This window comes from Bradyrhizobium tropiciagri (genome assembly GCF_001189845.1).
GTDB lineage: Bacteria > Pseudomonadota > Alphaproteobacteria > Rhizobiales > Xanthobacteraceae > Bradyrhizobium > Bradyrhizobium tropiciagri.
On sequence record NZ_LFLZ01000036.1, the window covers coordinates 1 to 89,394 of the forward strand.

The window sequence follows — 89,394 nt, forward strand, 5'->3', positions numbered from 1 at the left end:
GGTGAGGCTATCTCCGCGAGCGAGTGCGTGGAGAGTCCCCCTCACCCGAAACTCAAGCTGGCGCTTGAGTTTCGACCTCTCCCCGCAAGCGGGGCGAGGTGAAGGAAAGTGACGTTCGTTATCTCCAACGCGGACCGCCCATGGCTTTCTACGTCGTCCAGTTCCTGACCGGTCTTGCCAGCGCGGCTTCGCTGTTCCTGGTCGCTTCGGGTCTGTCGATCATCTTCGGCGTGACGCGGATCGTGAATTTTGCGCATGGCGCGTTCTACATGCTCGGCGCCTATGTCGCCTTCACGCTGACCGAGCGTTTTTCCGGCGCGTTCGGCTTCTGGGGCGGCATCATCATCGCCGCGCTCGTCGTCGCCGCGATCGGCGTGCTGGTCGAAATGGTGCTGCTGCGCCGGATCTATCATTCGCCCGAGCTGTTCCAGTTGCTCGCGACCTTCGGCCTCACGCTGATGGTCGAGGACCTCGTGGTGCTGATCTGGGGGCCTGATGACCTGGTCGGGCGCCGCGCGCCGGGCTTCAAGGGCGCGATCGATTTCTTCGGCCAGAATATTCCAAGCTACGACCTGTTCCTGATCGTGCTCGGGCCGGTCGTGCTCGGCGTGCTCTGGCTGTTGTTCCAGCGCACCCGCTGGGGCGTGCTGGTGCGCGCCGCTACGCAGGACCGCGACATGGTTGCGGCGCTCGGCGTCAATCAGAAATGGCTGTTCACGAGCGTATTCGCGCTCGGCGTCTTCCTCGCCGCGCTCGGCGGCGCGCTGCAGATTCCGCGCGACGCGGTCAACCACGCGATGGATCTGCGCGTCATCGTCGAGGTCTTCGTCGTGGTCGTGATCGGTGGCCTCGGCAGCATCATCGGCGCCTTTGTCGCGGCGGTCCTGGTGTCTGAGCTCAACGCGTTCGGCATCCTGATCTTCCCGAAGATCTCCATCATCCTGGTGTTCCTGGTGATGGCGGTGGTGCTGATCGTCCGGCCGTGGGGGCTGTTCGGCAAGCCGGAGGCGCCGGCGCGGCGCACGCCGGGCCTCACGGTCAATCCGTGGCGGCCGCTGACCACGAATGAACGACTTGCGGCGATCGCTGTGCTCATCATCGCCGCCGCGCTGCCGTTCGTTGCCGGCAATTACCTGCTCACCGTAGGTTCCGAGATCGCGATCTTCGTGATCTTCGCGGTCAGCCTGCACTTCCTGATGTCGGTGGGCGGGCTCGCCTCGTTCGGCCACGCGGCGTACTTCGGCCTCGGCGCCTATGGCGTGGCGCTGCTCGTCAAGATGGCCGGCTTGCCGATGATCGCCTGCCTGTTGCTCGGACCGTTGCTCGGGTTGCTTGGTGCCGCCGTGTTCGGCTTCTTCGCGGTGCAGCTCTCGGGCGTCTATTTCGCAATGCTGACCCTGGCGTTTGCCCAGATCGTCTGGTCGATCGCGTTCCAGTGGGTGTCGGTGACCGGCGGCGACAACGGCATTCTCGGCGTCTGGCCGGAGAAATGGGCCGCGAGCCCGTCGCATTTCTACTGGCTCTCGCTCGGCATCGCCGCGCTTGCGGTCGTGATCCTGCGCATCATCGTGTTTTCGCCGTTCGGCTTCGCGCTGCGCGCTGCGCGCGATTCGCCGCTTCGCAGCGAAGCGATCGGCATCAACGGCAAGCGGATCCAGTGGACTGCGTTCGTGATCGCAGGCACGGTCGCCGGCCTCGCCGGCGCGCTGTTCGCCTACCTCAAGGGCAGCGTATTCCCTGACAACATGGGCATCTCGCTGTCGGTCGATGCGCTGGTCATGGTGCTGCTCGGCGGCGTCGAGACGGTGTCGGGCGCGGTGGTCGGTGCCATCGTCTACAAGGCGCTCAACATCTGGCTGGTCAGCCAGACCGATCTCTCCAAGCTGGTGCTTGGCGGTTTCGTCGTGCTGATCGTGGTCGCATTCCCGAAGGGCATCGTCGGCACGTTGGAAGCCTTCATGCATCGCCGGCGCAAATCCTCGTCGTCGGCGTCGTCGCCATTGCTGACCTCCCGCATCGAGAGCGCCGAATGAGCATGGTTCCCACATTGCTGTCGGTCGAGGGGCTGACCAAATCCTACGGCGGCGTGCACGCCGTGCGCGGTGTCTCGTTCGAACTGCGCGCCGGCGAGATCCTGGCGCTGATCGGGCCAAACGGCGCGGGCAAGAGCACTTGCTTCGACATGCTCAACGGCCAGAACATCCCGGACTCCGGCCGCATCCGCGTGCTCGGTGCGGAGACCACCGGCAAGAAGCCGCGCGTGATCTGGCGCATGGGCGTCGGCCGCACCTTCCAGATCGCGGCGACATTCCCGACCATGACAGTGCGCGAGAATGTGCAGGTCGCGCTGGTCTCGCATGGCCAGCAATTGTTCAATCTGTGGGCCTCGACCGCGCGTCACGCGCGCGACGAGGCCGGGCGGCTGCTCGACCTGGTCGGGATGGGTGCCTATGCGGAGCGGCCGTGCGGCGAGCTCGCCTATGGCGACGTCAAGCGGCTGGAGCTTGCGATCGCGCTCGCCAACCAGCCAAAACTGCTGCTGATGGACGAGCCGACCGCGGGCATGGCGCCGCGCGAGCGCGTCGAATTGATGCGGCTGACGGCGCGGATCGCGCGCGAGCAGTCGATCGGCGTGCTGTTCACCGAGCACGACATGGACGTGGTGTTCGAGCATGCCGACCGCATCCTGGTGCTCAACCGCGGCACGTTGATTGCCGAAGGCTCGCCCGAAGAGGTGCGCGGCAATGCCCAGGTGCGGGCGATCTATCTCGGCGAAGGCCTTCTCTACGACGCGCGCCATCGCGAGGGAGCATCGGCATGAAGCTCACGGTGAACGATCTCAACAGCTTCTACGGTCCGGCGCATATCCTGTTCGACATCGCGCTCGAGGTCGGCGAGGGCGAGGTGGTGGCATTGCTCGGCCGCAACGGCGCCGGCAAGTCGACCACGTTCCGCTCCATCGTCGGCCTGGTCGAGAACCGATCCGGTCGCGTGATGTTCGAGGGCAGGGACGTCTCCGATCTTTCGACGCATGCGATCGTGCGCGGCGGCCTCGGCTATGTGCCGGAGGAGCGGCGTATCTTCACGGACCTCACGGTCGAGGAAAATCTCGAGGTCGGCCGTCAGCCGAAGCGGGCGGGCGCGCCGCAATGGGATCGCGAAAAGCTGTTCAAGCTGTTTCCCAATCTCGGCGAGATGCGCGGCCGTCCCGGCGGGCGCATGAGCGGCGGCGAGCAGCAGATGCTGACGATCGCGCGCACCCTGATGGGCAATCCGTCGCTGGTGCTGCTCGATGAGCCGTCGGAGGGACTGTCGCCAAAAATCGTCGAGCAGATGGTCGATGCGATCCTGGCGATGAAGAAAGAGGGCGTCAGCATCGTCGTGTCGGAGCAGAATCTGCATTTCGCCCGGCTGATCTCGGACCGCGCCTACATCATCGAGCGCGGCCGGATCTGCTTCGGCGGCACCATGGCGGAACTCGATGCGCGTCCGGATATCCGCGATGCGCATCTGTCGCTGTAACGGCGAGGTGGAATGATGGCGAGGACTGCTGCACAGAAGCGAAGCGTCAAGGCGGCCAAGCCCGGATACGTGCTCGACGAGCAGATCGGCTTCATCCTGCGCCAGGTGTCGCAGCGTCACGCCGTGATCTTCGCCCGCGAGATCGGCATCAATTTGACGCCGACGCAATGGGCGGCGCTGTCGAAGCTGTCGGAAGTCGGCGCCTGTTCGCAGAATCAGCTCGGGCGGCTGACGTCGATGGACGTTGCAACCATCAAGGGCGTGATCGATCGCCTGACCGCACGCGGCCTGACCGAGACTTCGCCCGATCCCAATGACGGCCGCCGGCTGCTGGTGAGCCTGACGCGCGCCGGCCAGCAGATGGCCGACAAGGCCGCGCCGAATGCGCTGGTCATTTCAAGGGAGACGCTCGCGCCACTCGACGCCAAGGAGCGCGAAACGCTGATCGCGCTGCTGGGGAAATTGCGTTGACACAAATCTAACACCGTCACCCTGAGGTGCTCGCCTCTTCGGCGAGCCTCGAAGGGCGGCGGCCCGGCTTTTGCCGCGCGGACGTAGCCGGGCCGTGCATCCTTCGAGGCTCGCAAGAGCTCGCACCTCAGGATGACGGGTCGTACAATTGCCCCTTACCTCGCCACGATCTCCGGCACTTTCCCCGCCGGCGGCGTGTTGCGGCTGCGCTGGGTGCGGACGATGCCGTCGATGATGGTCATGCCGATGCCCGGGAGATCGCCGAGCTGAACGCTCTCCAGGATGTTCTTGCCCGGCGAATGCTGCGCCTTGTCCATCAGCACGAAATCGGCGGAGCGGCCGACCTCGATCAGGCCGCAATCGAGCTCGCGCATCCGCGCGGTGTTGCCGGTCGCAAGGCAGAACGCGAGCTCGGCAGGCAATTCGCCGAGCGAGGATAGCAGCGAGACCATCCGCAGAATGCCGAGCGGCTGCACGCCGGAGCCGGCCGGCGCGTCGGTGCCGAGGATGACGCGATGCAGATCGCCCATTTCGCGCGCGGTGCGCAGCGTGAACAGCGCCGAGCGTTCATTGCCGTTGTGCACCAGCTCGAGGCCGCGCTTGCAGCCCTCGCAGATGCAGCGGATCTGGTCGTCGGGCAGTGCGGTGTGGCCGCCATTGATATGGCCGACCACGTCGGTGTCGGCCTCCAGCACCACGTCCTTGTCGATCAGCCCGGAGCCGGGGATCGACGGGCCGCCGGTGTGGATCGTGCTTTGAATGCCGTATTTGCGCGCCCAGCCGACCATCTTGCGTGCGGTGGGCCCGTCCTTGACGCCACCGAGCCCGACCTCGCCGAGCAGCTTGACGCCAGCGGCGGCCATTTCCTTGAAATCGTCCTCCACCATCTCGCACTCGATCACCGGCGCGCCGGCATGCACCTTTACGCCGCCCGGCCGCAGCGTCCAGAACGCGCGCTGCGCGAAGATCGCCATCGCTTTCACGCCGACCACGTCGCGCGGCCGCCCGGGCATGTGCACCTCGCCGGCGGAGATCATGGTGGTGACGCCGCCATGCAGGTAGCTGTCGATCCAGTTCATCTGGTTCTGCCGCGGCGTCCAGTCGCCGGCGACGGGATGGACGTGGCTGTCGATCAGGCCGGGCGCGACCGTCGTTCCCATGGCATCGACGATCGTGGTGGCGCCTTCGGTGTCGACGTCCTTGAGGCGGCCGATTGCGGTGATCTTGCCGTTCTCGGCGACGATGGTATCGGCGTCCAGGATCGGCTTCTCGAGTGCTCCCGACAGCAATAGCCCGATATTGCGGATCACCAGCTTGCTGGGGCCGGTGGCCTGGGGCGCGTCGTGAGCCATGGGTGGTTTCCTTCTGCTTTCTTCCGGAATTGCCCGGGAATTTGAGCCCGGCTTGACTTTTCGATCAAGCCGGATTATTCGTTTGTATACGAATGATCGTATACAAACGATCCGGCCGGTCAACAGGGTTCAAGTCCTTCCCCGCCGCAGCACAAATCAGGGATTGGTGCGATGAGCAATTTCAACCAGGAAAGCGTCCTCAGCGTCCACCACTGGACCGACACGCTGTTCTCCTTCAAGACCACCCGCAATCCGTCGTTCCGCTTCCGCAACGGCGAGTTCACCATGATCGGGCTCAAGGTCGGCGAGAAGCCGCTGCTGCGCGCCTACAGCGTCGCCAGCGCGAACTACGAGGACACGCTCGAGTTCTTCTCGATCAAGGTTCCGGACGGCCCGCTGACCTCGCGCCTCCAGCATCTGAAAGAGGGCGACGAGATCATCGTCAGCCGCAAGGCCACCGGCACGCTGGTGATCGATAACCTCGAGGACGGCCGCAACCTCTATCTGATCGGCACCGGCACCGGCCTCGCGCCGTTCCTGAGCGTGATCAAGGATCCCGAGACCTATGACCGGTTCGAGAAGGTCGTGCTGCTGCACGGCTGCCGCCGCGTCAAGGAACTCGCCTATGGCGAGATGATCACCGAAAAGCTGCCGCAGGACGAACTGATCGGCGAGCTCGTGCGCGACCAGCTGGTCTACTACCCGACCGTGACGCGCGATCCGTTCCGCAACCGCGGCCGCATCACCGACCTCATCACCTCGGGCAAGCTGTTCGCCGATATCGGCCTGCCGGCGCTCGATGCCGCGCATGACCGCGTCATGATCTGCGGTTCGCCGGCGCTGGTCGCCGACACCCGCACGCTGCTGAACGGCCGCGGCTTCGTCGAAGGCAATCACGGCGAGCCGGCACAGTTCGTGGTGGAGAAGGCGTTCGCCGAGCGCTGAATTTTCGCACCGTCATTGCAAGCGAAGCAATCCATTATCACCGAGCGCGCGGAGGGATGGATTGCTTCGTCGCTCCGCTCCTCGCAATGACGTGGGCAGAGCGGTGCATGATCAAGGCCTGACCGCCGGCGTCTCCACCGGCATGCCGCGTGCCCGCGACATCAGGTAGAGCTCGAGCTCCACCAGCTCTAGCGAGCCGTAATCATAGGCCTGCGCGCGGATTCCGGTGATGCAGGCGCGCAGCCGCCGCTGCAACGACCCGAGCGCCTGCCATTCCAGCCGGTATAGCGGATAGCCGGTCGGTTGTCCCTGCGTGATCGCGCTGCCGGCGAGCTTCTTGTCCCAATTGTCGTCGTGGCAGTTGGCACAGGCCAGATTGAGCTGGCCCTGCCGCTGCACGAACAGCGCGTGGCCCTTCTCGACGAACGGCGCGAGCTCCGGATCGTCGCCGGGCGCGATCGGCACGCCGCGCGATTGCTGCGCGACGTAGGCTGATAGCGCCAGCAGCTCGCGGCTTTCATAGGCAAACGGCGAGGCCTGCTGGTGGTTGGTGCGGCAGAGGTTGATCCGCCCTTCGAGGTCGACCGGTCTTCCCAGCGCCTTCTCGAAGGCCGGATAATGCGCCGCGACGCCTTTCATGCTGAGGCGTGCGTCATGATGGCAGTCGGCGCAGGCCTTGTCCGCGGTGCCGGCCTTGCGCTTCCACAGCGTCTCGCCGTCGAGCACCGAGAGCATCCCGGGATTGTCGGTGTCCTCGTCCTGCATCGCCTTGGTGTCGGCGCTCATGAAGCCGTAGCCGGAGCGGCGCTCTGCTTGCGGAATCTCGGCGGCGAGCGCTGCGCCCGCCATTGCCGTCAGCAGCGCGATGCAGGCCGCAATCCTCATTCGACCGTGATCGAAGCCTGTGCGGTCTCCGAAAATCCCTTGTCGCCGATCCATTCGAACTCGAACTTGCCGCTCTCGGTCACTGTGGTGAAGAAAGTGATGAACGGATTGGCGGCGATCGCCGGAAACAGATCGGCGCGGAACACTTCGGTGCCGTTGAAGCGGCAGGTGAAGCTGGTGATGATGTCGCGCGGCACCACGCTGCCGGATGCGGTGTGGCGATAGCCGGTCTCCATGATGTGCGACATCAGCGTCTTGATTTCGATCACGTCGCCGCGCTTGGCCTTCTTCGGCACGTTGATCAGGGCCGACGGCATCAGATCGCCTCCTCGGTGCAGGCGGCGAGCGTCACCACGACGTCTGCGGTCACCGACCAGAAGGTGTCGTCGGACAGCCGCGCAATAGCCGTGACCTTCTGGCTGTCGGCAAGGCGGATGCGGGTCGAGACCTGGGCGCGGCCGGCGCGCGGCCCGAGATAGAAATTGCCGATATTCGGTTGCGGGTTCTTCTCGTTGAAGACGTGGATGCTCTTCACATACTCGTCCGCCGTCATCGGGCTGGTCACGCTGACCGTCATCGGCACGGTGTTGCCGTTCTCGACCAGCGGCGGGATGTCGAGCTTGACCTTGCCACTGCGCACATTGGCTTCGCCCACGACGTTGCGGATCGCGGCCTGCAGCATCGCTGGCGTCGCGTTGGCGGGGCGCACGATCACCATTGCCGCGGCACCGCCGGTGATGCCGAAAAACGTTCGCCGCGTGTGCTCAGAATTCGCCATCGCTTGGTCCTAGTTGCGCAGTGTCACCAGATAAGCCACGATATCCTCGATCTGCTCTGCCGACAGGATCGGCTTGCCGCGCCATGAATTGCCGACGCGCGTGAAGCCGTCGACGCGGTAATAGGACGGCATGATCGTCGTCGCATTGAGATGCGCCGCACCGACCAGGCGGAGCCGCAGTTGCCCTTCCGACCAGCGGCCGCCGCTGCCGGCGAGGTTCGGCGCGAGGTCGCCCTGGAACGCCTGTTCGGGAAATGGGCCGCTGTGGCAGAGGATGCAAGTGCTGGAACGCTCGACCACGAGCGCACGGCCGCGAGTGGCGTCGCCCCTGGTTCCCGTCAGCGATTGCGGTATCGCATCGCCCACGATGGTGTACGGCCGCAGTTCCTCGGCGCCCCCGGGTGCGCAGGCTGCGAACAGTCCCGCGGCAAGCAGCATCGTGAGGGAGAGTCTAGCCAAAGGTATCTGCCGTGATGGTCTTGAACCACTCGATCGCCTGATCGGCCTCGCGCTGGCGCACCTCGCGCGGGGCGTCGACCGGGCTCGTGGTCACCTCGGCCTCGGCATATTGATCTTCCTTGGGCTGATAGATGCCTTTCAGCGAGAAGGCGTAGCAGGAGCGACCGTGTTGTAGCAGGCGCCGTCGAGCCGCGGCGCGTCCTGTGCCTTGCCCGCAAGTGCGTTGACGATCGCCGCCGCGCAGGCCCGGCCTTGCGCCGCCGCGGCCGAGGCGGATTTCGGGATGCCGCCGGCGATCGCGGCATCGCCGATGACGTGGACATTTGGCATGAGCTTCGAGGCAAAGGTCACCGGATCGATCGGGCACCAGCCGGTGTGGTCGGCGGCGCCGGCGATCTCGGCGATGCGGCCGGCGCGCTGCGGCGGTATCACGTTGGCAACTGCGGCGGTGTAGTTGCCGAAATCGGTGACGATCTCGTTGGTCGCCGGATCGACCGACGTGACGCGGCCGCCCTGCGACAGCGCGATGCGCTCGATCATGCCGGGATAGAGCTCCGACCAGGCCTTCTCGAACAGTTTTTGCTGCGAGTAATTGTCCTTGGCGTCGAGCACCAGGATTTTCGACTTCGGCTTCCTGGCTTTCAGGTAATGCGCGATCAGGCTGGCGCGCTCGTAAGGTGCGGGCGGACAGCGCATCGGCGCGGCCGGCACCGCGATGACGACGAGGCCGCCATCGTCCATCGCCTCGAGCTGCCGGCGCAGCAGCATGGTCTGCTCGCCGGCCTTCCAGGCGTGCGGCATCTTCTCGGTCGCCGCCTCGTCATAGCCGGGCAGGGCATCGAAGTGCATGTCGATGCCGGGGGCCAGCACAAGCCGGTCGTAGGAGAGAACAGTGCCGTCAGCGAGCGCGATCGTGCGCGCCTGCGCGTCGACCTTGCTGGCCGCCTGCGCGGCGACCGTGATGCCATCGGCTGCGACCCTGTCATAGGTGAATTGCTGTGCCGGGAGCTCACGCAAGCCTGCGATCACCTCGTTGCTGAATGGGCAGGCGGTAAAAGTCCTGTTCGGCTCGATCAGCGTGACCTGGAGTTTTGCATCGAGCCGCCGCAGCGCCCACGCGCAGGCCGTGCCGCCGAAGCCGCCGCCGATCACAGTGATGCGCGGTACAGCTTGCGCCAGCGCCGGACGCGCCAGTGCTGCCGCCGCTGCGACGGCAGCGGCGCCACGGACCACATCCCTGCGCGTCTGATGACGCGTGACGGCCATGCACGAGAATCCGAATAAGGAAGCGGCGGCCGCTCGGGCCGCCGCTTCCGGTTGATCAGGCGAAGGAGATGTTCTGGTTGCGCAGCGGGAACGAGCGGATGCGCTTTCCCGTCGCCGCGAAATAGGCGTTCAGCACCGCCGGCGCCGCAACGCCGATGGTCGGCTCGCCGACGCCGCCCCAGAATCCGCCGCTCGGCACCATCACCGCTTCGACCTTCGGCATTTCGTTGATGCGCATCGAGTTGTAGGTGTCGAAATTGGTCTGCTCGATGCGGCCGTCCTTCACGGTACAGCCGCCATAGAACAGCGCGCTGAGGCCGTAGACGAAGGAGCCCGCGATCTGCCGCTCCACCTGCGCCGGATTGACGACATAGCCGGGATCGGTGGAGGCGACGATGCGATGCACCTTGATCTTGCTGCCGTCGGTCACCGAGATCTCGGCGGCGCCGGCAACATAGCTGCCATAGCCCATCACCTGCGCGATGCCCCGATAGACGCCCTGCGGCGCCGGTGTGCCCCAGCCGATCTTCTCGGCCACGGCGTTGAGCACGGCGAGATGCTTGGGGTGCTTGCCCATCAGTTTGCGGCGGAATTCGAGCGGGTCCTGGCCGGCGGCCAAGGCGAGCTCGTCCATGAAGCACTCCATGTAGATCGCGTTGTGATTGACGTTGACGCCGCGCCAGAAGCCCGGCGGGACGTGCGGGTTGCGCATCGAATGCTCGACCAGCAGATTCGGCACCGAGTAGCCGATCGCGGCCTCGCCGGATTGCGCGACGCCCTGGAACGCGGCGGGGTCCATGCCGTTCTGCAGCGCTTCCGGGCGCACCGAGAACAGGATGGATTGGCCCGACAGCCGGTAATGCAGCGCGACCAGATTGTTGTCGGCATCGAATGCGCCGGTCAGCTTGCACTGCGTGACCGGGTGATACTTGCCGTGCTGCATGTCCTCTTCGCGCGACCATAGCAGCTTGACCGGCGTGCCCGGCATCTGCTTGGCGATCGCTACCGCCTGCCGGACATAGTCGGTCATGCCGCGCCGGCCGAAGCCGCCGCCGAGCATCAGCTTGTGCACGTCGACCTTCTCGGCCGGCAGGCCGGAGGCCTCCAGCGCTGCCGCGAACGCCGCTTCGCCGTTCTGCGTGCCACACCACACCTCGCATTTATCTGGCGTATAGAGCACGGTGGCGTTCATCGGCTCCATCGTGGCGTGGTTCTGGTAGGGGTAGCTGTAGACAGCTTCCACCTTCTTGGCCGCGCTCGCGATCGCGGCCTTGGCGTCGCCGTTCTGGTTGCCGACATAGGCCGGCTGCGCGTTGTCGAGACCCTCGGCAAGCCATTTCGCGATCGTCTCGCTGGAGACCTTTGCGTTGTCGCCTTCGTCCCAGACTATCGGCAGCGCATCCAGCGCGGTCTTGGCGTGCCACCAGGTGTCGGCGACGACGGCAACGGCACTGTCGCCGACCGGCATCACCTTCTTGACGCCCTTCATGCCTGATATCTTGGCCTCGTCAAAGCTCTTCACCTTGCCGCCGAACACCGGGCAATCCTTGATCGCGGCGTTCAGCATGCCCGGCAGCTTGACGTCGATGCCGTAGATCATCTTGCCGGTGGTCTTGTCCACGGTGTCGAGCCGCTTCAGGCCCTTGCCGGCGATGGTCCAGTCCTTCGGGTCCTTCAGCTTGACGTCGGCCGGCGGCTCGAGCTTGGCGGCGGCCTCGGCGACCTTGCCGTAGGTCGTGGTCTTGCCCGACGCCGTGTGGGTAATGACGCCGTTGGAGACCTTGCACTCGGTGGCCGGCACCTTCCACTCATTGGCGGCGGCCTGGATCAGCATCTCGCGCGCGGTGGCGCCGCCCTTGCGGACATAGTCCTGCGAGGTGCGGATGCCGCGGCTGCCGCCGGTCGAGAAATCGCCCCAGGCGCGCTTGCGGGCGACGCTCTGGCCTGGCGTCGGATATTCTGTGGTGACCTTCGACCAGTCGCATTCCAACTCCTCGGCGACGAGCTGGGCGAGGCCGGTCAGCGTGCCCTGGCCCATCTCGGAGCGGGCGATGCGGATCACCACGGTATCGTCGGGCCGGATCACGACCCAGGCGTTGACCTCAGGCGCGCCGTCGGCTGCGCGCACCACGGCGGGACCGCCGAACGGCAGATCGAGGCCGAGCGCGAGCCGGCGCCGGCGGTGGCCGTGCCGATCACGAAGGCGCGGCGGTTGAGTTTCGGCATGACGTGCTGGTTGACTTGCAGATTCATCGCTGCCTCCTCACGCGTTCGCGGCAGCATGGATCGCCTCGCGCACCTGCTGGAAGGTGCCGCAGCGGCAGATATTGGTGATGGCGTCGTTGATGTCGTCGTCTGATGGCTTCGGGTTCTCCTTCAGCAGCGCCGCGACGGCCATGATCATGCCGCTCTGGCAATAGCCGCATTGCGGCACGTCGCTTGCGATCCAGGCGAGCTGCACCTTGTGCATCACGCCGCCCGCTGCGAGACCCTCGATCGTGGTGATGTCCTTGCCGGCCACCTCGCCGACCGTGACACCGCAGGAGCGCATCGCGACCCCGTCGACATGCACGGTGCAGGCGCCGCATTGTGCAATGCCGCAACCGTATTTGGTCCCCGTCAGTCCGACATTCTCTCTGATCGCCCACAGCAGTGGCGTGTCGTCCTCGACGTCTACCGTGGTTGTCTTGCCGTTAACTTTGAGGTTTGCCATCGCTTTCCCCTGAATGGTCCGATCCTCCGATCGGACTTCAGCGCGATGTTGGCCTCGAAACTGGAACGGTTCAAATCAAGAATATGCGCTTGCAGCGCGGAAGAAAGTTGATGCCGCGGTGTATGGTCGCGCCCCTGCGCGCGTTACATGCCTGTTATGTCTTTTGCGGTGATGCGACAGCCAAACGCAGGAAGCTCATGACGCTGCCGAGCGCGGCAAATCCAGCACCCAATGCCAGCGCGACGGTGGCGCCCTCGCGATCGGCGAGTGCAAAGCAGAGCGCGGCGAGTGCGGCGCCGGTGGTCTGCCCGATCAGCCGCGCGGTCGCAACGATGCCGCTGGCGCTGCCGCTGCGATGCGACGGCGCGCTCGACATGATCGCCTTCATGTTGGGGGTCTGGAAGAAGCCGAAACCGATGCCGCAGATCATGGTGCGCCAGACGATGTTGGCGACGCTGGGCTCCGGCGGCAGGGTCGCGAGCAGCACCATGCCAAGCCCGAGCAGCAGCATGCCGATGCCGCCGAGGATGCCGGCCGGATAGCGGTCGGACAGCCGGCCGCCGATCGGCGCCATGAAGGCAACCACCAGCGGCCAGGGCGTCATGAAGAAGCCGGTCTCGACCTGCGAGCGGTGCAGTATGTCTTCGAAGTAGAACGGCAGGGAGACGAAGGCGAGGCCCTGCACAGCGAATGAGCAGACCGCGGTCGCGGCCGACAGCGCGAAGATCGGCCGGCGGAACAGGTCGATCGGCAGCATCGGCGCCGGATGATCGGCATGCCGCCGGGTCAGGATCCAGCCAAACACGATCGCGCCGACCAGCTCTGCAATGACCAGCGCCGGCGCTGCCTTGTGCGCGGCGCTGCCGATGCCGATGATGAACAGGCCGAGGCAGGCGCAGGCCAGCGCTGCGCCGAGGAAGTCGAAGGCGTGTTTGGCGCGCGGCGTCGTCGGCAGCGTCTTCAGGCCGATCAGCAATGCGACGATGCCGAAGGGAAGGTTGACGGCGAACAGCCAGGGCCAGGTCCCGAGCGCGAGGATGCCGGAGGCAATGGTTGGTCCCAATGTAAACGCGGTCGCAACCACAAGCGCGTTGTGGCCGAAGCCGCGACCGTGCATCCGGCTCGGATAGACGAAGCGCACCAGCGCGGTGTTGACGCTCATCAGGCCGCTGGCGCCGAGGCCCTGCAGGGTCCGCGCGACAAGGAGGCTCGGCAGCGACCACGCCAACGCACAGCCGAGTGACGCCAATGTGAACAGCAGGAGGCCGCCGAGATAGATCCGCTGATGGCCGACGATTTCGCCGAGCGCGCCGAGCGGCAGCAGCGTCGCGACCAGGGCGATCTGATAGACGTTGACGACCCAGACCACCTCCGCAGGGCTGACATGCAGATCACTGGCGATCGCGGGCAGCGCGATGTTGGCGATCGCGGTGTCGAGCGAGGCCATCGCCAGCGCCGTGAAGATCGCGGCCACCGCCCAGCGCCGCCTTTCCCAAGGCAGTCCATCGGTGATCGGCGCGGCTGCCGCGCCGGTGATCGGGGTCTTCTCGAGCATGCCTGAAAATGTCTCCGGGATCGCCGTGTACTACGCCGGCATCCCGTTCCCCAGCCGCGCCATTGCATGATGCGTATGCGAAGCGGCCTTGTCGGAATCATGTCTATCCTCAAACTCACCCGTCATCGTCCGGCTCGACCGGGCGATCCAGTACGCTGCGGCCTCTCGGTTCAAGCGCAAACGTCTCTGGAATGCTGGATCGCCCGGTCGAGCCGGACGATGACACGGAACAAGCTGTTTGACAGCTGAAAGGCGTTTGACAGTTGAATCAGAATCTACTGCAACGCCATTCCCGACGTCTTGACGACGGTGGTCAGCTTCTGCTGATCGGCCTTCATCAGCGCGGCGAGCTCATCGAGTGACATCGGCTTGCCCGGAATGTTGGCGATCGAGAGTTGGCGCTGCACGTCGGGGTTCTGCAACGCCTTGTTGATCGCCGCATTGATTTTCGCAAGCAGCGGCGCGGCGTCGCGGCCGGCAGGTAGATCCCGTACCAGGGCACGTAGGCGGCTTCCGTGAAGCCGGCTTCCGCAATCGTCGGGACGTCCGGCAGATCGGGGACGCGCTTGTCGGTGAACACCGCGAGCGGCTTGACGCTGCCGACCTTGATGTGCGGCAGCGCGAGCTCGAGCGAGACGATCTCGAAATGCATCAGGTTGGTCATCAGGTCGATCAAGGCCTGCGGCTGGCCCTTGTAGCCGACATTGGTCAGCTTGATGCCGGCGACCTGAAACAGCTTCTGCGCGCTGAGGTCGATCGACGATCCGGTGCCGGGATTGCCGAAGTTGAATTGTCCGGGCTGCTTGCGGGCGAGCTCGACGAATTCGCCGATGCTCTTCACCGGCATCGACGGATGCACGAGCGCCACGCTTTGATTCCAGACCGCAAGGCCGACGCACGTGAAGTCCTTGGCCGCGTTCCAGCCGGCATCCTTGTAGAGGTCGGGGTTGACCAGCAGCGCGGGGCCGGTGACGAGCCAGGTGTAGCCGTCCGGCTCGCTGCGCGCGACCGCAGCGGTGCCGATATTGCTGTTGGCGCCGGGGCGCGCCTCCACCACCACGGTCTGCTTCCAGTCACGGCCGACCTGCTCGGTCACCGCGCGCGCAACGATATCGACGATGCCGCCGGCGGGGTAGGGCACGATGATGTGGATCGGCCGGCTCGGATAATTGTCCTGCGCCCGCACGCCGATGCTGCAGCTCAGCGCCGTGATCGTACCCACGAGCAAGGCGATCGCGGTCGTGATGCCACGCATGTCTCCCTCCCCAGATCTGCCGCATCGTTCGTTGCGATGCGTGTTCTAGTAATTCGTCACCAGCGAGCGGATGCTGCGGGCGAGCCCGAGGATACGCGGCCCGCACTCGCGCTCGATCTGCTCGGCGCTGAAGCGGAACGAGGGGATGCCGCAATTGACCGACAGGCATTCGCCGGCGGGTGTGCGATAGAGCGGCGCGGCGACGCCGAAGATCTCGCGCCGCCATTCGCCGAGCGAGATCGCAAAGCCGCGCTCGTTGCAGAGCTCGACGTCCGGCAGCGTGCGCCGCTCGACATAGTCGAGCTCCTCGGGACGCTCGGCCTTGACGCGCGCGACATAGGCGTCGCGTTCGTCCTGCGTGAACAGCGACAGCAAAGCGCGCCCGACCGCGGTCGGTGCCAGCGAGGAGACGAAGCCGACGTCAGGCACGTGCGGCAATGCGTCCGTGGTGCGAAGCGTCTCGACATAGATGAAGTCGAGCCCGAACGGCATCGCGATCGATACCGTGCCGCCGGTGTAGGCGGCGAAGTCGCGCATCAGCGGCCGCGCGAGCTGGCGGACCTTGAGCGACGACAGCACTGGATAGGCGGCGGCGAGCACGCCCAGCCCGAGCACGAAACGGCCCTTGGCGTCGCGCTTGAGATAGCCGAGCTGCTCCAGCGTGTAGGTCAGGCGCGAGACGGTCGGCCGCGACAGGCCGGTGTGCTCGGCAAGCTCCGCATTCGACAGCGGACCGGCATGGTTGCGGAACGCGGCCAGCACATCGAGCCCGTGCGCCAGGGTGGTCGCAAAGGACGGATCGGTTTGGGGTTCGAGCGAGGACAATGCCGCCATACGAAATAATGGTCATAAAGAGACATAGATGTCAACATATCGAAATGAATTTGCAAATCGTTTCGATATGGGCTTATCTCTCGCCCAAAAGGCGGGAGGCGGTATGGATTTCGATCTGTCCGAGCGGTCGGAGCGTTGGCGGCGGGATCTGTCGGCCTTCTTCGAGAAGGAGGTGCTGCCGCGCCATCGCGCCTGGCTCGACCACGTCCGCGCGCAGAGCGACGCGCCGCCCTTCATGGCCGGGCTGCAGCAGAAAGCGCGCGCAGCGGGCCTGTGGAATCTCGGCCTGCCTGAACTTGCCGACGATGAGCCGGGTACGCGGCTTTCCAATCTCGACTACGCGCCGCTGGCGGAGATCATGGGGCGGCTGTTCTGGGCGCCGGAGGTGTTCAACTGCCAGCGCCCGATGTGCCGAACATGATCGCGTTGCAGAATTGCGCGACGCCGGAACAGAAGACGCGCTGGCTGGCGCCGCTGCTCAACGCCGAGACGCGCTCCGCCTTCGGCATGACCGAGCCCGATGTGGCGTCGTCGGATGCCACCAACATTGCGACAAGGATGGTGCGCGACGGCGACCACTACGTCATCAACGGCCGCAAGTGGTTCATCACCGGTGCCGCGCATCCCCGTTGCAGCTTCCTGATCGTGATGGGGGTGACGGATGCCGGCGCCGAGCGCACCAGCCGGCATTCCTGCATCATCGTGCCGATGGATGCGCCCGGCGTGCGGCTGGTGCGGCGGCTGCGCTGGATGGGCTGCGAAGATCATGTCGCGCCGATCGGCGAGCTGGTGTTCGAGAATGTGCAGGTGCCCGTGGAAAACCTGCTCGGCGCCGAGGGCGAGGGCTTCAAGGTCGCGCAGGTCCGGCTCGGGCCGGCGCGTATCCACCACTGCATGCGCTCGATCGGGCTCTGCGAGCTGCTGATCGAATTGATGATGGCGCGCGCCGCCGAGCGCAGCGCATTCGGCCGCACCGTGATCCAGTACGACACCGTGCAGCGCTGGATCGCCGAAGCCCGCGTCGAGCTGGAGCAGGCGCGGCTGCTCGCCTATCGCTGCGCCTGGCGGCTGGATCAGGCCGGTCATCATGGCGCCTGGCGCGACGTCTCGCTGATCAAGGTCGCGGTGCCGGCGATGCTGCAGAAGATCGCCGACCGCGCCATGCAGGTGTTCGGCGCGATGGGCGGCTCCGACGACACGCCGATCCATCAGGCGCTGGCCTGGGGACGGCTGCTCCGGATCGGCGACGGGCCCGACGAGGTGCATCTGCGGCAGATCTTCCGGATGGAGCCGATGCCGGACTGGTCGATCGCCAACTCGCCCTATCTTGCTGCACATCCCGCCTGAGCGGCGCTACAGTATCCACCGAATTATCCTGAACGAGGCGCCTTCCGATGACGATGACCGAGCAAGCCCGAGACGCAAAGCCCGCCGCGATCGACAAGGAGCGGCTGCGCTCGAAATACCGCGAGGAGCGCAACAAGCGGCTGCGCCCCGACGGCAATGACCAGTATCTCCAGATCAAGGGCCAGCTCGCGCATTATCTCGAGGATCCCTACACGCCGGTCGTGGCGCGCGCGCCGAAGACCGACCACGTCACCTTCGCCTTCATCGGCGGCGGCTTTGCCGGGCTCGCCACCGCGGCGCGGCTGACCGAGGCCGGCGTCAAGGATGTCCGCATTGTCGAGAAGGGCGGCGATTTCGGCGGCACCTGGTACTGGAACCGGTATCCCGGCGCGCAGTGCGATACGGCGTCGATGGTCTACATGCCGCTGCTCGAAGAGACCGGCCACATGCCGTCGGAGAAATACGCGCATGCGCCGGAGATCCTGGCGCACTGCCAGCGGATCGGCCGGCAATTCGGTCTCTACGACAATGCGCTGTTTCACACCGAGGTGACGAGCCTCGATTGGGACGCGGCGCAGTCGCGCTGGATCATCCGCACCACGCGGGGCGATGCCTTCACCGCGCAATATGTCGGAATCGGCACCGGCCCGCTGCACGTGCCGAAACTGCCGGGCATTCCCGGCATCGAGCGCTTCAAGGGCCACTCGTTCCACACCAGCCGCTGGGATTACGACTACACCGGCGGCGATCCCCGGGGCGCGCCGATGGACAAGCTTGCCGACAAGCGCGTCGGCATCATCGGCACCGGGGCGACGTCGGTGCAGTGCATCCCGCACCTGGCGCGCGCCTGCAAGGAGCTCTACGTGTTCCAGCGCACGCCGTCGTCGGTCGACGTGCGCGGCAACGGGCCGATCGATCCCGACTGGTTTGCCGATATCGCGACGCCGGGCTGGCAACAGCGCTGGCTGGAGAACTTCACCGCCAACCAGGCCGGTGGATCGGCCGAAGAGGACCTGGTGCAGGACGGCTGGACCGACCTGTCGAAGCGGATCCGCGCCAAGATCATGCTGCTGCCGCGCGAGCAGCGGAGCGTGGAAAACATGCGGGCGGCGTTCGAGGATTCCGACTTCGAGAAGATGGAGGAGATCCGCAACCGTGTCGACACCATCGTGCGCGATTCCGGCACGGCGAAGAACCTCAAGGCCTGGTATGGCCAGCTCTGCAAGCGACCATGTTTCCACGACGCCTATCTGCAGGCGTTCAACACGCCCGGCACCCATCTGGTCGATACCGACGGCAAGGGCGTCGAAGAGATCACCGAGAACGGGATCGTCGTCGCGGGCAAGGAATACAAGCTCGACTGCATCATCTACGCGTCCGGCTTCGAGGTCGGCACCGAGTATAAGCGGCGGGCGGGCTTCGACGCGACGGGCCAAGACGGCCTCAAACTGTCGGACTATTGGGCCGAGGGCATGCGCACCAAGCACGGCATTCATGTGCATGACTTTCCAAATCTGTTCTTCGTGCAGCCGACGCAGGGCGCCAATCTGATCTCCAATGTGCCGCATAATCTGACCGAAGCGGCGCGCACCATCGCCCTGATGGTCAGACACGCGCAGGCCAATGGCTTCAAGGAAATCGAAGTCAGCAAGGAAGCCGAGAACCGCTGGGTCGAGCTGCTGCTGACCGCGGTCGGCCGGATGATCGGCGGCCCCGATTGCACACCCGGCTATTACAACAATGAGGGACGTGAGCCCGGGCCCGCGGCCAAGCTCAATGTCGGCTATCCGGCGGGCGCGCTCGCCTACTTCAAATATATCGACGAGTGGCGCCGCAGCGGCCAGTTCGAAGGCGTGCAATTCCGCTGAGCGGTGCGTGATCGGGACTGATTTCTGCCCAACGAGGAGTGCCTGAGTATGACGCAGACAACCGCAGGTGAGACATCGCACGAAGCTGCGAAGGCGGCATCCGCGCCGGTCATCGCGCAGCATGAGGCGACGCTGAAGGCGCTGCCGTTCTCCGATACGCGTGACTTCGACGACGCTGCGCGCGGCTTTCTCGGCACCATCGAGAACGCGCGCATCGCCTCGGCGCAGGGCCGGGTGGTCTGGAGTCTGGAGCCCTACGGCTTCCTCTCCGAGGAGAAGGCGCCTGCGACGGTTGACCCGAGCCTGTGGCGGCAGTCGCGGCTCAACATGCATCACGGCCTGTTCGAAGTGGTGCCGGGTGTCTACCAGGTGCGTGGGCTCGACATCGCCAACATGACGCTGATCGAGGGCGACAAGGGCGTCATCGTGGTCGACACGCTGACCTCGATCGAAGGCGCGCGCGCCGCGATGGAGCTGTACTTCCAGCATCGCGGCAAGCGGCCGGTCGCCGCCGTGATCTTCAGCCATACCCACACCGACCATTGGGGCGGCGCGCGGGGCGTGCTCGACGACGCCATGCTGGCGGCGGGCGTGCCGATCATTGCGCCGAACTTCTTCATGGAGCACGCGGTCTCCGAGAACATCATCGCGGGGCCGGCGATGCTGCGCCGCGCGCAATACCAGTTCGGGCCGTTCCTCGCCAAGGGCGTGCGCGGCCATGTCGATTGTGGCCTCGGCAAGACCATGGCGGCGGGCGGCGTCGCGCTGCTGCGGCCGACCGATCTGATCATCGCGACCGGCGACAGGCGCGTGATCGACGGCGTCGAGTTCGAATTTCAGATGGCGCCGAACAGCGAGGCGCCGGCGGAGATGCATTTCTTCATCCCGCGCTACAAGCTCCTGAACCTGGCGGAGAACTGCACGCACAACTTCCACAACCTGCTGCCGTTCCGCGGCGCCGACGTGCGCGATGCGCTGGCCTGGTCGAAATATCTCGGCGAGGCGCTGCAGATGTGGGGCGGCAAGGCGGAAGCGATGTGCGGCCAGCATCACTGGCCGGTCTGGGGACGGGAGCGGATCGACACCATGATCCGCGAGCAGCGCGACCTCTACAAATACGCGCATGACCAGACCATCCGGTTGATGAACCACGGGCTCAACGCGGCCGAGATCGCCGAGACGATCCGGCTGCCGCAGAGTTTGGAGGGCGCCTGGCACGGCCGCGGCTATTACGGCCATATCAGGCACAATGTGAAGGCGATCTACCAGAAGTATCTCGGCTGGTACGACGCCAATCCGGTCAATCTCGATCCGCTGCCGCCGGTCGAAGCCGGCAAGAAGTATGTCGAGTATATGGGCGGCGCCGATGCGATCCTGAAACGCGCTGCGGCGGATTTCGCCAAGGGCGAATTCCGCTTCGTGGCGCAGGCCGTGAGCCATCTCGTGTTCGCCGAGCCTGACAACCAGGCGGCGCGCGCATTGCTGGCCGACGCGTTCGAGCAGCTCGGCTATGCCGCCGAAAGTTCGACCTGGCGCAACGCCTATCTGTTCGGCGCGCAGGAGCTGCGGCAGGGCATGCCGAAGACGCCGCCGCGCTCGCCGATGCCGCGCGAGACGCTGGCCGCGCTGCGCACCGGGCAGCTCTGGGACGTGCTCGGCATCCGCCTCAACGGCCCCAAGGCCGAAGGCAAGCACATCGTGCTGAACTGGAGCTTTACCGATACGGGTGAGACCTTCGTCCTCAATCTCGAGAACTCGGCGCTGACTTACATCGAGGGCGCGCAGGCCGCAGATGCGCACGCCGGCTTCACGCTGGCGCGCAGCGTGCTGGATGAGGTCATCGCCAAGCTGACCACGTTCCCGGAAGCCGTCGCCGCCGGCACGGTCAAGGTATCCGGCGAGCCGCTGCGGCTCGGTGAATTGATGATGCTGATGGATGAGTTCCCGCGGATGTGGGAGATCGTCGAGCCGAAGCGGACGGTGGTGACATAGAGCCGTATGTGCTGAACGTTGACCGTCACCCTGAGGGGCGCGCTCTCGCGCGCGCCTCGAAGGGTTGACGGCCCGGCTGGTGGCCGCGCTCAGGATGACGGATTGGCAGACGAGGTCTCAAATCCCGAGATACGCCGCCTGCACCTGCTTGTTGTTGGCAAGCTCGGCGCTGGTGCCTTGCATGATGACGTTGCCGCTTTCCAGCACATAGGCGCGCTGCACGAGGGACAGCGCGCGGCTGACATTCTGCTCGACCAGCAGGATCGCGGTGCCCATCTTGTGGATCTCGCCGATCTTCTCGAAGGTGACGTCGGTCATCACGGGCGCGAGGCCGAGTGAGGGTTCGTCCAGCATCAACAGGCGGGGTTTCAGCATCAACCCGCGGCCGACCGCGACCATCTGCTGCTCGCCGCCGCTCATGGTGCCGGCAAGCTGCTTCCTGCGGTCGGCGAGCCGCGGGAAGATACTGTAGACCAGCTCCATCGTGCGTGTGCGATCCGCTTTGGCTTTCGGCGTATAGGCGCCGATCTCGAGATTCTCCTGCACCGTCATGTCGGGGAACACCTGGCGGCCTTCGGGGACATGCGCGATGCCGAGCTCCGGAATCCGGTACGGCGGCAGCGCGGCGAGATCGACGCCGTCGAACGTGACCTTGCCGGCGAACAGTTTGACGAGGCCGGAGACCGCGCGCAGCGTCGTGCTCTTGCCGGCACCGTTGGCGCCTAGCAGGCCGACGGCTTCGCCCTCGCCGATGGAGATGCTGACATCGGTGATGGCAGGGACCGAACCATAGCTGGCGCTGACGCCGGAGAGCTCAAGCATGGGCGTCTCCCGGCGGATGCACGTAGGAGCCGAGATAGGCGCGGATCACTTCCGGATTCTCCACGATCTCCTTCGGCGCGCCCTCGGCGATCTTCTGGCCGTGGTCGAGCACCACGATGTGGCGGGCCACCGCCATGATCGCGCGCATCACATGCTCGACGATCACGATGGTCAGGCCGCTCGCCGAGAGCTTCTTCACCAGCGCCACCGCCTGGTCGATCTCGGCCGGGTTGAGCCCGGCCATCACCTCGTCGAGCAGAAGGATCCTCGGCTGCGTCGCCAGCGCGCGGGCCATCTCCAGGCGGCGCTGGTCGATGGTGGTGAGGTCCTTGGCCGGGGTCTGCTCCCTGGCGCCGAGGCCGACGAACTCGATCGCCTCGCGCGCCTTGCTGCGTGCCGCGGCAATGTGACGGTCGCGCAGGAAGGCGCCGGTCATCACATTGGCGAGCACCGTCATCGCGCCGAACGGCTTTGCGACCTGGAAGGTGCGGGCCATCCCCAGGGCGCAGACATCGTGCGGCTTGAGACCCACGACCTCGTGACCGAAGGCGAGCACCGAGCCGGAGTCCGGCCGGTGAAATCCCGTGATCAGGTGAAAGCTCGTGGTCTTGCCGGCGCCGTTCGGTCCGATCAACGCGACCGTCTCGTTCTCCTGCACGGTGAAGCTGACATCCTGCACGGCGCGCAGGCCGCCGAAGCGCTTGCTGAGACCCTTGATGACCAGTGCTTCCGCCATCGGGGCGACCTCAGGCGCGTGCCGGCTTGCGCCGGAGGGTGCGGTGATAGACATCGGTCGCAAACCCGATCAGCCCGGTCGGCCGCCACAGGATGACCGCCATCAGGATCAGGCTGTAGACCGTGAGCTGGATGCCGCCCACCGAGCTGCCGAGCCAGCTTTGCAACAGCGCCGAGGTGGTCTCCAGCAGCACGGTGCCGATCACGGGGCCCCATAGCGTGCCGATGCCGCCGACAATCGACACCAGCGCCGCCTCGATCGAGACGTTGAAGCTGAACGCGGTCGCGGGATCGATGAAGTAGATGTATTGCGTGTAGAAGGTGCCGGCGAGCGCGGTCAGGAACGCGCTGATCATGTAGATGTCGCGCTTGATCTTGGGGGCGTTGACGCCGACCGCTTCCGCGGCATCTTCATCCTCGCCGATCGCGACGAGGTAGTAGCCCATCCAGGATTTTTCGATCCTGTGGGTGATCCACAGCCCGACCGCGAGCAGTCCGAGCACGACGTAGTAATAGGACGACTTCTCCTCGAACTGCATCATCAGCGGCGCGCTGCCGAGATTCGGGATCGTGGTGCCTTCCGCGCCCCAGGCGAAATCGCGGAACTTGAGGAAGATCAGCATCAGCACCTGGGCGGTCGCGATGGTCGCGATGGTGAAGTAGGGGCCACGCAGGCGGAAGCAGAGCCAGCCGATCGGCAGGCTAGCCAGCATCGCGACCACGCCGCCGGCGATCATCCCGATCCAGGGCGAGATCCCGTAGTTCACCTGCATGATGGTCGAGGTGTAGGCGCCGAGCCCGAAATAGGCGGCGTGCCCGAGCGACAGCTGCTTGGCATAGCCGCCCATCAGGTTCCAGGCAACGCCGATGAAGGAGAACAGCAAGATGCGGATGAAGATGTCGATCGCGAAGGATGAGGTGACGAGCTGGGGCAGCGCGAGCATGACGACGGCGCCGATCGCGAGCCCGAGCCACTTCAATGTGCCTGAGGTCTGCATCAGCGGCCTCTCCTGGCGCCGAGACCGCTCGGCCTGAAGGCAAGCGTCAGCAGCAGCAGCCCGAACACCACGATCAGGCCGGAATCGGCGCCGACGAACTGGATGCCGAGCGATTCCGCGATGCCCATCATCAGGCTCGCGACCAGCGCGCCCATCACATTGCCGAGCGTGCCCATCACGACGGCGACGAACGCCATCAGCACGAACACCTGGCCGACGAACGGATAGGCCGAATAGAACGGCATCAAGAGCGAGCCGGCGGCGCCCGCGAGCGCCAGCGCAGTGCCGAACGCCACCGCGAATACGCGGTTCGGATTGATCCCCATCAGCATCGCGACGTCGCGGTTCTGCGACGCCGCGCGCATGGCGCGGCCGAGATCGGTGGTGTGCAGGAACACCCAGAGCAGGCCGCTCAGCGCCATCGCAACCGCGAAGGCGATCAGCTTGGCCACCGGAATGTAAAGCCCGCCGATATGCCAGGCTTCATCCGAATAGAAGGTATGGACGGTGCGGTAATTGGCGCTGAACAGCATCAGCGAGAGATTGAGCAGCAAGAGCGACAGCGCGAAGGTCAGGAAGATCTGCGGCATGTCGTTCGGCCCGAGCACCCTGCGGATCAGGAAATGCTGGATCAGGACGCCGGCCAGGAACAGCACCGGCATCGAGACCACAAGCGAGACCAGCGGATCGATGCCGAATTGGGTGGCGAGGAAGAACGAGATATACATCCCGATCATCACGAACTCGCCCTGCGCGAAATTGACGATCTTGACCACGCCGAAGATCAGCGTGACGCCGATGCTGACAAGCGCGTAGATGCCGCCGATGAGCAGGCCGTTGATCACAGCCTGGGCCAGTGTCTCCCACATGCGATGCGACCGCGGTTCAGGTCTTCATCAGCGGGGCGCGGGCGTCTTCCTTGGGGAAGATGCTGGCGAGATCGGCGTTCTGCCACTGCACGCCGACCGGACGGCCATAGACGTTCTTGCCGTCCGGGCCGAACTTCACCTTGCCGCCCGGCGCCATCGCCGCATAGCCGGAGGAGACGTCGAGCGTCGAGAGCGCTTCGCGCACCTTCTTGGGATCGGCGGAGGCGGCGCGCTCCAGCGCGTCGGCCAGCATGAAGGTCTGCGCGACCAGGCCGCCGGCATATTCGAAGGCGAACTCGCCGGTGCGCTTCTTGAATTCGGCGTTGACCTTCTGCGCATCCTCGTTGACGTCGTGGTTCCAGTGCGCGACGCCCTGCAGGCCCTCGGCCGCCTTGCCGACATTCTTGTAGAAGTCCGGCATCACGAAGCCGCCCGAGCCGCCATTGATCGCAATGTCGAGCCCGACCTGCTTCACGGTGCGCACGATCAGGATGAGGTCGTTGAGATAGGACAGCGAGAACAGCGTATTGGCGCCGGAAGCCTTGACCTTGTTGATCAGCGGGCTGGCATCGGTGAAGCCGGCCGAGTAGGGCTCGAACATCACGATCTCGACGCCTTCGCCCGGCGCCAGCTCCTTCAGCCCGTTCGAGGTCGAGGTACCGAACGCCGTGTTCTCGAAGATGACGGCGACCTTGGCCTGATCGCTGACCAGCTTGGCCATCTGCAGCTGCGCCTTGGCGAATTGCGAGGCGCGCGCGAACGGCGTGAAGGTGTAGCTGCGCCCCTTGTTGAGCTGGTCGGAGCTCGATCCGGTGATGATCGGAACGTGAGCGCGCTCGCAGACCTCGCTCGCGATCAAGGTCAGCGCGCTGGCATAGCAGCCATGGATTGCCGACAGCTTGTTGCCTGATATCAGGCGGTCGGTCTCGGTGCGCGTCACCGTGGTGTCGCTCTGCACGTCGGAGACGATGAGGTTGAGCTTGGCGCTGCCAAGCGACTTGATGCCGCCGGCCTCGTTGACCATGTCGACGGCGAGCTTGGCTGCTGCAACGCAGCCGGTGCCGATCTGCGCCATGCTGCCGGTGGTCGGATAGAGCGCGCCGATATTGATCGGGTCGGCGGCCCAACCGCGCAGCGGGACCGCGCCGAATGCGCCGGCCGCGAGGACGCCGCCGGTCTTGGCCAGGAACTTGCGGCGGTTCAGCTTGGTCCGTGAGGCTTGGGTTGGCACGGCATTATTAATGGCCGGCGGCTTGCGGTCCCTTGTCATGGCGTTCCCCCTGTGCGACCGCGGCCCGGTTGCTCCGTCCGCTCGCTTATTATTTTTTGCTCAAGCGGGGCGCATAAGAGCACGTAATTCGGCAATCGCAAAGGCGATATCGGCCGGGCTCATGGGGAAACGAACTGCGACTGGTGCGTCGCAACAATCGTGCGACGCGTGCATGTGAGCAGCTCCGCTGCGCGAGAGCTGCCGCCAGAGATGACGGTATTATTGACAATCGAATGACCCAACGAACCGGCACGGACAGTGCCGGCCGGCCCGCCGGATCATTCGATCGGCCGCTGCAACTCCTACTCCGCACTCGCCACCAGCTTGAAGCGCGGCTTGGCTTCCATCAGGCTGCGATAGGCGGCGAGATAGTCGAGCGCCATCCGCCGTGCGGTGAAGCGGGTCTCGAACTGCTTGCGGATCGCGTCGCGGTTGAGCGTCGACAAGCGGCCGACGGAGGAGATCGCGCTGATCTCGTCCTCGACGATGAAGCCGGTCAGGCCATCCTCGATGATCTCAGGCACCGAACCGCGGTTATATGCAATGACGGGCGTGCCGCAGGCCATCGCTTCGATCATCACGAGGCCGAACGGCTCCGGCCAGTCGATCGGAACCAGGAGCCCGATCGCGCCGCTGAGAAAATCCGGCTTCTCGCGGTCGCTGATCTCGCCGATGAACTCGACCAGCGGATTGTTGGTGATCAGCGGCTTGATCAACTCGTCGTAATATTCCTGGTCGGCGCGATCGACCTTGGCTGCGATCTTCAGCGGAATGCCGCAACGGGTTGCGATCTTGATCGCGCGATCGACGCCTTTCTCCGGCGCGATGCGGCCGAGCACGGCGAGATAGGATTGCCTGGCCGGTTGCGGCGTCAGCAGATTCTCCGGCAGTCCGTGATGGATGGTGCGCACCCAGTGCGCCTGCGGCACCGGCCGCCGCTGCGCGTTGGAGATCGAGATCACCGGGATCTTGGAGAAGGTGTTGAAGACGGGCTGATGCTCCGGCAGGTCGAGCCGGCCGTGCAGCGTGGTCACGAACGGCGTCGGCTGCCGTGCGAACAGCGACCACGGGTAATAGTCGAGATGGCAGTGCAGGAAGTCGAATTCCTCGTCGTCGGCTTTCTGCCGGACGCGTTCCAGCATCACCATGTGCAGTGCATTGGGGTCGCGGACGGAGCCGTCGAGCCGCAGTGCCTTCGGCCAGGTCGCATCGAGCTTCGCGGAGGTCTGTGAGTCGCCACTGGCGAACAACGTCACGTCATGTCCAAGTGTTACAAGTTCTTCGGTCAGCCAGTGCACGACCCGTTCGGTGCCGCCGTAGAGCTTGGGGGGAACAGCCTCCGTCAGCGGGGCAACCTGCGCGATGCGCATTTCTCCGTCTCCTGTTTGTGATGTGAGTGAACCCTCAGCCCTCTGATGGCACCGGACATGCCGAAGACGGGAACGTTCTCGCACGTGCGAGGTTCCTTAGATGTGGGAGATCTGTCGCTTCTTTCTTCGATCACACTCTGGTCTTGCTGATGCCATCACGCTCCAACACGTTTTTGCCGACGCCAGCGTTGCAAAATTGTTGCGCACTGATGGCTGCATCAAGGAATCCCACCGCCGCCCTTCACGTCATCGTGCACGAGAGCTTCGACTAGTATTTCTCGTTCACCTTCAACAGGTTTTGCAGGACGTCATGGATCATCTGTCAGGATACGCGCATCGCCCGTTCCCCTTTGTGCTGCGCTATCTGCGCCGGCGGCTTCCGTCGCATGTTGTGATCTTGTCGGCGGTAGTCGCAGCGGTTGCCTGCTCGGTAGGCACGCAATACGGGGTGAAGAATCTGGTCGACGCGTTGTCGGCGGGGCCGTCGGCCGCGAATGGCGTATGGCTGGCATTCGCTCTGCTCATGTCGCTGATCGCAGCCGACAACTTCATGTGGCGGATCGCGAGCTGGACTGCGAGCTACACCTTTGTCAGCGTCACCGGCGACCTGCGCCGCGACATGTTCCGCCATCTCACCGGCCACGCGCCGAGCTATTTCACCGACCGGCTGCCGGGCATGCTGACCAGCCGGATCACCGCGACGTCGAACGCGGTGTTCACCGTGGAGAACATGTTCGTATGGAACGTGCTGCCGCCCTGCATCGCGACCTTCGCGGCGATCACCCTGGTTGGAACCGTCAGCGTGACAATGTCAGCAGTGCTGATCCTGATTGCAGGAACCATGGTAGTGGCGATGTTCCGCATGGCCGCCGCCGGCAGGCCGCTGCATGACGATTTCGCCAACCGGGCGGCCGCGGTCGACGGCGAAATGGTCGACGTCATCAACAATTTGCCGCTGGTGCGGGCGTTCTGCGGCCTCGGCTACGAGCACGATCGCTTCGACGCGACGGTGAATCGGGAACTCGTCGCGCGCGGCCGTTCCCTGCGCTATCTCGAGAAGCTCCGCCTCGTTCACGCTGCTGTGACCGTGATCCTGACGATCGCGATGCTGGCCTGGGCGCTCTCGCTCTGGCAGCAGGGCCAAGCCACCACCGGCGACGTCGTGCTGGTCTGCACGCTCGGCATCTCGATCCTGAGCGCGACGCGTGACCTTGCCGTTGCGCTGGTCGACGTCACCCAGCATGTCGCGCGCCTCACCGAGGCGCTGGCGACGCTGCTGCAGCCGCACGAGCTGAAGGACCATCCGGAAGCCGAGGTGCTGGTGAAGAGCGGTGCGGCGATCGCCTTCAACAATGTCTCGTTCCGCTATCCCGGCGGCTTGCAGGTGTTCGAGCGTTTCAGCCTGCGCATCCAGCCCGGCCAGCGGGTGGGCCTGGTCGGCCAGTCCGGCGGCGGCAAGTCAACACTGTTTACCCTTCTGCAGCGCTTCTACGACGTCGAGCAGGGCAACATCACGGTCGATGGCCAGGACATCTCGCGCGTCACCCAGCTGAGCCTGCGCGCGGCGATCTCGGTGGTGCCGCAGGACATCTCGCTGTTCCATCGCTCGATCCTGGAGAACATCCGCTACGGCCGCCCGGACGCCACCGACGACGAGGTGTTGCGGGCGGCGATCGCGGCGCGCTGCGACTTCATCGAAAGCCTGCCCGAGGGCATGAACACCATCGTCGGCGACCGCGGCGTCAAGGTCTCGGGCGGCCAGCGCCAGCGGATCGCGATCGCGCGCGCGTTCCTCAAGGATGCGCCGATCCTGCTGCTCGACGAGGCCACCGCGGCGCTCGATGCCGAGTCCGAGGAGGCGATCCGCGAGGCGTTGTCGCGCCTGATGCGCGGGCGTACCGTGGTCGCGATCGCACATCGCCTCGCGACGCTGCGCAGCTTCGATCGCGTGGTCGTGCTGCAGGGCGGCCGGATCGTCGAGGACGGTCCGCCCGATATCCTGGTGAAGGGAAGGGGTCCCTACCGCGACCTCGTGGCGCGCGAGATGGGCCGCCTCTCGACCAGCGCGGCCTGACCCCGCGTCATCAAGCGTGTTCTTGTGTTCCGGTGCGTTCGTTCGAACCGAGAGTCGAGACTTGAGCTAGGCAAAGTCGCCAGAGGTTCAGATGGCAGCTGACGTCGTTACGCAGATCATCACTGCTCGCATCACTGAGCGTGTCGCCGAATCGCCGTTCTACATTCCGATGACCGGGCCCGCGGCGCGGCCGCGGCGCTCGCTTAAGCATGACGACACCTTCATCGTGCTCGACAGCCATGGCGACATCGGCGCCTCAGCCGGCGGGCCCGATGGCCTGTTCAACGCCGACACGCGCTACCTCGCGCGGCTGGAGATGGTGCTGGAGGACGTGCAGCCGCTGCTGCTCGGCTCCAACATGCGCGACGACAATTCGGCGCTGACGGTCGATCTGACCAATTCCGACGTCTATCGCGACGGCCGTCTCACGCTGCAGAAGGACACGCTGCACATCGTGCGCTCGATCTTCCTGTGGCGCGGCACCGCCTATCAGCGCATAGGCCTGCAGAACCATGGCGATCATGCCGCGAGCTTCGATCTCACGCTGCTGTTCGACAATGACTTTGCCGACCTGTTCGAGGTGCGCGGCGAGCGGCGGCCGCGGCGCGGCATCGGCTCGAGCAAGCTGCTCGGTCCAACAGACGTCGTGCTGGAATATTGCGGCCTCGATGAGCAGACGCGGATCACCGCGCTGCATTTCGATCCGCGGCCGACCCGGCTGTCGGTCAACGCTGCGACCTATCATTTCGATCTCGAGCCCGGCGAGGTCACCTCGCTGTTCGTCGCGGTGTCCTGCAACAAGCCGATCATGCAGAAGCCGGTGCCGTTCTTCCGCGGGCTCTTGGCGCATCGCCGCGAGATGCGGAATTCGTCGGCCGGAGCGGCCTCGATCGAGACCTCGAACAACATCTTCAACGAGGTGCTGTGCCAGGCGATGGCCGACCTCAACATGCTGATGACCGAGACGCCGCAGGGCCGTTACCCCTATGCCGGCATTCCCTGGTACTCGACGACGTTCGGGCGCGACGGGCTGATCACGGCGCTGCAGATGCTGTGGGTCGATCCGCGGATCGCCAAGGGCGTGCTGAAGCGGCTGGCGCTGTTCCAGGCCAAGGCGGTCGATCCGCTGGCCGATGCCGCGCCGGGCAAGATCCTGCACGAGATGCGCGGCGGCGAGATGGCCGCGCTGCGCGAGGTGCCGTTCGCGCATTACTACGGCAGCGTCGATTCGACGCCGCTGTTCGTGCTGCTCGCCGGGCTCTACCTGGAGCGCACCGGCGATGTGGAGACGTTGCGCGAGCTGTGGCCGGCGGTCGAGGCCGGCTTGCAATGGATCGACGGTCCGGGCGATCCCGATCGCGATGGTTTCGTCGAGTACCAGCGCGCGACCGAGGAGGGCCTTCGCAATCAAGGCTGGAAGGACTCTTTCGACGCCATCTTCCACGCCGACGGCACGCTCGCCGAGGGCAATATCGCGCTGGCTGAAGTGCAGGGCTATGTGTTCGCCGGCAAGCAGCTTGCCGCGCGTGCCGCACGCCAGCTCGGCCTTGCGGACAAGGCCGCCAAGCTCGATGCCGAGGCGGAGCGGCTGCGCGCGCGGTTCGAGGACGCATTCTGGTGCGAGGAGCTCGGCACCTATGCCCTCGCGCTCGACGGCGCCAAGCGGCAGTGCAGGGTGCGCACGTCGAATGCCGGACAAACCTTGTTCTCCGGCATGGTGCGGGAAGACCGCGCGCGACGGGTCGCCGCCGATCTGATGAGCCAGAAATTCTTTTCCGGTTGGGGCATCCGCACCGTCGCCGTGGGTGAGGCGCGCTACAACCCGATGTCCTATCACGACGGCTCGATCTGGCCGCATGACAATGCGCTGATCGCGCTCGGACTTGCGCGCTACGGCCTCAAGCATTCGGTCGCGCATCTGTTCAAGGGCCTGTTCGACGCCGCGAGCTATATGGAGCTGCGGCGGCTGCCGGAGTTGTTCTGCGGCTTCCGCCGCGAGCGCCGGCGCGGCCCGGTGCTTTATCCCGTAGCCTGCGCACCGCAGGCCTGGGCGAGCGCGACGCCGTTCACGCTGCTGGAGGCCGCGCTCGGGCTGGAGTTCGACACCGCGCGCGGCGAGATCCGCTTGCGGGATCCGTGCCTGCCGGAATTCCTCAACGACGTGGTGCTGCGCGATCTCAGGCTCGGCGCATCCAGCGTCGATCTGCGGCTGCGTCGCCATGGCGATGAGGTGTCACTCGAAGTGTTGCGCACGCGCGGCCAGATCCAGGTGTCGATCGTGCTGACGCATTAAGAGTCGTCGCGCGGCGTGGAGCGTCGTCGCGCAGTATGCGTGCGCCAGGGAAATCGTGGGGAGAGAGTAACATGCGTCCGAGGGTCATGGTTATATTGGTCGCAGCGTCGCTGCTGGCATGCGCTGGTGTCCGTGCTGCCGACGACGCATCGCCGGCGCCGACACCATCGCCCCCGGCGGCAGCGAAGGAACCACCAGCCGCAACACCTGCACCGCCGGCAGCCCAGGCTGCTCCGAAGGAGCCGGCCAAGGAATCCTCCAAGGAGCCGTCGCCGCCGCCGTCGGTGACCGTGATCGGGGCGCGCGATGCGCACGGCATTCTCGGGCGCGACGTGCGCAGTTCCGCCAATGAGGACATGGGCCGCATCGTCGACGTCATCGTTGACCGCGACGGCAAGGTGCGCGCCGCGGTGATCGATTTCGGCGGCTTTCTCGGCGTCGGCAGCCGCAAGATCGTGGTCGACTGGAACGCGCTGCGGTTTGCCGGCGTTTCCAGCAAGAGCGACAGCATAACGCTGGACCTCAACAAGCAGCAGGTGAGCGCTGCGCCGGAATACAAGGAAGATACGCCGCTGATCGTGCTGGGCGCGGCCGGCAATCTCCATCCATGGGATTACGAGCATTAGGGGGCAAAAGCTGGTCGCGCGTCCGAACCCTTCCTTCGAGACGGTTGGCGACGATCGTGGCGAGCGATCTGCCGGCGGCACCAATATTGTGTCGATGACCCCCGATCAGCGCAGTCTGGAGGGGCCGCGCGCGCCATCGCGTGAAAGCCAGCGCGGGCTCGACTGGTTCATCTTCTTCCTGGCCGACGTGCAAACCGGGTTCGGCCCGTTCATTGCGGTCTATCTGACGACCCAGAAATGGACCCAGGTCGAGATCGGCTTCGTGCTCTCGATCGGCGGCATCATCGGCCTGCTGGGCCAGATGCCCGGCGGGGCGATCGTCGATGCCGCGCGCTCGGAGCGCATCGTCGCGGGATGCGCGGTGGCCGCGATTGGATCAGCCGCGTTGGCCTACGCGCTGTGGCCGATCTTTCCCGTGGTGACGCTCGCCGCGACGCTGCACGCGCTTGCAAGCTGCGTGCTTGGACCGGCGATTGCCGCGATCAGCCTCGGCCTGGTCGGGCCGCGGGCGATCGGCGAGCGGCTCGGCCGCAATGCGCGGTTTGCCTCGCTCGGCAGCGGCTCGGCCGCGGCGCTGATGGGCGCCTGCGGCTATTTCCTGTCGAGCCGCTCGGTGTTCCTCGTCACCTTCATCCTGGCAATCCCGACGCTGTTGTCGCTGGCGCGGATCCGCGAGCGCGAGATCGACATCGCGCAGGCCCATGGCGAAGTGAAGCGCGAGGTTCCCGACAAGCGCGCCACCAGCGTGTTCAGCCTGGTGCGGCAGCGGCCGCTGCTGATCTTCGCCGGCGCGATGATGCTGTTCCAGCTCGCCAATGCCGCGATGCTGCCGCTGATGGCGGGCGTGGTGACGACGCGGTCGAGCCAATGGGCGCCGGTCCTGATTGCGGCCTGCATCATCGTGCCGCAGGCGATCGTCGCATTGTGTTCGCCGTCGGTCGGCCGCAAGGCCCAGGCCTGGGGCCGGCGGCCGCTGCTGCTGATCGCGTTCGCCGCGCTGGTGATCCGCGGCCTGTTGTTCGCGACGGTGCGCGATCCCTATCTGCTGGTCCTGGTGCAGGTCTTCGACGGCATCACGGCGGCGATCTTCAGTGTGATGGTGCCGCTGATCGTGGCCGACGTGGCGTTCGGCAGCGGCCATTTCAACCTGGCGCAGGGCATTGTCGGAACCGCCGTCGGCATCGGCGCGTCGCTCAGCACCGTGCTGGCTGGCTATGTCAGCGACAAGCTCGGCAGCAGCACCGCCTTCATGGGCCTCGCCGGCGTCGCCGCGCTGGGGTTGTTCATGATCTGGCTGATGATGCCGGAGACGCGGCGGACGGCATGACGCAGGCAGGTTTGGCCCCCGGCGCCCTTCCTCATGGATGCGCCGTCATATATGAGTGATTTGCTGCTGGAACGAGCTGATAGTCCCCTGGATTAATCAATACAAAATCGTGATCTGGTACGGATCGGCACAGCGCGGGCAGGCATTTCGACCGAGGAATGGCATGGAAAATCGTACGACGACGGCGCAAATCACCGGAGCGATGCGGCGTTGGGGGCCTCCCGCCTTTGTGACTTTCGCGGCCATGATCACACTCGCGTCACTGACCGGCGGCGCCGCTGCAAAGCAGCAGCGCCCTGCGGCAACGGTCGAGGCGACCGCGCCGCGCGCCGCGGGCGAGCCGATCATGGCGATCGTGTCGATCAGCGCCCAGAAGGTGACCTTCTACGACGCCGACGGCTGGATTTACCGCGCGCCGGTATCGAGCGGCGTCAAGGGACGCGAAACGCCGGCCGGCGTGTTTGCGCTGGTCGAGAAGGACAAGGACCATCACTCAACCATGTATGACGATGCCTGGATGCCGAACATGCAGCGCATCACCTGGAACGGCGTCGCGCTGCATGGCGGGCCGCTGCCGGGCTATGCGGCCTCCCACGGCTGCGTGCGGATGCCGTATGACTTTGCCGAGAAGCTGTTCGACAGGACGCGCATCGGGATGCGGGTGATCATCGCGCCGAACGATGCGGCCCCGATCGATTTCACTCATCCAGCGCTGTTCGTGCCGAACGCGCAGGCGATCGCAGCTGCCCCGGCGCGTGCCGAGACGCTGGCGCGCGAGGCCGCGGATGCCGCCAAGGTGGCCGACGAGGCCAAGAAGGCCTCCGCGGCCGCGACCAAGGAAGCGGCACTGTTCACGCCCGCGTCGCTGCGCAAACTGCAACAGATCAAGACCCGTGCCGACGCTGCGGTTGCGTTGGCCGACAAGACGCTTGCCAATGCCAAGACGGACCAGGCCAAGGCACGCGCCGAGGACCTGAAGCAGAAGGCGGTCGCCAAGGCAGCAGAAGTAACCACGCAATACGAGGCAGCCCAGGGCGACGCCAAGCCGAAGCTCGACGCCGCGGCGGCCGCAAAGGACGCCGCCAAGGCGGCCGAGGCCAAGAAGACCGATACCCAGAAGGCGGCGACCGAGGCGAAGCTCGCGCTCGAGCCGGTCTCGGTCTACATCAGCCGCGCGACGCAGAAGCTTTACGTGCGCCGCAACACCCACAAGCCATGGGCCGATGGCGGCGAGGTGTTCGATTCAAGCATCGAGGTTCCCGTCACCATTCGCGATCCGGACAAGCCGATCGGCACGCATATCTACACGGCAATGGCGCGGAACGACTCCGGCCTGCGCTGGACCGAGGTGACGATCGACGACGGCGACAACGCCAAGGACGCGCTCGATCGCGTCACCATCCCGCAGGATGTGCTGGATCGGATAGCGCCGACCGCCGTGCCGCGCTCGTCGATCATCATCTCGGATGAGCCGTTGAGCGCCGAGACCAACTATCGCACCGAGTTCGTCGCCGTGCTGAGCAATCAGCCCCAGGGCGGCTTCATCACGCGCAAGCCGACCAGGCCGATGATGGACGACGGCATGGTTGCGAGCGGGGACGACGATGGTTTCGGCTTCTTCTCCCAGCGCAGCTGGAATCCACAGTCGGGCACCCAATACGGCTATCCCCAATACGGCAACCCCCAGGCGCCGACCCAGTACGGCACGCCGTACTATGGCAATCCTCAAGCCGCCAATCCGCGCCGGCGCGGCGGGGGCCAGTACTACTGGCAATCGCAGGACTGGTAGGGCGCCGGCGGCAAAGCCCGAACGCGCACCGGACGGCGGTGTGACACCGCCGTCCAATCTCGTCGCGACTTTACGGGCGCGCTTCCAGGATCAGGTTGAATGGCGTTTCCGCCGCGCGGCGGAAGCGTGAGAAGCCGCCCTGGCGGGCCACCTCGCGCAACCTGGTCTCGCCAGCTTGCGCGCCGAGCGCTAGCCCGACCTCCTGGTCCAGCGAGGCCGGCGTGCAGATCATCGTCGACGCGGCATAGTAGACCCGCCCGATCGGATTGAGGTTGTCCTCCAGCCGGTCGTTGGCGAACGGCTCGATCAACATGCAGGTGCCGTCATCGGCGAGCGTGGAACGGGTGTGTTTGAGGGCACCGACCGGGTCGCCCATGTCATGCAGGCAGTCGAAGAAGCACACCAGGTCATACCCCTTGGCAGGGAATGTCTTGGCGGAGTGCGTTTCGAAATGGACGCGGTCCGACAATCCCGCCTCCCGCGCGGACGTCCGCGCAGCCTGGATCGAGCCGTCGTGATAGTCGAAGCCGTAGAAGGTCGATTTCGGAAACGCCTCCGCCATCAACCGCGTCGAGACGCCATGCCCGCAACCGATGTCGGCGACGACCGCGCCCTTCTTCAGCTTGTCGACGACGCCCTCGAGCGCCGGCAGCCATTCCTGCACCAGATAGTGTTTGTAGCTGGTGCGGAAGAAGCGGGCGGTGCCGCAGAACAGGCACTCGCTGCGCCTATTCCAGCCGACGCCTTTGCCGGTCTTGAACGCGTCGGTGATTTTCGGCTCGTCGAGAAAGGTCGCGCCGACCAGGTTTCCGATGGCGCCGAGGAACACCGGGCTGTCCTCGTCGGCGAGCGTGAGCGTCTGCTCGGGCAGCATCGAGAATTTTCCGGATTTGCCGTCATATTCGATGTAGCCGGACGCCGCCTGCGCCGACAGCCATTCCTGAACATAGCGCTCGGCCGTTCCGGTCGCCTTGGCGAGCGCCGAGGCATTCATCGGTCCTTGCTGCGCGAGCGCCTTGTAGAGGCCGAGCTTGTCTCCGACCAGCATCAGCGAGGCGTTCAGTGCGGCGCCGAAGTCGCCAACCATCTTTCCCATGAATGAATTGAGACGCTCTTCGTTGACATCCATGATGTTGCTCCATCGCAATTGGGCTTTGCAAACAGTCCATCATTCGCAATTTCACGCATGCGTCGTCGTCCAGTCGTGGGGCGACGTGACCGCCTGAAAGGTTCGTTGCAATGACCCGATTGTTACTGGTGCGCTGGGATCCCAGAGCAACCAGGCTTCGCAAGCCTGCGAGACGGGCTGCCTACGCGGCTGCCCGCGGCATCACCAGTCTTTTGTACAGCGCGCTGTAGCAGGCGGCCGACAGGTCCCAGCTGTAGGACTTGGCCATCGCGCTGGCGCGCATGGCGTAGAGGCGATCCTTGGCGCGGTAGGCGTCGAATGCGCGCCTGACGCCGCCGAGGAAGGATTCCGCCGACGGCTGCGAGAACAGGAAACCGGTCTCGCCGTCGGCGATCGTCTCGGCAAGCCCGCCGGTCTGGTGACCGATCGGCAGCGAGCCGAAGCGCTGCGCATACATCTGGCTGAGGCCGCAGGGCTCGAAGCGCGACGGCATCAGGGTGAAGTCGCTGCCGGCGAAGATGCGGCGCGCCTGGCCGTCGTTGAAGCCGATGATGACGCCGATCGCGTCCGGCCGGCGCCGATGCGCGGCCACCAGCGCGTCCTCGATCGCGGGCTCACCACTGCCGGTGACGACGATCTGTCCGCCATCCCTGATAATTTCATCGGCGGCCGACAGCACGAGGTCGACGCCCTTTTGGTGCACGAGCCGCGCCACCAGGCCGAAGATCGGCCCGCGCGAGACCGCAAGCCCGAACTGCCGGCGGACATAGTCGGCGTTGGCCTGCTTGCCCTTCCAGTCGCCGGCGCCGAATGGTTGCGCGAGCTGCGCGCAATGGCGCGGGTCCCAGCTCTCGTCGATGCCGTTCAGGATGCCGGTCAACTGGTCAGCGTCGGAGCGGACGCGCAGCAGCCCTTCCAGCCCGCAGCCGAGCTCGGTGGTCGTGATCTCCTTCGCATAGGTCGCGCTGACCGTGGTCAGATGCGAAGCATAGACAAGCCCGCCCTTGAGGAAGGAGAGCTTGTCGTAGAACTCCAGCCCGTCGATGTGGAATGAGCTTTCCGGTGCGCCGATCCGCCGCAGCGAGTCCTTCGGAAACAGGCCCTGATAGGCGAGATTGTGGATGGTCAGGATCGACGGAATCGGCGCGTCTCGCCATGCGAGGTAGGCCGGTGTCAGCGCGGCCTGCCAGTCGTTGGCGTGAACGAGGTCGGCTGCCCAATTCTTGTCCAGCGTTCCGGCTGCAAGTTCGGCAGCGGCGGAGGCAAAACGGCCGAACCGGATGTCGTTGTCGGGCCAGTCGCGGCCGGACTCATCGCCATAGGGATTGCCCGGCCGGTCGTAGAGCTCTGGACACAGCAGCACATAGACCGGCAACCCGTCCTTGGTCGATGCGCGCCCGAGCGTGCAGGCCGGCATCTCCGCAAGGCCTGCGCATTGTCCAACGATTTCAATATGAGTGAACTGCTCGACCACATCCCGGTAGCCGGGAAGCATGATCCTGACGTCGCTCCAGGGGCGGAGCGCCCGGGGAAGCGCAGCAGAAACCGCACCGAGCCCGCCCACGCGGACGAAATCGTCCATCTCCGTCGTGACGAATAAGACCTTCAACAAGCGCCCTCGTTCCAGCCCATGACAAGGCTATGCAAGATCGGGTCCAATCTGCCTTTGAGTAAAATGCAAGACGGCCCGCGCTCCCGGTCTGGACGAGACGCTTTCCTGTCGGGTCAGCTCACTTTAGGGTCGCGCGACGCCAAACAAAGACGACGCTGGAGGAAGCCTTGCCTACGACAATAGCCGCTGACGATGAGGGGAATTTGACACAGAGCTTTGACGGCCTTCGCGTGCTCGATTTTTCGACCACGATCGCCGGACCTCATTGCACGCGGATGCTCGCCGACATGGGCGCCGAGGTGATCAAGATTGAGCCGGCCGAAGGCGAGACGATGCGGACGCGGCCGCCGCTGCGCAACAATTGCTCGACGGCGTTCGGCCAGCTCAATATCGGCAAGAACAGTCTGGTGCTCGACCTGAAGTCGCCGGCCGGCGTTGAGGCCGTGCGCCGGCTGATCGCGACCGCCGACGTGCTGGTGGAGAATTTCCGCCCCGGCGTGATGCGGCGCCTCAAGCTCGATTATGCGTCAATCCGCGACATCAATCCGAAGCTGATCTTCTGCTCGATCTCCGGCTACGGCCAGACCGGCCCGTCGGCGGAATTGCCGGCCTATGCGCCGGTGATCCATGCCGCCTCGGGGTACGAGATGGCGCATCTCGCCTACCAGCCGGGCCGCAGCCGGCCGGACTATTGCGGCATCTATCACGCCGATGTGCTGACCGGCGTCTACGCCTTCGGCGCGATCTCGGCCGCGCTCTATCAGCGCAGCACCAGCGGCAAGGGCCAGCACATCGACGTCTCGATGCTGGAATCCATGCTGAGCCTGACCCTGAACGAGTTGCAGTGGTCGCAATTCGAGGTGAAGCAAACCCAGCGCCCGATGTTCGGGCCGATCGAAACCACCGACGGCTACGTGATGGTGGCGATCGCCAGCGAGAAGACGTTCCAGAACCTGATGCAGGTGATCGGCCGTCCCGAATGGGTGTCCGATCCGCGCTTCGCCAAATATTCTGATCGGCGGGACAACTGGGCAGGCCTGATGGAGGGCGTCGAGGCGTGGTCGCGCGCAGTCAGCACGCAGGACTGCCTCGCCGCGCTCAATGAATATGGCGTGCCGTCGTCGGCCTATCGCACCGTGCGGGAGGCGCTCGCCGATCCGCAAATCGCCCATCGCGGTGCACTGGCCGAGGTCGCGGACGGCGGCGGCAGCTTCAAGGTGCTCAACCTGCCGTTCCGGATGTCCGGTGCAACGGTCGGTGCCCGGAAGCGGATGTCGACGCTCGGCGAGCACACGCTGTCCTATCTGAAGGAGATCGGCCTCTCCGACGATCAGATCGCTGGCTTCGCGGCGCAACCGGCAAAGACGGCGCGCAATTAGCGCATGATCCGGACCTGGAAGGCCGCATTCGCGCAAAGTGGAAGCCGGTCTTCCGAAGGATCGCGCTCAAACGAGAAGATGTGATCACGATGCGATCTCATGAGATCGTATCGTGATCTCCCTGCGGCTTTTCATCCGTTTTACGGTCTTGTCGCGCGCTGCGATTCCGGACAATCTGCCGTCCGACATACGACGATCCGGAACACCGGACGTCGCCCACCTGGGAGGGAGCATTGATGACGCTGGTCGGGCGCGCGCACGCAGTTGCGCGCATATTTCTTGTGGCGGGATTTGCTGCGGCGGCATTTGCTGCACCGGCCCATGCGCAGAAGCCAGGCGGTACGCTGACCGTCGGCCAGGAGCTCGACATCCCGGGCTTCGATCCGCTCAAGGTCGGCGTCTACGACACCTCGGCCAACACCGCGGCGGCCGCGATCTTCGACACGCTGATGACGCTCGACGACAAGGGCGAGCCGAAGCCGAAACTCGCGCTGTCCTGGGAGCATTCCGAAGACTTCAAGACCTGGACCATCAAGCTGCGGCCCGGCGTCAAATTCCACGACGGCACGCCTTTCAACGCGCAGGCGGTGAAGGAGAACTTCGACCGCCAGAAGGATCCGGCCAACAAGTGTCGCTGTGCGTTCTACATTACCAGCATCAAGAGCGTGGACGTCATCGATGATCTCACCGTGCGCTACAATTTCAGCGACCCGTCGGTGAACTTTCCGGCGACCCAGTCGATCCAGAGCTCCAATAACGTGATGCAGTCGCCGACGGCGTGGAAGACCAAGGGGGACGACTACAACCGCAACCCGGTCGGCACCGGTCCCTATATCCTGAAATCCTGGACCGCCGGCGACCGCATGGTGCTGGAGAAGAACCCGGATTACTGGGACAAGGGGAAGCCCTATCTCGATCGCATCATCCTGAAGCCGCTGCCGGATGCACAGTCGCGCTTCGCGTCGCTGCAATCCGGTGAGGCCGACGTCATCTGGGACGACGAGGCCGACGCCGACAACATTATCAAGGCGCGCAAAGACCCGAGTCTGACCGTGCATACCTATCAAGGCTCGGGGGCCTCAGTCGCCGCCTTCAACACCAAGGTCCCACCTTTCGACGACGTGCGCGTGCGCCAGGCGCTGGTGATGGCGCTCGACCGCCAGAAGATGTCGCAAGCGATCACCAATGGTCTGGCGCGGCCGGCCAGCAATCCCTATGGCGACGGTTCCTGGGTAAAGTGCAAGGATGACGGCGCGTTGCCCTACGATGTCGAGAAGGCCAAGGCGTTGATCAAGGACTACGGCAAGCCGGTCGAGTTCAAGATGTTGGTCACGGCGACGCCGCGCGGCCGCACCGGCGGTCAGGTGTTGCAACAGTTCTGGAAACGCATCGGCGCCAATATGGAGATCGAGCAGGTCGATCAGGCGACCATTCCGCCGCGCGCCTTCATGCGCCAGTTCCAGCTGACGCCGTGGCGCATCGTCGATCTCGCCGATCCCGATCCGCAGATGTACGCCAATTTCCATACCGGCAGTCCGGTGGCGCTGGCGAACTATTCCAATCCGGAGCTCGACCGGCTGCTGGAGCATGCAAGGACCACCGCCGACGTCGCCCAGCGTACCGACGATTATTGCGCGATCAGCCGCCTGATCAACAAGGAGGCGATCTGGTTCTGGACCTTCCAGAACACCTACTACGCGATGTCTAGCACGAAGGTGAAGGGCGTGCCAAAGATGTTCAACGGGGTGCTCGACGTCTCCTACGCCTGGAAGGAATAGCCTTTCATGCTGTTCTTCGTCGCGCGCCGGCTCCTGTACCTGGTGCCGGTGCTGATCGCGGTTTCGGTCCTGACTTTCGTGATCGCCTCGCTGTTGCCCGGCGATCTCGCTTACGTGATCCTCGGCGACCAGGCGACGCCGGAGAATGTCGCGGCGCTGCGTCACGATCTGGGGCTCGATCAGCCGATCTGGCTACGCTATCTCGGCTGGCTCTGGCACATCCTGCAGGGTGACTTCGGACGATCCTTCCGCACCGGGCAGACCGTGCTGCAGGCTGTCAGCGAACGCGTCCCGATCTCGTTCGAGCTGATGATCCTGGCCGAGCTGATCGGGCTTGCGATCGGCGTGCCGCTCGCGATCGCCTGCGCGGCCAAGGCCGGCAGCGCGTTCGACCGCCTCATGACCGGCTCGGCGTTCGGCATGCTATCGGTGCCGACCTTCCTGTCCGCGATCCTCCTGATCTACCTGTTCGCTGTCGAGCTGCGCTGGCTGCCGGCGACCGGCTATGTGCCGTTCACCGAGGATCCGCTCGCCAATCTGCGCTTCATGGTGCTGCCGGCGTTGACGCTCGGGCTTGCGGAATGGCCGGGCATCATGCGCGTGCTGCGCTCCGACATGATCGCTGCACTCCAGGAGGATTATATCGCCCTCGCTAAAGCAAAGGGCCTGAAGCCGTCGCGCATCCTGTTCGTGCATGCGCTGAAGCCGTCGTCGCTGACGCTCGTCACCATCACCGGCATCAATATCGGCCGCCTGATCGGCGGCGCCGTGATCGTCGAGACGATCTTCGCGTTGCCCGGCATCGGCCGTCTCCTGGTCGGCGCGATCCTGACCCGCGACCTGATCATCCTGCAGGGCGTGGTGCTGCTGGTCGGTGCGGGCTTCGTCATCATGAACTTCATCGTCGATCTGCTCTACGCCTTACTCGATCCGAGGATCCGCCATGGCCACGCTTGAGCTCAGCCTCGACGAGAGCAGTGCCGCACCGGCGCGGCGCAAGCGCCGGGTTGGCACGCTGTTCTGGTTCGCGGTCGGATGGACAGTCGTGGTATTTGCGGTCGCGATCCTTGCCGACCTGTTGCCGCTGCCGAGCCCGACCGACATGGACATGCTGGAGCGGCGCGGGCCGTTCTCCGCCGAGCATTGGCTCGGCACCGATGGTCTCGGCCGTGACGAGCTGTCGCGGCTGATCTATGGCGCGCGGATCTCGCTGATCGTCGGCCTCTGCGCGCCGATGATCGGGGTCACGATCGGCGGCGCGCTCGGCATGCTCGCCGGCTATTTTCGCGGCCGCTTCGAATCCATCGTGGTCGGCAGCATGGACGTGCTGCTGGCATTCCCGCCGCTGATCCTGGCGCTGGCGGTCACCGCCTATCTCGGCCAGTCGATCTTCAATTTGACCTGCATTCTCGGCGTGCTCGGCATTCCCGCCTTCATGCGGGTGGCGCGGGCGGCGACGCTGACGCTGGCGCGGCGCGAATTCGTCATCGCGGCACAGGCGCTCGGCGCCACGCATACCCGGATCCTGCTGCGTGAGTTGTTGCCCAATGTGCTGCTGCCGCTGCTGGCCTTCTTCCTGCTCGGCGTCGCCGTCACGATCGTGGTCGAAGGATCGCTGTCCTTCCTCGGCCTCGGCGTGCCGCCGCCGATCTCGAGCTGGGGCAGCATGATCGGGGAGGGGCGGGAGAGCCTCGACGTAGCGCCGCGCCTCGCCTTCATTCCGGCGGCCGCGATGTTCCTCACCGTGCTCGCGTTCAACCTGATCGGCGACACCATGCGCGCGCTGACCGACCCCAGGCAGGGTGCGCTATGAGCAGTGCGCTGCTGTCGGTCGAGAATGCGGTGGTCGACCTGCCGACGCCGCGCGGCAACCTGCGCGCGGTGGATCATGTCGATCTCGCCGTCGGCGCGGGCAGGACGCTCGGCATTGTCGGCGAATCCGGCTGCGGCAAGACCATGCTGTCGCGCGCCGTCCTGCAACTGTTGCCCAAGAAGGCAAGACTGTCCGGCCGCGTGATGTTCGACGGCCAGGACCTCACGACGCTGTCGGCGGAGAAATTACGCAAGCTGCGCGGCCGCTCGCTTGCGGTCGTGTTCCAGGATCCCATGACCTCGCTCAATCCGGTGCTGACCATCGGCACCCAGTTGATCGAGACCATCCAGGAGCACCTCGAGCTCGATCTTGCCGAGGCCAGGCAGCGCAGCATCGAGCTGCTGGCGGCGGTCGGCATTCCCGCGCCGGAGCAGCGCCTCGCGCAATATCCGCACCAGCTCTCCGGCGGCATGCGCCAGCGCGTCGCGATCGCGGTGGCGCTGTCCTGCGAGCCGAAGCTGCTGATCGCGGACGAGCCGACCACTGCGCTCGACGTTACGATCCAGGCGCAGATCCTCGATCTCCTGGCGCGCGAGCAGCAGCGCCGCCACATGGCGATGATCATCATCACCCATGACCTCGGTGTGGTCGCCGGCCGCACCGACGAGGTCGCCGTGATGTATGCCGGGCGCGTCGTCGAGCGTGCGCCGACGCCGGCCTTGTTCAAGCAGATGCGGATGCCCTACACCGAGGCGCTGCTCGCGGCGCTGCCGAAGCTCGACGTCGCGCCGCATACACCGCTGCCGGCGATTTCCGGACGGCCGCCGGATCCGACCCGGCCGCTCAAGGGCTGCTCGTTCTCGCCGCGCTGCCGCTATTCGGCCGGGCGCTGCGCCTTCGAGAAGCCGCAGCTCTGTTCGGCCGAGACGCCTGAGCATCTCTACGCCTGCTTCCACCCGATTGCCGCGAGGGTCGGCGCATGATGCTGCAGGCCGCACCCAATCCGCTGATGAAGGTCGAAAACCTCGTCGTCGAATATTCGGTCGGAGGCAAGACCATTCATGCCGTCTCCGACGTCAGCCTCGAGATCGCGCGCGGCGAGACGCTGGGGCTGGTCGGCGAATCCGGCTGCGGCAAGTCGACGCTCGGCCGCGCCGTGCTGCAATTGCGCCAGGCCGTCTCCGGCAAGGTGCTGTTCGACGGGCACGATCTCACTACCCTTAAAGGCGAAGCGCTGCGCCAGATGCGCCGGCGGGTGCAGCTGATCTTCCAGGATCCGATTGCCTCGCTCAATCCGCGGCGGCGGATCGGCGACATCGTCGCCGAGCCGCTGGTGATCGCGGGCGTCAAGGATCCCGACGAGCGCCGGCGGCGGGTCGCCGAGGTGCTGTCGGCGGTCGGCCTCGATCCCACGCTGGTGAGCGGACGATTGCCGCATGAGTTTTCCGGCGGGCAATGCCAGCGCATCTGCATCGCCCGTTCGCTGGTGCTCAATCCGGAATTCGTGATCTGCGACGAGCCAGTGTCCGCGCTCGACGTCTCGATTCGTGCCCAGATCCTCAACCTGCTGGAGGAGATGAAGGCGCGCTACGGCCTGACCCTGCTGTTCATCGCCCACGACCTCGCCGTGGTGAAGGCGGTCTCAGATCGTGTCGCGGTGATGTATCTCGGTCGGCTCTGCGAGGTCGGTCCGTCGGAGCAGCTGTTTGCACGGCCGGCGCATCCGTATACCGCGCTGCTGATCGAGGCGATCCCGGTGCCCGATCCGGATGTCCGCCCGACCCAGAGCGTCCCGGTCGGCGAGCCGCCGTCGCCGATCGCGCCGCCGTCCGGCTGCCGTTTCCGCACCCGCTGCCCGCGGGCCGATGCGCGCTGTGCCAGCGAGGTGCCGGAACTGCGTCTGGTCGCGACCGGCCAGTTCGCGGCTTGCCATCATCCACTGATCTGAATAGTGACGCCTTGACCGTCGAGCGGGCTGCATGGCCGCTCGCTCGAAAATGGGGTCATGAGCGTTTGTCCCGGGCGGGCAGGCGTGGCAAGGTCCGCCGCAACAACAAGCTTCGGGAGAACAGCGATGAAGAGTTTCCAGGTCGTCGATTTCAACGCCCCCTTGAAAGAGGTCGATCAGCCGACGCCGCAGCCGTCGGGCACGCAGGTGCTGATCAAGGTCAAGGCCGCCGGCGTCTGCCACAGCGACCTGCACATCTGGGAGGGCGGCTACGATCTCGGCCATGGCCGCAAGCCGCTGTCGCTGAAGGATCGCGGCGTCTCGCTGCCGCGCACGATGGGCCATGAAACGGTCGGCGAAATCGTGGCCTTCGGGCCCGACGTCAAGGACGCCGACAAGGGTGGTCTCAAGGTCGGCGACGTCGCGCTGGCCTATCCCTGGCTCGGTTGCGGCAAATGCCCGACCTGCCTCGGCGGCGACGAGAACATGTGCGCGATCAAGCCGAATGCGCTCGGCGTTTATTGCGACGGCGGCTACGCCGATCACATGACGGTGCCGCATTCGAAATATCTGCTGAACCTCAAGGGGCTCGATCCGGTCACGGCCGCGCCCTACGCCTGCTCTGGCGTCACGACCTACAGCGCGCTGAAGAAGGTCGAAAAGGATCTCGACACGCCGATCGTGATCTTCGGCGCCGGCGGTCTCGGCCTGATGGCGCTTTCGCTGTTGAAGGCGATGGGCGGCAAGGGCGCGATCGTGGTCGACATCGACGCCAGGAAGCGCGAGGCGGCGGAAGCCGCCGGTGCGCTCGCAACCGTCGACGGCAAGGCGCCCGACGCGCTGGAGCAGCTCATCAAGAAGGCCGGCCAGCCGATCCGCGCCGCGATCGACCTGGTCGGCAACGCCCAGACCTCGCAGCTTGGCTTCGACTGCCTGACCAAGGGCGGCAAGCTCGTGATGGTCGGCCTGTTCGGCGGTGGTGCGACCTGGGCGCTGCCGCTGATCCCGATCAAGGCGGTCACCATCCAGGGCAGCTATGTGGGCAACCTGCGCGAGACCCAGGAGCTACTCGACCTGGTGCGCGAGAAGAATATCCCGGCGATCCCGGTGACGCCGATGCCGCTGGCGAAGGCGAACGAGGCGCTGACCAATCTGCAGAAGGGCCAGCTGGTCGGACGCGCGGTGCTGACGCCGTAATTGCTAACCGTCATTGCGGGCGAAGCGAAGCAATCCATATCTCCGCTTGCCGCGACGTGGATTGCTTCGTCGCTTCGCTCCTCGCAATGACGGCCGGTCCTCTCTCATTTGTCTTGAGGAATCCCCATGTCCGCCAACAACGCACTCCACATCGCCGTCCTCGGCGGCGATGGCATCGGCCCCGAGGTGATGGCGCCGGCGCTCGAGGTGCTGCGCAAGGTCGAAGCGACGACCGATCTCAAATTCCGCTTCACCGAGCGCCGGCCGGCGCCGGCCATTACAAGGCAACCGGCAAGTCGATGCCGGAGAGTACCATCCGGCTGTGCGAGGATGCCGATGCGATCCTGCTCGGCGCCTGCGGCCTGCCGTCAGTGCGCTACCCCGACAACACCGAGATCGCGCCGCAGATCGAATTGCGCGTGATCTTCGATCTCTATGCCGGCGTGCGGCCGGCGCGATTGATCCCGGGCGTTTCGAGCACGATCGTCGGGGCCGATCAGAAAGGCATCGACCTCGTCGTGATCCGGGAATCGACCGAGGGCCTGTTCGCCTCGATGGGCAAGGGCGTCGTCACCGACGGCGAGGCGCGCGAGACCATGGTGATCACGCGCCACACCTCGGAGCGGCTGTTCGAGTTCTCGTTCCGGCTCGCCGAACGCCGCAAGGCGCGCGGCAAGGTTGGTGGCGGGCTGACCTGCGTCGACAAGGCGAACGTGTTCAAGGCGTTCGCGTTCTTCCGCAGCATCTTCGACGAGACCGCGAAGCGTCATCCCGATGTCAGGGCCGATCACCTCTATATCGACGCGACCGCAGCTGCGCTGGTGAAGCGTCCCTGGGACTTCGACGTCATGGTGACCGAGAATATGTTCGGCGACATCCTGTCAGATCTCGCCGCCGGTCTGATCGGCGGCATGGGCATGGCGCCATCGGCTGACATCGGCGACCGCTACGCGGTGTTTCAGCCGTGCCATGGCACCGCGCCCGACATCATGGGGCAGGGCAAGGCCAATCCGACCGCGATGATCCTGTCGGCCGCGATGATGCTGGACTGGCTTGCCGACAAGCACGGCATCGAAAGTGCTGCCGAGGCCGGTGAGCGGATCGAGCGCGCGGTCGACAAGGTCTATGCCGGCGGCATCAGGCCGTTCGAGTTCGGCGGCAGCAACGGCACCGCGGATGTTGCGAAGGCCGTGCTTGCAGCGCTTTGAGCAAGGTGCGACCCGTCATGCCGAGGTGCGAAACGGGTCCACCTCGCTCCGACGCTCCGGCTGACCGGAGGCGTCATGGCAGCAGCGTTGCGTCGCCATCAAACGGGCCGGCGTACCAGGCGTTCTCGTCCGCGAGGGTTCGGGCAAGGGCCTCGTCCGTCGTCTTGTAGACGAGCGGATCGGTCGGGTACGTCCTGACGTAGGGATGCCATCTCATCAGGATCTGCCTGACGTGTTGAGGTAGGCCGATCACCTCCAAGAGATGACCGCCCGAAGCGAGCGCGTTCGAATAGACCGCATCGAGCAGCGCCTCGGTCACGTCCGGGTCGTCCTGCTCCACCAGGATGTCGGCGAGCATCGACCGTCGCAAGCCGGTTTCGCGATCGACCGCATGCAGCACGACGGCATACCCTGCCAGGCGCTGGAATCGATGGCAGCAGAGCACTGCAACCGTCGAAGAGCTCCCCGGGAGCGTGAAGTGCCACCTGAGAGAGGCGGCACTTCGATCCGCCAGCAACCGAGGCGCCTCGCCCAACTTGCGCCGCCACAGCGCGTCAAATTCGTCCCCGATGTCGTTCACGTCGATCTGCGTTATTTTGCCCGGCGCGCGGCTCTGTGGTCCGCGACGGAGCGAGTCCAGCCGCAGGGCCGACGAAGCGAGGAAGGCTCCGGCCGCCTCCATTCCGCTCGCGAGGCCGAGCTTCGCCGCGAGCACTCGCGCGAACTCATGGACATTCAGGATCCAGAACAGCACCTTGTCGTAGTCGGCGCGAGGCAGCGACCTCGCACGAAGGGCTTTTGATTGATTGACCACGGACGCGGTCGAGTGCGTGATCACGAACAGGGCAACATCTCGCTGTCGGTAGAACGAAGCCAGCAGGCCGATACAGCGCGTGCGGTACGCCGGCTCGATCACCAGGCCAGCGGCTGTCGCGGCGATCATCGTTCGGTTCTCGAACTGATAGAGTACAGGGACGCTTCCCTGGTATCCGACGATCCCTTCGGCGGTCTCCAGCACCCACCCCATGCTTGGTTGCGATTTGACGGCGCCCATCGCAGGATTTTGCCGCCATAGCCGATCCCAGTTTTCGGGCGTGTCTTTCGCAAGTCCGCCACGTTCCTTCAGCCGTGCGATGTCTGCGAAATCCGCGAACTGGACCTCGCGCTGCTTCGCCGGCGCCAGCGCGCTTCCGCACAGCGGCGCCGTTTCGGTTTGAGCGGACGAGGGACGCCGTCGGCTTTCGAGGAGCCGGAGCAGGATGTCGGCGGCATGATACTTTGGGTGCGCCAGAGTCCGCGCCGGCGCAGTGGTCCCTGCCATCAATCCCTCCCTGGGCGCGGTGCGTTTCCGATCACGGTACCGTCCGGTATGCGAGCCCCGGGGCAGTTCCAGATGCGTCATGACGGATGCGGCCTCAACTGCTCCGACACGAACAGGCACAAGGGTCCGATCAGCGTCATCTGTTCGGGGTCGAGGTTGTCGAAATCGATCTCCCGGTCGAAGTGCTCGCCCGCCGCCATCATCATCTCGACGAACGCCAGCGAATCGAGCGCCCCCGACAACAGCAGGTCGTAGTCGTCGGGAAGGTCGCGCAGCGGGCGCTGTCCGCGATCCTCCAGCTTCTGGTTGAGGAAGGCTCCGAAGAACGCGCGGACGTCGTCGGTGGTCGGACCGTTCATTGACTGTCTCCCAAGACCGCCGGCATCGCCTTGCGATCGTACTTGCCATTGGCGTTGCGGGGCAACCGGCCGCAGACGTGCCATCGCCTCGGGACCATGTAGTCTGGCAGTCGGGCGGCGACCGCCGCGCGAAGCCCGTCGAGATCGATCGGCCCGCCTTCGATGAGCACTTCGATGCCGCCATAGCCGCTCGATGTGATGGGCCAGCCGATCGCGACGACGCCGTCAATGCCCGAAGCTTCGCGCACCACCGCCTCGACCTCGCCGAGTTCCACCCTGTGCCCGAGGATCTTCACCTGTGAATCCATCCGGCCGAGATGGGTGAGGGGACCATCGCCGGCGGGTCGGCGCACGCGATCGCCGGTGCGGTAGAACAAGTCGTTTCGTCCAGGCGGGACGACGAACGCCGCGGCGGTCTTTCCGGGATCCTGCAAGTAGCCGAGCGACATCTGCGGACCGCGCATCAAGAGCTCGCCGTCCGCACCCGGTCCGACCTCGCTCAGATGCTCGTCGACGACGAGCACGTCCATGCCCGGGAATGGCGCGCCGATCGGCACGATCCCCATCTCAGACTCGGCCGGCGTCTGCTTCGGATCCCACCGGTAGCCGGTGCACGCGATGGTCAATTCGGTGGGACCGTAGACGTTCTCCACGATGCTGTTCGGCGCGGCCACCGCCCAGGCCTCGACAGAGCTTAGCGGCAGCGGCTCGCCGCAGAACAAGCTCAGCCTGAGCGAGGGAAACCCTCCCGGCTTCAAGAGGCCGGCCTGCTTCATCAGCGCGACCATCGAGGGCACCGAGAACCAGACCGTCAGCGCATGTTCGCGGATGAACCGACCGGGATTGAGCAGCGTCTTCTGCGACGGGCAGCACACGCATGCGCCGCGTTCCCACGCCACGAACATGTCGGAAGCCGACAGGTCGAACGTCATGTCGAAGGTCTGCGAGACGACGTCCAGCTCGGTGATGGCGAAGCGCTCCGCGGCATGATCGACATAGGCCATGACGTTGCGGTGCGCGACCATCACGCCTTTCGGGACCCCGGTGCTGCCTGACGTGAACAGCAGATAGGCGATCGCGTCCTCGTGCACGTCCGGCTCGCGCCAGTCGGCATGGCCTTCGAGATCGGGCGCGCCGACGACGGTGTGCCGCGGCCAGCGTTCGCGGTAGGGGTGCGGATCCGCGAGATCGGGCGCGATCACCAGCAGCGGCTCGTCCGCGCCCGCCATGAGCGAGTCCATTTGCGGCAGGGATGCCGCGTCGACGATGATCGATCGGCACTCCGAGCGCACGAGCATCGACCTGGTGCGCTCGACCGGGAAGGTACGGTTCAGCGGCACGTACCGTTTCCGGCCAGAAGCGATCCGAGCACGCCGGCGAACGCCGTCGGGCTGCGATGTGCGAACACGGCGGTGAGGGGCGTCCACGACCCCATGCGATGCGCCTGGATGCAGGCAGCGATTCGGATGGCGAGCTCGCGAAGCTGCCGATACGACAGCGATGTGCCTTGCGCGACGACGGCGGGACGGTCGGGAAACAGTTTCGCCGAACGCAGGAAGCCCGTCCACAATCCCCGCCGTGATCCGTCCGCGCGCAACTCCATTGACGATCGCCTAGCCTGTGAGGCCCTGACGCGCCGGATCGCGAAGCGCGAGCGACTTCAGACGCCGGGCCTTCGTCAGCGCCTGTCCGAAGACCTCGCCCGTATGGACCAGTTCCTCGCGGGTGGGTGGAATGTCCAGGATGAACGTTCCGTAGCCGGCCGCGGCGTAGCGCGCGAGCTCGTCGGAGACGACGCTGTAGTCGCCGACCAGATACGGGCAGAAAGTCTTGTAGTTCTCGAACGGCACCAGCCAATAGGGCGTGTCCTGGACGGCGGTCTCGGCCGCGAGATCGGACATCTGCTTGTGCCACGCCGAGTCCGAGACCTTCATGGCCAGCTTGTGCGCGAGTTGTCCCTTCTTGTCGGTCGGGAAGCGCGCGTGTGCGACCTGCCAGGCCTCCTCGGCGCTCGCGCGGGCGATGATGCCGACGCGGATGCCCGAGCCGGTGCAGTCGGCGGCGTCCGCCTGCACATACTCTGCGGCCGGCTTGGGATACTTCACAGGCGTCGCGCCCAGCGCCTTGGCGGCCGCGAGCCCCGCTTCCGAGGAGCCGGACACGAACACGCCCGGCAGCAGCTCCCGCGGCAGCGGTGGCGTCATCCGCAGATTGCGGATGGCGTGGGATTCCCCTTCGAAGGTCACCGGCTCGGCGTTCTCGAGCAGCAGCTTGATGATGCCGGTGTACTCGACGAGCCTTTCGTAGCGCTTGTCATGCGCCGTGGCATCGCCGAGCGCCGCCAGCTCGGTCGTGTAGCCGCCTGCGACCATGTTCAGATAGAGCCGGCGCCCGTACATATGCGCGAGCGAACTCACCATCTTGGCGACGCTGTACGGATGCATGTAGACCGGCTGCACCGCCACCAGCGGACAGAGCTCCCTGGTGCTCTGCAGGATGACCTGCGAGACGAGCCAGGGATCGACCAGGGAATTCTCGGTGTAGACCAGGATACCCTTGCAGCCCGCCTCTTCGCTCCAGCGAGCGACCGACTGGACCCGTTCGACATAATCCGCCGCCGGGAGCGCGCTGGATTGCGGGCACGTGCTGAAGACTTCGAAGCGAATATCGGACAGCGCATCCATCGTCCACCTCCATGCGAAAGGCGTACGGTCGCCGTGATTTGGCGGAAAACCCCCGTGACGGTAGCATATGCGTTCGGGAGCTCCCCCGACGCAAAGGTGGTACTCCGTCAAGCGATGGGAACGGATGCCCGACTATTCCGGGGCGGCGGCGCAGCACTTTTGCGGACTTTGATTTCGCCGGCCTCTCTGCAACGATGCCGCCGAACCTGCTCGAATGTCCCTTGAGCGCGATCCGTCCAGGGGTTGTTGAATATGGCGAAAGTAATCGGCATCACTGGATTCGAGAACTCGATCCCCTTCAAGAAGCAGCACTGGCCGGGCCTGGAGGAACGCGAATATCGGATCTCCCAGGGCCACGATTCGGCCGCGGTGCTGGTGGTCGACGGCAGGATCGTCGCCGGTGCCGCCGAGGAGCGCTTCAGCCGCAAGAAGCACACCGGTGATTTCCCGATCGGCGCGATCAGATATTGCCTGGAGACCGCTGGCCTGAAGCCGGCCGACATCGACGTGATCTCCCACGGCTTCGACTATTCGCCTTACAAAGCTGCCTTCATGCTGGATCCGACCTCCGCCCGGCAATACAGGGAGGTGTTCTCGCGCGAAAAGCTGCTCGTGCAAGTCGATGAGCACCTGCCCGGATTTCCCGCCGGCAAGGTTCACCACGTCAACCATCATCTGTCCCACGCCGCCAGCGCCTACTACACCTCCGGATGGGACGAGTGCCTTGTGGTGGTGCTCGACGGCATGGGCGAGGTCCACGCCGTCACCGTCTATCACGCGCACGGCAACGCGATCGACAAGCTGGCGGAAATCACCGCCCAGGATTCCATCGGCATCCTCTATTCCACCCTGACGTTGCATCTCGGCTTCGACTTCAACTCCGACGAATACAAGATCATGGGTCTTGCTCCCTACGGCGAGCCCGCCCGGCACCGTGCCTTCTTCGAGCGGACCGTGGAGCTGCGCGACGACGGCCTGATCAGGATTCCGCTGCTCCGCCTCAATGCCGAGCGGCACGATCGCGAAACCTACGGCGCGACGCGACGTCATCTCGGCGAGCACCTGATCCCGGCCCGCGCACCCGATAGCGACGTCACTGACGACCATCGCGACGTCGCCGCGGCGCTGCAGGAATGTCTCGACCGGGTGATGCTCCACATCTGCGGTCATTTCGGCCGCAGCACCGGCCTGCGCAGGCTCGCGATGGCCGGCGGCGTCGCGCTCAACTGCACCGCCAACGGCCGCCTGCTGCAGTCCGGCCTGTTCGATGAGATCTACGTCCAGCCGGCCGCCGGCGACGACGGCTCCGCGCTCGGCGCCGCGCTCTGGTCGGCATCGCGCGATCGCGGCGTGAAGAATGTCCGGATGCCGGTGCCCTTCCTCGGCCCCGCACACACGCAGACCGAGATCGACAGGGCGCTCGCCGAGACCACCGGCCGCCTCGAGATCACGCGCTTTCCGGATCTCGACGAGACCTGCGCCGTGGCGGCGAGGCTGATTGCGGCCGGACGCGTGCTCGGCTGGTACCGCGGACGCATGGAGTTCGGTCCCCGCGCGCTGGGGCACCGCAGCATCCTGGCCGATCCCGGTCATCCGGAGATGCGCGATCGCATCAACGCGATGGTCAAGATGCGCGAAGCCTTCCGCCCGTTCGCGCCGGCGGTCAGCCTGGAAGAGGTGCATCGCTGGTTCGAGGTGCCGAAGGGGCTCGAGCTTCCCTACATGATCATGACCGCGACGTGCGTCCCGAGCATCGCGCTGCGTTGCCGGCGATCACGCATGTCAACGGCTCGGCCCGGGTGCAGACGGTCGACGTCAGGGACAATCCGGAATTCCACGCGCTGCTGCGCGCCGTCGGCCGGGCGACCGGCCGCGAGATGGTGCTGAACACGAGCTTCAACGTGAAGGGACAGCCGATCGTCAACACCCCGCGCGAGGCCATCGATACCTTCCTCGGCACCGGCATCGAGTATCTCTTCCTCGAGAACGCGCTCGTCCGCCGCGCGGGACAGAGGTAGCCGGGGCATGCCCGGGCGCTAAAAGGTGAGGGGGCCGAAGCCCCCTCGCAGATGGTTAGCGCCAGTGGCCGCCGTGATGCCCGCCGCCATGATGACCGCCACCATGGTGTCCGCCGTGATGGCGATGCCCGTGATGATGATGGCGCGGATAGAAGTGCGGACGATGATGCCATCCGTGATGACGCGGTCCGTAGCCGTAGCCGGGTTGCCAATAGCAGCGGCCCCAGCGATCGCAGACCTGGCGCACCTTGTCGACATTGGACGTTTCGCCTGCGATGTGGCTGGCCTGCGGAAGCCCGTTCGGCAGCGCCGACGCCGCACCGGACATCAACGCTGCGCTTCCGAGCGCGGCCAATCCAATAACGGCAAGCTTGATATTCATCGAAATCTCCTTGGTTGAAGCCTGAAAACGTTCATGCGGCCGCCTGGTTGCTGCGACAAAAAAGACAGGCACGTGCACTTGGTTCTGGCGCCGCCGGTTCAACGCAGGAAATGCGGGAGTTGTGAGGTCGCCCGATGTGCGGGCGACAATTGGCCGCGCGACACAATGGCGAGGCGCAAGCAAGGGGCTAGAGCGTAGTGACGTTCGGACCCAGTCGCATCGCTTTCCAGCGAAGGCGCTCTACTGCGTGGTCAGCGGATGTTCGGCGGCCTTGCTGAAGAAGGCCGCTTCCTCGGCGGTGGCTTCGAGGAGCTGCTGGTCCTGGTCGTAGACGTCGTTGCGGAACTGGATCATCCGGTCCTTCGTCATCCACGCCGTGAGGTAGATCCAGGCCACCGGCACCTTCTTCAGCATGCGGATGTCCTGACGCTGTCCGGTGGCGATCGCGGCGTCGACGGCGGCGCGGGTCCACTGCGGCTGGTCTTTCAGCAGCCATGCCGCGAGATCGCGGACATTGTCGACGCGCGAGCAGCCATGCGAATCGAAGCGATAGTCGTCGCTGAACAGGCTGCGCTGATTGGTGTCGTGCATGTAGACCGAATAGGAGTTCGGCATGTCGATCTTGACGGCGCCGAGCGCATTCCATGCCCCGCTCTGCTGCCGCACCGTGACGTTCGGCGCGTGATCGGCGGACCAGTCGACCGAACGCGGATCGATCGGGTTGTCGTGGGCGTCGAGCACGTCCATGTGCATGCGCGACAGATAGGTCGGGTCCTTGCGCATATGCGCCGCGATCTCCGTCTTCGTGATCGATGACGGGACTGTCCAGGTCGGGTTCAGAATGACGTCGGTGATCTCGGATGTCAGCGTCGGCGAGGGCTTCTCGGTCTTGCCGACGATCACGCGGTAGCGCCGCACGACCTTGTCGTCCTCGACGGCCTCGGCGAAGGTGGCGGGAATGTTGACGACCACGTAGCGCTGCCCGAACTGGAAATCCATCTGGTCAAGCCGCTCCAGCGAGGCCTCGAGTTGCTTGATCCGCTTCTGTACCGGGACGTTGAGCGCAGCCAGCGTCCGCGGCGTCACCGTGCCGGTTGCCGCGAGCCCATGGCGTGTCTGGAAGTGCTTCACCGCCTCGGCAACGACTTCATCATAGGCGCCGGTGGTCTTGTCGGCGGCAAGGTCGCCGGTGATGATCAGGCGCTTGCGCAGCAGATCGTCACTGGCGCCCTGGACGCCCAAGGCAAATTTCGCGTCCACGGCGATCGTGGGCCAACCGCCGCGGGCGGCGAGATCGGAATAGCTCTTCACCACGTCGCGAATGCGCTGGGCGCTGCCCTGGTCGTAGGTCGGCTCGTGCGACAATGCGAGCGCGGCAGCCGACCGCGTCTCCGCGACCGAGGCCGACGCTGCCGGCTTCGTCTGGCTGGGCTGGGTGGCCGCCGGTGCCGCAGCCGGCACGGCATGATGGGGCGGGACCGCCGCAGCCGGGCCGGGCGCGTCGGCGGTTTGGGCGAATGCCGGCTGGGCCGCGAGCATGGTGGCCACGACGACGAGTGTCACTTTCTGCATATCGCGTTTCTCCGGACTGCGCCGCTTGCGCGAAAATCGGAAGGCACGCCCCCGGCCGCACGAATCGAGGGGGGCGGCGCGCTTATTCGGAGGTGATGATCTATCCCGAGACCGTTGCGTCTTGATTAAGCTTTGGTTTGCGGCCGGTGCATTGCCGCAACCTTCTTGCCGCGGCGGGGCTGGAGGCGCCCATCAAGGGCGGAGATCGTTCGCTCGTCCCGGACCGTGCAGAGACGCCGGGCGTAAGGATCGCGTGGCGCCGAACGGACAAAGAAAAAGCGCTGCCATCGCGGATGGCAGCGCTTGGGTATCTCCGGTTCGATATCTCCGGTCCGATATCTTCCTGGCCCCAGCTGGCGCGCGCTGGTCCCGATGACCGCCCGCCGGCCAATCCGCTCGCCCTGGTCGATCGCGTTCGCGGCGTCGCGACCGTACCTGTGCGACCGCTCAGTCTTCGTTGGCGGCGATCGATTCCATCAGCGACACCAGCTGGCGCTGCACGGTCTGATCCTTGATCTTGCTGTAGGCGCGGAGCAACCGGAGGCTGAACGCGCTGTCGAGGAACAGCAGGCTCTCGACTTCGCGGGCCTTGTTGTCGCCGTCGTAGAAGAAGGTGACCGGCACATCCAGCGCGCTCGCGATCTGCTGAAGGCGCGCGGCGCCGACGCGGTTCACACCCTTCTCGTACTTCTGAACCTGCTGGAAGCTGACGCCCAGCTTGTCGCCGAGCTCGGCCTGCGAGATCTTCTGCTCGACACGGCGCAGGCGAATCCGCTTGCCCAACTCAATGTCCGGCTTGCCGGCACTGCGCTGCTTCATCTTCTTTGCTGCTGATCTGTTCATTCTGGTGACCCGTCCTTCAAATCGAGAATCCCTGGCCCGGTCGGGTCAGGGACACGTTCATGATGTACCGCGTTAAGCTCGAGTGGATCGTCAGTTCGTCTGAACTACGAAGTCCAAGAAGATCGCGGGATGGTATCCAAACGCATTTGCGCGTTGGAAGCACCCAAGTACCGACTCGGTCGACTACCTGAAGTCGACCGCGCCAAGGTGTCTACCGACACCCCGCCCTCTACATTTGGCAAAATATTGACCAAACCACAACTAGCGCGAGTTTGATCGACACAGATTTTGCGCGCATGCTTACTGGGCGGCATTGCACTGCGCCCGTAGTTCTACGGGCAGCCAATATTGTACGAGCGTCCTAGTATGGATGCAACCCCAGCTAGTGCATCCTGAGGTCGCGGTGACGGTCTGCGGTTGCTTGACTGAATCGCCGCCAATGCGAAAAGTTTGACGTAAGTCCAAGTCAGGCTTTCGGAATGTTGCTGGACAATTGCCCAAAAGTTCTGAATCATCTGGAAAAATTGTGCGCCTACGAAACGCCGGCGAACTCTGGCAGGAGAGGCCAAATGAAGCGGAAGAGGGGAACACCTCGACTCTACCTCGCGGCTTCGGGAGTGGAAGGTATGCCGGTCGCAAATACGGAAGAACGGTTGCTGGCGCTGCTGGCAACCCTTGAAGAATGTCAGGCATTTCTGACTGACCGGGCGAACACGGAGACGGCGCGGCTGCTGTCCCTTGCGATCCTCGAGCTTCGGATGGAGCTCCACAAGGTGACGGAATCCGAGTTGAAAGCGCTGTGCGACATGATCGCGTCGGACGAGCCGGTGCAGGAACCGGCGACCAGGCAGTTGCCGCCGTATCTGCGGCTGATCAAGTAAGCCCGCGCCCCGCGCCATGCGCGGGACGCTTTTGGCCCTGTGTCGGTGGTTCAGCCCGCGGTGACGTCAACCGCATCAGTGCCTTCGAGCACGCGGCGCGCCTTGTCCCGATCCAGGTCACCTTCCCAGGCCGCGACCACGACGGTGGCGACGCAGTTGCCGATCAGGTTGCCGACCGCGCGCGCCATGCCGATGAACCAGTCGACCGAGAGCACCAGCACGAGGCCGATCGCCGGAATGCTCGGCACGGCATTGAGCGTCGCCGCCAGGATGACGATCGCGGAACCCGGCACGCCATGCGCGCCCTTCGAGGTGATCAGCGACACGCCGAGCACGAGCAGCAGATCGCCGAACGACAGCGGCGTGTTGGTGGCCTGCGCGATGAAGACGACCGCCAGCGTCAAATAGATCGAGAACGCATCGAGGTTGAACGAATAGCCGGTCGGAATCACGAGGCCGACCACCGAGTCCTTGACGCCGAAACGCTCCAGCTTGCGCATCACCTGCGGCAGCACCGCGTCTGACGATGCGGTCGCGACCACGATCATCAATTCCTCGCGCAGGTAGCCGAGGAATTTGAGGATGTTGATGCCGGCGAGCGCCATCACACCGCCAAGCACGCCGAGCACGAAGACGGCGACCGAGACGTAGAACAGCGCCACCAGCGACAGCAGCTGCTTCAGCGAGCCGACGCCGTATTTGCCGACCGTGTAGGCGACGGCGCCGAGCACGCCGATCGGGGCGAAGCGCACGATCAGGCCCATGGCGCGGAACAGCACGGTGGAGACCGCGTCGATGAACGAGGAGATCCGCTCGCCCTTCTCGCCGCCGACCAGCGCCAGGCTGACGCCGAAGATGATGGCGAAGAACAGCACCTGCAACACGTCGTTGCGCGACAGCGCGTCGAACGAGGTGGTGGGGATGATGTTGAGCAGGAAGCTGCCGATGCCTTCGCCCTTCAGCTTCTGCGCATTGCTGGCATAGTTGCCGAGCGCCTTGGCATCGAGCGTCGAGGTATCGATGTTCATGCCGTGACCGGGCCCGAACAGATAGGCCAGGATCAAGCCGACCACGAGCGCCACCGTCGTCATCGCCTCGAAATACACCAGCGCCTTGACGCCGACGCGCCCGACCTTCTTGAGGTCGCCGGCGCCCGCGATGCCGTGCACCACCACGCAGAACACGATCGGCGCCACGATCATCGAGATCAGCTTCAGGAAGGCATCGCTGAAGATCTTCAGCCCGATCGCAAAATCGGGAGCGGCCACGCCGATGACGATGCCGAGCAGCAGCGCGACAAGCACCTGCACGAACAGTGATGTGTAGAGCGGCTTGCGTGCCGTGCTGGCTTCCGCTGCGATGGTCGACATGAATTCCCCCTGTTTCCGAGCGTCCGAACCCGCCCCATCTTAGCAACTTGCGTGCCAAGATGTCGCAGGATTGGGCGCCGTTGGCCCGGTCAATCGCCGATTTCGAGGGTGCTGGTCACCGTGTAGACGACGCCGTGGGGCAGGAAATCGACCGTGGCCTCGCCGCCGAGCTGGTCGCGGGCGCTGCGCTCGATCAGCCGGGAGCCGAAGCCGCGCTGCACCGGCGCGGTGACCGGTGGGCCGCCGGCCTCCGTCCAGATCATCCGGAGCTTCGGTGCTGGGTCTTCCTCAAGGATTTCCCAATCCAGCATCACCGTGCCGGTGTCGTTGGACAGTGCGCCATATTTGGCGGCGTTGGTCGCCATCTCGTGCAGCAGCATCGACAGCACCAGGGCAAGCCGGGGCGACAGCGGCACCCGCGGACCGAACATCCTGACCCGCTCGGAGGTGCTGTTCAGCAGATACGGCCGCAGCACGCGGCTGATCACGTCCTGCAGGTCGGAGCCCTGCCATTTGTCGGTCGAGAGCAAATTGTGCGCCTCGGCCAGCGCGCCGAGCCGTCCCTCGAATTTCTCGCGTTCGGCGCGGCTTGCGCTGCGGAAGGTCTGCGTGGCGATCGATTGCAGGATCGCCAGCGTGTTCTTGACGCGGTGATTGAGCTCCTCGATCAGGAGGTCGTGCAGCTTCTCGCCGCGCGCGATCGTGGTCGCCATCCGCACCGCAAAGGCGAGGCCGACCATGAGCAGGACGCTGCCGATCACGGCGGTGATCGCAAGCGAGCGCCACAGCGGCGCCACCAGCGAGTTCTCGGCGATTCCGGCAGCGACGGTCCAGCCGGTGAGGCGAGATCGGGTGAAGCCCGTGATCAGCGCCACGCCCTCGAGCGAGACGGTCGGCAGGGTCGCCTCGCTGCGGCGGAACATCTCGGCAAACAACGTTGGCGAGGCGCGCTGTCCGATGGTCGCCTGCGGATTTGGTACCCGCGCGAGGTTGACGCCGTCGCCATCGAAGATCGAGATGGTCCAGTCCTGGTTCAGGCGCTGCTTCTCGATCATCGCCTGGAAGACCTCGATCGGCGGGCTGAAGGAGATGTCGTAGAGCACCTCGTCGTCGCGGATCACCGGCACCTCGACGGTGATGATCAGTTGCTGCTTCACCTCACCGAAGAACAGGTTGGAATATTGCGGCTGCCGCGTCGCAAACACCTTCTCGACGATCCCGAGATTGTTGCGCGGCGGCAGGCTTGCGGTGTCCGGCGTCAGCGAGGAGAATGCCTGGCGTCCCGCACGGTCCGCTACCAGCACCACGCCATCCTTGCCGTACTGGTCGAGGAAGCCGGCCGCGACACGGCGGAAGCTGCCGAACTCGCTGTTGCGCAGCGAGTTGGTCAGCGCCAGCACCTGCAGCCCGCCGGTCATGCGCTGCATTTCCGCATCGAGCAGCAGGCGGATGCTGCGCGCCGTTTCCAGCACGCGCTGCGTGGCGGCCTGACGATCGCGCTGGTAATTGTGGAACACGATCCCGACCGCGAAAACGATCAGCGGCAACATCGTCCCCGTGACCAGAAGCGCGAGACGCACTGGCAATGTCAGTTTCGGCACGATGTCCCCGGGTCGGTGCCCGTCTGCGGTGAGCTTAGGGGAAGCGGGAAAAGTCCGCCAAAGGAAATGATTGGTGGTCGGAAAAATTCCGCGGCGCACACCCTGTGCCGCGGAAGAGGCATCGGTCAGAGATTGCTCTCGGTGATCGCGGCGTAGACCATGGTGCGCAGCTCGCGCCGCAGCGGATAGGCGCTCGACGGAAGCACCTGGGTCATGAAGATGGTGATCAGCTCCTCGGCCGGATCGATGAAGAACGACGTTGTCGCGGCGCCGCCCCAGTTGAATTCGCCCGGGCTGCCGGCGATCAGCGTCTGCGCTGGGTGCATGGTGACGGCGAAGCGAGGCCGAAGCCGATGCCGTTATAGGCGGCCTCGGCGAACATCGAGCGCGACATTGCCGGCAGGTCGACGCCGCCGGGCAGGTGGTTGGAGGCCATCAGCTTCAGCGTCTTCGGGCCGAGCAGCCGGACGCCGCCAAGCTCGCCGCCGTTGAGCAGCGCACGGCAGAAGGTCAGGTAGTCGGCCGCGGTCGAGCACAGCCCGCCACCGCCCGAGACCAGCGAGGGCGGCGACAGGAACGAGCTGGTGGTCGGATCGTCCTGCAGGGTCAGCGTGCCCTTGCGCTCGGCGGCGAGCGGGTTGAAGCCGCCCTGCGGGTCGGCGGAATAGCAGGCGGCGAAGCGATGCGCCTTGTCGGCGGGCACGAAGAAATCCGTGTCGTTCATGCCGAGCGGCTTGAAGATCCGCTCCTTCAGGAACTGCTCGAACGGCACGCCTGAGATCTTGCCGACGAGATAGCCGAGCACGTCGGTCGAGACCGAGTAATTCCAGGCTTCGCCCGGCGAGAACTCCAGCGGGATCTTCGCGAGGTCCTCGATCATGCTGTCGAGCGTGCCGGCCTTGACGACCTCGCCGATCTTCTTCTCGCGATAGGCGGCGTCGACATTGGAGCGCTGCTGGAAGCCGTAAGTGAGGCCCGAGGTGTGGCGCAAGAGGTCGACGATCTGCATCGGCCGCGTTGGCGGGCGGGTCAGGAAGGCGGGCGCGGTGCCGGCGACGAACACGCCGAGGTTCTTCCATTCCGGAATGTACTTTGCGACCGGCTCGTCGAGCGCGACCTTGCCTTCCTCGACCAGCATCATGAAGGCGACCGAGGTGATCGGCTTGGTCATCGAATAGATGCGGAAAATCGTGTCGTCCTTCATCGGCGCCTTGCGCTCGAGGTCGGCAAAGCCCTGGACGGTGGAATGCACGAACTTGCCGCGGCGGTAGATCAGGACCTGAGTGCCGGGAAAACGGCCGGAATCGAGGTAGCGGCTCTTCAGATGAGCTTCGAGGCGGTTGAGCGCTGTGGTCGACATTCCCGCGGATTCGGGCGAGGCAGGCGTGGGAGCTAACATCGGGCAATTTCTCCGGCTGGCGAGGCAGCCTTGATAGCCGAAAAGTGTCCGCTGCACCAATCGGCCGCTGCTTACCGGCCCCGGGCCGGTGGTGTACGCTCGCCCCTGCAATCACGCCCCAAAGGGCCCTCAAGGGAAACGCCGAGATGACCCAGTTCAACGAAACCGAGCTCACCGCCGCCGTCATCCGCAGCTTCGACCAGACGCCCGATCCAAGGGTCAAGTTCCTGCTACAGGAACTGGTGAAGTCGCTGCACGATTATGTGCGCAAGACCGGTCTCACCTTCGAGGAGTGGGACCACGCGATCGGCTTCCTGACCCGCACCGGGCAGAAGTGCACCGACATCCGCCAGGAATTCATCCTGCTGTCCGACGTGCTCGGCGTGTCGATGCTGGTCGATGCGGTCAACCACAGGGATCGCGACGGCGCGACCGAAACCACCGTGCTCGGCCCGTTCTATGTCGGCGAGCACAAGGTGACGCCGCACGGCACCGACATCTCGGCAAGCCTGCCCGGCGAGCGCATGTTCGTGCAGAGCCGCGTCACCGACCTCAACGGCAAGCCGCTGGCCGATGTGCCGGTCGATGTCTGGCACGCCGATGACGACGGGTTCTATGACTCGCAGAAGCCGAGCTATGCCAGCGAAGGTCCGTCGTCGCGGGCGCGCTTCATCACCGATGCCGACGGCCGCTTCTTCTTCCGCACCATCGTGCCGTGCAGCTATCCGATCCCGACCGACGGTCCGGTCGGGCAGATGATCACGCAGACCAACCGGCACCCGATGCGGCCGGCGCATGTGCACTTCCTGGTCAACGCCAAGGGCCATGAGCCGCTGATCACGCATGTGTTCGTCGAAGGCGATGAGTACATCGACTCCGATGTGGTGTTCGGCGTGAAGGACGAGCTGATCGCCAAGGTCGAGAAGCGCACCGATCCTGTGATGCCCGACGGCCAGCGCTCGGATGGGCCGTGGAGCCTGATGACCTACGAATTCCACGTGAAGCCCGGTGGCGGAATGGCGCCCGCACCGCTCGGCACCAAGGTCACCGAAGACGCGTGATCGCCGTCGTCCAAGCCTGCTGCTCATTTCATGTGCGACGCACAAAAATTGAGCGAATCGCATTCTTTGGCAGCGCGCAGAGACCCCTGCGCGTTGCGACAAGTTGCGCAAAACATTGCGATAAAATCGATTTTTGCACTGCGGTAGCTTGGCACAAGGCTTGAATAGTCTGACGCCGACGCCATTGAAGCCGTCCCTCGAGGCCACCCCATCGGATTTCTGACGCCGCCAAACCGGGGCTCCCCGGTGCACGCCCTTTTGCGCCCTGTGCGCGTCGCCACCCGACGGACGGTGCTCGACGCACAGACGCAACACGCAACGCAACGACGCAAGGACGACCGATGACCAAGCCCAGCAACACGCCCCCGAGCCGTGCGATCAGCCGTCGCCGGCTCCTGAAGGCAACCAGTGGCGCCGCCGCGCTGCTCGCCGCAGCTAGGTTCAACTTTCCCGCTGGTGCATTCGCGCAGGGCACAGGTCCGGAAGTGAAGGGCGCCAAGCTCGGCTTCATCGCGCTCACCGATGCCTCGCCGCTGTTCGTCGCCAAGGAGAAGGGCATCTTCGCCAAATACGGCATGCCCGACGTCGAGGTGCAGAAGCAGGCCTCGTGGGGCACCACGCGCGACAATCTCGTGCTCGGCTCCGAGGGCAACGGCATCGACGGTGCGCATATCCTGACCCCGATGCCGTATCTGATCTCGGCCGGCAAGGTGACGCAGAACAATCAGCCGACGCCGATGTACGTCATGGCGCGGCTCAATCTGAACGGCCAGTGCATCTCGGTCGCCAAGGAATATGCCGATCTCAAGGTCGGCATCGACACCGCGCCGTTCAAGGCGGCGCTGGAGAAGAAGAAGGCCTCCGGCAAGGCGGTGAAGGCCGCGATGACCTTCCCGGGCGGTACGCATGATCTGTGGATTCGCTACTGGCTCGCCGCCGGCGGCATCGATCCCGACAAGGACATCGAGACCATCGTGGTGCCGCCGCCGCAGATGGTGGCGAACATGAAGGTCGGCACGATGGATTGCTTCTGTGTCTGCGAGCCGTGGAATCTGCAGCTGATCCATCAGGAGATCGGCTACACCGCGATCACGACGGGCGAGCTCTGGGACAAGCATCCGGAGAAATCGTTCGGCCTGCGCGCCGCCTGGGTCGACAAGAACCCGAAGGCCGCGAAGGCGCTGCTGATGGCGGTGATGGAAGCCCAGCAGTGGTGCGAGAAGATGGAGAACCGCGAGGAGACCGCGGCGATCTGCGCCAAGCGGCAGTGGATCAACTGTCCGGTCGAGGACATCACCGACCGCATGAAAGGCAAGTTCGACTACGGCACCGGCCGCGTGGTCGAGAACTCGCCGCAGCAGATGCGGTTCTGGAAGGACAACGCGTCCTATCCCTACCAGAGCCACGACCTCTGGTTCCTCACCGAGGATATAAGGTGGGGCAAGTACGAGGCGGGCTTCGACACCAAGGCGCTGATCGCCAAGGTCAACCGTGAGGATCTCTGGAAGGAGGCCGCCAAGGAGCTTGGCGTGCCGGCGTCGGAGATCCCGACCTCGACCTCGCGCGGCAAGGAGACCTTCTTCGACGGCAAGGTGTTCGATCCTGCCGATCCCGCCGCCTATCTGAAGTCGCTGTCCATCAAGCGTGTCGATGTCTGAGCCCGACCGGGCTGCGCTCTCTTGCGCGGCCCGTCGCCTGACCCCGGAGATTGTCTGTCAATGTCGATGCCTGCCATGAAGACCGAAGTGTCAGCGGTGGCGATTCCGCCGGCCGCCGCTGCGGCGCCGGTCGTGACCATGACGCCGAAGCGCGCGCCGCGCGCCGAGACCTACGCAAGGATGGCGAAGGAGACCGCGGCGCGCGTGGTGCCGCCGCTGATCGTGGTCGGGCTGCTGCTGGTGGTGTGGGAGCTGATCTGCCGGCGCGCCGGCTCCAGCCTGCCGCCGCCGTCAAAGGTGTTCAAGGACACCAGGGAGTTGATCCTCGATCCGTTCTTCGACAATGGCGGCATCGACAAGGGCCTGTTCTGGCATCTCTCCGCCAGCCTGCAGCGCGTCGCTTACGGCTACTCGCTCGCGGCGATCGCGGGCATCGCGCTCGGGACGCTGGTCGGGCAATCGGTCTGGGCGATGCGCGGGCTCGATCCGCTGTTCCAGGTGCTGCGTACGATTCCGCCGCTCGCCTGGCTGCCGCTGTCGCTCGCCGCATTCCGCGATGGCCAGCCGTCTGCGATCTTCGTCATCTTCATCACCTCGGTGTGGCCGATCATCATCAACACCGCGGTCGGCATCCGCAACATCCCGCAGGATTACCGCAACGTCGCTGCCGTCGTGCAGCTCAATCCGCTGGAGTTCTTCACCAAGATCATGATCCCGGCGGCCGCGCCCTACATGTTCACCGGCCTGCGCATCGGCATCGGCCTGTCCTGGCTCGCGATCGTCGCCGCCGAGATGCTGATCGGCGGCGTCGGCATCGGCTTCTTCATCTGGGATGCGTGGAATTCCTCGCATATCAGCGAAATCATCCTGGCGCTGTTCTATGTCGGCATCATCGGCTTCGTGCTCGACCGCCTCATCGCGGGCCTCGGCAAGGTCGTGACCCGTGGCACCGCTGCGAACTGAGGGACAAGTCATGCAGGCCTATTTGAAGCTCGATCATATCGACAAGACCTTCACCCGCGGCAACGCCACCACGGAGGTGCTGAAGGACATCAACCTGACGATCGAGAAGGGCGAATACGTCTCGATCATCGGCCATTCCGGTTGCGGCAAGTCGACCTTGCTCAACATCGTCGCCGGCCTCACCGGCGCCACCAATGGCGGCGTGCTGCTGGAAAACCGCGAGGTCAACGCGCCGGGACCGGATCGCGCCGTCGTGTTCCAGAACCACAGCCTGCTGCCGTGGCTCACCGTCTACGAGAACGTCAAACTCGGCGTCGACAAGGTGTTCGCCAAAACCAAGAGCCGGGCCGAGCGCGACGCTGGGTGATGCACAATCTTAGCCTGGTGCAGATGGCGCACGCCAGGGACAAGCGGCCGAGCGAGATCTCCGGCGGCATGAAGCAGCGCGTCGGCATTGCGCGGGCGCTCGCGATGGAGCCGAAAGTGCTGCTGCTCGACGAGCCGTTCGGCGCGCTCGACGCGCTGACCCGGGCGCATTTGCAGGATTCGGTGATGGCACTGCACCAGAAGCTCGGCAACACCATCCTGATGATCACGCATGACGTCGACGAGGCCGTGCTGCTGTCGGACCGCATCGTGATGATGACCAACGGCCCGAGCGCGCGGATTGGCGAGGTGCTCGAGGTGCCGCTGGCGCGCCCGCGCAAGCGGCTCGAGCTCGCGACCAATACTGGCTACCTGAAGTGCCGGCAGCGCGTGCTCGAATTCCTCTATGAGCGCCACAGCTTCGTCGAGGCGGCGTGAGGGTGACGTCGGTATCAGGCGTGCTTGCTTTGAACCGAAACGCCGGATGCGGCTACCAATGCTCGCATTTCGAAAAATCATTTCAGAACTCATTTCAGAACCAAGGAGCATTGAGATGAATCCGGCCCAAATCAAGCTGGTTCAGGATAGCTTTGGCAAGGTTGCGCCGATCTCGGAGCAGGCTGCCGTCATTTTCTACGATCGATTGTTCGAAGTCGCGCCCGCCGTGAAGGCGATGTTTCCGGCCGACATGAAGGAGCAGCGCAAGAAGTTGATGACGACGCTCGCCGTCGTCGTCAACGGGCTCGGCAATCTCGACACGATCCTGCCCGCCGCGAGCGCACTCGCCAAACGTCACGTCAGCTATGGCGCCAAGCCCGAGCATTATCCGGTGGTCGGCGGCGCGTTGCTGTGGACGCTGGAGAAGGGCCTCGGTGAGGCCTGGACGCCTGATGTTGCAGCCGCATGGACCGCGGCCTACGGCACGCTGTCCGGCTACATGATTTCGGAAGCCTACGGTGCCGCGTAAGCGGCGTTGCAGGGCGGTCGTCGTCGGGGCTGCATCCGAGATGTCGGTTCCTCTGCGAACTGAACGTCCATCCGCGTCATTGCGAGCGAAGCGAAGCAATCCATACCTCCGCTTGCCGAGGGATGGATTGCTTCGTCGCTATCGCTCCTCGCAATGACGAAGGGATAGATCTATGGTCCATCCGTTCCGCCAACGGATGAACCAAGAAAATGATGTTCCTGGAAACGCCACCGAAGCTGATCCCGACCGAAATCTTCTCCGCCGTGCCCGCCGAATTCCGCCGCAAGGTGGCGAGCGAATGGGCCGACGCCAACCGGCCCGGCGCGGTGACCGACTGCTTCATCGAGGGGCCGTCGTTCGATGCCGATGGCAATCTCTACATCGTCGACATTCCGTTCGGCCGCATCTTCAGGATCGCGCCGGACAAGACGTGGTCGCAGGTCGCCGAGTATGACGGTTGGCCCAACGGGCTGAAGATCGATCCGATGGGCCGCATCCTGATCGCCGACTACCGGCACGGGCTGATGGAGCTCGACCCCAGGTCCGGCGAGGTCACGCCGCTGCTGCGCACGCGCAATTCGGAATCGTTCCGCGGCTGCAACGATCTGCACATTGCCTCGAACGGCGACATCTATTTCACCGATCAGGGCCAGACCGGGCTGCACGATCCGACCGGCCGGGTCTATCGGCTGCGGGTGAATGGCGCACTCGACTGCCTGATCGACACCGGCATCAGCCCGAACGGCCTTGTGCTCGATCCGCATGAGGCGGTGCTGTTCGTCGCCATGACCCGCGACAATGCGGTGTGGCGCGCGCCGTTCATGAAGGACGGCAGCGTGTCGAAGGTCGGGCGCTTCTGCGCGCTGTTCGGCCCGAGCGGACCCGACGGCATGACGATGGACAGCGCCGGGCGGCTGTTTGTCGCGCATGCTTCGCTCGGCCACGTCTTCGTGTTCGCGCCGAACGGCGAGTGCATCGCGCGGATCAAGTCCTGCGCGGGGCAGAGCTGCACCAATGTCGCGATCGGCGGCGCCAAGCGCGACCGCCTCTACATCACGGAGTCGGTGACCGGCTCGGTGCTGGTCGCCGACATCAGCGGGCTGGATTGACCGCTACGCGCCGGCGCTGGAACGAAGCACGCTGTCGGAAGGCGCGATGGACAGCAGCCAGTCGCAGAACACCTGCTCCGCTTGCGCGGCGACCGGCCTCGCCAGCGCCCGCGTCGTTGCGCGCAGTTCTGATATCGAGACCTTCGCCGCCGACAGTTCGACAGCGTGGCCGACATACCATTCCTCGAGCTGCCGCGGATCGGCCTCGAGGTGGAATTGCAGCGCCAGCGCGTTGCGGCCCCAGGCGAAGGCCTGGTTCTCGTAATTGGCGTTCGAGGCCAGCCGCACCGCATCGCTCGGCAGGTCGAACGTATCGCCGTGCCAGTGCAGCACCTCGCTCTGCAGGTTGCGCAGGCAGGATGATTTGCCCTCAGGTGTCAGGTCGACCGGGCCCCAGCCGATTTCCTTCACCTTGCCCGGGAACACGCGGCCACCAAGCGCCTGCGCCATCAACTGCGCGCCGAGGCAGATGCCGAGTGTCGGCAGTCCGCGCCGCAGCCGCTGTTCCAGCAGCGCAATCTCGGTCGCAAGGAACGGATAGGTCTCGGTCTCATAGACCCCGATCGGCCCGCCCAGCACGATCAGGAGATCGGCATCGCGGATTGCGCGATCGCTGAGATCGTCGACCGGCGCATCGCAGAACGCCACGCTCCAGCCCGCGCGCTCCAAAATCGGAGCAAGCAGCCCGAGATCCTCGAACGCCACATGGCGGATGGCAATGGCGGAGCGGGTTGGTCGCATCGGGTACGTCCAGTCTTTTCGCTATATAATCACAAATATAGCGCGGCGGATCGGAACGAGTCCAGTCGTAAGGGATCGTAGAAGGGATCGTATCGGATCAGCGGTTCGAATGCATCTTCTCGAGAAAATCCTTCACGCCGCTGACGGCGCCGGTATTCGCGGCGACATAGCCGGGAAGGGCGCCCACCGCCTTGTGAAACTCGCTGCTCCTGATGATGTCAAGCACCCGTTGCATCGGCTCGGTCTCGAGAAACGCACGCTTGCAGACGAAGAAGTAATCCTCCGTCAGCAGGCGGATGAAATCGAGGCCGAACTGCCGTGCGGCGGCCTCGACGCCGAAACTCGCATCCGCCATGCCGCTTGCGACATAGGCGGCGACCGCGGCGTGGGTGAACTCCATGTGCTGGGCGCCGTTGATCCGGCTTGCCGGGATCTTGTGCAGTGCCAGCAACTGATCGAACAGCATGCGCGTGCCGGAATCATGGTCGCGGTTGACGAAGCGGGCCTTGCTTGCGACCAGGTCCTTCAGCGAAGTGATCTTCAGCGGGTTGCCGCGCTTGACCATCAGGCCCATTTCGCGCGTCACGAAGTTGATCACGCGGTCCTCGCGCGGATCCAGCCATTCGCGGCAGACCTTGATGCCCTGCGCTCGCAACTCACCGTGCGGCAGATGCACGCCGGAGAGATCGCAGGCGCCCTGCGCCAGCGAGACCAGCGAGTTCTGGTTGCTGACATAGCGGAGGTCGACGCCCACGCCGCCTGCGCGATCGAGGAACTCGCGCAGCTTGGACACCGCAAAGCCGTGACTGGCATGGACGCGGATCACCTGCGGCCGCTGCTCGAGGAACGGCTTGATCTCGGTGACCAGTTCCTGCGCGAGGTTCTCGAGTTGCAGCCCGAGGCGCGCCTGCATGCGCTCGCCGGCCCACACCAGCTGCTCGCCGAACGGAGTCAGCTTCGAGCCCTTGCCGCGCTGGGTCTCCACCAGCGGAACGCCAAAGAAGTCGGACCATTGCTCGATCAGGTTCCAGACGTGGCGATACGACAGCTGCGCATCATTGGCCGCGCTGGTGATCTTCCCGGTCTTCCTGATCTCGTTGAGGATGCCGAGCATCACGACCGCGGTCTGCGGTGAGTTCTCCTTGCGGAAGCGCCAGACGGTCTCGATCTCGATCTGCAGCATCATGCTCACCGATTATGAAGCTGACTTCATATCTTGGCATGCCAATAGGCACAAGATATCATATTTACTGCTGATCAAAGCCTCCTAGGCTGAGTGACAATTCCAGGAGGAAATATGATGTCAGTTGCATATGACTATGAACGTGGCGCCCAGGTCCCGACCATCAGGGATGAATTGCTGCTGATCGACGGCGCCCGCGTCCGCTCGCTGTCCGGAAAGACCTTCAAGTCACTCAACCCCGCCACCGAGCAGGTGATCGCGACCGTTGCCGAAGGCAACGAGGCGGATGTCGACCGTGCAGTAGCGGCTGCCCGCCGCGCCTTCGAGGGCCCCTGGCGCACCATGCGCGCCGCCGAGCGCGGCCACATCCTGCTGAAATGGGCCGAGCTGTTGAAGCAGCATGCCGACGAGATCGTCGCGCTCGAAAGCCTCGATGCCGGCAAGCCGATCGCAGGCGTGCTGCGCCAGGATTTTCCGGCCGCCATCGATACGCTGACCTATTACGCGGGCTGGGCCGACAAGATCAGCGGCGACGTGGTCTCGACGCGCGACGATGCGCTGACCTACACGGTGCGCGAGCCGGTCGGCGTGGTTGCCGCGATCGTGCCGTGGAATTTCCCGCTGATGATCGGGATGTGGAAGCTCGCGCCGGCGCTGGCCTGCGGCTGCACTGTCGTGATGAAGCCGGCCGAGTTGACGTCGCTGTCGGCGCTGCGGATCGGCGAACTCGCGCTCGAGGCCGGCCTGCCGAAGGGCGTGCTCAACATCGTGACCGGGCCCGGCCGCGTCGTCGGCGACGCGCTGGTCAATCATCCCGATGTCGACAAGGTGACGTTCACCGGTTCGCCCGGCGTCGGCCGCGGCATCATGAAGGGTGCCGCCGGCAACTTCAAACGGGTCTCGCTCGAGCTCGGCGGCAAGTCCGCTAATGTGATCTTCGACGACGCCAATCTCGAGGCCGCCGCCAAGGCCGCGGCCGCCGGTATCTTCTTCAATGCCGGGCAGGTCTGCTCGGCCGGCTCGCGCGTGCTGGTGCAGGAGAACGCCTATGACGAGGTGGTCGAGCGGCTGGTCGCTCGCGCCAAAAGCCTGCGCATCGGCGATCCCGCAGATCGCGCCACCGCGCTCGGGCCTGTGATCTCCGAAAAGCAGATGCGCTCGATCCTCGATTATGTCGAGATCGGCAAGAACGAGGGCGCGCAGCTTGCCACCGGCGGCGTGCGTGTCGGCGACCGCGGTTATTTCATCAGCCCCGCGGTGTTCGCCAATGTCGCGCACGAGATGCGCATCTCGCAGGAGGAGATCTTCGGTCCCGTCGTCAGCGTGATCAAGTTCAAGGATGAGGCCGATGCGCTGCGCATCGCCAACGGCACCGCCTACAGCCTCGCCGCCGGCGTCTGGAGCGCTGATATGGGCCGCGTGCAGCGCTTCGCCAAGAAGGCTCGCGCCGGCACGGTGTGGATCAACACCTATGGCTACACCGATGTGCGGTTGCCATGGGGCGGCGAACGCGACTCCGGCCTCGGCCGCGAGCACGGCACCGCCGCGCTCGACAATTTCACCGAGCCGAAGGCGGTGTGGATGAATCTCAACGTTTGATGGCACGTAATGCCAGTAAGAAGGCGCGGATCGGAGGATCCGCGCTGTTGGGATTGCGTGAGAGCGCGCAACATATTCCGCTGTCGTCCCGGCCTAGTGCGCAATTGCGCACGGGGGCCGGGACCCATAACCCCAAATCTACGTTGTTGAACCACGCTGGGGCCGCTGCAACGTTCACAACGGATTTTTGTGGTTATGGGTCCCGGCCTTCGCCGGGACGACGATGTGGTGACATCGAACGGGAGTGGTGACATCAACGGTGTGGAGACATGATCTCTCGTTTCCGTTATCGTTCTGCGCGGGGCGAGATGCCAACCACGCAGAACGAGGCGATCGTGCAGACAAAAAAATTCGGCAACAACGGCCCGCAGGTCTCGGTGATCGGGCAGGGCACCTGGTATCTCGATCGCGGTGATCGCAAGGGGGCCGTCGCTGCGCTGAAGCGCGGCATCGATGCCGGCATGACGCATATCGATACTGCAGAGATGTATGGCGACGCGGAGCTCGTGATCGCCGATGCGATCGTTGGCCGCCGCGACGAGCTGTTCCTGGTCTCGAAGGTCCTGCCGAGCAACGCCTCGCGGCGCGGCACCATCACCGCCTGCGAGCGCTCGCTGAAGCGATTGAAGACCGATCGCCTCGATTGCTATCTGCTGCACTGGCGCGGAACTTATCCGCTCGCCGAGACGGTCGCGGCGTTCGACGAACTGATCGCGGCCGGCAAGATCCGCTCCTGGGGCGTCAGCAATTTCGACACCGAGGATCTCGACGAACTGCTCGACGTCGCAGGCGAGGGCACGATCGCCTGCAATCAGGCGCTCTACCATCTGCAGGAGCGCGCGATCGAGCACGCCGTGATTCCGTGGTGCGAGCAGCACGGCGTCGCCGTCGTCGCCTACTCGCCGTTCGGCCACAACGATTTTCCCTCGCCGTCGAGCAAGGCCGGCACGGTGCTGCAATCGATCGCGGAGAAGCACAAGGCGACGCCGCGCCAGGTCGCGCTGAGCTTCCTCACGCGGCTGCCGTCGGTGCTGACAATTCCGAAGGCATCGAATGCGGAGCACGCGGCGGAGAATGCTGCGGCGGGAACGCTCAGGCTCAGCCGCGACGAACTCGCCGCGCTCGACGCGGCGTTCCCGCGCGGGCCGAAGCCGCGCTCGCTGCCGATGCTCTGAAGAACCACATCACGCAACACGATCCCGCGAAATTCGTGGGATTCACACAGCTCCGCTCCACACAGTTCTTAACAAACTGTTGCAGTTGCGGCCGCGCGCAGGCTGCGGCGGGCCGTCGCGCGCGCTGACGCATATCGGAGTCCCGTTTTCGGGCGTTGTTCTCGCGGCGGAATTGGCGTTCTGTGCGAGCAGCAGATTCCCCTTATTTTGCTCATCGAGATTGCCGTGACACCGCCCCCCGCCGCCGTAGCCGCTAGGCTGGACAGCGTTCCCCTTTCTTTGCCCGTTAAGACGACGCCCGCAACGACGAGCCTGGCGGGCAAAGCGCCGGCCCGCACCGACCGGCCGTTCAAGGGCATCGCGCTGATCCTGTTGTCGACCGTGTTCCTGGGCACCTCCGATGTCACCGCAAAATATCTCTCGTCCTCGCTGCCTTCGATCGAGATCGCCTGGATCCGCTTCCTGGTGTTCGCGCTGATCATGACGCCGGCGATGCTGCCCGGTTCGCCGCTGTTCGCGCTGCACAGCAGCCGTCCCGGCCTGCACGTGCTGCGCGGCGCCGCGCTGCTCGGCTCCTCCCTGATCTTCATCACGGGCCTCGGCTTCCTGCCGATTGCAGAGGCCTCGGCCACCAGCTTCGTCTCGCCGCTGTTCGTTACCGCGCTGTCGATCGCGTTCCTCGGCGAGAAGGTCGGCATGCGGCGCTGGATCGCGACCGCGGTCGGCCTCGCCGGCGTGTTCATCATCCTGCGGCCGGGCACCAGTGCCTTCCATCCCGCCGCGATCTTTCCGATCGTCTCCGCGCTGGCCTGGGCCGGCACGCTGATCCTGACGCGCATGATGAGCGGCAGCGAACGTCCTGTCACTGTCATGACCTATTCGTCCATCGTCGGCGTCGCCATCGTCAGCGCGCTGGTGCCGTTCGTCTGGGTAACGCCGACCTGGCACGACATCATGTTCGGCATCCTGATCGGCGTTGCCTCCACGGTCGGACAGTGGATCGTGGTGCTGGCGTTCCGCTACGGCGACGCCTCGGTGCTGGCGCCGTTCTCCTACACGCAGCTATTGTGGGTCAGCATCCTCGGCTTCATGATTTTCGGCGAAGTGCCCGACCATTGGACCATCCTCGGCGCCGGCTTCATCGTCGCCTCCGGCCTCTACACCGCGCATCGCGAGCGCGTCAGACGGTCGCAGTTGCTGACCGCGGCCGGCGAGCCGTCGCCGAACGCCTAACGAGGAGGCGTCAAATCGTGCGCTGGTTGCGAAGGCATGCGCTCTAATCGTTGCGCGGGTACAACAGATCGCCCGAAAACTTTGAGCCGCTGACGCTGAAACGGCGGATTTCGGAGACAATCAGCAACCTGGCGGTTCGCCGCATGCTAACTTCGCCCCAAGAACGCCGCAGAGCGTTTTGGGGGCAGTGCAAGTGCATTTTGGTTGGTCGTTTTTTTCATCGAGATTTTGGCCGCGCGGAGGCGTGATCGCGCTATGCGCCCTGAGCACCGGGATCGCGTTGCCGTTCGGTTCGGCACATGCTCAGAGCTTCACGTGGAGTGGCACCGGCAGCTCGACCGCCACGGCCGACTATCAACTCTCGACCAACTGGTCGACCACGTCGCCCGGCGCGCCGCCGATCTTACCGACGCAGTCGGCGATCTTCGGCTCGACGGGATCCGCGACGGTCACTGTCGGCGCCGGGCCGATGCTTCCGGACTCCTGGACCTTCACGGCCAATTCGCAGTCCTACACGGTCGGCGGCAATCCGGTCGGCTTCGCCGTTGCCGGGCCAACCGGCGGCCTGATCAACCGGGCCAACAGCGGACAGGTCATCACGATCAACGCCAACATCAACGACGCCTTTGCGCCGGGCGTGATGGTGCAGCAGCTCGGCAACAGCACGCTGGTGCTTGCGGGCACCAACGGTTACACCGGCGGCACCTTGATCTCGGCGGCACGGTTCAGGTGACGAATGCGAATTCGGTCGGCACCGGCGCCATCACGCTCAACGGCGGCACCTTTCAGATGCAGTCGCCGACAGTTTCGAGCGTCGCCTTCTCCAACACCATCGCGGTCAGTGCGGCCGGCGGCACGGTCGATGCGAACGGTGCCCAGGTCAATCTTCAGGGCGTGATCGCCGACGGCGCCGGCGCTGGCATCCTGCGCCTGATCGACTCGTCCGCGTCGGGGACCTCGAACGTCCAGCTGTCCGGCGTCAACACCTATAGCGGCGGAACGCTGGTGGTCGATACGACCGTCGTCGTCGGCAACAACAAGTCTGTCGGATCGGGCACGGTCACGCTCGACAATGCCTCGTTCCAGGCCGACGGCCTGAGCCACCTGACCTTTGGCAACAATTTCAAGATCAACGCGTCGGCAATCGGCAGCTCGATCGACGCCAACGGCACGACGCTCACCATCGCCGGCAACATCACCGACGGCAACGGCCCCGGCAAGCTGACGGTGCTGGACAATTCGGGTGGCCTCGGCCGCGTGGTGCTGACAGGCATCAACACCTATACCGGCGGCACCACGATCTGCGATTGCGCGACATTGCAACTCGGCGATGCCGGCCACACCGCCTCGATCGTCGGCCAGGTCAATGTCGACGGCAAGTTCGACATCGTCAATGCCAACACGGCGGGCATCACCAAGATCGTCAACGATGGCTTCAGCGGGGTCGCCACCACGACGTTCCGCAATTCCACGACGGCGTCGACGGCGATCATCGACAACCTGAATTCCGGCATCACGGAGTTTCGCGACAGCAGCACCGCGGGCAACGCGACCGTGAGCAATAGCAACGGTGCCCTGACGATCTTCCGCGACACCAGTTCTGCCGGCAATGCCACCTTCACCAACACCAACGGCGGCACCGTGGTGTTCGGCGACGCGCTTGGTCCTCCCGGTGGCTCGGACACCAGCACGGCCGGCAAGGCCGTGTTCGACAACCATGATGGCGGCGGCGTCGTGTTCCTGGGCCACACCAATGCGGGTCAGGCCACCATAACCAATGGCAACAATGGCGGCTCGACACAGTTTTTCGAATTTTCGTCGGCCGGGTCGGCGACGATGACCACGACCGCAACCGGCTACATCGCTTTCTTCCAGAACAGCACCGCGGCCAACGCGACGATCGACAATAGCGGGCTTACCTATTTCGGCACGTCGGGCTTCAGCTTGACGGAAGCTCCGACCGCGGGCAGCGCCACGATCATCAACCGTTCCGGCGGCGCACTGATGTTCGACGCCTACGCAACGGCCGGCAACGCCACGATCACCACCGAGAGCGGTGCCAACGCCCAATTCGCAGGCAATTCGACCGGCGGCGCCGCGCAGTTCATCACCAACGGCACCGGCTTCGTGGATTTCGGCGGCAGCCTTGGACCAGGCGGTGACGGTCGCATCACGGCGGGCTCGATCGCGGGTTCGGGCACCTATTATATCGGCGGCGGCAATACGCTCACGGTCGGCGGCAACAACCTCTCGACCAATGTCAGCGGCGTGATCGCCGATTCCGATCCCTGCGGCTGCGGCCCGGCTGGGCCCGGCAATCTGGAAAAGACCGGCGGCGGCACGCTGACCCTGTCGGGCGTCAACACCTATACCGGAACCACCGTCGTCAGTGGCGGCATCCTGCAGGTCGACGGCTCGATCGTGTCGTCGAGTTCGGTGACGGTGAATTCAGGCGGTGCGCTCTCCGGCAGCGGCACGGTCGGTAATACGACGATTGCAAGCGGCGGCATCCTGCTGCCGGGCAACGGGACATCAGGCACGTCCCTGACCGTGGCCGGCAATCTCGCCTTGCAGTCCGGTGCGCTGTATCTCGTCGGGCTCAGTTCGACGGTGTCGACATCAACCAAGGTGACCGGTATCGCGACGCTTGCCGGATCGGTCGGCGCCAGCATCGCCGCCGGCAGCACGGTCGCAAAGCAATACACCATCCTGTCGGCGGTCGGCGGCCGCAGTGGAACGTTCGCCGGCCTCGATTCAACCGGACTGCCGTCCGGCCTGGTTGCGACGCTCGGCTATGACGCGAACAATGCCTATCTCAATTTCGTGCTCGATTACGGCGCAGCGTCGAAGCTGAACGTCAACCAGAACATTGTCGCCACCACGCTGCAGAATTTCTTCAATGCCAATGGCGGCATCAGCGTGGCCTTCGCGGGCCTCTCGCCGAACGGCCTGACGCAGGTCTCGGGCGAGGGCGCGACCGGATCGCAGCAGGCGACGTTCAGCGCGATGAACCAGTTCCTTGGCCTGTTGACCGATCCGTTCGTCGCAGGGCGCGATGGCGGTGTCAGTGGCGGCGCTGTGCCGTTTGCCGAGGAGAGCGCAACGCTCGCCTATGCGGCGCACAAGTCCGAGCCGCGCGATGCGCTCGCTGCGATCTACGCCAAGGCGCCGTCGCAGCAGATCGACTTTACGCAGCGCTGGAGCGTCTGGGCGGCAGGCTATGGCGGCTCGCAGACCACCAGCGGCAATGCGGTGTTGGGCTCGAACAACAACAGCAGCAGCATTTATGGCACGGCGGTTGGCGCCGACTACCGCTTCTCGCCGAACACCATTGCCGGCTTTGCACTGGCCGGCGGCGGCACCAGCTTCAGCGTCAACGGGCTCGGCTGGGGCCGCTCTGACCTGTTCCAGGCCGGCGCCTTCGTGCGCCACACCGTCGGCGCGGCCTATCTGAGCGCGGCGCTCGCCTATGGCTGGCAGGACATCACCACCGACCGCATCGTCACCGCCGCGGGCGCCGATCATCTGCGCGCCAACTTCAATGCCAATGCGTGGTCGGGTCGGCTCGAGGGCGGTTATCGCTACGCCACGCCGTGGATCGGGCTGACGCCTTATGCGGCCGCGCAATTCACCAGCTTCGAGCTCCCGGCCTATGCCGAAAGCGTGGTTTCCGGCGGCGGCGCACTCGCGCTGAACTATGCATCAAAGAGTGTCACCGACGTCAGGAGCGAGCTCGGTCTGCGCACAGACAAGTCGTTCGCGGTCGACAGCGGCATGCTGACGCTGCGTGGCCGCGTCGGCTGGGCGCATGACTTCAACCCGAACCGCAGCGTTGGCGCCGTGTTCCAGACGCTGCCCGGAGCTGCCTTCGTGGTCAACGGCGCGGCGCATGCCAGCGACTCCGCGCTGACCACCGCCTCGCTCGAAATGAAGTGGCGGAACGGCTGGTCGGCGGCCGCGACCTTCGAGGGCGAATTCTCGGGCGTGACGCAGTCCTACGCCGGCAAGGGCGTTATGCGCTATACGTGGTGATCCTCCGTGCTATAGCCTCCTGCGGCGAAAGCCTGTCGCAGATTTGATCCGCAACGGTGTATTTCGTGGGACGAAATACGCATCAAAATGAGTGGGGCAAAACCCACGGGAGGGACCATGCGCGCAGCGATCTTCAGAAACGGCGAGATCGTCGTCGACCAGATGCCGGAACCGAAGCCTGGCGCCGGCCAGGTGCTGGTCAAGTCGCTCGCCTGCGGCATCTGCGGTTCCGACCTGCACGCGCGCAAGCATGCCCACCGCATGGTCGAGCTGAGCAAGTTCCTGCCCGGCCGCACGCCGATGGATCTGTCGCGCGACGTCGTGTTCGGCCATGAGTTCTGCTGCGAGGTCCTCGACTACGGCCCGAACACCACGCGCAAGCTGAAGCCCGGCACGCGTGTGTGCTCGCTGCCGGCGCTGCTGACGCCGGAGGGGCCGAAGGGTATCGGCTATTCCAACGATTATGTCGGCGCCTATGCCGAACAGATGCTGCTCAGCGAGCCGCTGCTGCTCGAAGTGCCGAACGGCCTTTCCGCCGAGCATGCCGCGCTCACCGAGCCGCTTGCGGTCGGTGTGCATGCTGTGGCGATGGCCAACATCAAAGGCGGCGAGGTGCCGCTGGTGATCGGTTGCGGGCCGGTGGGTCTTGCGGTGATCGCGGCGCTCAAGATCAAGGGGCTCGGTCCGATCGTCGCCGCGGATTATTCGCCGGCGCGGCGGCTGCTCGCCGAGAAGATGGGCGCCGATGTCGTGGTCGATCCGGCGAAGACGCAGCCCTATGCGAGCTGGGCCGAGCACGCCCAGATGACCGAGGCGGAGAAGGCGGCGCGGCCGCCGATGCAGGCGCTGCTGCCGCCGCTGAAGCCCGCGCTGATCTTCGAATGCGTCGGCGTGCCCGGCGTGTTGCAGCACGTGTTCGAGGGCGCGCCGCGCAGCGCCCGTGTCGTCGTGGTCGGCGTCTGCATGGAGACCGACAAGTCGGAGCCGATGCTCGGCATCATCAAGGAGCTCAACGTCCAGTACGTGCTCGGCTACACGCCGGAGGAGTTCGCCTATTCGCTGCGCCTGATCGCCGAAGGCAGGTCGATGCCGCCTCGCTGGTCACCGGCCGTGTCGGCATCGACGGCGTCGCGCAGGCGTTTGCCGATCTCGCCAATCCCGAGGCGCACACCAAGATCCTGGTCGAGCCATGGCGCTGAGTTCGATCTTGTAGGTGGGTTAGCGAAGCGTAACGCACCATCTTCTCCGCGGCACGAAGTCGGTGGGTTACGCCTCCGGCTAACCCACCCTACGGATCGGCGCTCGCGGCGCGGTTTGCATTTCGTGACACCGAACCTATAGTTCGCTGTCCTCTGAAAGCACTGCACCCCCATGCGCGTTTCAATCATCACGGGAGGCGGCTCCGGCATCGGCGCCGCGGTCGCGCGCCGGCTCGCCGGTCCCGATCAAGCCCTGATGCTGCACGGGCAGGGCGCTGACGCCGCCGGCCTCGCGCGGCTGCATTCGGTTGCGGACGAATGCCGCAACAAGGGCGCCAAGGTCGCGGTCTCTACCGGCGATCTCGCCGCGGCCGGCGTGGGCACGTCGCTGGTTGAGGCCGCGCGCGCCGCGTTCGGGCCGATCGATACGATCGTGCACGCCGCGGGCTTTGCCGACCGCCGCGAATTCGCCAGCCTGCCGCGCGCGGCGCTGGAGCGCGCTTTTGCGGTGATGGCGGCGGCATTCCATGAAATCGCGGCGGCCGCGCTGCCTGACCTCACGCGCAGCGCGCAAGGCCGCGTCGTTGCGGTCTCGAGCTTCGGGCCGCATCGCTTCGTGCCGGGCGCGACCTATCCGGGATCGGCCGCCGCGAAAGCCGCGCTCGAAGTGCTGGTGAAGTCGCTGGCGATCGAACTCGCAGCATCAGGTGCCACCTCCAATGCCGTGATGCCCGGCTATACCCGCAAGGACCCCGGCCTGTTCGGCGCGCTTGATACCGCGACCTGGGAGCGGGTGGCGAAAGCCAATCCGATGCAGCGGCTGGCCGAGCCCGACGAGGTCGCGGCCGTCGTCGCGTTCCTGCTGTCGCCGGAAGCGGGCCATATCACCGGCGCCACGCTGCCGGTCGATGGCGGCCTGACCTTGATGTGACGGCATGAGCGAGGGCACGCCAGCACAACAGGTCGATGTCGCCGTGCTCGGTGCCGGCATGGTCGGCGTCTCGGCTGGCCTTGTCGCGCGGCGGCGCGGGCTCTCCGTCGTCATCGTCGACCGCCGCGAGCCCGGCAGCGAAACCTCCTACGGCAATGCCGGCATCATCTCGTCCGGCTCGATCCTGCCGCTCAACACGCCGTCGCTGCTGAAGAACCTGCCGAAATATCTCACCAACACGCATCCGGCGCTGCGCTGGAATCTTCCCTGGGCGCTCGGCAATGCCGGCTGGGTGATCCGCTTCCTCGCCGCCGCGACACCGTCACAAACCAAGCCGCGCGCCGCCGCGCTGCACGGCCTGATCGGGACGTCGCTGACGCTGCATCGCGACTGGATCGTGCAGGCCGGCGCGGCCATCGCATCCGCGAGACCGGCTGGCTGAAGGCGTGGCGCGGCGACGGGCTCGCGGCCGTCAAGGCCGAGCAGGCCGCGCTGGCCGAGTTCGGCATCCAGAGCGAGGTGCTCGATCGCCAGGCGATCTCCGCGCTCGAGCCCAACATCATCCCTGCCTATAGTGTCGGCCTGCTGCACACCCAGACGGCATCGGTCGATTCACCGGGCGGGGTGGTGAAGGCTTATGCGCAGTTGCTCGCAGCTGGCGGCGGCACGGTGCGGCAATCCGAGGTCCGGCGGATCGCGCCGCAGGGCGATGGCTGGCGCGTGCAGCTTGCCGACGGCGAGATCGCCGCGCGCCATGTCGTGGTCGCGCTCGGGCCGTGGTCGGCCGAGTTGCTGCGGCCGCTCGGCTACCGCGTGCCGCTGGCATTCGAGCGTGGCTATCACCAGCATTTCGTGCCGAACCCGGCACGCAAATTGCTGCGGCCGATCCATGATGCGGAGGGCAGCTTTCTGATGACGCCGATGGAGCAGGGGATTCGCGTCACCAGCGGCGTCGAGCTCACCGCGCGCGATGCGCCGTCGAACTATGCGCAGCTCGAATCTGTCGTGCCGATGGCGCGCAGTGTGGTCGAATTCGGCGATGCGGTCGGCGAGCGCTGGCGCGGCGCGCGGCCGACGCTGCCCGACAGCCTGCCGATGATCGGTGCAGCGCCGCGGCATCGCGGTCTCTGGCTCGCCTTCGGCAACCAGCATATCGGCTTCACCACCGGCCCCGGAACCGGCGCCGCGATCGCGGCGATGATCGCGGGCGACACGCCGCCGTTCGACGTGACGGCATTTTCACCGGGCCGGTATATCGCGTGACTCGCGCGAGGCCGCCTGCGATGCTGGGGCCGCAAGCCACGCGGAGGGGAACGCGCGGCAACCGAGGGGCAGGATGAACTACGTCTGGGATTTCGGGATCCTCGCCAAGTACAGCCACCTGTTCTGGCTCGGGCTCGGCTGGACCATTGCGTACACGATCGGCACCATCATCCTGGGCACGCTGATCGGCCTGATCGTCGGCATGCTGCGGCTTCGGCGCGTTCCGGTGATCGACTGGCTCCTGATCGCCTATATCGAAACCTTTCGCTGCACGCCGCTGCTGGTGCAGATCATCTGGTTCTACTACGCGTTTCCGGTCGTGATCGGCGTCAACATCCCGGCGCATGTCGCGGCCGTCAGCGTGCTGTCGCTCTATGGCGGCGCGTTCTATGCCGAGATCGTGCGTGGCAGCATCGAAAGCGTGCCGGTCGGGCAGTGGGATGCGGCGAAGGCGCTCGGCTTCCGCGGCTGGCGCCTGATGCGGCTCGTGATCCTGCCGCAGGCGCTGAAGCCGATGATGGCGCCCTATGTCAACCAGTCGGTGACGCAACTGAAGAACACCTCGCTGGTTTCGATCATCGCGGTGCCCGATCTCGTCTACAACGCGACGCTGATCAACGCCGACACCTATCGGCCGCTCGAGGTCTACACCATCGTGGCGCTGATCTATTTTGCGATCCTGTTCCCGTCGACGCTGGTAGCGCGCCGGCTGGAGCGCGGGCTGACCTACGACAAGGTGTGATCTTTCTTACCTCTCCCCTGTGGGAGAGGTCGATCGCATGCAGCGAAGCGGAATGCGATCCGGGTGAGGGGTAACGCTCCCTCGTGGGACCTGAGACCCTCACCCGGCGCGTTGCGCGACCTCTCCCGGAGGGAGAGGTGACAGGCGGAGCTCAGACCGAGCAAGATCAAATCATCAGATATTCAGCTCCACCGGCACATCCTCCGGCTTGACGCCGGCGAGGCTGAGGCCCCTGACGAACCATTCGCGCATCTGGCCGATGCCGCGGTTGTAGTCGATCCACACCGAGAGGAAATCGCGCCAGCGCTTGTCCTGCTCGCGCCGTACCGCGGTGCCGCTCGCGATCGTCACCGAGGGCGAGGCCAGGATCTTGTAGGTGCCGAGATTCGGGTTCTTGGCGATCGCGGTCAGCCCGAGCACCAGCGCGTTGACCACGCAATCGACGCGGCCCGATGACATTTCGAGCATCACCTCGTCGCGCGACTTCAGCGACTTGATGGTGGCGTTCGGCGCAAAGCGTCGCGCCACGGCCTCATTGGCCGAGCCGACGTCGACCGCGATCTTGACCTCGGGCTTGTTGATGTCGGCCCAGGTCTTGGCCTCCAGCCCCTTCTTCAGCATGGCGCCGAACGGATGCGGGAACACCAGGTTGGTGAAATCGACCACCAGCGCGCGCTGCGGCGTCGGGTTGAGCGCGAAGCCGAGGTCGATCTTGTTGGCCTGCAGATCCAGAATCGAATTGCCGTAGGTCGACTCGACATATTCCAGCTTGACGTCGAGCAGTTTCGCCAGGTCGTTAGCCATCTCGATCGAGAAGCCGGACCAGGTGCCGGTCGCGAGGTCCTTGTTGAAATAGGGCAGCTCGCCCGGCAGCACCGCGATCCGCAGCACCTTGTTGGCGCGGATGCGATCCAGCGTGTTGTCGGCCTGCGTCTGGGCCGCGGCCGGGGTCGCCATGGCGGCCGCGAGCGCCGCGCCGCTGCCGATCCCGAGCGCATAGCGCAGTGCGTCGCGGCGATCTTCGGAAATCTTGATGTCGTCGGATTGAGTCAAGCGGGCCTCCCTGCACCAGATCGCCGAAGCCTAGCGTCGGGTTCCTGTACCAGCAAGGGCGCGCGCCTGCACCATTGGTAGGCGTGGCGAAGAGGAGATGCCCATCTCCTCACCTCGCCCCGCTTGCGGCCTGGCTATCGCACATCGCCGGCCTTCGCCGGGGCGCACCGTCAAAAAACTCGAAAACAACCCCATGCAAAGGAGCCGGCCGCGTGCCGGTAGTCGACACGGCAACTTGACATGTCGGGCAAATCAGAGGCATTATTCTATTATTCCGAAAATGCGCGGCGTGCCTCCCCCCGCAAGAACGGGGAGAGGGGAAACGACCGGATCAGTACCGTCCGGGTACGTACATTTCCGGCGGGATCGGGCCGCGGTGATAGTCGGGGTTGCGCACCCGCGGCGGCAGCATCACCGGTTGGTGCGTGACGTGCTGATAGGGGATCTGGCTTAGGAGATGCGAGATGCAGTTGAGCCGGGCGCGCTTCTTGTCGACGGCATCGACGATCCACCACGGTGAGTCGGCCAGATGCGTGCGCTCCAGCATCGTCTCCTTGGCCTTGGTGTAGAGCTCCCAGCGGGTCCGCGCCTCGACATCCATCGGGCTCAGCTTCCACTGCTTCAGCGGATCCTGGATCCGCATCGAGAAGCGGAACGCCTGTTCCTCGTCGGTGATCGAGAACCAGTATTTCAGCAGGATGGTGCCGGAGCGGATCAGCATGCGCTCGAATTCCGGCACCGAGTTGAAGAACTCCTCATACTGCTCGTCGGTGCAGAACCCCATCACCTTCTCGACGCCGGCGCGGTTGTACCAGCTGCGGTCGAACAGCACGATCTCGCCGCCGGCCGGCAGGTGCGAGACGTAGCGCTGGAAGTACCATTGCGTGCGCTCGCGCTCGTTCGGCGCCGGCAGCGCCGCGATGCGGCAGACGCGCGGGTTGAGCCGCTGGGTGATGCGCTTGATGACGCCGCCCTTGCCGGCGGAATCGCGGCCCTCCAACAGCACCACAACCTTCTTCTTCTCGTGCTGCACCCAGTCCTGCAGCTTGACCAACTCGCCCTGCAGCCGCAGCAATTCGCGGAAGTAGAACTTGCGGTCAATCGACGGCTGTCCGGCCCCATCGTGCTCGAGTTCCTCGAGCCTGATGTCATCGAGCTCGAGCTCGAGTTCCTCGTCGAGGCTGTCGGCCATCTCCTGGTGGATGCGGGCGCGCAAGGCTTCCTCACGGGAGGCTTCGTCGCGCAAAGCGTCCTCGTGGGAGGCTTCGTCGGTGACGTGGGGAGCGGTCATGAAGGTCCGTCTTTCAGTGTGTTAGATGGATCGACGGGAGCATTGACGGGCGATGTTACCTCTCTATGACATTGCCATGACCACTGTTTCACGCCGGTGCCGCGGCTGTGCTAACAAGCGCCAACAACACGAAAAAGGGAGTTGCCGATGATTTCGCTCACACCAGGAGACGTCCTGCCGGAGGACGGCACCGCCGGCACGCTGGTCGGACGGGTCTGGCTGCCGCAGGCCGGCGGGCCGGCTGTGGCCGCGGTGCGGGCGAACGGCGTGTTCGACGTCACCGCGCGTTTCCCGACCGTGAGCGCGCTGTGCGAGGAAGCCGATCCCGCCGGCGCATTGCGCGCCACGCACGGTGAACGGATCGGCGATCTCGAGACGATCCTCGCCAACACGCCGCCCGACCGCCGCGACGCGGCCAAGCCGCATCTGCTCGCGCCGGTCGACCTGCAGGTGCTGAAGGCCGCCGGCGTCACCTTTGCGATCTCGATGCTCGAGCGCGTGATCGAGGAGCGGGCGCGCGGCAACCCGTCTTCGGCGGAGGCGATCCGCAAGGAGGTGGTGCGGCTGGTCGGCGACGATCTCTCCAAGCTGAAGCCGGGCTCCGAGCAGGCGATGCGGTTGAAGCAGGTGCTGATCAATCAGAATGCTTGGAGCCAGTATCTGGAGGTCGGCATCGGTCCGGATGCCGAAGTGTTCACCAAGGCGCCGACGCTGTCCTCGGTCGGCACCGGCATGGATGCCGGGCTGCATCCGAAGTCGACCTGGAACAATCCGGAGCCGGAGGTCGTGCTCGTCGTCTCCGGCGCCGGCAAGATCGTTGGCGCCGCGCTCGGCAACGATGTCAACCTGCGGGATTTCGAGGGCCGCTCGGCGCTCCTGCTGTCGAAGGCCAAGGACAATAACGCCTCCTGCGCGATCGGCCCGCTGCTCCGGCTGTTCGATCAGACCTTCTCGCTCGACGACGTCAGGAGGATGGATGTCGGCCTGACCGTGACGGGCACGGATGGCTTCGTGCTCGAGGGCCATTCCTCGATCTCCAAGATCAGCCGCGACCCGACCGATCTCGTCGCCCAGACCATCGGCCCGGTGCATCAATATCCCGATGGCTTTGCGCTGTTCCTCGGCACGATGTTCGCGCCGGTGAAGGACCGCGACGCCAAGGGCGAGGGCTTCACCCACAAGCGCGACGACATCGTCACCATCGCAGCGCCCCAGCTCGGCAAGCTCGTTAACCGGATGCGGGGCAGCGACGAATGCGAGCCCTGGACGTTCGGCGTCGGTGCGCTGATGAAAAATCTCGCGCAGCGCAAGGTGCTGTGAGGTGAGCACGATGGTCGGGCTCCCTCCCCCCTTGCGGGGGAGGGCGGGGAGAGGGGTAAGCCCCGGGCGAGATGATGAGTGAGAATGTCGCTTTCGCAATGTCGGTCGCGTGTTGCGAAAGCACGTTGAGAGAGCACGTCGTGTGGTACCCCTCTCCCCAACCCTCCCCCACAAGGGGGGAGGGAGCCCTTCTGCCGGTGCATGTATCACATGATCGTAGCAGCGATCACTCGTAACTCGCGATCTCGCACGCCGGCTTGCCTTAGGAACCCATCGCCACGTTTTCCAGTTATCGTCCGCGGGCAGACCTGATCACGGTGGCCCATGCTGCGCCGCGTAATGGAGTATTGTCCGCCCGTACCGCATCCTCCGCCAAGCCGGCTGGGATTTCTCGAACTGCTGATCAGGCTGAGGCGCAATCCGCTTGAGTGCTGGAGCGCGGATTTCTTTCAGCAGCCCATCGTCAAGCTCCGCCTGCCATTCACCGACGCATTCGTGGTTCATGACCCGCACGCCATCAAGCGTGTGCTGATGGACAATTGGAGGAATTATCCCAAGGACACGATTCAGCGCCGCATCCTCTCGTCCGGACTGTCCGATGGTCTCTTGAGCGTCGATGGAGAGCGTTGGGACGTGCAGCGGCGAACACTCGCTCCGATCTTCGCGCGCCGGACCGTCGCCTCCTTCACGATGCCGGTGCTGGTTGCCGCCAACGAGCTGTCGGCGAAATGGGCCACGATGGAATCCAATGCCACGATCGACGTTGCCGCCGAGATGACGCTGGTCACGCTGAACGTGCTCGCGCTGACGATTTTCTCTGACGGCATCGGCGGCGACCTCGACGAATTCCGGATGGCGATGAATGCTTATTTTGGCGTGATCGGCCGCATCGGCGCGCTCGATCTGCTCGGGGTGCCAAAATTCGTGCCGCGCCCGGGGCATCGCCGTCTGCGCGCGACGATGGCCTACTTCGAGACCGTGATCGACCGGATTGTCGCTACCAGATGTCGAGGACGTGCGGTCCCGGTCGACGGCCCGGCCGATCTGCTGACCCTGTTGTTGCGTTCACCGGATCCCTCGACCGGACGACAACTCAGCTTGAGCGAGATTCGCTCCAACATTCTCACCTTTCTTTCCGCCGGACACGAGACGACGGCCAACACGTTGGCCTGGTCGATCTTCCTCCTGTCGCAGTCGTCCGAATGGCGAGCGCGCGTCGTGGCGGAGGCCAAGCGGGAACTGACCAATCCGGCCGATGATCTCGCCGAGCGGCTGATCGTGACGAAGGCGGTGATCGAGGAGGCACTGCGTCTCTATCCGCCGATCGCTGCACTCAGCCGGACCGCGCGCGACGCGGACAGCCTGGGTGATCTGGCGGTCGGCGCGGGCTCCCTGATCGTAATCGCGCCCTACGTCCTGCATCGGCATCGCAGGCTATGGAGCCGCCCCGACGCGTTCGATCCCTCGCGCTTCCTGCCGGAGGCCCGGAGCGCAATTCCGCGGTTCGCCTATCTGCCATTCGGGGTCGGGCCGCGGACCTGCATCGGCGCGTCGTTCGCCTTGCAGGAAGCCACCATCGTGCTCGCTGTTCTGATGCGCGATTTCGAGATGAGGTTGCTGCCGCACGCCGACGTGCAACCGCTCCAGCGCATCACGCTGCGTCCGGCGCACGGGTTGCCGATGCTGATCAGCCGGAGATCTGCGCAGTAGCGGGCATTGCGCCATTCGAGCCCGCATGCGCGCGCGGATGTGCCAGTGTCTGCCGGAACGGGTGGCGTTGTCGAACATGTTCAGAAACCTGAGCGGAAGATAGATCGTACGTCGCAACTTGCGCGCGCTACGCGCGGAAAAATTTTGGCAATCATTTTTTCCTGTCTGGTGTGATCTGCTTCACGCACGTTGGTGCGTTATCCGCTTCAGCATGATGGCTCGGCGCGAACAGAGGGAGTCGCGGACATGAGCAAGCAGCCAGCAAATGGAATGCCGGAGTGGCTCACGACCGACATGCTCGTGATTGCCGTCTCATTGGCGATCATCGTGATTGGCATCTGGATCGCGCCGTAGCGCGCAGGCGGCACCGCGGAAGGTGGCGCCGCCAATGCGAGAGGCGATGGCGAGCCTTACAGGCCCATCATCCGGAAGATCATGCCGCCGATATTCGGACCGTGACGGTGGTGGCGGCGATGATGACCTCGCGGCGGTTCGTCGCCACCTGCGGCGGCCATCGCGCTCCTGCCGCCGTCCCGCTCAGGGCCGACCGCATCGAATGCGGCCTTCTGCTCGTCGCTGAGCGAACTGTAGAAGGTGTCGAGGGCCGGGCGTACCGTTCCGATCGCCTGAAGCATGGCATCGAGTCTTGCTCCGACCGCCGCAAGGCGTGCCGGTGGCGTGCGCGCGTCGGTAGGCGGACAGGACGATTTCAACGTGTCCTCGGCCTTTGTCGCCGCATCGCGCAAGGCGTCGAGGCTCGCCCGCTGGGCGTCGGTCGGCCTGACGTCGCGTTCGATGACGTCGCCGGGCCATGCGATGGCGGCCGGCTGCGCCGCGTTGCAATCGCCGCTGCCTGACGTCGCTTCACGCCTGCTGCGTTGCTGATCTGCCGCCAGTGCGGTCACCTTGGCTTTCTGATCGTCGCTGAGCAGTCCGTAGAACTTCTCCAGCGCCGGTTGCAGGATGCCGACCGCATCGCGCATGGCCTGGAGGCGCTGCTGCATCGCGGCGAGGCGACTCGGTGCGGTTACCGGCACGTCCTTGGGACATGAATTGAGAATGGTCTCGGACGCCTTTTGCGAGGCGCTGGCGAGTTCGTCGAGCGCAGCGCTCTGCTCGGCGTTGGGTTGAACGGCGCTGCGGAATTGCTCGATCGGGAAGCCCGCGATATCGCTTCTGTCGCTGCCGCACATGTCCGCGAGGGTCGCGGTCTGAGCGGGGGCGCCGGATCGGCCTGTGACCTGCGGCCGCGGACCGGCGTAGCCGGGCAGATAATAGGCATAGCCGCTCAAGGCATCGTAGTCATAAGGACCGAACAGGCCGGTATAGATGTCGTTGTAGCCATAGTCCCAGAAGTACGGGTCGTAGTCGTCGCCCCACCACGCGTAGTCGTAGAGATCGTAATAGGCGTAGGGCCAGAACACCGGGCCGATCCAGCCGAAACCGCCATGCGGATGGCGCCACCACCAGCCGCCATTGTTGTTGTGAATTCCCCAGGCTGCGCCGGCGGCAGCCGTCATGACCGCGGCGCGCGCCGCCGGGTTGCGCAAGCCGCCTGGGCTGCGCAGGGCGGCCGTGACCGGACGCGAGGACAACGTGCGGCCGACGGCGTTGGCGTTGCGCCGCATCGCGGCGGCCGACGGAGCCTGGCGGCTCGCAGCTACGCCGTGCGAGACCGCCGGATTGCGGCCGACGGCCGGGCTGTGGGCCATGGCCGGATTGTGGACGGCATGGAATTGCCGGGCGCCGCCGCTGTGCCCCATCCTTGTCACGGCATGGGGAGCCGCATGGATGGTATGGAAACCGCCCGCGCGGGCGCCGCCGCCGTGAAAGCCTCCTCCATGGAAGCCACCCGCGCGAATCCCGCCGCCGTGGAAACCGCCACCACC

At 65.2% G+C, this 89,394-nt stretch carries 71 protein-coding genes and 6 pseudogenes; 42 read left to right on the plus strand and 35 right to left on the minus strand.

Annotated features, from left to right (window positions below):
- Positions 1–140: 140 nt before the first annotated feature.
- From AKN84_RS25730 to AKN84_RS25745, 4 genes are read left to right on the plus strand one after another with little or no spacing between them, the layout of a single operon-like run.
- Positions 141–2,033, plus strand: coding sequence for an ABC transporter permease (locus AKN84_RS25730; RefSeq protein WP_050423384.1), 1,893 nt, complete (start codon positions 141–143; stop codon positions 2,031–2,033).
- Entirely contained in the window at positions 2,030–2,821 is a 792-nt protein-coding gene (locus AKN84_RS25735; RefSeq protein WP_050423385.1) for an ABC transporter ATP-binding protein, read from the plus strand. The genes AKN84_RS25730 and AKN84_RS25735 overlap by 4 nt, the downstream gene beginning before the upstream one ends.
- Positions 2,818–3,522 carry an ABC transporter ATP-binding protein gene (locus AKN84_RS25740; protein WP_050423386.1) on the plus strand — a complete coding sequence of 235 codons (705 nt, stop codon included), beginning with the start codon at positions 2,818–2,820 and terminating at the stop codon, positions 3,520–3,522. Before AKN84_RS25735 ends, AKN84_RS25740 begins: the two co-directional genes overlap by 4 nt.
- A gap of 15 nt (positions 3,523–3,537) precedes the next feature.
- The gene (locus AKN84_RS25745; protein WP_050423437.1) at positions 3,538–3,993 is read left to right on the plus strand and encodes a MarR family winged helix-turn-helix transcriptional regulator; all 456 of its coding nucleotides are present in this window, start codon (positions 3,538–3,540) and stop codon (positions 3,991–3,993) included.
- Between the two features lie 155 nt (positions 3,994–4,148).
- On the opposite strand, the gene AKN84_RS25750 is transcribed toward AKN84_RS25745, so the two are convergent.
- Positions 4,149–5,345 (minus strand): amidohydrolase family protein, encoded by a 1,197-nt coding sequence (locus AKN84_RS25750; protein ID WP_050423387.1) that lies wholly within the window; start codon positions 5,343–5,345, stop codon positions 4,149–4,151.
- Positions 5,346–5,516: 171 nt separating this feature from the next.
- Between AKN84_RS25750 and AKN84_RS25755 the strand changes: the two genes are divergently transcribed.
- Positions 5,517–6,290, plus strand: a complete 774-nt coding sequence (locus tag AKN84_RS25755) for a ferredoxin--NADP reductase (protein ID WP_050423388.1) — start codon at positions 5,517–5,519, stop codon at positions 6,288–6,290.
- Positions 6,291–6,401: 111 nt separating this feature from the next.
- On the opposite strand, the gene soxA is transcribed toward AKN84_RS25755, so the two are convergent.
- The 10 genes and pseudogenes from soxA to AKN84_RS25805 all read right to left on the minus strand — a co-directional run bounded on the left by soxA (position 6,402) and on the right by AKN84_RS25805 (position 16,035).
- Positions 6,402–7,175 (minus strand): sulfur oxidation c-type cytochrome SoxA, encoded by a 774-nt coding sequence (soxA, locus tag AKN84_RS25760; protein ID WP_050423389.1) that lies wholly within the window; start codon positions 7,173–7,175, stop codon positions 6,402–6,404.
- Positions 7,172–7,492, minus strand: coding sequence for a thiosulfate oxidation carrier complex protein SoxZ (gene soxZ / locus AKN84_RS25765; RefSeq protein WP_050423390.1), 321 nt, complete (start codon positions 7,490–7,492; stop codon positions 7,172–7,174). Before soxZ ends, soxA begins: the two co-directional genes overlap by 4 nt.
- Positions 7,492–7,953 (minus strand): SoxY-related AACIE arm protein, encoded by a 462-nt coding sequence (locus tag AKN84_RS25770; RefSeq protein ID WP_050423391.1) that lies wholly within the window; start codon positions 7,951–7,953, stop codon positions 7,492–7,494. Before AKN84_RS25770 ends, soxZ begins: the two co-directional genes overlap by 1 nt.
- A gap of 9 nt (positions 7,954–7,962) precedes the next feature.
- Positions 7,963–8,391: a sulfur oxidation c-type cytochrome SoxX gene (gene soxX, locus AKN84_RS25775; protein WP_050423392.1), complete on the minus strand. Its 429-nt coding sequence runs from the start codon at positions 8,389–8,391 to the stop codon at positions 7,963–7,965.
- A gap of 13 nt (positions 8,392–8,404) precedes the next feature.
- Positions 8,405–9,678 (minus strand): annotated as a pseudogene (locus AKN84_RS25780) (FCSD flavin-binding domain-containing protein).
- Positions 9,679–9,733: 55 nt separating this feature from the next.
- Positions 9,734–11,931, minus strand: a pseudogene (locus tag AKN84_RS25785) (xanthine dehydrogenase family protein molybdopterin-binding subunit).
- A 10-nt stretch (positions 11,932–11,941) separates the two neighbouring features.
- Positions 11,942–12,391 carry a (2Fe-2S)-binding protein gene (locus AKN84_RS25790; protein WP_050423393.1) on the minus strand — a complete coding sequence of 150 codons (450 nt, stop codon included), beginning with the start codon at positions 12,389–12,391 and terminating at the stop codon, positions 11,942–11,944.
- Positions 12,392–12,545: 154 nt separating this feature from the next.
- A complete protein-coding gene (locus AKN84_RS25795) occupies positions 12,546–13,946 on the minus strand; it encodes an MFS transporter (RefSeq protein ID WP_050423394.1) in 1,401 nt (466 codons plus the stop codon).
- 337 nt (positions 13,947–14,283) lie between these two features.
- On the minus strand, positions 14,284–15,201 hold the full coding sequence (locus tag AKN84_RS25800; protein WP_050423395.1) for a Bug family tripartite tricarboxylate transporter substrate binding protein: 918 nt from the start codon (positions 15,199–15,201) through the stop codon (positions 14,284–14,286).
- Between the two features lie 45 nt (positions 15,202–15,246).
- On the minus strand, positions 15,247–16,035 hold the full coding sequence (locus AKN84_RS25805; protein ID WP_050423396.1) for an IclR family transcriptional regulator: 789 nt from the start codon (positions 16,033–16,035) through the stop codon (positions 15,247–15,249).
- 103 nt (positions 16,036–16,138) lie between these two features.
- Between AKN84_RS25805 and AKN84_RS49310 the strand changes: the two genes are divergently transcribed.
- From AKN84_RS49310 to AKN84_RS25820, 4 genes are read left to right on the plus strand one after another with little or no spacing between them, the layout of a single operon-like run.
- On the plus strand, positions 16,139–16,456 hold the full coding sequence (locus AKN84_RS49310) for an acyl-CoA dehydrogenase family protein (protein ID WP_244485488.1): 318 nt from the start codon (positions 16,139–16,141) through the stop codon (positions 16,454–16,456).
- Positions 16,453–17,382, plus strand: coding sequence for an acyl-CoA dehydrogenase family protein (locus tag AKN84_RS25810; RefSeq protein WP_244485489.1), 930 nt, complete (start codon positions 16,453–16,455; stop codon positions 17,380–17,382). Before AKN84_RS49310 ends, AKN84_RS25810 begins: the two co-directional genes overlap by 4 nt.
- Before the next feature lie 47 nt (positions 17,383–17,429).
- Entirely contained in the window at positions 17,430–19,250 is a 1,821-nt protein-coding gene (locus tag AKN84_RS25815) for a flavin-containing monooxygenase (RefSeq protein WP_128971157.1), read from the plus strand.
- Between the two features lie 48 nt (positions 19,251–19,298).
- On the plus strand, positions 19,299–21,242 hold the full coding sequence (locus tag AKN84_RS25820) for an alkyl/aryl-sulfatase (RefSeq protein WP_050423397.1): 1,944 nt from the start codon (positions 19,299–19,301) through the stop codon (positions 21,240–21,242).
- A gap of 117 nt (positions 21,243–21,359) precedes the next feature.
- Here AKN84_RS25820 and AKN84_RS25825 read toward each other — a convergent pair whose 3' ends face one another.
- From AKN84_RS25825 to AKN84_RS25850, 6 genes are all read right to left on the minus strand, one after another.
- On the minus strand, positions 21,360–22,064 hold the full coding sequence (locus AKN84_RS25825) for an ABC transporter ATP-binding protein (RefSeq protein ID WP_050423398.1): 705 nt from the start codon (positions 22,062–22,064) through the stop codon (positions 21,360–21,362).
- Positions 22,057–22,800 (minus strand): ABC transporter ATP-binding protein, encoded by a 744-nt coding sequence (locus AKN84_RS25830; RefSeq protein ID WP_050423439.1) that lies wholly within the window; start codon positions 22,798–22,800, stop codon positions 22,057–22,059. The genes AKN84_RS25825 and AKN84_RS25830 overlap by 8 nt, the downstream gene beginning before the upstream one ends.
- A 10-nt stretch (positions 22,801–22,810) precedes the next feature.
- Entirely contained in the window at positions 22,811–23,797 is a 987-nt protein-coding gene (locus AKN84_RS25835; protein ID WP_050423399.1) for a branched-chain amino acid ABC transporter permease, read from the minus strand.
- Positions 23,797–24,666, minus strand: a complete 870-nt coding sequence (locus AKN84_RS25840) for a branched-chain amino acid ABC transporter permease (protein WP_050423400.1) — start codon at positions 24,664–24,666, stop codon at positions 23,797–23,799. Before AKN84_RS25840 ends, AKN84_RS25835 begins: the two co-directional genes overlap by 1 nt.
- Positions 24,667–24,682: 16 nt before the next feature.
- Positions 24,683–25,936 (minus strand): ABC transporter substrate-binding protein, encoded by a 1,254-nt coding sequence (locus AKN84_RS25845; RefSeq protein WP_050423401.1) that lies wholly within the window; start codon positions 25,934–25,936, stop codon positions 24,683–24,685.
- Positions 25,937–26,238: 302 nt separating this feature from the next.
- Positions 26,239–27,306 carry a glycosyltransferase family 4 protein gene (locus tag AKN84_RS25850; protein WP_050423402.1) on the minus strand — a complete coding sequence of 356 codons (1,068 nt, stop codon included), beginning with the start codon at positions 27,304–27,306 and terminating at the stop codon, positions 26,239–26,241.
- Positions 27,307–27,616: 310 nt separating this feature from the next.
- Between AKN84_RS25850 and AKN84_RS25855 the strand changes: the two genes are divergently transcribed.
- The 5 genes from AKN84_RS25855 to AKN84_RS25875 all read left to right on the plus strand — a co-directional run bounded on the left by AKN84_RS25855 (position 27,617) and on the right by AKN84_RS25875 (position 35,415).
- On the plus strand, positions 27,617–29,380 hold the full coding sequence (locus tag AKN84_RS25855; RefSeq protein WP_050423403.1) for an ABC transporter ATP-binding protein: 1,764 nt from the start codon (positions 27,617–27,619) through the stop codon (positions 29,378–29,380).
- 91 nt (positions 29,381–29,471) lie between these two features.
- Positions 29,472–31,673: an amylo-alpha-1,6-glucosidase gene (locus tag AKN84_RS25860; protein WP_050423404.1), complete on the plus strand. Its 2,202-nt coding sequence runs from the start codon at positions 29,472–29,474 to the stop codon at positions 31,671–31,673.
- 71 nt (positions 31,674–31,744) lie between these two features.
- On the plus strand, positions 31,745–32,299 hold the full coding sequence (locus AKN84_RS25865) for a PRC-barrel domain-containing protein (RefSeq protein WP_050423405.1): 555 nt from the start codon (positions 31,745–31,747) through the stop codon (positions 32,297–32,299).
- A 94-nt stretch (positions 32,300–32,393) separates the two neighbouring features.
- Positions 32,394–33,626, plus strand: coding sequence for an MFS transporter (locus tag AKN84_RS25870; RefSeq protein WP_050423406.1), 1,233 nt, complete (start codon positions 32,394–32,396; stop codon positions 33,624–33,626).
- A 163-nt stretch (positions 33,627–33,789) separates the two neighbouring features.
- Positions 33,790–35,415, plus strand: a complete 1,626-nt coding sequence (locus AKN84_RS25875; RefSeq protein ID WP_050423407.1) for a L,D-transpeptidase — start codon at positions 33,790–33,792, stop codon at positions 35,413–35,415.
- A gap of 70 nt (positions 35,416–35,485) precedes the next feature.
- Here AKN84_RS25875 and AKN84_RS25880 read toward each other — a convergent pair whose 3' ends face one another.
- Both AKN84_RS25880 and glgA read right to left on the minus strand, forming a co-directional pair.
- Positions 35,486–36,544 carry a class I SAM-dependent methyltransferase gene (locus tag AKN84_RS25880; RefSeq protein WP_050423408.1) on the minus strand — a complete coding sequence of 353 codons (1,059 nt, stop codon included), beginning with the start codon at positions 36,542–36,544 and terminating at the stop codon, positions 35,486–35,488.
- A gap of 181 nt (positions 36,545–36,725) precedes the next feature.
- Positions 36,726–38,153: a glycogen synthase GlgA gene (gene glgA / locus AKN84_RS25885; RefSeq protein ID WP_050423440.1), complete on the minus strand. Its 1,428-nt coding sequence runs from the start codon at positions 38,151–38,153 to the stop codon at positions 36,726–36,728.
- A gap of 206 nt (positions 38,154–38,359) precedes the next feature.
- Here glgA and AKN84_RS25890 point away from each other — a divergent pair, with 206 nt between their 5' ends.
- From AKN84_RS25890 to AKN84_RS25925, 8 genes and pseudogenes are all read left to right on the plus strand, one after another.
- On the plus strand, positions 38,360–39,535 hold the full coding sequence (locus tag AKN84_RS25890) for a CaiB/BaiF CoA transferase family protein (protein ID WP_193399685.1): 1,176 nt from the start codon (positions 38,360–38,362) through the stop codon (positions 39,533–39,535).
- Between the two features lie 236 nt (positions 39,536–39,771).
- The gene (locus tag AKN84_RS25895) at positions 39,772–41,313 is read left to right on the plus strand and encodes an ABC transporter substrate-binding protein (protein ID WP_050423409.1); all 1,542 of its coding nucleotides are present in this window, start codon (positions 39,772–39,774) and stop codon (positions 41,311–41,313) included.
- 6 nt (positions 41,314–41,319) lie between these two features.
- Positions 41,320–42,270: an ABC transporter permease gene (locus tag AKN84_RS25900; RefSeq protein ID WP_050423410.1), complete on the plus strand. Its 951-nt coding sequence runs from the start codon at positions 41,320–41,322 to the stop codon at positions 42,268–42,270.
- Positions 42,257–43,126 (plus strand): ABC transporter permease, encoded by an 870-nt coding sequence (locus AKN84_RS25905; RefSeq protein ID WP_050423411.1) that lies wholly within the window; start codon positions 42,257–42,259, stop codon positions 43,124–43,126. The genes AKN84_RS25900 and AKN84_RS25905 overlap by 14 nt, the downstream gene beginning before the upstream one ends.
- A complete protein-coding gene (locus AKN84_RS25910) occupies positions 43,123–44,109 on the plus strand; it encodes an ABC transporter ATP-binding protein (protein ID WP_050423412.1) in 987 nt (328 codons plus the stop codon). The genes AKN84_RS25905 and AKN84_RS25910 overlap by 4 nt, the downstream gene beginning before the upstream one ends.
- The gene (locus AKN84_RS25915) at positions 44,106–45,074 is read left to right on the plus strand and encodes an ABC transporter ATP-binding protein (RefSeq protein WP_050423413.1); all 969 of its coding nucleotides are present in this window, start codon (positions 44,106–44,108) and stop codon (positions 45,072–45,074) included. Before AKN84_RS25910 ends, AKN84_RS25915 begins: the two co-directional genes overlap by 4 nt.
- Positions 45,075–45,200: 126 nt before the next feature.
- Positions 45,201–46,271 (plus strand): alcohol dehydrogenase, encoded by a 1,071-nt coding sequence (locus AKN84_RS25920; RefSeq protein WP_050423414.1) that lies wholly within the window; start codon positions 45,201–45,203, stop codon positions 46,269–46,271.
- 126 nt (positions 46,272–46,397) lie between these two features.
- Positions 46,398–47,479, plus strand: a pseudogene (locus AKN84_RS25925) (isocitrate/isopropylmalate dehydrogenase family protein).
- Positions 47,480–47,552: 73 nt separating this feature from the next.
- On the opposite strand, the gene AKN84_RS25930 reads toward AKN84_RS25925, so the two are convergent.
- From AKN84_RS25930 to AKN84_RS25945, 5 genes are read right to left on the minus strand one after another with little or no spacing between them, the layout of a single operon-like run.
- Positions 47,553–48,881 (minus strand): hypothetical protein, encoded by a 1,329-nt coding sequence (locus AKN84_RS25930; RefSeq protein WP_128971160.1) that lies wholly within the window; start codon positions 48,879–48,881, stop codon positions 47,553–47,555.
- Positions 48,878–49,159: an acyl carrier protein gene (locus AKN84_RS25935; RefSeq protein ID WP_050423416.1), complete on the minus strand. Its 282-nt coding sequence runs from the start codon at positions 49,157–49,159 to the stop codon at positions 48,878–48,880. The genes AKN84_RS25930 and AKN84_RS25935 overlap by 4 nt, the downstream gene beginning before the upstream one ends.
- Positions 49,156–50,499, minus strand: a complete 1,344-nt coding sequence (locus AKN84_RS25940) for an AMP-binding protein (RefSeq protein WP_128971161.1) — start codon at positions 50,497–50,499, stop codon at positions 49,156–49,158. The genes AKN84_RS25935 and AKN84_RS25940 overlap by 4 nt, the downstream gene beginning before the upstream one ends.
- Positions 50,490–50,762 carry an AMP-binding protein gene (locus AKN84_RS46020; RefSeq protein ID WP_128971162.1) on the minus strand — a complete coding sequence of 91 codons (273 nt, stop codon included), beginning with the start codon at positions 50,760–50,762 and terminating at the stop codon, positions 50,490–50,492. The genes AKN84_RS25940 and AKN84_RS46020 overlap by 10 nt, the downstream gene beginning before the upstream one ends.
- Before the next feature lie 10 nt (positions 50,763–50,772).
- Positions 50,773–51,843, minus strand: a complete 1,071-nt coding sequence (locus AKN84_RS25945) for an LLM class flavin-dependent oxidoreductase (protein WP_050423417.1) — start codon at positions 51,841–51,843, stop codon at positions 50,773–50,775.
- Positions 51,844–52,095: 252 nt separating this feature from the next.
- Here AKN84_RS25945 and AKN84_RS25950 point away from each other — a divergent pair.
- Positions 52,096–53,861 (plus strand): annotated as a pseudogene (locus tag AKN84_RS25950) (carbamoyltransferase family protein).
- A gap of 55 nt (positions 53,862–53,916) precedes the next feature.
- Here the strand turns inward: AKN84_RS25950 and AKN84_RS47460 are convergent.
- The 3 genes from AKN84_RS47460 to AKN84_RS25965 form a co-directional block, all read right to left on the minus strand.
- Entirely contained in the window at positions 53,917–54,243 is a 327-nt protein-coding gene (locus tag AKN84_RS47460; RefSeq protein WP_050423418.1) for a hypothetical protein, read from the minus strand.
- 240 nt (positions 54,244–54,483) lie between these two features.
- A complete protein-coding gene (locus AKN84_RS25960; protein WP_050423419.1) occupies positions 54,484–55,815 on the minus strand; it encodes a L,D-transpeptidase family protein in 1,332 nt (443 codons plus the stop codon).
- 447 nt (positions 55,816–56,262) lie between these two features.
- Positions 56,263–56,658 (minus strand): helix-turn-helix domain-containing protein, encoded by a 396-nt coding sequence (locus AKN84_RS25965; RefSeq protein ID WP_094194089.1) that lies wholly within the window; start codon positions 56,656–56,658, stop codon positions 56,263–56,265.
- 569 nt (positions 56,659–57,227) lie between these two features.
- Between AKN84_RS25965 and AKN84_RS25970 the strand changes: the two genes are divergently transcribed.
- Entirely contained in the window at positions 57,228–57,539 is a 312-nt protein-coding gene (locus tag AKN84_RS25970) for a hypothetical protein (RefSeq protein ID WP_244485490.1), read from the plus strand.
- A gap of 50 nt (positions 57,540–57,589) precedes the next feature.
- On the opposite strand, the gene AKN84_RS25975 is transcribed toward AKN84_RS25970, so the two are convergent.
- The 3 genes and pseudogenes from AKN84_RS25975 to AKN84_RS25985 form a co-directional block, all read right to left on the minus strand.
- Positions 57,590–58,909, minus strand: a complete 1,320-nt coding sequence (locus AKN84_RS25975) for a dicarboxylate/amino acid:cation symporter (protein WP_050423421.1) — start codon at positions 58,907–58,909, stop codon at positions 57,590–57,592.
- An 89-nt stretch (positions 58,910–58,998) separates the two neighbouring features.
- A complete protein-coding gene (locus tag AKN84_RS25980) occupies positions 58,999–60,510 on the minus strand; it encodes a sensor histidine kinase (RefSeq protein ID WP_162240903.1) in 1,512 nt (503 codons plus the stop codon).
- Between the two features lie 125 nt (positions 60,511–60,635).
- Positions 60,636–61,909, minus strand: a pseudogene (locus AKN84_RS25985) (serine hydrolase domain-containing protein).
- Positions 61,910–62,055: 146 nt separating this feature from the next.
- Between AKN84_RS25985 and AKN84_RS25990 the strand changes: the two are divergent.
- The 6 genes and pseudogenes from AKN84_RS25990 to AKN84_RS26015 all read left to right on the plus strand — a co-directional run bounded on the left by AKN84_RS25990 (position 62,056) and on the right by AKN84_RS26015 (position 68,033).
- Entirely contained in the window at positions 62,056–62,970 is a 915-nt protein-coding gene (locus AKN84_RS25990; RefSeq protein WP_050423423.1) for an intradiol ring-cleavage dioxygenase, read from the plus strand.
- A 341-nt stretch (positions 62,971–63,311) separates the two neighbouring features.
- Positions 63,312–64,628, plus strand: a complete 1,317-nt coding sequence (locus AKN84_RS25995) for a CmpA/NrtA family ABC transporter substrate-binding protein (RefSeq protein ID WP_050423424.1) — start codon at positions 63,312–63,314, stop codon at positions 64,626–64,628.
- A gap of 60 nt (positions 64,629–64,688) precedes the next feature.
- Positions 64,689–65,591 carry a nitrate ABC transporter permease gene (gene ntrB / locus AKN84_RS26000; protein WP_050423425.1) on the plus strand — a complete coding sequence of 301 codons (903 nt, stop codon included), beginning with the start codon at positions 64,689–64,691 and terminating at the stop codon, positions 65,589–65,591.
- Between the two features lie 10 nt (positions 65,592–65,601).
- Positions 65,602–66,395, plus strand: a pseudogene (locus tag AKN84_RS26005) (ABC transporter ATP-binding protein).
- A 115-nt stretch (positions 66,396–66,510) separates the two neighbouring features.
- Positions 66,511–66,924 carry a globin family protein gene (locus AKN84_RS26010; protein WP_050423426.1) on the plus strand — a complete coding sequence of 138 codons (414 nt, stop codon included), beginning with the start codon at positions 66,511–66,513 and terminating at the stop codon, positions 66,922–66,924.
- Between the two features lie 209 nt (positions 66,925–67,133).
- Positions 67,134–68,033: an SMP-30/gluconolactonase/LRE family protein gene (locus AKN84_RS26015; protein ID WP_193399686.1), complete on the plus strand. Its 900-nt coding sequence runs from the start codon at positions 67,134–67,136 to the stop codon at positions 68,031–68,033.
- Between the two features lie 3 nt (positions 68,034–68,036).
- Here AKN84_RS26015 and AKN84_RS26020 read toward each other — a convergent pair whose 3' ends face one another.
- Together AKN84_RS26020 and AKN84_RS26025 are read right to left on the minus strand one after the other, a co-directional pair.
- Positions 68,037–68,774: a glutamine amidotransferase gene (locus AKN84_RS26020; RefSeq protein WP_050423427.1), complete on the minus strand. Its 738-nt coding sequence runs from the start codon at positions 68,772–68,774 to the stop codon at positions 68,037–68,039.
- 97 nt (positions 68,775–68,871) lie between these two features.
- Complete coding sequence (locus tag AKN84_RS26025) at positions 68,872–69,957, minus strand: substrate-binding domain-containing protein (protein ID WP_050423443.1); 1,086 nt, start codon at positions 69,955–69,957, stop codon at positions 68,872–68,874.
- 117 nt (positions 69,958–70,074) lie between these two features.
- Here AKN84_RS26025 and AKN84_RS26030 point away from each other — a divergent pair, with 117 nt between their 5' ends.
- The 10 genes from AKN84_RS26030 to AKN84_RS26070 all read left to right on the plus strand — a co-directional run bounded on the left by AKN84_RS26030 (position 70,075) and on the right by AKN84_RS26070 (position 82,131).
- A complete protein-coding gene (locus AKN84_RS26030; RefSeq protein WP_050423444.1) occupies positions 70,075–71,556 on the plus strand; it encodes an aldehyde dehydrogenase family protein in 1,482 nt (493 codons plus the stop codon).
- 335 nt (positions 71,557–71,891) lie between these two features.
- Entirely contained in the window at positions 71,892–72,731 is an 840-nt protein-coding gene (locus tag AKN84_RS26035; protein WP_050423445.1) for an aldo/keto reductase, read from the plus strand.
- A gap of 279 nt (positions 72,732–73,010) precedes the next feature.
- The gene (locus AKN84_RS26040; RefSeq protein ID WP_050423428.1) at positions 73,011–73,964 is read left to right on the plus strand and encodes a DMT family transporter; all 954 of its coding nucleotides are present in this window, start codon (positions 73,011–73,013) and stop codon (positions 73,962–73,964) included.
- A gap of 244 nt (positions 73,965–74,208) precedes the next feature.
- Positions 74,209–74,697 carry a hypothetical protein gene (locus AKN84_RS26045; protein WP_050423429.1) on the plus strand — a complete coding sequence of 163 codons (489 nt, stop codon included), beginning with the start codon at positions 74,209–74,211 and terminating at the stop codon, positions 74,695–74,697.
- Entirely contained in the window at positions 74,694–77,996 is a 3,303-nt protein-coding gene (locus tag AKN84_RS26050; RefSeq protein WP_244485491.1) for an autotransporter outer membrane beta-barrel domain-containing protein, read from the plus strand. The genes AKN84_RS26045 and AKN84_RS26050 overlap by 4 nt, the downstream gene beginning before the upstream one ends.
- Before the next feature lie 117 nt (positions 77,997–78,113).
- Positions 78,114–79,337 carry a zinc-binding dehydrogenase gene (locus AKN84_RS26055; protein WP_244485492.1) on the plus strand — a complete coding sequence of 408 codons (1,224 nt, stop codon included), beginning with the start codon at positions 78,114–78,116 and terminating at the stop codon, positions 79,335–79,337.
- Between the two features lie 30 nt (positions 79,338–79,367).
- Positions 79,368–80,126, plus strand: a complete 759-nt coding sequence (locus tag AKN84_RS26060) for an SDR family NAD(P)-dependent oxidoreductase (protein ID WP_050423430.1) — start codon at positions 79,368–79,370, stop codon at positions 80,124–80,126.
- A 4-nt stretch (positions 80,127–80,130) separates the two neighbouring features.
- Positions 80,131–80,568, plus strand: a complete 438-nt coding sequence (locus tag AKN84_RS49320) for an FAD-dependent oxidoreductase (RefSeq protein WP_244485493.1) — start codon at positions 80,131–80,133, stop codon at positions 80,566–80,568.
- Complete coding sequence (locus tag AKN84_RS26065) at positions 80,565–81,389, plus strand: NAD(P)/FAD-dependent oxidoreductase (RefSeq protein WP_244485494.1); 825 nt, start codon at positions 80,565–80,567, stop codon at positions 81,387–81,389. Before AKN84_RS49320 ends, AKN84_RS26065 begins: the two co-directional genes overlap by 4 nt.
- A 73-nt stretch (positions 81,390–81,462) precedes the next feature.
- Positions 81,463–82,131, plus strand: a complete 669-nt coding sequence (locus AKN84_RS26070; protein WP_050423431.1) for an amino acid ABC transporter permease — start codon at positions 81,463–81,465, stop codon at positions 82,129–82,131.
- Positions 82,132–82,305: 174 nt separating this feature from the next.
- Here the strand turns inward: AKN84_RS26070 and AKN84_RS26075 are convergent, their stop codons facing one another.
- On the minus strand, positions 82,306–83,184 hold the full coding sequence (locus AKN84_RS26075) for a transporter substrate-binding domain-containing protein (protein ID WP_050423432.1): 879 nt from the start codon (positions 83,182–83,184) through the stop codon (positions 82,306–82,308).
- A gap of 331 nt (positions 83,185–83,515) precedes the next feature.
- Positions 83,516–84,376, minus strand: coding sequence for a polyphosphate kinase 2 (gene ppk2 / locus AKN84_RS26080; RefSeq protein WP_128971170.1), 861 nt, complete (start codon positions 84,374–84,376; stop codon positions 83,516–83,518).
- Between the two features lie 246 nt (positions 84,377–84,622).
- On the opposite strand from ppk2, the gene AKN84_RS26085 reads away from it, so the two are divergent.
- Together AKN84_RS26085 and AKN84_RS26090 are read left to right on the plus strand one after the other, a co-directional pair.
- Positions 84,623–85,795, plus strand: a complete 1,173-nt coding sequence (locus tag AKN84_RS26085) for a fumarylacetoacetate hydrolase family protein (protein WP_050423434.1) — start codon at positions 84,623–84,625, stop codon at positions 85,793–85,795.
- Between the two features lie 324 nt (positions 85,796–86,119).
- The gene (locus AKN84_RS26090; RefSeq protein ID WP_050423435.1) at positions 86,120–87,505 is read left to right on the plus strand and encodes a cytochrome P450; all 1,386 of its coding nucleotides are present in this window, start codon (positions 86,120–86,122) and stop codon (positions 87,503–87,505) included.
- A gap of 410 nt (positions 87,506–87,915) precedes the next feature.
- Here the strand turns inward: AKN84_RS26090 and AKN84_RS26100 are convergent, their stop codons facing one another.
- Positions 87,916–89,268 (minus strand): Spy/CpxP family protein refolding chaperone, encoded by a 1,353-nt coding sequence (locus tag AKN84_RS26100; RefSeq protein WP_128971167.1) that lies wholly within the window; start codon positions 89,266–89,268, stop codon positions 87,916–87,918.
- Positions 89,269–89,394 lie beyond the last annotated feature (126 nt).

Bases quoted from the DNA above. Each gene is read 5' to 3' on its own strand.
- AKN84_RS25730 (WP_050423384.1), top strand. From the start codon at position 141: ATGGCTTTCTACGTCGTCCAGTTCCTGACCGGTCTTGCCAGCGCGGCT.
- AKN84_RS25735 (WP_050423385.1), top strand. From the start codon at position 2,030: ATGAGCATGGTTCCCACATTGCTGTCGGTCGAGGGGCTGACCAAATCC.
- AKN84_RS25740 (WP_050423386.1), top strand. From the start codon at position 2,818: ATGAAGCTCACGGTGAACGATCTCAACAGCTTCTACGGTCCGGCGCAT.
- AKN84_RS25745 (WP_050423437.1), top strand. From the start codon at position 3,538: ATGGCGAGGACTGCTGCACAGAAGCGAAGCGTCAAGGCGGCCAAGCCC.
- AKN84_RS25750 (WP_050423387.1), bottom strand. From the start codon at position 5,345: ATGGCTCACGACGCGCCCCAGGCCACCGGCCCCAGCAAGCTGGTGATC.
- AKN84_RS25755 (WP_050423388.1), top strand. From the start codon at position 5,517: ATGAGCAATTTCAACCAGGAAAGCGTCCTCAGCGTCCACCACTGGACC.
- soxA (WP_050423389.1), bottom strand. From the start codon at position 7,175: ATGAGGATTGCGGCCTGCATCGCGCTGCTGACGGCAATGGCGGGCGCA.
- soxZ (WP_050423390.1), bottom strand. From the start codon at position 7,492: ATGCCGTCGGCCCTGATCAACGTGCCGAAGAAGGCCAAGCGCGGCGAC.
- AKN84_RS25770 (WP_050423391.1), bottom strand. From the start codon at position 7,953: ATGGCGAATTCTGAGCACACGCGGCGAACGTTTTTCGGCATCACCGGC.
- soxX (WP_050423392.1), bottom strand. From the start codon at position 8,391: ATGCTGCTTGCCGCGGGACTGTTCGCAGCCTGCGCACCCGGGGGCGCC.
- AKN84_RS25790 (WP_050423393.1), bottom strand. From the start codon at position 12,391: ATGGCAAACCTCAAAGTTAACGGCAAGACAACCACGGTAGACGTCGAG.
- AKN84_RS25795 (WP_050423394.1), bottom strand. From the start codon at position 13,946: ATGCTCGAGAAGACCCCGATCACCGGCGCGGCAGCCGCGCCGATCACC.
- AKN84_RS25800 (WP_050423395.1), bottom strand. From the start codon at position 15,201: ATGCGTGGCATCACGACCGCGATCGCCTTGCTCGTGGGTACGATCACG.
- AKN84_RS25805 (WP_050423396.1), bottom strand. From the start codon at position 16,035: ATGGCGGCATTGTCCTCGCTCGAACCCCAAACCGATCCGTCCTTTGCG.
- AKN84_RS49310 (WP_244485488.1), top strand. From the start codon at position 16,139: ATGGATTTCGATCTGTCCGAGCGGTCGGAGCGTTGGCGGCGGGATCTG.
- AKN84_RS25810 (WP_244485489.1), top strand. From the start codon at position 16,453: ATGATCGCGTTGCAGAATTGCGCGACGCCGGAACAGAAGACGCGCTGG.
- AKN84_RS25815 (WP_128971157.1), top strand. From the start codon at position 17,430: ATGACGATGACCGAGCAAGCCCGAGACGCAAAGCCCGCCGCGATCGAC.
- AKN84_RS25820 (WP_050423397.1), top strand. From the start codon at position 19,299: ATGACGCAGACAACCGCAGGTGAGACATCGCACGAAGCTGCGAAGGCG.
- AKN84_RS25825 (WP_050423398.1), bottom strand. From the start codon at position 22,064: ATGCTTGAGCTCTCCGGCGTCAGCGCCAGCTATGGTTCGGTCCCTGCC.
- AKN84_RS25830 (WP_050423439.1), bottom strand. From the start codon at position 22,800: ATGGCGGAAGCACTGGTCATCAAGGGTCTCAGCAAGCGCTTCGGCGGC.
- AKN84_RS25835 (WP_050423399.1), bottom strand. From the start codon at position 23,797: ATGCAGACCTCAGGCACATTGAAGTGGCTCGGGCTCGCGATCGGCGCC.
- AKN84_RS25840 (WP_050423400.1), bottom strand. From the start codon at position 24,666: ATGTGGGAGACACTGGCCCAGGCTGTGATCAACGGCCTGCTCATCGGC.
- AKN84_RS25845 (WP_050423401.1), bottom strand. From the start codon at position 25,936: ATGACAAGGGACCGCAAGCCGCCGGCCATTAATAATGCCGTGCCAACC.
- AKN84_RS25850 (WP_050423402.1), bottom strand. From the start codon at position 27,306: ATGCGCATCGCGCAGGTTGCCCCGCTGACGGAGGCTGTTCCCCCCAAG.
- AKN84_RS25855 (WP_050423403.1), top strand. From the start codon at position 27,617: ATGGATCATCTGTCAGGATACGCGCATCGCCCGTTCCCCTTTGTGCTG.
- AKN84_RS25860 (WP_050423404.1), top strand. From the start codon at position 29,472: ATGGCAGCTGACGTCGTTACGCAGATCATCACTGCTCGCATCACTGAG.
- AKN84_RS25865 (WP_050423405.1), top strand. From the start codon at position 31,745: ATGCGTCCGAGGGTCATGGTTATATTGGTCGCAGCGTCGCTGCTGGCA.
- AKN84_RS25870 (WP_050423406.1), top strand. From the start codon at position 32,394: ATGACCCCCGATCAGCGCAGTCTGGAGGGGCCGCGCGCGCCATCGCGT.
- AKN84_RS25875 (WP_050423407.1), top strand. From the start codon at position 33,790: ATGGAAAATCGTACGACGACGGCGCAAATCACCGGAGCGATGCGGCGT.
- AKN84_RS25880 (WP_050423408.1), bottom strand. From the start codon at position 36,544: ATGGATGTCAACGAAGAGCGTCTCAATTCATTCATGGGAAAGATGGTT.
- AKN84_RS25895 (WP_050423409.1), top strand. From the start codon at position 39,772: ATGACGCTGGTCGGGCGCGCGCACGCAGTTGCGCGCATATTTCTTGTG.
- AKN84_RS25900 (WP_050423410.1), top strand. From the start codon at position 41,320: ATGCTGTTCTTCGTCGCGCGCCGGCTCCTGTACCTGGTGCCGGTGCTG.
- AKN84_RS25905 (WP_050423411.1), top strand. From the start codon at position 42,257: ATGGCCACGCTTGAGCTCAGCCTCGACGAGAGCAGTGCCGCACCGGCG.
- AKN84_RS25910 (WP_050423412.1), top strand. From the start codon at position 43,123: ATGAGCAGTGCGCTGCTGTCGGTCGAGAATGCGGTGGTCGACCTGCCG.
- AKN84_RS25915 (WP_050423413.1), top strand. From the start codon at position 44,106: ATGATGCTGCAGGCCGCACCCAATCCGCTGATGAAGGTCGAAAACCTC.
- AKN84_RS25920 (WP_050423414.1), top strand. From the start codon at position 45,201: ATGAAGAGTTTCCAGGTCGTCGATTTCAACGCCCCCTTGAAAGAGGTC.
- AKN84_RS25930 (WP_128971160.1), bottom strand. From the start codon at position 48,881: ATGACGCATCTGGAACTGCCCCGGGGCTCGCATACCGGACGGTACCGT.
- AKN84_RS25935 (WP_050423416.1), bottom strand. From the start codon at position 49,159: ATGAACGGTCCGACCACCGACGACGTCCGCGCGTTCTTCGGAGCCTTC.
- AKN84_RS46020 (WP_128971162.1), bottom strand. From the start codon at position 50,762: ATGGAGTTGCGCGCGGACGGATCACGGCGGGGATTGTGGACGGGCTTC.
- AKN84_RS25945 (WP_050423417.1), bottom strand. From the start codon at position 51,843: ATGGATGCGCTGTCCGATATTCGCTTCGAAGTCTTCAGCACGTGCCCG.
- AKN84_RS47460 (WP_050423418.1), bottom strand. From the start codon at position 54,243: ATGAATATCAAGCTTGCCGTTATTGGATTGGCCGCGCTCGGAAGCGCA.
- AKN84_RS25960 (WP_050423419.1), bottom strand. From the start codon at position 55,815: ATGCAGAAAGTGACACTCGTCGTCGTGGCCACCATGCTCGCGGCCCAG.
- AKN84_RS25965 (WP_094194089.1), bottom strand. From the start codon at position 56,658: ATGAACAGATCAGCAGCAAAGAAGATGAAGCAGCGCAGTGCCGGCAAG.
- AKN84_RS25970 (WP_244485490.1), top strand. From the start codon at position 57,228: ATGAAGCGGAAGAGGGGAACACCTCGACTCTACCTCGCGGCTTCGGGA.
- AKN84_RS25975 (WP_050423421.1), bottom strand. From the start codon at position 58,909: ATGTCGACCATCGCAGCGGAAGCCAGCACGGCACGCAAGCCGCTCTAC.
- AKN84_RS25990 (WP_050423423.1), top strand. From the start codon at position 62,056: ATGACCCAGTTCAACGAAACCGAGCTCACCGCCGCCGTCATCCGCAGC.
- AKN84_RS25995 (WP_050423424.1), top strand. From the start codon at position 63,312: ATGACCAAGCCCAGCAACACGCCCCCGAGCCGTGCGATCAGCCGTCGC.
- ntrB (WP_050423425.1), top strand. From the start codon at position 64,689: ATGTCGATGCCTGCCATGAAGACCGAAGTGTCAGCGGTGGCGATTCCG.
- AKN84_RS26010 (WP_050423426.1), top strand. From the start codon at position 66,511: ATGAATCCGGCCCAAATCAAGCTGGTTCAGGATAGCTTTGGCAAGGTT.
- AKN84_RS26015 (WP_193399686.1), top strand. From the start codon at position 67,134: ATGATGTTCCTGGAAACGCCACCGAAGCTGATCCCGACCGAAATCTTC.
- AKN84_RS26020 (WP_050423427.1), bottom strand. From the start codon at position 68,774: ATGCGACCAACCCGCTCCGCCATTGCCATCCGCCATGTGGCGTTCGAG.
- AKN84_RS26025 (WP_050423443.1), bottom strand. From the start codon at position 69,957: ATGCTGCAGATCGAGATCGAGACCGTCTGGCGCTTCCGCAAGGAGAAC.
- AKN84_RS26030 (WP_050423444.1), top strand. From the start codon at position 70,075: ATGTCAGTTGCATATGACTATGAACGTGGCGCCCAGGTCCCGACCATC.
- AKN84_RS26055 (WP_244485492.1), top strand. From the start codon at position 78,114: ATGCGCGCAGCGATCTTCAGAAACGGCGAGATCGTCGTCGACCAGATG.
- AKN84_RS26060 (WP_050423430.1), top strand. From the start codon at position 79,368: ATGCGCGTTTCAATCATCACGGGAGGCGGCTCCGGCATCGGCGCCGCG.
- AKN84_RS49320 (WP_244485493.1), top strand. From the start codon at position 80,131: ATGAGCGAGGGCACGCCAGCACAACAGGTCGATGTCGCCGTGCTCGGT.
- AKN84_RS26070 (WP_050423431.1), top strand. From the start codon at position 81,463: ATGAACTACGTCTGGGATTTCGGGATCCTCGCCAAGTACAGCCACCTG.
- ppk2 (WP_128971170.1), bottom strand. From the start codon at position 84,376: ATGGCCGACAGCCTCGACGAGGAACTCGAGCTCGAGCTCGATGACATC.
- AKN84_RS26085 (WP_050423434.1), top strand. From the start codon at position 84,623: ATGATTTCGCTCACACCAGGAGACGTCCTGCCGGAGGACGGCACCGCC.
- AKN84_RS26090 (WP_050423435.1), top strand. From the start codon at position 86,120: ATGCTGCGCCGCGTAATGGAGTATTGTCCGCCCGTACCGCATCCTCCG.
- AKN84_RS26100 (WP_128971167.1), bottom strand. From the start codon at position 89,268: ATGGGGCACAGCGGCGGCGCCCGGCAATTCCATGCCGTCCACAATCCG.